The following is a 114,043-nucleotide window of genomic DNA, read 5'->3' as shown; positions in this document are numbered from 1 at the left end:
GGTGTGATCTCCGTTGCCAGTTTGATACGTGTCAGCAGCCTCCACGTTAACCTTCGCATTTCCGACGACAAACCCTAAAAGTACGTCGGATATTTCCCGTGTTTTCAGGCAGATTTAAACGCTGCTAGACCACGAAAATTCGCGCGTTTGCCGTTGTTTTAGCGTTGTTGTTTAAGTGCGCTCTACGTTACTTCATGAAAGCTACAACACCTTGCGTCGTTGCCTACAGGTACGCCAGAATCCGCCGGCTTGTGCGCCTTTGGGCTGGGTTTTATCGTTCCCGCGTCGCTGCCAATTCAGCGACCGGGCTTGGAACCCCGAGGAATAAACGGCACAAGGCGTGCCGCTTAACATATGCTGCGCACCTTCAAGTGTGCACTCCGTTATGGCGGCTGTGCGCGGGAGACCTTAGGGTCTGCCGGGTTCCGTTTACCCCGGGTTCCAACCTGCGTACAGCTGCCACCCCTTCGCTTGGAACCGAATGGAGCAGCTCCAACTCGTAGACGGAGACTTGCCATGTTCAAGGTCACACCCAACCCGCCGGACACCGATCCAGCATCCCCATACGAAAGCCTCGACTCCAAAAAACTCCACGAAGCCGCCGAGCGCGCCCTCGATCATTACCTCAACCCCGGCCCCCAGATCATGGCGACGCCGCGCACACCCAGCACCATGTTCATCGTCAATCCCGAACTCAATACCGAAACCTTGTTGGTGCACGCGTGCGAATCGCTGGCGTCGGCCAATGTCATGGCCAACGATCTGGCGGATCATCTGGAAGGGTCGAGCCGCAACGCGCTGTTGGGCATTGCGCAGGTGATCATGCTGGGGGAGTTGGCAGTGAACCGGGCGCTGGATCAGCTTGATCCGCCCTGACCACAATCTCCAGATCACCGATAGACCTGTGGGAGCGAGCTTGCTCGCGATGGCGGTGTGTCAGACACATGGATGTTGAATGTATGGCCGCCATCGCGGGCAAGCCCACTCCCACAGGGTTTTCTGTTAACCGCCCGGCCTCAGGCTTGCAGCTTGAGGCCGGGAGCCTGCAACGGATCCTCCGTCAACTCCCGAATAAACAACCCCAGCAACTCCGACTGGCTGCCAATGCCCAGCTTGGCGTAGATGTTCTTGCGGTGAATCTTCACCGTGCCGGGGCTGATGTTCAGTTGTTCGGCCACCGAGGCGCTGGAGTGGCCGCGCAACAACAGTTGGACAATCTCCTGCTCGCGCCCGGTGAGGATGTGCGCGCCGAAGTGGTCGAAGGCTTCGCGGATCTTGAAGTCCAGGTCTTGCGCCGGGCGCGGTTGCTGAGCCTGACGCAAGCGCCAGGCTTCACTGATGACCTGCTCGACCACCGCTTGCGCACACTCGACCAACTGCATTTCGTCCCGGCTGAACGCACAGCTGGCGCTGGATCGCATCAACGACAACACCGCCGTGGCACCACCGCCGAGGTCGACGAAAAACGCCACTTCCTCGGCCAGACCCGTCTGCTGGTAATAGGTCAGGAAGTACTCGCCGAGGTAGAAGTGGTCGGGGGCAAACTGGCGCAAACGCCACAATCCCGGTGCCTGTCCGCGTGTGCAGGCCAGATAGAACGGATCGAGCAGGTAAGGCCCGCACTGATAGTCGTCGACATACACCGCACGCTTGTCCGCCGAGAACGTATCGAACAACGCCAGTGGCCGGTGATTGCCTTCGTAGACAAACAACACGAAATGATCGACCGGGCAGATTTGCCGGATCCAGTGGCTCAACCCCGACAGCCGCGCATGCCCGGCAGTCAGGTCGAGCAGGTGGGCGACTCCGGTGGTCCAGAGTTTCAGTTCCTTGGGGCGCATGGCGGCTACAGGCAGAAGAGGATGGCCTGTGGATGCACAAAGTACGCCATGGCGCTTTAGTCCGTGTGGAGCGGGGCCGGTGGCGGTGCGCCGTGGAAAAGACGCACCGCAACAGGGCCGGGTGTTACCGAGTGCTACAGGGCGGGTAGCAAAAATGATCGGCTGAATCCTTCAGCGAGCACTCCGGGTCGAAGGCAACAGTATCGTCAAAATCCCCAGCAACGGCAGGTACGAACACAGCGTGTAGACGTACTCGATGCCATGAATATCCGCCAGGTGCCCGAGCAACGCGGCGCCAATGCCGCCGAATCCGAACATCAGGCCGAAGAACACCCCGGCGATCATGCCGACGTTGCCGGGCACCAGTTCCTGGGCGAAGACCACGATCGCCGAGAACGCCGAGGCGAGGATGAAGCCGATGATCATGCTCAGCACGCCCGTCCAGAACAGGTCGACGTAGGGCAGGGCGAGGGTGAACGGCGCGGCGCCGAGGATGGAAAACCAGATCACTTGCTTGCGGCCGATCCGGTCGCCGATGGGGCCACCAAAGAAGGTGCCCGCCGCGACGGCACCGAGGAACAGGAACAGGTACAGCTGCGAACTGGCCACCGACAGGTCGAATTTCTCGATCAGGTAGAAGGTGAAGTAACTGGTGAAGCTGGCCATGTAGAAGTATTTGGAGAACACCAGCAACGCCAGCACCACCAGGGCGAATGTCACCCGCCGTTTCGACAGACCGTGGGTGGCCTTGCTGCCTTGCTTGAGCTTGAACAGGTTCAGGTGATTGCGGTACCAGCGGCTCAGGCCGTATTGCACGAGGATGGCAAACACCGCGAACAGGCCGAACCAGGCGACGTTGCGCTGGCCATAGGGAATGATGATCGCGGCGGCCAGCAATGGGCCGAAGGCGCTACCGGCGTTGCCACCAACCTGAAAGGTCGACTGCGCCAGGCCATAGCGACCCCCCGAGGCCAGCCGCGCCACCCGCGAGGTCTCAGGGTGAAAGGTCGACGAGCCAACCCCCACCAGCGCCGAGGCCACGAGAATCGCCGGGAAGCTGCCGACCATCGACAGCATCAGAATACCGATCAGGGTGCAGACCATGCCGGCCGGCAACAGCCACGGCTTGGGATGACGGTCGGTGTAGAAACCGATCCACGGTTGCAGCAGTGAAGCGGTGAGCTGGAAGGTCAGGGTGATCAGGCCGACCTGGGTGAAGCTCAGGCCATAACTGGCCTTGAGCATCGGGTAGATCGACGGTAGCACGGCCTGGATCAGGTCGTTGATCAGGTGCGCCAGCGCGCAGGCGCCGATGACGCGCATGACCAATGGGCTGGCCTGGCTGGCCACCGAAGCGGTGGGTGACGGTGAACTGAGGGTGGTGGTCGACATAGGCGAGTTTCCGGATAAAAAACGCGAACTGCGAACGCAAGGCGCAGCCCATTTCAGGGTTCGGCGTTATCCTATGGGCCCTGAAGACGCCCGTCTCGCGCAACCCGGGCATGGACCATCGCAAAAAGGGCGTCATGATCAAACCATTGCAGACATTTCTTGCGGAGATCGACCAGGGCGGCTGGAGCGTTCGCAGCAGTGCGACCGACTACCCGGAAAACTGGTTCATCCCGCCGCACTCCCATGAAAAGCATCAACTGATCTATGCCATCGAAGGCGTGATGGTGGTGCACACCGCCATCAGCCAATGGACGGTGCCGCCGAGCCGTGGCATCTGGATGCCGAGTGGAGAAGTGCACTCGATTCGCTGCGTGGGGCCGATCAAGATGCGCAGCGTTTTTGTGCACCCTGACGCGAGCCCGGATCTGCCCGCCGAAACCCGGGCGGTGAGTGTGTCCGCATTGTTGAGTGAACTGATCAAGGTTTCCGTCGATTTCGACTTTGCCTGCGAGCCGGACTCGCGGGAAGCCCGGGTGCTGCGGCTGATCCTGGATGAACTGACGATCCTGCCGACCTTGCCATTGAACCTGCCGCAGCCCAGCGATCCACGTATCAACCTGATCTGTAGCGCGTTGCATCGTGATCCCGGGGATGGGGCGACGTTGTCGGACTGGAGCGCCCGGTTGAGCCTCGACGCCAAAACCATCCAGCGAAGGTTTCGCAAGGAAACCGGCATGACCTTCGGCCAATGGCGCCAGCAAGCGCGACTGCTGCTGGCGCTGGAACGCATAGCCGTCGGGGAGAAGATCATCGACATCGCCGGGGAGCTGGGATACGACAGCCCGAGCGCGTTCACGACCATGTTCAAGAAGCAATTTGGCAAGACGCCGAGTGATTTTTTCAAGTGAGGCGGCCGCCCGTGGGACGGCCGCTTCACGCCTGAATCAGGTCAGGATCCTTGCGGCGTTTCACCTCGCGCCAACCGGGCATTGATGTCTTCGATGACCGCCGGCAGATCGACGATGGTGTCGATCAGGTAGTGCGGGCGCGAGCCCTCGAACATCCTGACGATGCGGGCCCGCTCGCTGTCCAGCCTGTCGGAGGGCAGGGCCTTGTATTGCTCGTAGGTCAAGCCCAGGGCATTGCCGGAACAGGTCAGCGCCACCGTCCACATCCCGGCGGCCCGGCCTTCGAGAATGCCGGGCCAGGTGTCGTCGACCTTGACGCAGGCGGCGACGTCGCTGATCCCCAGGGCAATCACGTTGGCCAAGGCCTGGGCCGGGTAGGGGCGGCCGTTTGGCACCTCGTCGGTGGCCACCACATGGTCCGCCACGTAGCCATTGTGCCGCGCCAGCTCGACCACTTTTTCCATGACCACGGCCGGGTAACCGGAGCAAGAACCGATTTTCAGGCCCTTGTCGCGCAAGGCATTGATGGTGTTCAGCGCGCCGGGAATCAGGGCCGAGTGCAGGGCGATTTTCTCGATCTGCAGTGGCATGAACCGTTCGTACAGTGCGGTGACATCGTCATCGGTCGGCAGGCGGTCAAACACTGCACGGTAGCGTTCGGCGATCTGCGGTTGATTGCACAGGGTGCGGATGTGATCCCACTTGCCCATGCCCATCGGGCCCCGCGCTTCTTCCAGCGAAACGGCGACGCCGAATTCGGCAAAGGCTTCGACGAAAATCTGCGTGGGGGCGAAGGAGCCGAAATCGACGACGGTGCCGGCCCAATCCAGGACCACGGCTTGCAGTTGGGTCGGTTGTTGGTAGTTCATGGTATTTCTCCATTTTTTGTTGTGGGCAGGCCGTCCCTCCTGTCGCCAGGAAGTAGGCCTATGGATTGCTCAAGGGTGAGGCGAAATCAGGTGGCCGGTGTCGGACTCGAGTCGAACAGCTCCGCGATCATTGGCCGGTTTCGGCGAATGCCCAGGCAGCACAGGTGGTAGTCGATGGAAAACGGGTGATTGACGAAGGTGATCGGTTTGGTGCCCGGGGTTTCGGCGTACTCGACCGCCGAGACGAAACCGATGCCGATGCCCTTGGCGATGGCATGCACGATGGCCTCGCGGCTGTTCAACTGCATGACGCAGTTCAGCGCGACGCCCAGGTGTTTGCAGCTTTCCTCCACCAGTTGACGAGTGCGGGAGCTTTTTTCCCGCAGCACCCATTTCTCTTCGCTGATCTGCTCGACATGTACTTCTTTCTGTCGGGCCCAGGGATGGTCGTCACGCACCACGGCAATGATTGGGTAGCGTCGGTAAAGCTGCGTGTCAAAACGCTGGTCGAATTCGGACAGGGCCAGGATCGCCACATCGATATCGAAGTTGAACAGGCGATCCAGGGTCTCCTTTTCCGCAGAAAACGAGGTTTCCAGTTCGATGTCCGGGTGCCGCTGCATCAGTTCGTAGGTCAGGTTCATCGCAATGGGTGGGGACACCGCGCCCAGGCGCAACATACCGGACTTGCGTTGCTTGAAACTTTGCAGCAATTGCACGGCTTCATCCTCCTGGCCGAACAGGCCCTGGGTAATCGCATAGAGCTGGTGCCCGGCGGCACTCATTTCGATAAAGCGGCCGCGGCGATGGAACAGTTCCACGGAAAACTTCTTCTCCAGGGCATTGACCTGCTCACTGACCGTGGGCTGGCCGACGCTCAAATACTCGGCGGCGAGGGTGAAGCTGCCGGTCTTGGCCACCGCATGAAATGAACGTAGCCACTTGTGGTACTGGTACATAGACGATCCTGTTCCTGAGCCGCTGCCATTGATTCAATCTGTCCAGCCGGGCAATCAACGCCTGATGAACAGCGCCACCGACGCGCTGCAGAGACAGGCAGCGGTGACCACGATGAAGATCAGCGAGGTGTTGCCGGTACTGTCGAGCATACTGCCGATCAGCGGTTCCGCCAGGCCGGCGAACAGGTAGGACGAGAAGTTCATCACCCCGGTCGCGGTGCCGGCGCGCTTGGCGCCCACCAGGTCCGGGCACAGCGCCCAGAAGCTGGAAGCGGGGCCGTACACGAAGAAACCGCAGAGGAACAAGGCTACAAGGCCGGTTGCGCTGTGGGGGGCAAGGGTCCACATCCACAGACTGGTCGCCGCGCCGAGGAACATGTAGAGCATGATCGCCAGGTAGCGTTTGGAGCCGAACAGTTTGTCCGAGATCCAGCCGTTGCTCAGTGCGCCGATGGCCATGCCGACCGGAAGGGCCACGGTGATCCACTTCGGATCGATCATGCTGTCGCCGGTCTTCCAGTTGGCACCCAGGAAGTGCACCGGCACCCAGACGATCAAACCGTAGCGGGCAGCGTTCTGAAACCCGAGGGACACGGCGGCGATGATCAGGCGAAAGTTTTTCAGAACAGCCTTGTAACGCTGCGCGGAGGTTTCGACTTCGCCATGGGCCACTTCATGGCTTTTGTCCTCGGAGTTGGCCACGCCCGTGTCAGCCGGCGGTTCGAAACCCAGGTCTTGCGGACGCTCGCGGGCCACCAGATAGAAGATGATGCCGCCTGCCAGCATGAGCAATACCGGCAGGCGGAAGATCCAGCGCCACTCCAGATGCATCACTTCCAGCACGACGATGGAGGTCACGTAGGAAAGCACCGACGCGCAGCCGGCCGCGAACACATAGAAGCCGTAGACCTTGCCGCGTTCGCCCGCGCTCCACCAGTTGGAGATCAGCCGACTGCCCGGTGCCCAGCCCAATGCCTGGAAGTAGCCATTGATGCCCCAGGGCAGGATCAGCCCGGCGAAACCGCTGGCGAAACTGGTCACCCAGTTGGCGCCGCAGGACAGCACGGCGCCCATGGTCATGATGCGTCGGCCACCGAATTTGTCGGCGAGGTTGCCGTTGATGGCCTGGCCAATGGCGTAGGCCCAGAGCATGGCGGCCGATGCCCAGCCAAGGTGCTCTTTGGTAAAGCCGAACTCGGCCTGGATACCGGGAATGGCAAAACCGAACGTTTGTCGCCCGGTATAGAAAAACAGATAGCAAAACATGGCTGCCAGCAGCATGCGCCACTGGGCGACGCGAAACGATGCGGTGTGTACGGCGAGACCTGGCATGGTTTGGGCACGATTCATGATCTTTTCCTTATTCTTGTTCGTTCCCTGCGAGTTGCATCGCAGGGTGCACTCTTTTTCAGGTGCAGCAGGAAATCGTCGCGGCTCGTTACGCCGCTGGCAGTGTAGTGTCTTTGGGGGGCTGGCGAGCCCTAGGCCGCTCGTGAGCCGATGAAGTTCTTGCCGCGTGCGCCCTGCAGGGCGAAATCGATCATGGTTTGGGCCTCTTCGGCCGTCACGCCGTAGTCGGCGAACTCGGTTTTCACCTCCAGGCTGTGCAGGAAGGCGCGCAATCGGGCCTGGGCTTTATCCAGGTCTGGCCCGAAAACCCGTTGCAGGGTCTTGTCGCGCGTTGCGTCGTGGCCCCAGGCAAGGCCCAACACCAGTGGCAGGGTGAAGGAACAGGCAATGCCGTGGGGCAAGCCGTAGTGCAAGGTCATCTCATAGGAGATGGAGTGGGCCAGTGCGGTCTTGGTGTTGGAGAACGCCATGCCGGCCTTGAGTGCGGCGAGGGCCATCCGGGAACGCAGTTCCTGGTTGGACAGGTCCCGCCGCAGCAAGGGCAGGCATTCGAGGATGTCCTCGATGGCAGAGATGGCAAACGTGTCGGAAAGCGGGTTGGCGTTGATGTTCCAGATCGACTCCAGTGCGTGGGACAGTGCATCCAGCCCGGTGGAAACGGTGACGCTGGCTGGCACCGTGAGCATCAGTTGCGGATCGATGATCGCGACACTTGGCCAGGTGCAGTCCAGGTGCAGCGAGTACTTTTTGTGATTGGCAGCGTCCCAGATCGTTGCCCAGGGCGTGACTTCACTGCCGGTGCCTGCCGTGGTCGGGGCCGCGATCAGTTGTTTACTGCGAACCGGAACGAAGGGTTTACCGCTTGCCAGCAATGCCAGCAACTCATCGAAGCGGCCTGACTCGGTGCCGACAATCAGTGCCTTGGCGGTGTCGATGGCACTGCCGCCACCGACGGCAATCACCGCATGGCAATCACCGGCCTCTTGCCAGAAGCGTTCATAGGTTGCGCGAAGTTGCGCGACATCGGGATTGGGCTGGACATCTTCGATCACGTAGACCAAGCGTTCGCCCAGCAACGCTTGAAGGCGATCCACCAGCCCCAGGCCACGGGCTTCGGGAAAGGTCACGACGGCAACGTTCTGGTGTTCGGTGATGGCGGCAAGCTCTTGCAGGCTGCCCCAGCCGAAACGGGTATCCACTGGATTGTGAAATCGGGCGGTCATGGCGGGTCCTTGGTTTTTGTTGTTGGAAGTGACGCCATGCTCGCGGTCCACGGACTGCTGCACAAATCGATAATTCGCAGGTTTGAATCGGCTGGGCCGATAACGGCCAGTGGCTGATGCTTCGCTTTCAATCCCAATAAAGAAACTACCTAGCTTCCTGCGGCAATTAACGTCAGCGATGGTGATTGCCTCAATACTCTGCACACGGGGGGTGTCATAGGCTGTGGGCTTTGAAAGCCGTTCGCCGGAGTCGCTATGCGTTTGTTTGAACTGATCACTTTTACCGTGCGCGTGCGCACAGTGGCCGATGCGCTGGTACGCATCGAGGCTGAGTTGGCGAAGCCGGAAGTCGGCGGGGTGTTAATGGGCTGCTGGGCCTCGGAAATCGGTCAGTTGAACCAGATTGCCGTGCTGCGCGGCTACGCCGACGAACACCTGAGGCAAGCGGAGCGCGAGCGTTTCCTGCTGGGGGGCGGGGCGTTTGGCATCAACGAGTTCATCACCGATCTGCGCATCGAAAACTACACGCTGTTTCCCTTCCTCGAACCCTTGAGTGCGGGCCAGCACGGTCCATTCTACGAACTGCGCGTCTACGACCTGGTCAGCAGCGGGTTGCAGCCCACCCTCGACGGCTGGAGCAAAGCCATCGAAGCGCGAACCGCCGAACAGTATTCGCCGGTGTACGCAGCGTTCTACGCCACCGACGGCGCGCTGCCGCGCTATCTGCACATCTGGCCCTGGACCACCCTGGAGCAGCGCCTGCAAGTGCGCACCCAAGCGGTCGCCGACGGCGTCTGGCCGCCGGAAAACTCCGGCCCGCAACTGCGCGACATGCGCTCGACCATCTACCTGCCCGCGAAGTTCTCGCCCATGCAATGACCCGGGCGCGGCTCGACTGACCGGGTGTGATTTCAAGGGCAGCGGATGCCTGCCTCAATGCAACGCCTGTTCGTCCAGGTACTCGTTCAGGCACTCGATGAAAGCCTGATGCTTGCGGGTGTGGCGGCGGTGCGCCGGGTAAATCACGTGGATTTTCCGGCCGAACTGCTCGGGGTCGAGGTCGGCGTCCGGCAGCAGTTGCACCAGTTCACCGCGCCGGATGTACGGTGCGGCGCTCCACTGCGGGCAGAACTGCAAACCCCGGCCGGCCAGCAGGGCACCGAAGAGGAAGTCATAGTTGTCGCTGCTCAACCGCGGTATTGGCTGGGCGATTCGTTTGCGTTGGCCCTCGTGTTCGAGCCACCAGTAATGCGGGTTCAGGGCGGGATGGCGAAACAACAGCCAATCGTGTTGATTGAACGTGTGCGGTTGCACCTCCAGCGGGTTGCGTTGCAGGTAGCGCGGGCTGGCACACAAGAGGATGCGGTTGGCGGTCAGCGGGCGCGTGATCAGATCCGGCAGCTCCACCGGCCCGTCGCGCACGGCCAGGTCGAACCGGCCTTCGACCAGGTCGACGAACTCATCGCTCAGCACCACGTCCAGGCGCATCTGCGGGTAGCGCTCGAGAAAGCGACAGCACACGGCATTGAGAAAGGCCGACGCGAACGAGGGTGGGGCGGTCACGCGCAACAGGCCGTACATTTCACGCTGCAGTTGACCGATGTCTTCCCGGGCCTGCTCCAGTTGCGTGAGCACTTGCCGTGAACTGGCGAGGAAAATTTCCCCGGCCTCGGTCAGCGCGATGCGCCGCGTGGAGCGCTCGAACAGGCGCGTGCCCAACTCTTCTTCCAGATGGGTGATGGCCCGGGTCAGGGCCGACGTGGTCTTGCCCAATTGCGAGGCGGCGCGGGTGAAACTGCCCTGGTCGGCGGTTTCGACAAACATCGCGATGGCGCTGAGTTGGTCCATTCAGTGTTTCCTGTTTGGAAAGTATGTGTTGCCTGGGCCGAGTATTCTTTACCGCTGCCCGGTTCGCTAGTCTCTCGGCATTCTTACAAGAAAAAGGTGCGGGACGATGAAGCGAATATTCCAGTCGGCATTGGCCATGGCTATTGGTCTTTCCTCTATGGAAAGCATGGCGGCCGCCGATCTGATTTTGCATAACGGCAAAGTCTTTACGGCCGAGCAGGGCAAGGCCCTGCAACAGGCCGTGGCCGTGGAGGACGGGAAAGTCGTCAAGGTCGGCAGCGACGCCGAGGTGCTGGCCCTCAAGGACCCTGGCACGCAGGTCATCGACTTGCAGGGCAAGGTGTTGCTGCCCGGTTTCATCGACACCCACAGCCATGCTGTGTTTGGCGGGGTGAAGCTCAAGTCCGCCGACCTTGAGACGCAAATGCTGCCGTTCGACGAACTGGAGCAGCGCTTGCGCGAGTGGCGTGACAACGGCAAGGCACGGCATGGCGATATCCTGGTCGTCGGTGGCACGCCCTCGACCTACTGGAGTCAGGTCGCGGAGTTTGAAAAGCGCTTCAACCAGGGTGAGTGGGCGGACACGCCGATCCTGTTCGTCGGGTGGGATTACCACACCGGTTGGGCCAACAAGACCCTGCTCAAACACGCCGGTATCGATGCCGAGCGGGTCAAGGCACTCACCGGCGAAGCGGTGGCGACCATCGGCCACCATGACGACAACACCCCCAACGGTTTCGTCGCCGATGCCGGTCTGTCGGCGGTGATGTCGCAGCTGCCGCCGGCCAGCCTTGAGCAATTGATCGGCGCCGCCGAAGCGGCCCGCGACCTTTATCACAGCCTGGGCGTGACGGCGCTGATGGACCCGGCGGCCAACGCGGTGCCCGGGGATGCGTTGTTCGACTTCAAGCCCACGGTGAAAAACGTCGGGGTGCTGCCGGCCTACAAGGCATTGGCGGACAAGGGTGAACTGCGCATGCACGTGGCGGCCTTGATGGTCGTCAACCCCAAGAGCAAACCCGCCGACCTTGAGGTCATGGAGCAGGTCCGTCAGCAATTCGCCGACGTCGACAATCTCAGCCTGCCGGGCATCAAGGTGTTTGCCGACGGCGTCGCCGAGTTTCCGGCGCAAACCGCGTCGTTGCTGTCGCCCTACAAGAACTCGCTCAAGGGCGGCGAACTGCTGATCGACCCGGCGCACTTCGGTGAGCTGGTGGGGGCCGCCGATGCCCGCGGCTGGCTGGTGCATGTGCATGCCATCGGTGATCGTGCGGTGCGTGAATCCCTCAATGGCATCGAGCAGGCGCGCCGCGACGGGCACAACAATGTGGCCCACTCCATCACCCACTTGCAGATGGTCAACCCGAAGGAATTCACCCGCTTCAAGCCGCTCAATGTCATTGCCTCCATGCAACTTTACTGGGCTTCGGCAGACGAACTGAGCATCGATTTGCTGCAGCCTTACATCAATGCCATGCAATTTCAGTTCATGTACCCGGCGCGTTCGCTGCTCAAGAACGGCGCGACTATCTCCGGGGCCAGCGACTGGCCGGTGTCGACACCGGATCCGTGGAAAGCGATCGGCCAAGCCATCAGCCGCAAGGGCCCCAAGGGTGTGCTGAACCAGGCCGAAGCCATCGACCGCGAAACCATGTTCTACGCCTACACCCGCAACGCCGCGAAAACCATTGGCCTGGAACATCAGATCGGCTCGCTGACCCCTGGCAAGCAGGCCGACATGATCGTTGTCGATCGCGATGTGTTCAGTGCGCCTGAAGCGCAACTGGCCGACACCCAAGTGCTCAAGACTTATTTCGCCGGCCGCGAAGTCTACAGCCGCCCGTAACTCCCCCCTGTTCGCCCACCCTTTGCCTCACCGGCAAGGGGAGGGCGAAGCCTTGCCCGCTCAATAATAAGAAAGGACCTGAAACATGCATCGCCCTGCATTGACCCTGTTTGTCGCCTGCACTTTTTTGCCGCTGGCCGCCCACGCCATCACGCTGAACGATGACTTTCAACTGATGCTCAAACCGGCGGTGGTCAGCGACTATCGCAGCCGTGGTTTGTCATTGACCCTGGGCGACCCCGCCGCGCAACTGGACGCCACGCTGCTGCACAGCAGTGGTGCCTACGCCGGGGTCTGGACCTCCAATGTCGATTTCGGCCTGAACTATAAAACCCGGTTGGAGCAGGATTTTTACGCGGGCTTTTACAAGCAGATCACCGATGACGTCAGCCTCGATCTGGGTTACCTCAAGTACACCTACGCCAGGCAATCGGACTTCAATCAGAGCGAGGTCTACGCCATTGTCAAAGCCTATGGCTTCAAGTTCGCCAGTTACTACTCCAACGATTTGCAGACATACGTGGGCAAGGACCAGGACACGCTCTATACCTACCTGGGCTACAGCTACGCGCTACCGGCGGACACGGGGCTTGAGGTGCGCTATGGCCGATTCGATTTCAAGGATGACGTGTTCGTGTCCGGCAGCGGCCATGTGCGCGGCGACTATCACGAATGGGAAGCGCGGCTGACGCACAGCGCCGTAGGCGTTGACTGGGCGGTGGCGTACATCGACACCGACCTTTCCGAGCACGAATGCACGAGCTACTACGGCTATGGCGACGTGTGCACCGCCACCGTGGTGGTCAGCGCCAGCAAGACCTTCTGATCAGGGCTCGGCATTTCCTGATCCCTGATCTGGAGGGCCTGCTGTCGTTGTCCTCAGAAACGATCCAGCCTGTACGGCGCAGTCGCCGGCAGGCTGTGAGGCTGGGTGCCGATCAAGGGCGATGCCATTTGCGCAATCATTTCCGCCGTGACCGCCGCCTGGGTCAACCCCAGATGCTGATGGCCGAAGGCGAGCAGGACCTTGCCGTCGCATACCCGGTCGATGATTGGCAGGGAGTCGGGCAGGGAGGGGCGGAAACCCATCCACGGCGTGGCCGCTTCGGCACTCAGGTCGCGTTTGAACAGGCCTTTGCTCAGGCGATGCAACTGCCAGGCGCGCTCCATGGTCGGTGGACATTCGAGGCCGGCGAATTCAACGGTGCCGGCCAGGCGCAGGCCCTCGGTCATCGGCGTCATGATGAACTTGCGCTCCAGAGAGGTGACGGCAAACGGCAAGCGCCCGTGTTCGTGGGGCAGCATCAGGTGATAGCCGCGCTCGGTGTCCAGCGGCACTTTCTTGCCGGTCAGCGCGGCGGTGAGCTTCGCGGAATGTGCGCCGCAGGCAACCAGCACTTGTCGACTGATGATGCGGCCCTGATCCGTGATCAACGACACGCCGTGTTCATTCAACTGCCCGCCCTCGACCCGCTGCTTGAGGAACTGCACGCCGCTGCTTTTGGCGGCGTGGACCAGTTCGCCGACCACCCGGAAGGGATCGAGGAAATGCCCGGTTCGGGGGAAGAACAAGCCGCCGCGGATCTGCTCGCTGAGTTGCGGCGCCGCATCGCGGACGGCCCTGGCTTGCCAGAAATCCACCGGAACCTGCTGCTGGCGCATGCGCGACTGTAGCGCTTCGATCGACTGCTGCGAGTCGGGACGCTCGAACACCAGCAGCGAGCCGTCTTCTTTCATCAGTTCAGGACGGTCGATGGCCTCCAGCAACCGGTGCCAGGCACCCAGGCTGCTTTCATTGAGCGCGCGGATGCCGGCCACGGTGCGCTGGAACGGCGCCGGGCGCAGGTTGAGCAACAGGCGCATGAACCAGGGCAGGGCCCGGGGCATGTATTTCCAGTCCAGGCGCAGCGGGCCCATCGGGTCCATGAGCATGGCGGGCAGGCGTTTGAGGATGGACAGGTCGGCGATGGGGAACACCTGCTCGGTGGCCAGGTGCCCGGCATTGCCGAACGAGGCGCCACGGCCGGGTTCCTGTTGATCGATGACCACCACCCGCCGGCCCTGGCGAGCCAGGCGCAGGGCGCAGGCGACGCCGATGATCCCGGCGCCGATCACGGCAACGTCTGCCGCTGTTTGCGAATGGTTCAAAGGGGAATGGTTGGACATGGCCTAGGCTTCTCTCTGGCCGTCGAGCAGGCGACGCAACTGCAACGGATTGTCGTGCTTGAGCGCGGCCGGCAACAAGGCGTCCGGGAAGTCCTGGTAGCAGACCGGGCGCAGGAACCGCAGGATGGCGGCGGTGCCGACCGAGGTGGTGCGTGCATCGGAAGTCGCCGGGAACGGGCCGCCATGGACCATGGCATCGCACACCTCGACCCCGGTCGGCCAGCCATTGACCAGCAGGCGCCCGGCCTTGCGCTCCAGGGTCGGCAGCAATGCCCGGGCGCTGTCCACGTCGGCATCGTCCAGGTGCAGGGTGGCGGTCAACTGGCCTTCCAGGTGTTCGATGACCTGGCGAATTTGCTCGTCGCTGGCACATTGCACGACCAGCGACGCGGCGCCGAACATTTCTGCCTGCAAGGCCGGGTCGGCGAGAAACTCGCTGGCCTGGGTGACAAACAGCTGAGCCTGGCACTGGTTAGGCGTTTCGCCCTTCAGGCCGGTGGCCACCGATTGCGCGTGGGCATGCTCGGATAGCGCGCCGACGCCGGCCTCGTAGGCATTGAAAATGCCGGGGGTGAGCATGGTCTGCGCCGGGCTGCGCTGCAGCAGTTGCGCAGCCGACTGGATGAAGCGCTCAAGGTCTGGGCCTTGGCGGGCAATCACCAGGCCTGGGTTGGTGCAGAACTGGCCGGCGCCTTGGGTGAGGGAGGCGACGAAGCCTTGCGCCAGTGCTTCGGCTCGCGACTCCAGCGCCGCCGGGAACAGCAACACCGGGTTGATCGAGCTCATTTCTGCATACACCGGGATCGGCTCGGGACGTGCCTGGGCCGCGTTGCACAAGGCGATGCCGCCGCTGCGCGAGCCGGTGAAACCCACAGCCTTGATGCGCGGGTCGGTGACCAGGGCGATACCCACTTCGCGGCCGGAACCGAACAACAGCGAAAACACGCCTTCATGCAGTCCGCAAAGTTTGACCGCTCGGGCCAGCGCTCGGCCCACCAGTTCACTGGTGCCGGGGTGCGCGCCATGGGCCTTGACGATCACCGGGCAACCGGCGGCCAGTGCCGACGCGGTGTCACCGCCGGCGACGGAGAAGGCCAGGGGGAAATTGCTCGCGCCGAACACCGCCACCGGGCCTAGGGGCACCTGACGCTGACGCAGGTCCGGACGGGGCAGGAGCTGACGTTCCGGCAGCGCGGAGTCGACCCGTACATCCAGCCACTCACCTGCACGCACGGTGCGGGCAAAGGTACGCAACTGCTGACAAGTGCGGCCCCGTTCACCCTGGATACGCGGGCGTGGCAGGCCGGTCTCGGCCACGGCACGGTCGATCAACTCATCGCCGAGGGCTTCGATCTCGCTGGCGATGGTTTCGAGGAATTCGGCGCGGGCCTCCAGGGATGTCGCGCGATAGCTGTCCAAGGCACCCCACGCCAGGGCGCAGGCCTGTTCAACGTGTTCGCGGCTGCCACCGTGATAAGCCGGTTCAAGCGCAAGATTGGTGGCCGGATCAATGCCGCGAATCGCTTCGCGGTTGCCGGTGATGGCCTGCTGGCCGATCAGCATGTTGCCTGTCAGAGTCATGGTCTTTCCTGAAAAAAAGAGGGGGGGCGTTTGCGAAAACAACGCCGTACCGCCGTGGGCGAAAATAAAAGCGGCGCGCATTGGCACGCCGCTGTACTGGCTGAATGTCAGGCGAAGTTCTGCTCGGCCGACCACTGCTCGTACCACTGGCGGAACAGCGCGTACTGGTTCTCGGCATAACGACGCTGGGCATCGCTGAGCACATCGGTGTCGTTGAAGTGCAGGGTGTATTCCTTGTCGCCATTGAGCACCATCAGGTGCTTGTAGTAGAGCACCAGGTCGCAGCCCTCATCGAAGGACGACAGCACCGCCAGTGCGGATTCCAGTTCCCGCGCCTGACGACGGGCCTTGGCATCGCCCTTGGCCGCTTGTTTGCTCAAGGCCACCAGGCGCAACACTTCGCGCGGCAGTGCGTTGCCGATGCCGGTGATGGCGCCGGTGGCGTTGCAGTTGACGAAGCCATGAACCACTTGGGTGTCGACACCGACCATCAGGGTCACGTCATCGTCCTTGGAGGTGATGTGTTCGGCGGCGTAGCGCAGGTCGGCAGCACCGCCGAATTCCTTGAAGCCGATCAGGTTCGGGTATTCGCGACGCAGTTCGAAGAACAGGTCGGCGCGGGTGGCGAAGCCGTAGTAAGGACTGTTGTAGATCACAGCCGGCAAGCCTGGAGCAGCTTTGAGGATCGCGGCGAAGTGGGCTTTTTGCGCGGTGGCCGAAGCGCCGCGAGACAGCACACGAGGGATGACCATCAAGCCATGGGCGCCGACTTTGGCCGCGTGCGCCGCATGGGACACCGCTTCGCGGCTGTTGACGGCACCGGTGCCGACGATGGTCGGAACGCCGGCGGCCACCAGGCGCGCCACGCCTTCCTGACGCTCGGCTTCGGTCAGCAACGGCCAGTCGCCCATGGAGCCGCAATACACCACCGCGCTCATGCCGATGTCGATCAGATCGCGACCCTTGGCCACCAGCGCGTCGAAGTCCGGCTTGCGCTCGGCGGTGCATGGGGTCATCAGTGCAGGGATGCAGCCAGTGAAGATGTTGTCGCTCATTTTGTTGTCACTCCTTGAAGCGTTCATACAGATCTGGTTAGGGAAAAGGCGTGGGGCTCAAATGCCCCACGCAAAGGGGTCCTGTTCGTCGATCAGCAAGGTGCTGTCGGCGGTCATGTAGGCGCGGCCAGTGATGAAAGGGATGATGCGTTCGCCTTCCCATTCATAGCTGCCGACAAACTGGCTGGCGGTGATGCTGGCCTGGACCCAGCGTTCACCGGCGGCCAGTTTTCCTTCGGCCGCCAGGCACGCCAGTTTTGCGCTGGTGCCGGTCCCGCAGGGCGAGCGGTCGTAGGCCTTGCCGGGGCACATGACGAAGTTGCGGCTGTCGGCGTGGTCGTCGTCGGCGAACAGTTCGATGTGGTCGATCAGCGCGCCGTCTTCACCGTGGATGCCCTGGGCCTCAAGGGCCTTGAGCATTGCCCAGGTGTACTCGGTGAGGAACTCGACGTTGTCCATCTGCAACGCCTGACCGTGATCGGACACCAGGAAAAACCAGTTGCCGCCCCAGGCGATGTCGCCGTACACGCGGCCATGTCCTGGCACTTCGACCGGCACCTGTTGACGGTAGCGGTAGGCGGGCACGTTGCGCAGGGTGACGTTGCCGTCCTCGTGCAGCGTGGCGCTGACCGGGCCGACCGGCGTATCGATCTTGTGCTCGCCGGGCTGAATGTGCCCCAGGTAATGCAGCGAGTTGACCAGGCCGATGGTGCCGTGACCGCACATGCCGAGATAGCCGGCGTTGTTGAAGAAGATCACACCGCAGGTGGCGTCCGGTGACACCGGTTCGCAAAACAACGCACCCACCAGCACATCGTTGCCACGGGGTTCCAGCAGGCAGGCGCGGCGCCATTGGTCATGCTGGTCGCGCAGGGTGTCGCGCTTCTCGGCCATGGTCCGGCCGGACAACTGGGGCAGGCCCGACATCACCAGGCGAGTCGGTTCGCCGCCGGTGTGGGAATCAATGACATGTACTTTTTTCATAAACCTATCCATTAGAGGAACACGCAGGCTTTGCTGGCCTGAATTTCAGCGAGAGGTCTGGACGGATACACCAATCGGACGCTGGCCTGTGGTCGTGCCGGTGTGAACGGGATCGGCTTCGCTTTCACCGTCCTCGTCTTCCAGGCGAACCAGATGTGCCGGCACGCCGGTGGCCGCGCCCCAGTAGTAGATGCCCATGGCGCAGGCCGCCACGACCACGGTGTCGAAAGGATGGGTGAGCACACCCATGCCGCCGAAGCTGCCGAGCCAGGACAGCACGATGGTCACGGCATAGAAGCCGATCAGCCATGCCGAAGAACGCACTTGCTGGGCCAGGCTCAGGTGTTGGGTCGGCACGAAACGACCGCACAGCAGGTACACCACGAACATCAGGATTTGCAGGCCGAGCAGCCAGGACACGGTGCTCCAGCCGGACCAGTAGACGATCAGCGCGGCGATGATGAATGACACCGGGCCGAGGACGCCCATGCGCTTGACCTTGAACGGGCGCGGCATGTCGGGCGCATTGCGGCGCAGGGCGGCCACCGACACCGGGGCCACGGCGTAGCTCAACACCAGCGCGGCGGAGACCACGTTGATCAGGGCTTCCCACGAAGGGAAGGGCAGGGTCCAGAACACCGACAGGGCAAAGGTCAGCCACAGCGCCGGACGCGGGATGCCGGACTTTTCATCGATACGGGTGAAGACCTTGAAGAAGGTGCCGGTCTGCGCCCAGCCGTAGATCACCCGCGGGGTCGCATTCATGTAGATGTTGCCGCAACCGCTGGGGGAGATCACCGCGTCGGCCACCACCAGATAAGCCAACCAGCCCACACCCAATGCCAGGGCAATGTCGCGGTATGGCAGGGCCAGTTCCTTGGCGACGCCGGCCCAACCGTTGGCGAGCATTTCGGTGGGCACGCCGCCGAGGAACGCCACTTGCAACAACACATAGATCGCAGTGGAGAGCAGTACGGAGAGGATCAGGGCAATCGGGATGGTGCGTTGCGGATTCTTCACTTCGCTGGCCACCGAGATGATTGGTGTCAGCCCCAGGTAGGCGAAGATGATGCCGCCGGCGGACACCGCCATCTCGACACCGGACAACCCGAACGGCATGAAGCCCTGGGACTGGAAGTTCTCCGGTTTGAAGAAGGTGAACAGCACGCCGATCACCAGCAACGGCACGATGAACTTGAACATGCTGATCAGGTTGTTGGCCTTGGCAAAGGTTTTCACGCTGTAGTAGTTGAGCATGAAGAACAGGCACAGCAGGCCGAACTGGACCAGCCAGCCAATCGCCGTTGGATTGCTGGAACCGGCCTGGGTCAATGCGGGAAACCACGCAGCGGCGTACTGGCGCGCGGCGACCACCTCGATGGCCACCAGGCTGGAAAACGCGATCAGCGTGATGAAGCCCATCAGGTAACCCAGCAGCGGGCCGTGGGAGTAAACCGGGTAGCGAATCACACCGCCGGCACGGGGCAGCGCCGCGCCGAGTTCGCAGTAGACGATGCCCAGCAGCAGCACCGCAAAACCGCCCAGCAGCCAGGAAAAGATCCCCGCCGGCCCCGCGATGGCGGACACGTGACTGGCTGCGAACAACCAGCCGGAGCCGAAGATGGCCCCCAGTCCGATAAACGTAAGGTCTATCAATGAAAGTTGTTTTTTGAACTTGCCTTGGCCTGACATGGCATCGCCTTCTTGTGAGTTATTGGATAGGCAGGTGTGCACTTCAAGACGCCCTGGTCGGTTTTGCCGAGGAGGGCGGTGGCCATAGAGTGAACTCGGCGGCTTGCTCGCGATTGATGTTTTGCTTGGGTGTCGATGACGAAATCAGCACAATGGGCAGATGCCGATCATTGGGAGAGACAGGTAGATGACTCAGGATGCGTTTGCGCTGTTGTGCCAGGGCGACGACTCGAACCGCCCCGAATCCATCGAGCAATTGCTGGCAGGTGTCGCGCTTTTGCTGCCCATGCTCGATGTCATTCCGAATGCGGCGATCTTCATCAAGGATGTGCAGGCGCGCTATGTCATGGCCAACCGCACGCTGGTGCAGCGCTGTGGCTTGAAGCAGCTGAAACCGTTGCTGGGGAAAACCAGCGCCGAGGTGTTTCCCGAGCAATTGGGGCCCGGTTACACCGAACAGGACCGGCGTGTGCTGGAGCAGGGTCTGGTGCTGGAAGACCAGCTGGAACTGCATCTGTACGGCAGCCGCGAGCCGGGCTGGTGCCTGACCCATAAGCGACCGCTGTATAACCGCCGCAATGAAATCATCGGTCTGGCGGGTATTTCGGTCGACCTGCAATCGGCCAGTGACACGCACCCGGCGTACCAGCGCCTGGCGGCGGTGGACGAACACATTCGCGCGCATTTCAACCAGCGCGTTACCCTGGGCGAGTTGACTCGCATCGCCGGCATTTCCGTGGCGCAACTGGAACGTTACTGCAAGCGTGTGTTCCATCTGACGCCACGGCAGATGATCCAGAAGGTTCGCCTGGAGCACGCCCATCGACTGCTCCTCACGGACCTGCCGATCACCGAGGTCGCCCTGCAATGCGGCTATACCGACCACAGCGCGTTCACCCGGCAGTTCAAGGCATTGACCGGTTTCACCCCGCGCCAGTACCGCCAGGCCACAGGTCACGAGCAGCCGTCCGCTCTGGATTAGCGACGCGCCGGGAATCGCCCTGTAAACTGGCCGCGCAAAAGGCGCTCGCCTTACCCTTTCAAGCAAGAGAACCTGCAATGGCAAACCACGACCTGACCTTTACCCCCGACCTCGATGCCGATTCGATTTCCTCCGACGTCGTCGGTTTCGGCGGTGTGCTGGTCTCCACCCAGATCCCGACCCGCGCCGACGGCAGTCTGGAACTGGGCGACATCACCCTGCAAAGCGAATGCACCCTGCAAGCGCTGAAGGTTGCGCTGGAGCGTGCCGGCAGTTCCATGGACCGCGTGATGCACCTGACCATCTACCTCACCGACATGGCCGACCGCGCCGCGTTCAACGAGGTCTACAAGCGCTACTTCGCCAAGCCATGGCCGGTGCGCGCTGCCGTCGGGGTTGCCTCGTTGGCGGTTGAAGGCATGCGCGTGGAAGTCACGGCTATGGCTGCCAAGGCGTAATTGCAGCCACACAAAACCTTGTGGGAGCGAGCTTGCTCGCGATGGCGGGGTGTCAGTCGACATCCATTTTGAATGTTCTGGTGCTATCGCGAGCAAGCTCGCTCCCACAGGGGATGTCGGGCGTGGATTGGATTTGTGGTCGGCGCCAAACAAATGTGGGAGCGAGCTTGCTCGCGATGGCGGGGTGTTAGTCGACATCCATTTTGAATGTTCTGGTGCTATCGCGAGCAAGCTCGCTCCTACAAGGATTCAGGCAGGGCAGATCTGCCCAAGGCCACCCACCCGGCAGCATACGGGTGCCGGTCAGGCGTTTCGCCGCTACAATGCACGCCTCGACCGTGACAAGCCTGACTAAAAAAACTATGTCTTTGCCCAAACATCACCTGGAATTGCTCAGCCCTGCCCGCGATGTCGCCATCGCCCGCGAGGCCATCCTGCATGGCGCCGATGCCATCTACATCGGTGGCCCGAGCTTCGGCGCCCGCCACAATGCCTGCAACGAAGTGAGCGATATCGCCCAATTGGTGGAATTCGCCCGTCGCTATCATGCGCGTGTGTTCACCACCATCAACACAATCCTGCATGACAACGAACTGGAGCCGGCCCGCAAGCTGATCCACCAGTTGTATGACGCCGGCGTCGATGCGCTGATCGTCCAGGACCTGGGGGTGATGGAGCTGGACATCCCGCCGATCGAACTGCACGCCAGTACCCAGACTGACATCCGCACCCTGGAGCGGGCGAAGTTCCTCGATCAGGCCGGTTTCTCGCAGCTGGTGCTGGCCCGCGAGCTGAATCTCAAAGAGATCCGCGCCATCGCCGACGAAACCGACGCGGCCATCGAGTTCTTTATCCATGGCGCGTTGTGCGTGGCGTTTTCCGGCCAGTGCAACATTTCCCACGCGCAGACCGGGCGCAGCGCCAACCGTGGCGACTGCTCCCAGGCCTGCCGTCTGCCGTACACCCTCAAGGACGAAAAGGGTGGCGTGATCGCTTACGAAAAACATCTGCTGTCGATGAAAGACAACAACCAGAGCGCCAACATCCGCGCCCTGGTCGAGGCAGGCGTGCGTTCGTTCAAGATCGAGGGCCGCTATAAGGACATGGGCTATGTGAAAAACATCACCGCCTACTACCGCCAGCGTCTCGACGCCGTGCTCGAAGACCGTCCGGATCTGGCCCGTGCCTCCAGCGGTCGCACCGCGCACTTCTTCCTGCCCGACCCAGAAAAAACCTTCCACCGTGGCAGCACCGATTACTTCGTCACTGACCGCAAGATCGATATCGGCGCCTTTGACTCGCCGACCTTCACCGGTCTGCCGGTGGGTGTGGTGGAGAAAGTCGCCAAGCGTGACATGCAAGTCGTGACGCACGAGCCGCTGTCCAACGGCGACGGCCTCAACGTGCTGGTCAAGCGTGAAGTGGTGGGTTTTCGCGCGAACATCGCCGAACCGAAAGGCGAGTTCGAGGAGGACGGCGAGAAGCGCTATCGCTATCGCGTCGAGCCCAATGAGATGCCGGAGGGGATGTACAAACTGCGCCCCAACCATCCGCTGAATCGCAATCTCGATCACAACTGGCAACAGGCGCTGCAAAAGACTTCTGCCGAGCGTCGCATCGCCCTGAGCTGGGTCGCTCGCCTGCGTGAAGAACAGCTGGAACTGACCGCTACCAGTGAAGAAGGCATCAGCGCCAGCGTCACCCTGAATGGCCCGTTCGGCGCCGCCAACAAGCCGGAACAGGCGCTGGAGCAATTGCAGGATCTGCTCGGCCAGTTGGGCACCACTCAGTACCACGCCATCGACATCAAGCTGGACGCGCCGCAGGCGTACTTCATCCCTAACTCGCAGCTCAAGTCCTTGCGCCGTGAAGTGATTGAAGCCTTGACCGAAGCGCGGATCGCCGCCCACCCGCGTGGCAGCCGCAAGGCCGAAACCAGTCCGCCGCCGGTGTATCCGGAGTCGCACCTGTCGTTCCTGGCTAACGTCTACAACCAGAAGGCCCGCGACTTCTATCACCGCCACGGCGTCAAGCTGATCGACGCTGCCTACGAGGCCCACGAGGAAACCGGCGAGGTGCCGGTGATGATCACCAAGCACTGCCTGCGTTTCTCCTTCAACCTGTGCCCGAAACAGGCCAAGGGCGTGACTGGCGTGCGCACCAAGGTCGCGCCGATGCAATTGATCCACGGCGATGAAGTGCTGACGTTGAAGTTCGACTGCAAGCCTTGCGAGATGCACATCATCGGCAAGATGAAGGGCCATATCCTCAACCTGCCGCAACCGGGCAGCGTGGTCGGTCACATCAGCCCCGAAGACCTGCTCAAGACCATCCCGCGCGCGCCGCACTGAGTGACTGGTGAGTGCGCCGCAACGGCGCGCTCACCTGTTGTTCAATACCCTGCGTAGTTGAAGTAAACGAATGCTACGGCAACAGCCAGACAAAACGCTGCCAGGGCTTTAGTTTGTGCGGTTGCCTGAAATTCGCTCGACGCTTGCTCATGGGGTTGCGAGTACGTGGCGGCGTCATGGCGGCGCTGCAGCATGGCCCGATAGGTGTAACCCAAGCCGATCAGCAGGAAAATAGCCATCAGGCCAAGGATCAGCCAACGTATCGTTGCCGGTTTTCCAGCAGCGGATACTCTCATCTCGTCTTCACAGGCCGCGCTCTCGAACTCCAGCACAGAAATGGGTTGGTAAACCGTCGAGGGCCTCTGTACATCTCTGTGTGTCGCCGCCATTTGTTCCAGGTCCAGTGCCTGATACTTCCAGAGCGTCATCGATCCTTCCCGGCAGTAGGTGAACGAAGCGGGGCTCGAGGCGCCGATGATGCAGGCATCGTCGATACCGATTTTTTTCAGGGTTTCCATCGCCGACCGTGTGAAGTCCATTTCGAGGACAGGAATGACACCGTTGGCAGACACCGCGACCGACACCAGCAGGCTCGCGATGACGCAGAGGGTTGATATTTTCAAAGTCGAGACCCCCTCGTTTTTTACAGGTTCTTTGTGATAAACGCGGGGTCTGGTTGCAACCTGCTTTTGCTGAAGTCTAGACGCTGGCGACAAACCTGGAGCTGGCGGTCGACACTATCCACAGGTTTCGGCGACGGCTTTTTCAGCTCGTTTGAATTCCTGTTTGACGTCGGTGGGGATGCGCTGCTTTTTCAGTTCCTGACCGAGGAAGGGTTGCTCGCCCTTGGACTGGACCTCTGCGTCCTCGGCCGTTATCTGCGCCTCGATGGCAGCAGCGTGCTTGTCGATGACGGCATCGACCTCGGCTGCATTTTTGGCGGTGTCGAGCGCTAAAACCAACTGGCCGGCCTCGGCTTTTTCGGCTTCGGCATAGGCTTCGACCGTCAACCCGGAGGCCAAGGCCCGCGTCTGGGTTTCCAGCCGATTGAGATGCTCCCGGGCGGCCTTGCAGACCGCTTCCTGTCGCTGGTCCTGGATGTGCTCCCAGGTGTTCAACCCATAGATCGCGGCCCCGACCACCAGTAGGGTTGCAGCGGCCCCCATTAATTTGCTTTTCACTTTTGGCGCCCTCAAATGGCAAGGGAAGGGTGTTGCGCAAACGATTCCCGATTCAATTCGAGTAAAGAAAAGCGTAGCAGAGCTGTTCGGGCTGAATGTGCGCCGATAACTCCCCGAGATTCGGCTCAACACTAAGCGCCTGTTTTAATGAACAAATTTTTTTGTTTGGGCTTCCCAGACGAGGAAAATGTTGGTAAATTTGCGCCCACTCTTGCACCGGCCCTCAGGGAGCCAGTCGCGAGAGCAGGCAACAGGTCTTGTTGCCACTCAAGAAAGCGAGTGCCAGGCACTCATCGCAACAGATACAGGGGCGTCGCCAAGCGGTAAGGCAGCAGGTTTTGATCCTGCCATGCGTTGGTTCGAATCCAGCCGCCCCTGCCATTTTTATTCCTGCCTAATCAGATAACACTCGACCGACGGTAATTATTCGTCGATTCGCCGGTTTTTTGCCTCCCGTTCCCCAGTCGCGCTGGCGCCACTACCGAAAGCGCTCCGGGATGGCCTCGGCAAACGGATACCAGGAAAAATACGGCCTTGCCTCGTCGATGACCCGTTTGATCGAGGACCTTTGGGTCAACCTGTCGAAATAAGCACCCAAGTGGCGATGATCGTCGGGAAAGGCTACGAGGGTGCTGGCGTAGAACAGCGCCGGGGCGGCGGCACAATCGGCCATGCTGAACGACGGGCTGGCGACCCAGGTTTTTGCCGTCAGCTGACGTTCGAGCATGCCGTACGCCGTCATCAGCGCGGCGCGTTCGCGGGTCAGGTCGCTGTTGGCGGCATTGATTCGGTCAGCGACGATCTTCTGCATCGGCACCTGGACGTGGAGGTCGAAAAAACGATCCCACAGCCGTACTTCCAGGGCGGCCTCCCAATCGTCCGGAATCAGGTGCGCCTGGCCGGGATGAATCCGGTCCAGATACTCAATGATCACACTCGACTCCGGTACAACCTTTTGCCGGGCGTGATCGCGCAACACCGGAAACTTGCCGATCGGCCACAGCGCTTGAAGTTCGGCCCGGTCGGCATCGTTGCCCAGGTCGATGACCCTTTTTTCAAACTCGATGTCCAGTTCATAGAGAGCGATCAGCGCTTTGTGGCAGAACGACGAGAGCGGATGGAAATAAAGAGTCAGTGACATCCTTCAATTCCTCGGTGAGATGGAAACCACTTGATTATCCGTCGCCATCCGCTAATGCGCGAGGTGCTCGACCCTGATGTCCGGCGCCTGCTGTTCGGGTTAGAGTGCAGGTCTTCTGGCCTGAATATCAGGCATGCCGCGTTTAGGGTCATATCACCATGCACCAGATCGGACTCATTGTTTACCCCGGTTTCCAGGTTTTGGGCCTGGCCATGTGTGCCGCCTTCGAGTTGGCCAACAGCGCCATGGATGAGCCGTTGTACCGCATTGCATTACTGTCCGAGCCGGGTGGCCTGGTGCAGACGTCCGCCGGTTTTGCTGTGCAGACTGAAGCGTTCGACCAGCGCTCGTTCGATACGCTGCTGGTCCTGGGCGACAATCTGATTCGCCCGACCACGCCGGGCATGCTGGAGTTTTTGCGCCGCGCCAGTCACGGCACCCGACGTCTGGGCTCGATTTGCACGGGGGCGAATGCCTTGGCGGAGGCCGGTTTGCTCGATGGGCGGCGGGCGACCACCCACTGGGCGCATGTGCCGGCTTTTCGCAAGGCCTACCCGAATGTAAAGGTCGAGGAAGACCGGATCTTCATCAACGATGGCCACCTGTGGACTGCGGCGGGGATGAGCGCATGCGTGGACCTGGCTTTGGCGCTGGTGGAGAAGGATCTGGGGGCTGACGTTGCACGCAAGGTGGCACGGCAATTGGTGGTGTACCACCGGCGTTCCGGCGGGCAGTCGCAGTTTTCGGTAATGCTGGAACTGGCCCCCAAGACCGATCGGATACAGGCCACGCTGAACTACGCCAAACAGAATCTCAAGTCCGCGCTGACAGTCGAGGAACTGGCCAGCGCGGCCAATCTCAGCCCCCGGCAATTCAGCCGGGTGTTTCATGCCGAAACCGGCCAGTCTCCGGCCAAGGCCATCGAAAACCTGCGGGTCGAGTCGGCCCGGTTGATGATGGAAACCGGACGGCATTCCATCGATGTAGTGGCGACGGACACGGGTTTTGGTGATCGGGAACGTATGCGTCGCGCATTCATTCGTGCGTTCGGGCAGCCGCCGCAGGTGATTCAGCGCGCCAGTCGGGGCTGATTTTGTGATGTCCTGAAAGGTGGCATATACGACATTTGTGCCTTTATATTATTATCGTAATATTGATCTCGTTGAAACGTTCCCCTCAATGAGATCACCGCCATGACCCTCGTCAAAGCCGCCGCCGTACAAATCAGTCCCGTTCTTTACAGCCGAGAAGGCACCGTCGACAAAGTGGTGCAGAAGATTCTCGAACTCGGCGAACAGGGCGTGCAATTCGCGGTGTTCCCGGAAACCGTCGTGCCGTACTACCCGTACTTTTCCTACGTGCAGTCGCCGTTCGAAATGGCCGCCGAACACCTCAAACTGCTGGACCAGGCTGTCACCGTGCCTTCGGCCGCCACCGACGCCATCGGCGCTGCGGCCAGGCAAGCCGGCATGGTCGTTTCCATCGGCGTCAACGAGCGCGATGGCGGTTCGCTGTACAACACGCAGTTGCTGTTCGATGCCGACGGCTTGCTGATACAGCGTCGCCGCAAGATTTCCCCGACCTACCACGAACGCATGATTTGGGGTATGGGCGACGGCTCCGGCCTGCGGGCCGTCGACAGCGCGGTAGGGCGCATCGGCCAACTGGCCTGCTGGGAGCATTTCAACCCGCTGGCCCGTTATGCCTTGATGGCCGATGGCGAACAGATCCACGCAGCAATGTACCCGGGGTCGTTTGCAGGTCCCTTGTTCGCCTCGCAAATGGAAGTCAGCATTCGCCAGCATGCCCTGGAGGCAGCGTGCTTTGTGGTCAATTCCACAGCGTGGCTGTACCCCGAGCAACAGGCGCAGATCATGGCCGACACCGGTTGCGCCATCGGCCCGATCTCCGGCGGTTGCTATACCGCGATCATCAGCCCGGATGGCACGGTGCTGGGGTCGTTGCAGGAAGGTGAGGGCGAGGTGATCGCCGATCTCGACATGGGCCTGATCGACAAGCGCAAACGCATGATGGATTCCCGCGGTCACTACAGCCGCCCGGAACTGCTGAGCCTGCTGATTGACCGCACACCTCAAACCCAAGTGCATGAACGCAGTGTGCATCCGAAGCTGGCCGAAGAGACCGGGTTGGAGGAAGTGACTCGTTAGTTTCAGGCAAAAAAACAGGGGACTTCATGGAAGTCCCCTTTTTGTTTGTCCGCGTTGCAGGTTTTGTTTCAGCGACGCCAGAAAAAACGAGCCATCAGTGCATCGATGCTGAGCTTGCCGCCACCCGTCAGCAACAACGGTGTGAAGGCCACAAGGTAGATCAATGGCAGTTTGAAGTTGCCGTAACCCTTGTTGCTGATGGCATAGCCTTGGGCAAGTTCACTCAGGGTGTGCCAGTCGGCAGGCCAATGGATGGCGGCGGTTGCGACGAGGGTCACCACCATCAGGCTCAACGCCGAAAAACGTGTGCCCAGGCCCAGCAGCAAGGTCATGGAAAAGATCAGTTCGGCCCACATCGACAGTTCCCAGTTCAGCGTCGCTGGAAGGTGGTCGAACGGAAACGGGAAGCGCTCCTGGATATCGGTGAACCAGTTCTGGCCGTTGAATTTCTCCAGCCCGGACTCCAGGAATTCCCAGGCGAGGAACACCCGCAGCGCCAGGGGGGCAACCCAGTCGCCGGCACGGTCGAGGTTCAGGTGCAGGCCTTTGACGGCCGAAGAAATGGAGGTGCTCATGGATGTTGATCTCTTTCAGGTCAGGGAGGCGGGGCAACGGCATGCCCCGTGAGTTGAGCGCTTTGACCGGTCTGGCCAATCGACAGGCGAATTTGATCAACGGGGTGTATCTGCGGTGTGTCGTTGTGGCGGGGTTTTGAGTGCGGGGTGTGTCAGGGGCGGGGTTGTATACATTAAGATACGTAAGCGGGGCCGTGCTCAGTCACCGGCCTGAAGCGTGACGCTCCGGGGAAATTGCTATACATTTTCCGGCCGCCCTTTGCATGGTGTAACCGCTTCATGTCTCTTGCGCTCGAACGTCTAGTCGCTGGCACGCCCATCCCTTTCGCCGGTAATCGTGTCACTGTCGTCAGCCCCGAACTGGCGCAACGCTTCCAGCCCGGTGATCACCTGCTGGTGGAGCAGGTCAGCGGTGAGTTGCTGCTGATCCCCGTGGCGGACCAGCAAGCGGCCAACGTCGCGATTGAGCGCGCCCAGGCGGCGTTTACCGCGCTGTCGGCGGTGTCCGATCAAGCCATCAGCGCCTTCTTCGACCTGTTTGCCCAACGCCTGGAAACCCCGGAGTGCTGGGCCTTGATCGAAGCCGCCAACCTGGCCGACATCGAACGGGCCAAGGCGCGCGGTCGCTCGACCACCCGGTTACTGGCCGATGAGCGCATGCGTCGCGACATGATCGCCGGCCTACGCGCGTGGCGTGATGCGGCGGCCAGCCGTGGCAAGGTGATCAGTTGCGTCGAGCACGATGGCTGGAAAGTCGAGCAAGTGGTCTCGCCGTTGGGCATCGTCGCCTTCGTTTTTGAAGGCCGGCCGAATGTGTTTGCCGATGCGGCCGGTGTGTTGCGCACCGGCAACACCGCCGTGCTGCGCATCGGCAGTGATGCGTTGGGCACGGCCCAGGCGATCGTCACCCATGCACTGAACCCTGCACTGAGCGACGCCGGCTTGCCGGTCGGTGCGGTGTCGCTGGTGGAAAGTGTCAACCACGCCGCCGGTTGGGCGATGTTCGCGGACCGGCGCCTGTCACTGGCGGTGGCCCGTGGTTCGGGGCGTGCCGTCAGCCAGTTGGGCAGCATCGCGCAGCAGGCCGGCACGGCAGTCAGCCTGCACGGCACCGGTGGCGCGTGGCTGATCGCCGATGCTGATGCCGACGCCCAGCGCTTTGCCGCCGTGGTGCGCAACTCCCTGGACCGCAAGGTCTGCAACACCCTGAACGTCTGTCTGATCCACCGCGACCGCGCCGTCGAACTGGTGCCGCTGTTCCTCGACGCACTCAAACAGGCCGGCACTGCACGGGTGCAGGGCTGCAAGCTGCACATCGTTGAAGGCAGCGAGTCGTATCTGCCGCAAGACTGGCTGGCCGCGACGGTCGAGGTGTATCGCGCCGAAGGCTATCAGACCGAGGCGCAGGCCGAGCCGTTGCCGGGAGATCAATTGGGCCGCGAGTGGGAATGGGAAGAAACCCCGGAAGTCAGCCTGAAAATCGTCGACGACCTGGACAGTGCCATTGCCTTGTTCAATCGCTACAGCCCGCAATTCACCGTGTCATTGATCAGTGAAAGTGCCGAGGCTCAGGAGCGTTTCTACAACGCGGTCAACGCGCCTTTTGTCGGCAATGGCATCACTCGTTGGGTCGACGGCCAGTACGCGCTGAACAAGCCGGAACTGGGGCTTTCGAACTGGGAGAGCGGGCGCCTGTTTGCTCGCAGTGCGATTCTCTCGGGTGATGGCGTGTTCACCATTCGCAGCCGCATGACCCAGATCGATCTGGGCGTCAAACGCTGAGAGAGCCGAACCAGTGACCGTCGCAAGGGCGGTCACTTTTATGAGCAAACGGCGGTTCTGATCAAGCGGCTTTGATCGCCTTGGCCGATACGGCACAAGTGCCCGGATGCTTGACCAGCGACACGAAGCTGCGGCTGTCGGCATCCAGCGCATCGATCGAACCGGTCTCGATGTCGTACACCCAGCCATGCAGGTTCAACAGGCCTTTTTCCTGGGCCAGTCGCACGCTCGGGTGCGTCTGGATGTTCGCCAGTTGGGCGATGACATTCTCCCGAACCATCGAACTGACCTTGGCCGCTTCATTGGTATGTGGCCGGCCTTCGTTGATCACTTTCGCCGACTCGGCGTGCTGCAGCCAGCCGCTGACGGCGGGCAAGTGATCCATGCAGGTGCACTTGGCCACCGCCGTCATGGCGCCGCAGTCCGAATGGCCGCAGATCACGATGTCGGTGACGCCGAGCACAGCGACGGCGTATTCGACCGTGGCCGACACACCACCCGGATGGGGGCTGTAGGAGGGCACGATGTTGCCGGCGTTACGGATCACGAACAGTTCACCGGGCTCTTGCTGGGTCAGCAGTTCCGGCACGACACGGCTGTCGGAACAGGTGATGAACAGCGTGCCCGGGTGTTGGGTGGTGGCCAGGTGTTTGAACAGGTCGGTGCGTTGCGGAAAGGCTTCTTTCTGGAACTTCAAAAAACCGTCGATGAGCGCTTTCATGATCGCTTCCTCTTGGATGAACAGGGTTCGGCCCGCACGGGTCGTGCGGGCCGGTATCAACCTAGAAAGGACGCAGGGGCAGGAACTTGCCGTCGAGGGTGATGACGGCGCGGGAGCCGCCTTCCGGGTCTTCGACTTTCTTCATGTCGAGCTTGAAGTTGATCGCGCTGATGATGCCGTCGCCGAACTGCTCATGAACCAGGGCTTTGAGGGTGGTGCCGTAGATCTGGATCATTTCGTAGAAGCGGTAGATGGTCGGGTCGGTCGGCACACCCGAGAGGCTGCCGCGCAGCGGGATGATCTGCAGTTGGGCCACGGCGTCGGCGTCCAGTTCCAGCTTGTCGCCGACCACTTTGGCAGCGCTTTCAGGCAGCGGGTGTTGACCGAGCAGGGCGGCGGTGACGTAGGCCAGGCTCAAACCTGTGCCGTCGGCCAGGTCCTGCCACGACAGGTTTTTGCGCGCCTTGGCGTCCAGGACAGAAGTGGTCAGGGCCAGGCTTGGGTCGTTGTAGGCATGGGACTGTTGCATGGTGATTCTCCTATCGGAAGGGGTGTCGCTTGGGTGTGGGGCCATCTTCTGTCGATTCATCCATAGCGTCAAAGATCGATATACAATGCAAGCCATAAGCACTGCCTATAAATGGAGAGTCCCATGTTGCTTCGACATTTGCGTTACCTGCTGGCAGTGGCCGACCACGGTGGTTTCACCCGCGCCGCCGAAGTGCTGCACGTGTCCCAGCCGACCTTGTCGCAGCAGATCCGCCAACTGGAAGAATCCCTGGGTGTGAGCCTGTTCGACCGCACCTCGCGCACGGTCAAGCCCACCGATGCCGGCGAGGCTTACATTGAATGCGCGCGGCGGGTACTGGTGGAGCTGGAAGCGGGCAAGCGTGCGTTGCATGACGTGAAGGATTTGTCCCGCGGTACCTTGCGCCTGGCCATGACGCCGACGTTCATGGCCTATCTGGTAGGGCCGCTGGTGCGCGACTACGTGGCGCGGTACCCGAACATCCACCTGGAGATTTTCGAGTTGTCGATGGACGAGATCGAGGCGGGGTTGGCGGATGATTCACTGGATATCGCGATTGCGTTTGATCAGGTACGAAGCACCGACATCGAATCGATCCCGGCCTTTACCGAGACCCTGGGATTGATGGTCGGGCGCGATCATCCGCTTTACGAATGTCAGGAGGCGTTGTCCGCCGAAGAGGTGGCCGAGCTTGAATTTGCCCTGCTGACCCCGGACTACATCACCCGCACCTGCATCGATGAGTATTTCGCTCAGGCGCAGATCACGCCCAAGGTTGTGATTGAAGTGAATTCGGTCAATACGCTGCTGGAAGTCATCCGGCATTGCGCCATCGCCACCATCCTGCCGGAACCCATCGCCACTCAGGATCGGGCAATGCGCAAACTTTCCATGCTGGGCGCAGCACCTGAACGCGGGGCCGCGTTACTGCGGCGCAAGAACAACTATCACAGCGCGGCGTCGTTGGCGTTTGTAGATCTGGTGTCGGGGGCTAATCTTTTTTGATTGCTCGCACATTGGTTATTAAGCAGACAAAAAAAAGCCTGCTCCTTATCGGGAGCAGGCCTTGTTTATCAATAAGTCAGTGATGACTCATTTAATTAGTAGAGCCGGTCAATCACCCGAACTTCGTTCTGATCCTGCATCGAGGCCCAGGCCTGTTTCAGGGTTTGCAGAACATTACCGATGAAGTCCTTGTCGGCCGCGGCCTTCTTGCCGACATAGCCCTGGCCGCGACGGTACATCTTCAGTCGGGCCAGCAGGTTCTGGTTGTTCTGGTCGAACTCTGCTTCATGGGCGTGCGGCGACAGGCAGTCGATATGAACCTGGCCACACTTGCTGATCCAGAGAATATGGTTGTCATGGCTGTCTTTCTTTGCAGCGAACATACGAGCCAGTTCATCGATAGTTGGTTGATTGTTCAGATTCATCATAAAACCCCTTGACCAATTGGTGATCTTTCAAAGTTGATTCGCTAATACAGGTAGCCCATCGGTTAGTTGATCCCTGGCACCGAAACCAGGACGTCAGCGTTCGACCGCCTTATCGGGCGGGGTCCTGCGTCTGTTGCATGTAGTCGTGTTGAATAACTGCTACGCAATAGCGTCACAACGAAGAGAAGCGGCGAAAACCTTAAGGCCACTGCCGACGTTTTCAGGGTCGGCCACAAGCTTCATGAGGATTGCTCGCCAAGTCTTCTCGCCCTTGTACTGGACGTTCAGGCCAGGTCAGCTTCTTCAATCTGCCTTGTGGGCAGCGTGTATCCGGGAAAAACAGCTCGGCGGTCAGACGAGCTTGCTCAAACGTGTTGCCTGTACTCCCGATCGGGGAGACGTCTGCATCATGCAAGGGCAGATCGAAGGCGTCAACGGTTTTGTAGTGAATATTTTTAGTCACTACATATTGTCGGACAAAGCTGTTCGGAATTAGCACGGGGAGTCGAGGGCGTGTCGGTCAGGACGACAAAGGCGGACACTCAAAGCGGTAAAAAGTGCAGGGATGGCGGTCAACCACCTGCTGATGCAAGGTGAACCCGACAACGCCGAGCCCCGGCATCACGGCGGCCCAGAACAGCCGTGCCGGCTGGTTCGTCTCGATGTGGAAAATCTGCCATTGACCGGGGAATTGGCTCAAGAGGGTGGAAACGACAAATCGCGCGACACCCCGGCCACGGAAGCGTCGACTGACAAACAGATAGCCGATGTTGTACTCGGCACCGGGTAGGTGGGTCTGGTTATCCACGGTCACGAAGCCGGCCAGCTCTCCGTCGACCTTGATCAGGAAGGGGCGGGTGGCCGGGTTTCGCCAATAGTCTGGCGTGGGCAGGATGTTGAAGAAACCGTATTCACCCAGTTTCAGCGGCAACCATTCGCTGAAGTCGTAGGTGTAGAACTGCATCAGGTTCTCGATGGTTTCCAGTTCATCGCGTTGGGCGGCGTGCAGTTCTATCGAAGACATGCGGGGTGGCTCCAGTTACGCCGGGGCAGGGACACCGTTCATTATGGTTGGCCACAAGGTTCGGTGTCAGGTTCAGGTTTTGCTTGCCGGTTTTGCCCTGCGCCTGGTGCCGTTCGCTGGTTTGCGCGGGGCGCTTTTACGTTTTTTCTTCCAAGGGGCTGCGGCGGAGCCGCCGGGCGGTGGACCGCTGATGGTCAGGCTCAGCCCGGCACAGCGACTGACCTGTTTGCTCATCCACGCCGCCTGTTTGGTGACGAATTCTTCCAGGCTCATTTCCCCGCTTTGCACCATGTCCAGGGCCTGTTCCCAGATCGCCGTGGTGCCCGGATCGGCGATGGCCCGCGGTACGGCGTCGATCAGGCTGAACGCGGCCGGCGTGGCGGCCAGGGCCTTGCCGTTCTTGACCAGGTAACCACGGTCGAGCAGGCCCTGGATGATCGACGCACGAGTCGCTTCGGTGCCGATGCCGGTGGTGTCCTTGAGCTTTTGCTTGAGCAGCGGGTCTTGCACCAATTTGGCTACATTCTTCATGGCCTTGATCAGATCGCCTTCGGTGAACGGCTTCGGCGGTTGCGTCCAGAGGTCCTTGAATTGCACGCCGGCCACTGCGCAATCGATGCCTTCGGCCAGGTTGGGTAGTGTCTGCGGTGACGGGGCTTCGCGGCCCTTGGCCGGTGCCAGCGCTTCGGGCAGGGCACGTTTCCAGCCCGGTTCGATGATCTGCTTGCCGACAGCGCGCAGGGCTTCGCCGGCGCAGTCGAAGTCGGCCTGGGTGCGATCGTATTCGTGATTGGGCAGGAACTGCGCCAGATATCGCGCGCGGATCAGTGTGTAGACCGCTCGCTGCTTGCCTGCCAGACGATCGAGATTCTTTGCCGCAGCGGTGGGGATGATGCCGTGGTGAGCGCTGACTTTGGCATCGTTCCAGGCCCGTGAGCGCCGTTGCGGATCCAGGTGATCGTGCAAGGCGTTCAACGCCGGATCGGCCTGACGCAACGCCGCCAGAATGGCCGGCGCCTCGCTGTGCTGACTGAGGGGCAAATAGCCGCAATCGCTGCGCGGATAGGTGATGACCTTGTGGGTTTCGTAGAGCGCCTGGGCGATGTCGAGGGTTTCCTGGGCGCCGAGGCCGAGCTTCTTCGAGCAGACCTCCTGCAGGGTGCCCAGGTCGAACGGCAGCGGGGCCACTTCACGCATCCGCTCGGTGCGCAGTTTGATCACCCGCGCACTGGCCGCGCCACGCATGGCGGCCGCCGCTTGTTGTGCCAGCGCCTGATTCAGGCAGCGGTCCTGATCGTCGCAAAGGTCGGATGCCGCGCGCCATTGCGCCGTGAACGCGGTGCCATTGTGCAGCAGTTGCACATCGATGGCCCAATAAGGGACGGGCACAAAGTCGGCGATGCTGCGATCGCGATCCACCACCAGGCGCAAGGTCGGCGTTTGCACCCGGCCGACCGGCAACACGCCTTGGTAACCGGATTGGCGCCCCAGCAGGGTGAACAGCCGACTCATGTTCATGCCGATCAGCCAGTCGGCCCGGGAACGCCCCAGGGCCGAGTGATAGAGGCTGAAGGTTTCGTTCCCCGGTTTGAGGGCCGCGAGGGCCTTGCGGATGGACGCATCGTCCAGCGCCGACAACCAGAGGCGGCGGATCGGCCCGCGATAGCGGCAATGTTCCACCAGTTCCCGGGCGATCATCTCGCCCTCGCGGTCGGCGTCCGTGGCAATGATCAGTTCGGACGCTTCGCCGAGCAGGCGCTTGACCGCCTTGTACTGGCTGGCGGTACGCGGCTTGACGGTCATTTTCCATTTTTCCGGAATGATCGGCAGGTCCGCCAGCACCCAGCGCTTGTAGCGCGCGTCGTAGGCATCCGGTGGTGCGGTTTCCAACAGGTGGCCGATGCACCAGGTCACCGTGACGTCCGTTCCCAGCCAGCAGCCATCGCCACGGCGCCTGGCACCGAGGACTGCCGCAATGTCTTTGGCCTGGGAAGGTTTTTCACAGAGGTACAGCCGCATAACCACCATCGTCGATCAATGTGCGAGAGGTGCACAGAATGGCGCTTGATGGACGATGGAGCAATCTTTATCTGTATGGATGTACAGTTTGATGTTGCGTCTGTTTGCAAGACATCGGTGTTTCCGTTCGGCTGCGAAGCATTCGCACATTCGAAACCTGAGTTATACCTCTTAGACCGTGGTTGCAGAATTCAGCGTCGCCGCTTGTGGCCCTTGCAGGTCCATCACTGTCATGAGGAACGCATTCCATGAAAAGCTCCGGTCCTAGCCCTGTCATCACCATCGCCGAGCAGCCTGGCTGTCTGCTGGTGAGGTTTCACGGTATTCAAGTAGCCGCCTCGGCGCGGGCCTTGGTATTGCTGGAGGCCAACTACCCGCCGGTGTACTACGTGCCGCGAGAGGATATCGACGAGAAGTATTTCGCCCGCACCGACCACACCAGTTATTGCCCGTACAAGGGCGATGCCAGTTATTTCAGTTTGCAGGTGCCGGGGCATGAAAGTGCCAATGCGGTGTGGAGTTACGAAGACCCCAAGGTGTCGGTGGAACAAATCCGCGGGTATCTGGCGTTCTATCCGGATCAAGTGAAGTTTGAGTTGCTCGATGCCGAGGTTTGATTGGGGTTGATCGTCACGACGAGGGACTCGCTCCCTCGTCGCGAGCAATGACCTCAGTTTTTGTCGAGATCCACGTTGCGTGTCTCACGCAGGCAAATCATCCCCACCACCAGGCTCACCCCGGTGATCACCACCGGATACCAGAGCCCGTAGAAGATGTCCCCGGTGTACACCACCAGCGCGAACGACACGGTCGGAAGAAAGCCGCCGAACCAGCCGTTGCCAATGTGGTACGGCAGGGACATCGAGGTGTAGCGGATGCGGGTCGGGAACAGTTCGACCATCAACGCCGCCAGCGGGCCATAGCACATCGCGGAGATGATGATCAGCGCCACGATCAGCGCCACGATCATCGGCTTGTTGATCTGCTGCATGTCCGCCTGTTTCGGGTAACCGGCGAGGGTTACAGCACCGCGCAAGGCGGCTTCGTCGAAACCATCGATCTTCACGTCACCGACGCTGACCTGCACGCCACTGCCGGCCGGGGCCGCTGCGCTCTGGTACGGCAGGCCCTGCTTGACCAGGAAGGTCTTGACCTTGTCGCACGGGCTGTCGAATTTCGCCTTGCCCACCGGGTCGAACTGGAAGGTGCAGGTGGCGGGGTCGGCCATCACGGTGATCGGTGCCTGGCGGCTGGCCTGGTCGATGGCCGGGTTGGCGTAGTGGGCCAGGGTCTTGAAGATCGGGAAGTACAGCGCGGTGGCCAGCAGCAGGCCGATCATCAGCACCGGTTTACGCCCGACCTTGTCCGACAGCCAGCCAAAGAAGATGAAAAACGGGGCACCGATGGTCACGCTGACAATCAGCAGACCGTTGGCCACCGCCGGGTCCATTTTCAGGAACTGGGTGAGAAAGAACAGCACATAGAATTGCGCGGCGTAGAAGGTCACCGCTTGCCCGGCATTGATGCTGAACAGCGCGATCAGCACCACCTTGAGGTTTTCCCACTTGCCGAAGGAGTCGCGAATCGGCTGTTTGCACAGCTTGCCTTCTTCTTTCATTTTCACGAAGGCCGGCGACTCGTGGAGGCTCAGGCGAATCCAGGTCGAGATGCCCAGCAGCACGATGGAAAACAGAAACGGAATGCGCCAGCCCCAGACTTCGAACTGATCGCCGGTGAAGTAGCGGCAGCCCAGCACCACCAGCAGCGACAGCAGCAGGCCCAGGGTCGCGGTGGATTGAATCCAGCTGGTGTGAAAACCGCGTTTGCCGATGGGCGCATGCTCGGCGACATAGGTCGCGGCGCCGCCGTATTCACCGCCCAGGGCCAGGCCCTGGAGCATGCGCAGCGCCACCAGGATGATCGGCGCGGCGATGCCGATGCTGGCGTAGGTTGGCAGCAATCCGACGCAGAACGTCGCCAGGCCCATGAGGATGATGGTGGCGAGGAAGGTGTATTTGCGTCCGATCATGTCCCCCAACCGACCGAACACCAGCGCGCCAAACGGCCGGACGATGAAGCCGGCAGCGAAGGCCATCAGGGCAAAGATAAACGCGGTGGTGTCGTTGACCCCGGCGAAAAACTGCTTGCTGATCACCGCTGCGAGGGCGCCATAGAGGAAAAAATCGTACCACTCGAAGACCGTCCCGAGGGACGAGGCGAAGATGACTTTCTGGGTTTCCTGGCTAGTGCCCGCGCTGCGCACGGCTTCCAGGGTTTGAACGTTTTCTGACATATCGGTATCCCTCACAGTGATTGTTTTTGTTGTTCCACTGTCGGCGCCGGCCTTTTGGGCTGGTGCCGCTTCTGTCAATTCGACGCTAACTGCTCCGATCTTCCTGTCTTACTCGCTACCTACATCGATCTTTTTGCCTTACTCGCAACCTGTAGGAGCTGCCGAAGGCTGCGATCTTTGGCCTTCCTGAGGTTGTCGGAGAAGCAAGATCAAAAGATCGCAGGCTTCGCCAGCTCCTACATTGAGCGCGTCCCACGCTCAGGTGTTTGCTACCAGTTCCATCGGTGGCTTAACGCTCCGTGTGTCGGGGTTGAGGATCATCTGCGCCGCTTTCTCGGCAATCATCAGCGTCGGTGAGCAGGTGTTGCCCGAGGTGATGCGCGGCATGATCGAGGCATCGGCGATGCGCAGGCCGGGGATGCCATGGACCTTGAGTTGCGCATCGACTACGGCGTCGGCGTCATTGCCCATGCGGCAGGTGCCCACCGGGTGGAAAATCGTGGTGCCGATCCGCGCGGCGGCTTCGTGCAGTTGCTCTTCGCTTTGCAGGCTGTCGCCGGGCAGATATTCCACGGGATTGAAGGGGCGCAGGGCCGGCGCGGCGACGATGCGCCGGGTCAGGCGAATGGCATCGGCGGCGACCCGCAGGTCTTCCGGGTGGCTGAGGTAGTTGGGTTGAATAAGCGGTGCTTCTTGCGGATCGGCGGAGCGGATGTCCACCCGACCACGGCTTTGCGGGCGCAAATCGCAGACCGATGCGGTGAACGCCGGGAACGCATGTAACGGTTCGCCAAAGCGCTCCAGCGACAGCGGTTGTACGTGATATTCGAGGTTGGCTGAAGTCTGCTCCGGCCCCGAGCGGGCAAAGGCGCCCAACTGGCTCGGCGCCATGGACAGCGGGCCGCTGCGGTCATACAGGTAGCGCAGGCCCATGCCCAGCTTGCCCCACAGGCTGCCGGCAATCTGGTTAAGGGTGCTGGCATTCTCCAGCTTGTAGATCAGCCGCAGTTGCAGGTGATCCTGCAAATTACCGCCGACGCCGGGTAACTCATGGGCGACGCCAATGCCGAGCCGCTCCAGCAGCGGACGCGGGCCGATGCCGGAGCGTTGCAGGATGCTGGGTGAACCGACCGAGCCGGCACACAGGACGATCTCCTTGCGCGCCTTGAAGGTCTTCGCCTGGCCTTGCCAGCGGGCACTGACCGCCGAGGCGCGGCCATTGTCCAGCAGCACGCGGTCGACTTCGACCCCGGTCAGCACGGTGAGATTGGGACGCTGGCGAATGGGTTTGAGAAAGGCCTTGGACGCGTTCCAGCGGATGCCGGCCTTCTGATTGACCTGGAAATAGCCGCAACCTTCGTTGTCGCCCTGGTTGAAGTCATCGATGCTGGCGATGCCGCTTTGTTCGGCGGCACTGCGGAACGCATCGAGAATCGGCCACGACAGGCGCTGGCGTTCGACCCGCCATTCGCCCGCGGCACCGTGAAATTCGGCGGCGCCGGCAAAGTGATTTTCGCTCTGCTTGAACAGCGGCAACACCTCTTGCCAGCTCCAGCCGGGGTTGCCGTCGGCGGCCCAGCGGTCGTAGTCAGCGGCCTGGCCGCGCATGTAGATCATGCCGTTGATGGAGGAGCAGCCACCCAGCACCTTGCCGCGCGGGTAGCTCAGGGCGCGACCTTGCAGGCCGGGTTGCGCTTCGGTCTTGAAGCACCAGTCGGTGCGCGGGTTGCCGATGCAGAACAGGTAACCCACGGGGATGTGAATCCACGCATAGTTGTCGCGGCCACCGGCTTCGAGCAGCAACACGCGATGTTGCGGGTTGGCCGACAGTCGATTGGCCAGCAGACACCCGGCCGGTCCGGCCCCGACCACGATGTAATCGTATTCATCTAGGGAAGTCTGCATCCCTGACCTCGTTTTGTTGTACTTGTTGTCTGTCATCCTAGTTGTTAGCTTTCGTCAAAAGAATGTTAGTTTTTGCGCACCCGCTGTGCGTTTTTAAACAGCATCCCGAACGGCAAAGAACAAGGACGATTCATGTTCGACTGGAATGACCTGCGGTTTTTTCTCGAATTGCAGCGCAGCGGGCGTTTGCTCACGGCCGCCCGCCGCCTGAACACCACCCATGCCACCGTGGCGCGGCACATCGAGGCCATCGAAAAAAGCCTCGGTACGGCGTTGTTCGTCCAGCATGCCCAGGGGTACGAGATGACCCCGGCGGGCGAGGCGTTGCTTAAACACGCCGAGGCGATGGAGAACGTGGCGCTGCTGGCCCAGGAGGAAATCACTCAATCCACCGCGCCGCTGGGCAAGATCCGTGTCGGGGTGACCGAAGGCCTGGGCATCATGTTCCTCGCCAGTCGCATGAACGGCTTGTTCGAGCGCTATCCTGGGCTGGAGGTGGAACTGGTGGCGGTGCCGCGTTTTGTCAGCATCCTCAACCGCGAGGCGGAAATCAGCATCCACCTTGAGCGCCCGGCCGCCGACATGCTGGTCACCCGCAAACTCACCGATTACCGCCTGGCGCTCTACGCCAGCCAGGCCTACCTCGACCGTTCTCCGCCGTTACGCAGTCGTGAGGACCTCGGGCGCCATGCCTGGATCGGCTATGTCGATGATTTGCTGTTCAGCCAGGAACTGATGTTCCTCAACAGCTTCTGCCGCAACCCGCAGGTGGTGTTTCACAGCACCAGCGTCATCGCCCAGCAACAGGCTGCGCGCTCAGGCCTGGGGATTGCCGTGCTGCCGTGCTACATGGCCAGAGCCGACCCGGACCTTGTGCCGCTGTTGCCGGACGAAAGCATCCAGCGCAGCTACTGGATCAGTACTCGCCGCGAGCTGCACAAATCGGTGCGGTTGCGGGTGTTGTGGGATTACGTGGTGGAGTTGTGTGAGCGGGAGCAGGGGTTGTTACTGGGTGGCTGAACTGACGCCATCGCGAGCAAGCTTGCTCCCAAAGGTTTTTGTGCTGTTCACACCGACTGTGTAACACAGCAGATCCCTGTGGGAGCGAGCTTGCTCGCGATGGCGGCGGCACATACAGAATTGATCTTATGGTTTAACCGAGAATCTCGAACGCAGTGCTGGCCAGCCTTTCGCCATTGACCATGATATGCACCGCATGGCGCCCCGCATAATGCCGGCGGGTGGTGAGTTCCTTGATCTGCTGACCACGGCTGACGGCTTCGACGGCATTGCCCGGCAGCGTCAGCGCCTTGAGCTTGAACACCTTCGCCGACGTACTGCCGTTGGCCTTGACGTAATCGATGGCATAGTCGATCACCAGGCGTTGGCTGCTTTGAACGGTGGATTTGATGGCAAACGACAGGGTGATTTTTTCTCCCAGGCCAATCACTGGCGGTTCGACTTTCACATCAACGATCTCGACTTCAGGCTTGCCGCCCGCGCCGATGATCGCCAGTGCCCGCTGATTGCCCTGTTTGATCAGGCTGCGCAGGGCGTGTCTGGCGATCCATGCGCTGTGCCTGTTGTCCAGCGACCAGCCTTCGATCAGGTCCAGCACCCATTCGGGATGATCCTTGGTGATGTCGTTGAGGTGGTTGGCCACGGACTTGCGCACGTACAGGCTGGTGTCGGCCTTGAGGTTGTCGAGGATTTTCGCGGCCAGTGTCGGATCGGCCTGGATGGGCTCCAGCCGGAATGACCAGGGCAGGCGCGGCCGGCATCCTTCGCTGGCCAGGCGCCGTACGTGTTCGTTGTCATCCAGCGACCAGTCGTGCATCAGCTTGAGTGAGCGATCGAGGTCGCTGCGCAGAAAATGGCGAATCGCGAACTCCGAGGAGCCGAAGGCGGTGAAGTACTTCAAGGCGTCCATCGAGAGGTCGAACGCATGGGCGCCATAACTGGCGACGTACTGCGGCAGGCACATGCTGACGAAGCCGCTGTTCAGGCGCGGGGCGAGGGCGCGCAGCACCTCTAGCGACGCCTCATAGTCCAGCGGCAACACCGCGTGCAGGCACTCGCTGACCCGGGCCATGCGCTGCATGACGCTGAGGTCTGCCAGGCCGGTTTGGGCCAGTTTCAGGAAACGCCTGGCCTCGAATGGTGGATAGATCGCGGTCATTTCAATGGCGATGTGCTTGAGGCGCTCGACGTTGAAGATTTCCTTGAGGGCGGGGGCAGGTTGGTCAGTCATGGTGGTTCCCTGGCAATTGTTGTTGATCCATCACATCGCGTCATCGTTCATCGCGAGCCTGCTCGCGAAGGGTCCCTCAAATTCACCTCATTTTGTTCCCGCTTGCTCCTGCAGTTGATCCGACTCAAATAGCCTGGCCAGTTCCGCCCGCGCTTCCTGCGCCGTCTGCATGACTTTCACCGCGTCGTCATACACCGCGTGCTGGGCTTCGAGCACCACTTCATCGTGCTGCTTGAAGCGTTTGATCCGCGCATCCGCCTGGGCCTGGGTCAATCCCAACCCGATCAGGGTTTGTCGGCTCATTTCCAGGCTCGAGTAAAAGGTTTCGCGCACGGCGTGAGCGCCGACGTCCATCAGCCGATGCACATGCTGACGGTTACGGGCGCGGGCGATGATTTTCATATGCGGATAGAGCTTGCGCACCAGCTCGGCGGTCTTGATGTTGGTGTCCGGGTCGTCGGTGGCGATCACGAAATACTCGGCTTCCCCGACCTTGGCCGCGCTGAGGATTTCCGGGCGCATCGGGTCGCCGTAGAACACCGGTACGCCACCAAAACTGCGGGACAGCTCGATGGTTTCCACCGAGGTGTCGAGGGCCACGAACTTGATGTTCTGTGCACGCAAAATCCGCGCAACGATCTGGCCCATGCGACCCATGCCGGCGATCACCACACGTGGCGCGTCGGCGTCGATTTCGCGGAATTTCTCCGGTACTTCCACCGGTTGCACTTTCGGGCTGACCAACCGTGCGCAAACCAGCAGCAACAGCGGCGTCACAGCCATCGACAGGGTGATGGTCAGCACCAGCAAGTCATGCAGTTCTGCCGCGAACAGCCCATGATCGCGACCGATCTTGAACACCACAAAGGCAAATTCACCACCGGCTGCCAGCACGATACCCAGGCGGATCGCACTGACCTTCTTCAAACCCCCGGCCAAGCGACCGACAATAAACAGCAGCGGCAGTTTGATCGCGATCAGCAGCAGGGTCAGGCCCAGCACCGCGACCGGCATGCTCAGCAACAGGCTCAGGTTCGCGCCCATGCCGACGCTGATGAAAAACAGCCCCAGCAACAGGCCCTTGAACGGCTCGATCTGGGCTTCCAGTTCATGGCGATACTCGGAGTCCGCCAGCAGCAGGCCGGCGAGGAAGGCGCCCAAGGCCATGGAAATTCCGACCAGCTCCATCAGCCAGGCCGTGCCGATCACCACCAGCAACGCCGTGGCGGTGGAGACCTCTGGCAGCGCGGTTTTGGTCACCACGCGAAACACCGGTCGCAGCAGATAACGCCCGCCGATCACCACCACGGCGATGCTGGCCAGCACTTGCAGGCCGTGGTTCAGGTTTTCGCTGGCGGTGGTGCTGTGATTGCCACCGGCCAGCAACGGCACCATGGCGATCAACGGGATCGCGGCGATGTCCTGAAACAACAGAATTGCGAACGCCAGCCGCCCGTGGGGGCTGGTCAGTTCCTTGCGTTCGGCCAGGCTTTGCAGTCCGAAGGCCGTGGACGACAGCGCCAGGCCCAGGCCCAGGACGATCGCGGTGTTCAGCGGCTGGCCAAAGCCCCACAGCACCACCACGCCAATCACCGAACCGGTCAGCAGCACTTGTGCCAAACCCACGCCGAACACTGATTTGCGCATCACCCACAAGCGACGCGGCGACAGTTCCAGGCCGATGATGAACAGCAGCAACACCACGCCGAGTTCGGAAATGTTCGCGACGCTTTGCGGGTTGTCGATCAGGCCCAGCACCGACGGGCCGATGATCACCCCGGCAAACAGGTAGCCCAGAACTGCCCCCAGTTGCAGGCGCTTGGCCAACGGAACGATGAGCACGGCCGCCATCAGAAATACGACGGCGGCTTGTAGCAGGTTGCCTTCATGGGGCATGAGAAAACTCCATAACTCGGTACAGCGGGGGTGACAAGAATAAAGGCTGAGCCCTTCGGCGTCAGCAAGGCCCTCGGGCTCAGATGTTACAATTTGCATTAATTAGTTACATTTATAGAATTAGCTGATTAATCCAACTGTCCCTCCCGAGTAATCCCCATGGCGATCAACTTCGACCTCAACGATCTGCAGGCTTTCCGTGCCGTGGTTGAGCAGGGCAGCTTTCGCAAGGCGGCCGATACGGTGCGGATATCCCAGCCAGCCTTGAGCCGGCGCATCGAAAAGCTCGAAGACGCCCTGGGCGTCCGGTTGTTCGAGCGCACTACGCGCAAGGTCAGCCTGACCCAGGCCGGCCGCGGTTTCATGCCCAGCGTCGAGCGCCTGCTGGACGATCTGGACGTGGCATTGCTGGGCATCAGCGAAGTCGCTTCGACTCGGCTCGGCCATGTCACGGTCGCCTGTGTACCCTCGGCGGCTTACTACTTCATGCCGCGGGTGATCGCGCACTATCACCGCCAGTTTCCGCGGATCAAGGTCAAGGTGCTGGACTCGAGCGCCCACGAAGTGTTGAGCGCGGTGGTCAACGGTGAAGCGGATTTTGGCCTGAGCTTCATGGGCACCCTGGAGTCCGAAGTGGATTTCGAGCCCTTGGTGCAAGAAGGGTATGTCGTGGCGTGCCGGCGCGATCATCCGTTGGCGGGGCGAAGCAGTGTCACCTGGGACGAGTTCTATCAGCAGGATTACATCTCGCTGGATAAAACCTCCGGGAACCGTTTTCTGCTGGACCAGGCACTGACCGGCGTGGTGCCGCAGCGGCCGAGCATCTGCGAAACCCGGCACGTGACCACCATGATCGGTCTGGTGGAGGCCGGGTTGGGCGTGGCGGCGGTGCCGCTGATGGCGATGCCGGCAGCGGATCACCCAATCCTGACGCGGGTGCCATTGACCGAACCGCAGGTGATGCGCAGCGTCGGTCTGATCAAGCGCCGGGGTCGAACCCTGACCCCGGCGGCACTGGAGCTGGAACGGCTGGTGGTAGAGATGAAAGTCGTGCAGCCGTCGGTCAGCGGCTGACCGAGTCCAGTCCGGTCGCCTGCACATCCGGTTGAGCCTGGGCCGAGGCCAGGTATTCCAGCAAGGCTTTGGCTTCGGCCGGGTGTTGTGCCCCTACCGGGATGCCGGCGGCAAACCGGGTCACCGATTGCACTGACTCCGGAATCTTCGCCACGAAACTCACTCCCGGCACCGGCAACAATTCGCTCACTTGTTGGAAACCCAGTTGATAGTCGCCGGTGGCAACCACCGAGCCCACGGGGATTTTCGGCACCATGGTCGATTTGGGCTTGAGCTGGTCTTCGATCCCCAGGCGTTTGTACAACTGCTGTTCGATGTACACGCCGCTGGCGCTGTCGGAGTAGGCCACCGATTTCGCGTCGAGCAGGGTCTTTTTCAGGCCCTCGACGTTGCTGATATCCGGCTTCGGTGCTCCTTCGCGCACGACCAGGCCAATGCGCGAGTCCGCCAGTTCGACCCGAGAAGCGGGATCGACTTTGCCTTGTTTGATCAGATCATCCAGCGCATAGCCGACCATGATCACCACGTCGGCTTGCTCTCCGCGGGCCAGGCGATTGGGAATCGCTTCCGGGGCCTTGCCCATGGATGGGCCGAGTGCGGTGTCGAGGGTGTTGCCGGTGGAGGCGGCGAACTTCGGGCCGAGGATCTTGTAGGCCGCCGTGAAGCCACCGGAGGTCATTACTCGGATCTCTTCCGCCTGGGCCAGGTTGCTCAGGCCCAGGCTGGCCACCAACGCGAGGGTAGCAAAACCGAACTGTTTTTTCATGGTCATGTTCTCGATAAAGGGCAGGCTCACGACGCCACCGGCTGCAGATGATTCGAGGCTCGGCGATAGAGCATGAGCGTCGCGCACAGCGCGCACAGTGCTGCAAAGCTCATCCAGTAACCCGGCGCAGCCTTGTCGCCGGTGTACTGGATCAGCAGGGTCGACATTGCCGGGGTGAACCCGCCGAACACGGCGGTGGCCAGGCTGTACGCCAGCGAGAACCCGGCGACACGCACCTCCACTGGCATGATTTCCGTCAGCGCCGGGATCATCGCGCCGTTGTACAAGCCGTAGATGAACGACAGACACAACAGCACCAGCAGCATGTGGATGAAGCTGGGCGCGTTGACCAGAAAGGTCAGCGTCGGGTAGGTGGTGGCGATGGCCAGCAAGGCCATGGCGATCAACACCGGGCGTCGACCGATACGGTCCGAGAGTGCGCCGCCAATCGGCAGCCAGATGAAATTCGAAACGCCGACCAGCAATGTCACCAGCAGCGCATCGGACGTGCTCAGGTGCAGCACGGTTTTACCGAAAGTCGGCGCATACACGGTGATCAGGTAGAACGCGGTGGTGGTCAGGGCGACCATCATCATGCCCGCGAACACCATCAGCCAGTTTTGCCCCAGGGTGCGGAACACCTCACCCATGCTCGGGCGGTGTTTACGGGTGGCGAACTCTTCGGTTTCTTCCAGGTTGCGGCGCAGCAGAAAGATGAATGGCACGATCATGCAGCCGACGAAAAACGGAATCCGCCAGCCCCAATCGGCAATCACACTCGGTGCCATCCACTGGTTCAAGGCGTAACCCAGCGCAGCGGCGACGATGATCGCCACTTGCTGGCTGCCCGACTGCCAACTGGTGAAAAAGCCCTTGTGGCCGGGTGTGGCGATTTCGGCCAGATACACCGACACGCCGCCCAGTTCCGCACCGGCAGAAAAGCCCTGCAGCAGCCGCCCGATCAGCACCAGCGCCGGGGCGAACAGGCCGATGGTTTCGTAGCCGGGTACCAGCACAATCAGGATCGTGCCGCTGGCCATGATCGACAGGGTGACGATCAGCCCTTTGCGTCGGCCCACATCATCGATATAGGCACCCAATACCACAGCGCCCAGCGGACGCATCAGAAAGCCTGCGCCGAACACTGCGAAGGTCATCATCAGCGAGGCGAACTCGCTGCTGGCCGGAAAGAACACGGCAGCGATTTGCGTGGCATAGAAACCAAAAAGGAAGAAGTCGAACTGTTCGAGGAAGTTGCCCGAGGTGACCCGGAAGATCGCGCTGGCCCGGGAGCGACCGGTAGTTGCGGGCCGTTGGATTGATGCTGTCATTGACGTGTACTCCACCGCTTTTATGACGTGCGCCGACAGGACGCGGCGCACGGTTCTTATTGGGGCGGATAGTGGAGCAGGGGCATCGATATGTTAATTGCATTGTTGGCATGCATTGATGTGCGAAGTGGATCAATGCATTTGTGGACGTGCTCGTGCAATTACCGGTACAGGCACCCATCGACGAAACGCTATTCGCTATGTGCCCGCACCACGCTCTCGGTGCCCAACCGATACTGATTGTTCCCGCTGCGTTTGGCCTCATACATCGCCAGGTCGGCAATGTGCAGCAAGCGGTCAATGCTCGGCGCATGATCGGGGAATACGGCGACGCCGAGGCTGGTGCCGATGTGGCGCTGGTCGTTGCCGATGGTGACGGGCGGGGAGAGTTCGACGAAGATTTTCTGGCAGATCGTGCGCGCTTCGTCTTGCAGGCTTTTACCTTGGGGCAAGTCCTGGAGGATGACCACGAATTCGTCGCCACCGATCCGGGCGACGGTGTCGGTGCCACGCAGAATGCGCTTGAGCCGCGTGGCGGTAGTGACCAGCACGCGGTCGCCGGCCGCATGACCATAACGGTCGTTGATGGCCTTGAAGCCATTGAGATCGACAAACACCAGCGCCACCCGCGTGGCACTGGTGCGCGCCAGCTCCAGCGCTTCGGACAGGCGCTCTTCGAGCACCAGGCGATTGGGCAGGCCGGTCAACGGGTCGTAATGGGCCAGGTGCTTGAGGTAGTTGGCCGAGGCCTTTTCTTCGGTGATGTCACGTACCACGCCCATCATCTTGATCGTTTCGTCATGGTCATTCTTGACCACGTTGCCGGTTTCCCGCAGCCAGCGGATCGTTCCGTCGGGCCAGACCACGCGGTATTCCTCGTCATGGTTTTCGCCGGTTTCCAGGCAACGCAGTTCGCCGGCCCGAACCCTGAGCCGGTCGTCCGGATGCACGCAGGAGCAGAACAGGGCGTAGGAGGGCGTCACTTCGCCGATCTTGAAGCCGAACATGCCGAAAATCGCATCTGACCAGTACAACCGGTCGGTGTCGACATCCCAGTCCCAGGTGCCGATGCGGGCAAAGTACTGGCTGCGTTTGAAGCGCTCGGCGTCGTCATCCTGGCGGATGTTCCGACCTTCGGACAGGCTGTTGATGACCGCGCGATACACCGCCAGTTGTTTTTGCAGCGAACGTTCGCGCCAGACCAGCGCGACGATCAGGATGAGCGTCGTTGAACCAAGGATGACGCAGGTCCAGAGCAGGATCATTCGGGGATGGCCATCAGGACGGTGAACCGTACGGGTAATTGTTGATTATTTTAGTTCAGCAAACAGCTTTAAACGTCGCGCGGGAGGTGGCAATGGTTGCCAATCGAGAGCAAATCTGGGAAAACGGCGCCCGTCAGGCCCTTGAGGGCGAGAGAGCATACGAGTGAAATCAATGAATGACGAGCTTCAGGTAATCGATCTTCAGCCGGGTGACGGAAAAGCCGCCATCAAAGGCGCACTGATCACCACCCAGTACCGTGGCTGGCTGGAAGACGGGACCGAATTCGACTCTTCCTACAGCCGTGGCAAGCCTTTCCAGTGCGTGATCGGCACCGGGCGGGTCATCAAGGGCTGGGACCAGGGCATCATGGGCATGCAGGTCGGTGGCAAGCGCAAGTTGCTGGTGCCGGCGCATCTGGCCTATGGCGAACGCACCATGGGCAAGATCACGCCGAATTCGAACCTGATCTTCGAAATTGAATTGCTGGAAGTACTGACGCGGGATGATTGACCGCGATTGCCGGGGAGCCCCATGTCACCAATCAACGAATACGCCACGGCCATCGAACTGCTGGACGAGTCTTATCGGCACTGGACCGGCGAACACCTGCCAGCCCCGCAGTCGCTGACCGGACTGGAACGCCTGCACTGGCTGCACGCCCACGCGCCCTACAGTTTGCTGGCCCATGGCACTGAAGACGATCCTCTGTTCTTCTACGCCAATGAACAGGCGCTGGCCTGCTTCAAGTACCCGCGCCCGGAATTTCTGGGCATGCCCTCGCGCTTCAGCGCCTCGCCACTGGACCGTGCGGTGCGCCAGACCCTGCTGGAGCAGGTCACGGCCCATGGCATTGCTCACGGTTACAGTGGCTACCGGGTGGATCGGCAGGGTAATGCCTTCATGATTCATGAAGGCAAGGTGTGGACGCTCATCGATCAGCAGGGTGTGCGCGTGGGGCAGGCGGCGTTGTTCTGGCCGGATGCTGAAAAGATTGGGCAGTTGGGGTGATCGTCGATCAAGCGGCCGGTCAATCACTGAACAGCGCAATCCGCCCATTCAAGGAAGGACGGAAATGCCAGGTCAAGCGATCCAGTGTCGGCTTCATCGCCAGAATTTGCCGGACGGTAGCGCCAGCAATGCATAACGCCAGTCGTTGCCCCGGACATTGATGGCGGCCCGCTCCGAAGGTGAAACTGCGCCGGTTCGGGCGGTCGAGCAGGAATGCGTCGGGGTAGTCGTTGAGCTGCGGGTCGCGATTGGCCGAGGCCAGCAGCACCAGGATCACGTCTGCGGCATTCAGCCTCACTCCGTCAATCTCGCAGGGTGCAGCGACGAAGCGGCGAGTGTTCTGTACGGACGGGTCGAAACGCTGCACTTCGGCCAGCAGGTCTTCGATAGGGGTTGATTCGCTGCGCAACGACGGGTGTTGAATCAATGCCAGCACGGCGTTGCCGATCAGTCCGGCAGTGGCCTCGAAGGTCTGGGAGAACAGGCCGATCAGGTTGGCGATCAGCGTTTGCGGTGCGCCGGAGGCGAAGCGCTGGCGGATGCCTGAAAGCAACTGGCTGTGGTTGTGCGGATCGTCGAGCAATTCGATGAAATAACCGCTCAATTGTTCGGCGGCAGCGTGGGCGGCGGTCAATTGTGCCGCGTCACTCAAGGGCGACAGGCAGGCGACGAAATCCGCCGTCAGCTCGCTGATGACACGGCCCTGAGCCGGAGTGAAACCCAGTAACGCCGCCACCACGCACACCGGCCCACGAAACATGGCGTTGTACAGGCCGGCGGCGTCGGCGGTGATCAACCTGACGCTGACCAGGGCCTCGACTTCCCGCGTATCGATCAACTCCAGCCCCGGCGCAATCGCCGACCGTGGGCAACGCTGGCGCTCGCCCTCGTTCATGCGCATCAATTGACCGTACACCTGGCCGGCCATGCCATCGGCAATCGCCCTGGGGACCGGCTCCTGCGCGGGGCGAACGTGGCAATCGGGATGCGCCAGCACAGCGGCCACCGCCCGGGCGCTGCTGGCCACCCACAGGTTCAGCTCCGAATGAAAAGCCAGCCCACCCTCGGCACGCAGTTGTGCGTAGTAGGGATAAGGATCGGCATGGGTCGCAGCGATGATCGGGTCCATGGGTCACAGCCTTTTGTCGTTGGAAAGTGTTGCTACTATCTCCAGTCCGAAAGGGCGTTGATTCGTCCGGGAGCGAAATATGAGCGCAGCGAACGTAGTGAACGTAGAGCAACACGACATTGGCGTCTCGCAGGTGGCGGCAGCCATCGCTGAGCCTGCGCGGACGAAAATCCTCTGTTCGCTGATGGACGGCCACGCCCGCACCAGCACCGAACTGGCGGCGGTGGCCGAAGTCAGCGCGTCGACCGCCAGTGCCCACCTGGCCAAACTCAAGGAGCTGGCGCTGGTGCGGCTGCACGTTCAGGGACGTCACCGCTATTACAGCCTGGCGGACAAACGCGTGGCCCAGGCCCTGGAAGCGCTGATGGTGATCGGCCAGAACACCGTGCCGGACTTCCAGTCGCGTACCCCGGATCGCCTGCAATTTGCCCGCACCTGCTACGACCACATGGCGGGCACCCTGGCCGTGCTGTTGCATGACCGGATGCTCGAAGCGGGCTGGCTTGAGGAAACCGACGAACAGGCCTATCGCTTGAGCGACAGCGGTACGGCAATGTTTCAAGGGCTTGGGATCGAGGTACAGGACTTGAGCACGTTGCGCCGCCGCTTTGCCTGCCCGTGCCTGGACTGGAGCATGCGCCGGCCGCATTTGGGTGGATCGCTGGGCGCGGCTTTGCTGCAGACGGCGCTCAAGCGCAAGTGGGTGACGCAGGATCTGGACAGCCGTGCGTTGGCGCTGACGGCGTTGGGGCTCAAGGAGGTAGCGGGGCGGTTCGGGGTTGAGTTGCCCATTGAGCGTGACGGCAAAAGATCGCAGCCTGCGGCAGCTCCTACGGGGGTTGGGGGGCGGCCATTGTAGGAGCTGCCGCAGGCTGCGATCTTTTCATTCGGCCATGAAAAAGCCCCCCATCGGTCACCCGATGGGGGGCTTTTGTGTGTCTGGCGTCAGGTCAAACCTTGACGATCCAGCCCGCTGGCGCTTCGATGTCGCCGGTTTGCACGCCGGTCAGCTCTTTGTAGAGCTTCTGGGTGATCGGGCCGACTTCGGTTTCGCTGTGGAACACGTGCAGGTGATCGTTGTAGTTGATGCCGCCGATTGGCGTGATCACTGCAGCGGTGCCGCAAGCACCGGCTTCCTTGAAGTCGGAGAGCTTGTCGATGAACACGTCGCCTTCGACCACGTCCAGACCCAGGCGGGACCTGGCCAGTTCGATCAGCGACAGACGGGTGATGCCCGGCAGTACCGATGGCGAGTTCGGGGTCACGAACTTGTTGTCGTGGGTGATCCCGAAGAAGTTGGCCGAACCGACTTCCTCGATCTTGGTATGGGTCAGTGGGTCCAGGTAGATGCAGTCGGCGAAATGCGCCTTCTTGGCCTGGGAGCCCGGCATCAGGCTGGCGGCGTAGTTGCCACCGACCTTGGCGGCACCGGTGCCTTGTGGCGCGGCGCGGTCGTAGCTGGAGATCAGGAAGTTGTGCGGGGTCAGGCCGCCCTTGAAGTAGGCGCCGACCGGGATGCAGAAGATCGAGAAGATGAACTCGGGGGCAGTACGCACGCCGATGTTGTCACCCACGCCGATCACGAACGGACGCAGGTACAGCGCGCCGCCGGTGCCGTACGGCGGAATGAAACGCTCGTTGGCACGGACCACTGCTTTACAGGCTTCGATGAATTGCTCGGTGTCCACCTGCGGCATCAGCAGGCGCGCACAGCTGCGCTGCATGCGCAGGGCGTTCTGGTCCGGGCGGAACAGGTTGATCGAGCCGTCCTTGCAACGATAGGCCTTCATGCCTTCGAAGCATTGCTGGCCATAATGAAGGGCAGTGGAGCCTTCGCTGATGTGCAGCACGTTATCTTCGGTCAGGGTGCCCTTGTCCCACTCGCCATTGCGAAAGTACGACAGATAGCGCTTGTCGGTCTTGATGTAGTCAAAACCCAGCTTGTCCCAATTAATGCTTTCGTTACCCATGACACCCTCTATCACTTAACAACCGCCGAAACGGTTCAAGGCTTCTGACGTTTTTTGGATGGGGACAACAATACTTCATTCTTGGGCTAAATCGCAGCCCAGACGATAGGGGGAGAAGCAGATTTATTAGCCTGCTTATTAAACTTCCCGGTTCTTCGTCGAAAAGATCGCAGCCTGCGGCAGCTCCTACGGGATCGGCGGCCACCTGTAGGAGCTGCCGAAGGCTGCGATCTTTTGATCTTTACAGATGCAACGCATGCCCCAGAGCGCGCAACGCCGCTTCCTGCACCGCCTCGCCCAGCGTCGGATGCGCATGGATGGTGCCGCCGATGTCTTCCAGCCGCGCGCCCATTTCCAGGCTTTGCGCAAACGCCGTGGACAGCTCCGACACGCCAACGCCCACCGCCTGCCAGCCGACAATCACATGATTGTCGCGACGGGCGACCACGCGCACGAAGCCGCTTTTCGACTCCAGCGTCATGGCCCGGCCGTTGGCGGCGAACGGGAAGCTCGACACGATGCAGTCCCAACCTGCGGCCTTGGCTTCGTCCGGGGTCTTGCCGACCACCACCAGTTCCGGGTCGGTGAAGCACACGGCGGCGATGGCGGTCGGGTTGAACTCGCGGGCTTTACCGCTGATCAGCTCGGCGACCATCTCGCCCTGGGCCATGGCCCGGTGCGCGAGCATCGGTTCGCCGCTCAGGTCACCAATGGCGTAGACGTTGCGCATGCTGGTCTGGCAACGGTTGTCGATCTTGATCGACGAACCGTTCATGTCCAGGTTCAGCGCTTCGAGGTTCCAGCCCTGGGTATTGGGCTTGCGACCGACGGCCACCAGCACCTGATCGGTTTCCAGATGCAGGGTCTCGCCGTTCGGTTCCAGTACCTGCAAGGTATTGTTAGAAGAATCAAATCCTTGCACGCTGTGTTTCAAGTAAAGCTTCACACCGAGTTTTTTCAGTTCGTCGTGCACCGGTTGAGTCAGTTCGGCGTCGTAGGCCGGCAGGATGCGCTCCTGCGCTTCCACCACGCTGACTTCGGCGCCGAGCTTGCGATAGGCAATGCCCAGTTCCAGACCGATGTAACCACCGCCGACCACAATCAAGCGCTTGGGCACGGAGGTCGGCGCCAGGGCTTCGGTGGACGAAATGATCGGCCCGCCAATCGGCAACATCGGCAGGTTCACGCTTTTGGAACCGGTGGCCAGCACCAGGTGCTCGCACTGAATGCGTGTGTCGCCGACTTCCACGGTTTTACCGTCAACCACCTTGGCCCAGCCTTGAACGACCTGGACCTTGTTCTTTTTCAGCAGCGCCGCGACGCCGGTGGTCAGGCGATCGACGATGCCGTCCTTCCACTCGACGCTCTTGGTGATGTCCAGGGTGGGCGCCGAAACGCTGATGCCCAGGGCCGAAAGCTGATGGTGGTGCTGGGTCTGGTGAAACTGCTCGGCGACGTGAATCAATGCCTTCGACGGAATGCAGCCGATGTTCAGGCAGGTGCCGCCCAACGATTGGCCTTCCACCAGAATGGTCGGGATGCCCAGCTGACCGGCACGGATCGCCGTCACATAACCGCCGGGGCCGCCGCCGATGATCAGCAGCGTGGTGTTCAAAGTTTGCATTCATGCTCCGCTAATATCAGTCCACAAACAAAGTGGCGGGTTGTTCGAGCAAGCCACGAATGGCCTGGATGAAGAGCGCCGCGTCCATGCCGTCGACCACGCGATGATCGAAGGAGCTGGAGAGGTTCATCATCTTGCGGATCACGATCTGGCCTTTGATCACCATTGGCCGTTCGACGATCTTGTTCACGCCGACAATCGCCACTTCCGGCAGGTTCAGCACCGGCGTGCTGACGATGCCGCCCAAGGCGCCGAGGCTGGTCAGGGTGATGGTCGAACCGGACAACTCGTCGCGGCTGGCCTTGCCATTGCGTGCGGCGGTGGCCAGGCGGGCGATTTCCGCCGCGTTGTCCCACAGGCTGCGGGCTTCGGCGTGACGCACCACCGGCACCATCAAGCCAACGTCGCTCTGGGTCGCAACGCCGACGTGTACCGCGCCGAGGCGGGTGATGACCTGGGCTTCGTCGTCGTAGCGGGCGTTCATCTGCGGGAAGTCGCGCAGGGCGACGACCATGGCACGGACCAGGAACGGCAGTAAAGTCAGCTTGCCGCGGGTCGCGCCGTGTTTTTCGTTGAGGTGCGCGCGCAGCTCTTCCACAGCCGTGACGTCGATTTCTTCGACATAACTGAAGTGGGCGGCACGCTGGGTGGCGTCCTGCATGCGCTGGGCGATCTTGCGGCGCATGCCGATCACCGGGATCTGCTGTTCATCGGTACGTTGGGCGTAAGCAGCCGCCACCGGCGCCGAAGCGTTCGACTGACCCTGGGCCAGGTAGGCGTCGAGATCTTCATGCAGTACGCGGCCGGCGGGGCCGGTGCCACGCACCAGGCGCAATTGAATGCCGAGGTCCAGCGCATGCTTGCGCACGGCCGGGGATGCCAGCGGACGCTCATCGGCCTCGCGAGCGACCATCGGGCCCTGGCATACGGCAGCTTTCGGCGCCGGGGCCGCGACGGGTTTGCTTTCAACCACGGCTTCAACTTTGGGTGCGGCTACCGGGGCTTCTTTAACGGGAGCCGGTTGCGCCGACTCCTTAACGTTGCCCGCGCCTTCGACTTCAATGCTGATCAGCACACTGCCAACCGCCATGACTTCGCCCGGCTGGCCACCGAGGGCAATCACCTTGCCATGCACCGGCGACGGAATATCCACCATCGCTTTATCGGTCATGACATCGGCCAGTACTTGATCTTCGACGACCATGTCGCCGACCTTGACGTGCCATACCGACAATTCAACTTCTGCAATGCCTTCACCAATGTCCGGCATTTTAATAACGTGCGTGCCCATTCAGACCTCCATGACCCGTTTCAACGCCGCGCCCACTCGGGACGGGCCTGGGAAATACGCCCACTCTTGCGCGTGCGGGTAAGGGGTGTCCCAACCGGTGACGCGTTCGATCGGCGCTTCCAGGTGGTGGAAGCAATGCTCTTGCACCAGCGACACCAGTTCGGCACCGAAACCGCAGGTACGGGTGGCTTCGTGAACCACGACACAACGGCCGGTTTTCTTCACGGATTTGACGATGGTTTCCAGGTCCAGCGGCCATAGGCTGCGCAGGTCGATGACTTCGGCATCGACGCCGCTTTCTTCAGCGGCGACTTGCGACACGTAGACGGTGGTGCCGTAGGTCAGCACGGTGACGTCCTTGCCCGGACGGGCGATCGCGGCAACGTCCAGCGGTACGGTGTAGTAGCCGTCCGGAACCTGTGCGGCGGGGTGTTTCGACCACGGGGTTACCGGGCGTTCGTGGTGGCCGTCGAAGGGACCGTTGTACAGGCGTTTGGGCTCAAGGAAGATCACCGGGTCATCGTTTTCGATGGAGGCGATCAGCAGGCCTTTGGCGTCGTAGGGGTTGGACGGCATGACGGTGCGCAGACCGCACACCTGCGTGAAGAGTGCCTCGATGCTCTGGCTGTGGGTCTGGCCGCCGTAGATGCCGCCGCCGCAGGGCATGCGCAGAGTCATTGGCGCGGTGAACTCGCCGGCCGAGCGATAACGCAGGCGCGCGGCTTCGGAAATGATCTGATCGTAGGCCGGGTACACGTAGTCGGCGAACTGGATCTCCACCACCGGGCGCAGACCGTAGGCACCCATGCCCACGGCTGTACCGACGATACCGCTTTCAGAGATCGGCGCGTCGAACACCCGCGAGGTGCCGTACTTGCTCTGCAGGCCTTCGGTGCAGCGGAACACGCCGCCGAAGTAGCCCACGTCCTGGCCGAAGACCACGACGTTTTCGTCCCGTTCAAGCATCACATCCATGGCCGAGCGCAGGGCCTGGATCATGGTCATGGTGGTCGTGGTCATGGCGGTTTCCAGCTCGATATTGTTGTTGTGATCGTTCATGTCAGATCCCCAACTCCTGACGCTGGCGCTTCAAGTGCTCCGGCATCTCTTTGTAGACGTCTTCGAACATGGTCGCGGCGCTCGGAATCTGGCCGCCGGCGAGGGTGCCGTACTGTTCGGCTTCTTTCTGCGCGGCGATCACTTCGGCTTCCAGTTCGGCGCTGACGGCGGCGTGTTCCTCTTCGGACCACTGACCGATCTTGATCAGGTGCTGCTTGAGACGCGCAATCGGATCACCCAGCGGGAAGTGACTCCAGTCATCGGCGGGACGGTATTTCGACGGATCATCGGAGGTCGAGTGCGGGCCGGCGCGGTAGGTGACCCATTCGATCATGGTCGGGCCGAGACCGCGGCGCGCACGTTCGGCGGCCCAGGCAGAGGCGGCGTAGACCGCGTAGAAATCGTTACCATCGACCCGCAGGGAGGCGATGCCGCAACCGACGCCACGACCGGCGAAGGTGGTGGCTTCACCACCGGCAATCGCCTGAAAGGTGGAGATCGCCCACTGGTTGTTGACCACGTTGAGGATCACCGGCGCGCGGTACACGTGGGCGAACGTCAGGGCGGTGTGGAAGTCCGACTCAGCGGTGGCACCGTCGCCGATCCACGCCGAGGCGATTTTGGTGTCGCCCTTGATCGCCGAGGCCATGCCCCAGCCCACGCCCTGAATGAACTGGGTGGCGAGGTTGCCGGAAATGGTGAAGAAACCGGCTTCCTTGACCGAGTACATGATCGGCAATTGCCGGCCCTTGAGCGGATCGCGCTCGTTGGACAGCAACTGGCAGATCAGGTCGACCAGCGGTACGTCGCGGGCCATCAGGATGCTCTGCTGGCGGTAGGTGGGGAAGCACATGTCGTCGATGTTCAAGGCCAGGGCCTGGGCGCTGCCAATGGCTTCTTCGCCAAGGCTCTGCATGTAGAACGACATTTTTTTCTGACGCTGGGCAACCACCATGCGGTTGTCGTAGATCCGCGTCTTGAGCATGGCGCGCATGCCCTTGCGCAGGATCGCCACCGGCACGTTTTCAGCCCAGGGGCCGTGGGCGTTGCCCTGGTCGTCGAGCACGCGGATCAGGCCGCGGGCCAGATCAGCCGTGTCAGCCGGTTCAACGTCGATTTGGGGTTTGCGCACCGTGCCGGCATCGGTCAGATGCAGGTAGGAGAAGTCGGTTTTGCATCCTGGACGGCCCGAGGGTTCGGGGACGTGCAGACGCAGCGGTTCATACGCTTGGGTCATGGCTTCTACGCTCGATCTTGTGAATTTCTTGTAGTGAGCTGACAGATTTCATTCGATAAAAGAAATCTTGTCCTACAACAATCATAGGCCCGCCCAAGAAGAATATTTCTCTCTGTTTCGTTGCGCTAAAGATCATTTGCAGATAAAAAAACTGCATAAACACAAAAAACAGGTGGTTTTGTCTCATGCGCAAACTGGACCGTACCGATATCGGCATTCTCAACAGCCTTCAGGAGAACGCACGCATCACCAACGCCGACCTCGCACGCTCGGTGAATTTGTCGCCGACGCCGTGTTTCAACCGGGTCAAGGCCATGGAAGAACTGGGAGTGATCCGCGAGCAAGTGACGCTGCTCGATGCCGATCTGCTGGGGCTGCACGTGAACGTGTTCATTCACGTCAGCCTGGAGAAGCAGGTGGAGGAGGCGTTGCAGCATTTCGAAGAAGCGATTTCCGACCGCCCCGAGGTGATGGAGTGCTACTTGATGGCCGGCGACCCGGACTATCTGATCCGGGTGCTGGTGCCGACCATCCAGTCGCTGGAGCGCTTCATGATGGACTTTCTGACCAAGGTGCCGGGGGTGGCGAACATCCGTTCGAGCTTTGCGCTCAAGCAGGTGCGCTATAAGACTGCGCTGCCGTTGCCGGCGAATGGGCTGACCCTGGGTAATTGAAGGTCAAAGGATCGCAGCCTTCGGCAGCTCCTACGGGGTTCTACGTGTACCAGTAGGAGCTGCCGAAGGCTGCGATCTTTGCTTTAGAACTTGTTGATCGGGATTTTCAGGTAGGTCACGCCATTGCCCTCGGCCGGCGGCAAATTCCCCGCCCGCACGTTCACCTGGATCGCCGGCAGCAACAGCGTCGGCATATCCAACCCCGCATCGCGCCGGGTGCGCATTTCCACGAAGGCGTTTTCGTCGATGCCGTCGCGTACGTGAATGTTGTTTTTGCGCTGTTCACCGACGGTGGTCATGCATTCAGGTACGCGGCCCTCGGGGGGATAATCGTGGCAGATGTAGAGACGCACGTCGGCGGGGAAGGCCAGCAGCTTGTGGATCGAGGCGTACATCTGGTTGGCATTGCCGCCGGGAAAGTCGCAGCGCGCGGTGCCCACGTCCGGCATGAACAATGTATCGCCGACCAGGATCACATCGTTGCCGATCAGGTAGGCCATATCCGCCGGGGTATGGCCGGGCACGTGCAGGGCGGTGGCCTTGAGGTTGCCGATCATGAACGATTCGTTGGGGGCGAAGAGGTGATCGAACTGCGAGCCGTCGACGCGGAAGGCGGGCTCCAGATTGAACAGCGCCTTGAACACGTCCTGGACCTTGCTGATCGACTCGCCAATGGCGATCTTGCCGCCCAGTTCCCCGCGCAGGTATGGCGCGGCGGACAGGTGGTCAGCGTGGGCGTGGGTTTCCAGCAGCCATTGCACTTGCAAGTGATGGGCGCGGACGAAGGCGATGATTTTGTCGGCCTGGGTAGTCGCGGTGCGACCGGCGGCACCGTCGTAGTCGAGCACGGGGTCGACAATCGCACATTGCCCGCCATCAGCCTCGTAGACCACGTAGCTGTAGGWCGAGGAGGCGGGGTCGAGGAAAGCTTCAATCAGCGCGGGCATGGACAGGAACCTGTGCAGGGTTAGAAAAATCAGACGGCAAAATTTCAGTCATGGGTTGAAACATTATATGTTTAAACATAATGTTTACAGCTTAAGTGACGTTGAAGGCATCCTGCAAATGCAATCCAGTCTGACCGAATGTGAAGTCGCCCAACTGCGCGCCTCGGCCTCCAAGGCGTGTGCGCTGCTCAAGGCCCTGGCCAATGAGGATCGCCTGTTGATCCTGTGCCAGCTGACCCAGGGTGAGCGCAACGTAGGCGAGCTGGAAAAAATGACCGGCGTGCGCCAACCGACCCTGTCCCAGCAATTGGGGATCCTGCGCGATGAAGGACTGGTCGCCACCCGTCGTGAAGGCAAGTACATTTTTTACGGTCTCGCCAGTCACGAAGTGATCCAGGTGATGAAAACCCTCTCCGGGCTTTATTGCGGGGCGGTGCTAAAAAGCTGGATTCAACCCTGAATGCAAGCCAGCACACCAATCCAATGAGATTTCGTTTCGACTAGCATCAATCCTTGCGTGCAGCAAAAGGAACAAGCAATGAACGATCAACACTGGGGCCCATCCATCAGTGCAGATATCGTGGTCATCGGCGGCGGCACGGCGGGCATCGGCTTTGTCGCCAGCCTGCTCAAGCGTAGCCCGCATCTGAACATCACCGTGATCGAACCCAGCCCCCGGCACTTCTATCAACCGGCCTGGACGCTGGTCGGCGGGGGTGCCTACAACGTGGAAAGCACCGTGCGGCCAATGGCGTCGGTGATGCCGCGCGGGGCCCATTGGCTGCAGGCGGCCGTGACGGGCATCGATCCCGACAATCGCCAACTCACCCTCAGTGACGCGCGCACGGTCAGCTATCAGAACCTGGTGGTCTGCCCCGGCCTGCGCCTGGCCTGGGAGAAGATCGAAGGCCTGGAGGAAACCCTCGGCCAGCACGGCGTGACCTCCAACTACAGCTATCGGCACGCGACCTACACCTGGGATCAGGTGCAGAAATTGCGCGGCGGCAAGGTGCTGTTCACCCAGCCGGGCATGCCGATCAAATGTGCTGGAGCGCCACAGAAGGCGCTGTACCTGTCCTGCGATCACTGGCGCAAGACCGGTGTGCTGGACAACATCGACGTCGAATTCAATCTGGCGGGTGCGGCGCTGTTCGGTGTGGCGACCTTTGTCCCGCCGCTGATGAAATACATCGAGAAGTACAAAGCCCGTCTGGCCTTCAACTCCAATCTGGTCAAGGTCGACGGCCCGGCGAAAACCGCGTGGTTCGACGTCAGGGATGCCGACGGCAATGTCACCCGCCAGGCCAAGACCTTTGACCTGCTGCATGTCGTTCCGCCTCAGGTGGCCCCGGATTTCGTCGCCCGCAGTTCGCTGGCCGATGCCGCCGGCTGGTGCGAGGTCGATCCGCACAGCCTGCAGCATCCGCGTTATCCGGACGTCTTCACACTGGGTGATATCTGCGGCACCACCAATGCAAAAACCGCTGCGGCGGTGCGCAAGCAGGTCGTGGTGGTGGCCGAAAACCTGCTGGCCTTGCGCAAGCTACAGCCACTGCCACTGAAGTACGACGGCTATGGCTCCTGCCCGCTGACGGTGGAGAAGGGCAAGGTGATCCTTGCCGAGTTCGGGTACGCGGGCAAGTTGCTGCCGACCTTTCCCCTTGACCCGACGATCCCGCGCCGCTCGGCGTGGTGGCTGAAGGCGACACTGCTACCGTGGTTCTACTGGAACGGTATGCTCAAGGGCCGCGAGTGGCTGACACGTGTGTCCAGGGTGGACTGAGAACTTCCTATGTTGCTGGCAAGTCTGTTTGGCGTAGTGATGGGGTTGGTGCTCGGCTTGACCGGCGCCGGTGGCGGTATCCTTGCAGTCCCGGCCCTGGTGTTGGGGTTGGGCTGGAGCATGACCCAGGCCGCTCCGGTGGCGTTGTTTGCAGTGGGCAGTGCGGCAGCGGTCGGTGCCATCGACGGCTTGCGCCATGGCCTGGTGCGTTATCGCGCGGCGTTGCTGATCGCCGCGCTCGGTGCGGTGTTTTCGCCGGTGGGCATCTATTTTGCCCATCAGTTGCCGGAAAAAATCCTGATGATCCTGTTCAGCCTGCTGATGGTCGTGGTGGCCGGGCGGATGTTGCGCCGCGAGCGCAAGGATGAGGGCCCCAGCGATCACGGTCAGGCCAACTGGGGCCAGAAGAACTGCATGCTCGATCAACAGACCGGGCGCTTTTCCTGGACCGCCAAATGCACCGCGACCCTCGCCGCGCTCGGGGCAGTGACTGGCGTGGTCTCGGGATTGCTGGGGGTGGGCGGCGGCTTTCTGATCGTACCGGCGTTCAAGCAACTGACCGATGTGCAAATGCGCGGGATCATCGCCACGTCGCTGATGGTGATCAGCCTGATTTCCGCCATCGGCGTGATCGGCGCATTCCAGGCCGGAGTGCGCATCGACGGTTCGGGCATTGCCTTCATCGTCTCCAGCATCGTCGGCATGATCATCGGCCGCAAGCTCTGCGCCCGGGTGCCGGCGCGGGCGTTGCAGGTCGGGTTCGCCAGCATCTGCGTCGTGGTCGCCGCCTACATGCTGTTCAGGGCCAACGCCTAGCCGGTACCGGTTCCTGTGGACGCCACTCGGGTCCACAGGCCTACACCCTAAGTGGCGAGCCTCGCCGACCAGCGGTCTTACGCCATAGTGGTCACGCACCGCCGGCTCATCCAAAGCACCTGAAAACCACCCCCAAGGCAGCGTATGGCGCCGCCGGTCTGGTTTCGATAATCGCCTCCGACACTTAGTCCCCCGTTTCGGAGCGCGCCATGCACAACAATAAGAACGTCACGCATCGTTTTCTGCCTGCCTTCATCGCCAGCCTGTCTGCCCTTGGCCTGAGCCAAGTGGCGGAGGCGGATATCATGCTGTACGACAAGGACCAGACCACGTTCTCCACCGACGGCTACATCAACGCCTTCTACGTGAACAGCGATGTCGACCGCGCCGGCGATCAGTTCGACCGTCGACAGGCGCGGGTCAAGATGGGCTTCTTGCCCAACTACCTGGGGTTCAACATGGGCAAGCAGGTAGACGATCTCAAGCTCGGCGCCCGTGCCTCGTTCTGGGTCACCATCAACGACAGCCAAACCAACGGCACCGACACCGCCATTGATGTGCGGCAGTTCTACGGCACCGTGGCCAACCCGGAATGGGGCGAAGTGCTGATCGGCAAGGACTTCGGGCTGTTCGCCCGCTCCAACATCCTGCTCGACGAAATGCTCGCCGGTTACGGTCAGGTCAGCGATACGTTGGGGCTGGTGGATGGCGGCGGGGTGTCGTTCGGCAACATCGGCACCGGTTACCCGTACCCGTTCCCGACCTCGCAGATCACCTATCGCACCCCGGTGATGGACGGTCTGCGCGTGGCGGTCGGCATCATGGACCCGGTGGACACCAACGACAGCAGCCCGACGGGCAAGGCCTATCAGGAAAACCCGCGTACCGAGAGCGAAGTCACCTATCAGTTCGACCTGGCCGGGGCGAAGATCTACAGCTGGGTCAACGGCAGCTACCAGACCTCGGACAACACCGATTCCACGGTCGAGACCGTCACCTCCAAGGGTGTCGGTTATGGCGTGCAGGCGAAGATGGGCGGTTTGTCCCTCACCGGGTCCGGTTTCCAGGCCAAGGGCATCAACCCGTTTTTCACCAACAACGCCGGCGAGCCGACCCTGCGCAACGTCGACAGCGACGGCTACCTGATGCAGGGTTCCTACAAACTGGGCAAGAACCGCCTGGCCTTGTCCTATGGCAAGACCAACGACGATGGCAACGGCGTGGTCGGCAGCGGTGCGGACTACGAGACCCGCGGCATCGCCTTGTTCCATGACGTGAACGACAACCTCAAGCTGGTGGCCGAGTACAACCAGTTCGAAATCAACGGTCATGACACCAGTGACCAGAACGAAGACACCGACACCTTTGCAGTGGGCGCGGTGCTGACCTGGTAACCCCGGGAGGTGGCCCTGGCCGTGCGCATCGCGGCAAGGGTCGCCACCCGTCTCATCCCATCGAAGCGGCTACCCGCTACCCAAGTAGCATTCGTCGCACCCCACAGACTTCGTACACTCGTGCCTCATACACACGCACCTGCGGGAGGTAAGGATGCAGCAGAGCGAAGGCGTCGTCAGTGCAATGTCCCAGGCCACCGATGCCCGGCAGGTCGCGCAGGAACTGGCACGACAGTTGTTGCATCCGCACCTGGGGTTCGTGCTGTTCTTCTGTTCCGCCGAGTACGACTTGCAGGCGCTGGGCCAGACCTTGCAGCAAAGCTTCGGCGGCATTCGCCTGGTGGGCTGCACCAGCGCCGGGGAAATCACCCCGCTGGGCTACGGGCGCAATTGCGTGACGGCGGTGGGTTTCGATCACCGGCACTTTTCCATCGCGATCGAGCTGATCGATCAGATGGAGCACTTCAGCCTGATCGACGCCCAGCAGATGGTCGAGCGCCTGGTCAGTGGCTGTCGCAGCAACACCCTGGCGCCGATCAAGGGCAACAGCTTTGCCCTGACCCTGCTCGATGGCCTGTCCAGCCGCGAAGAAATGGTCCTGGCGGCCTTGAGTGCGGCACTGGGCGACATTCCGCATTTCGGCGGCTCGGCCGGCGACGATAACTACCTGACCCATACCCATGTGTACTTCGATGGCGAGTTCCACAGCGGCGCGGCCGTGGTGGTGCTGGTCAATACCTGGCTGGATTTCGAAGTGTTCACCACCCACCACGTGCTACCCCGCGCCGAGAAGCTGGTGGTCACCGGGGCCGACAGCACCTTGCGCCGGGTCTTCGAACTCAATGCCGAGCCGGCCGCCGCCGAGTACGCACGGCACATCGGCGTGCCGGTGGCGCAGCTCGATCACCGGGTCTTCGCCGCGCACCCGTTGGCGGTGCGGATCAACCAGCAGTACTACGTGCGGGCCATCCAGCAGGTGCATCCGGACCTGAGCCTGAGTTTCTACTGCGCCGTGGAAAACGGCATCGTCCTCACCGCCATGACCCCGGGGCCGATGCTGCCGAACCTGCAGAGCCTGTTCGAGGGATTGCAGGAGCGCCTGGGTGATTTGCTGCTGACCATCGGTTGCGACTGTTTCCTGCGGCGTCTGGAACTCGAAGACGACGGCAGTCTTGATCAGATCGGCACGTTTTTGCGCGAGCAACGGGTGATGGGTTTCAACACCTATGGAGAACAGTTCAATGGCATGCACATCAACCAGACCTTCACCGGCGTTGCCATTGCCCGTGGCCGTGCCCCAGGACATCGCTGAGCTGCAGGCCGAACTGGCCAGGCTGCGCCTGGAAAACCATAAACTGCAGCGCATCAATGCCGCGCTGATCGAGCGGGTCGAGTCCGGGGTGACCCGCGGCAACGATCCGTACGCTGCATTCCAGCATTCGGTGGTGCTGGCCGAACAAGTGCGCGAACGCACCGATGCCCTGAACCAGGCCATGGCCGAACTCAAGGCCGGTAATCATCTGCTCAGCGAAGCCCGCCTGCGCGCGGAAACGGCGCATCAACACCTGATCGATGCCATCGAAAGCATTTCCGACGCCTTTGTCCTGTTCGACGCCGAGCAGCGCATCGTGCTGTTCAACAGTCGCTTCAAGGCGTTCTGGAGCAACAGCCGGGTGCGGATCAACGCCGGCATGCGCCTGACCGAGGTCAAGCGGTTGATGATGAACAACGGCCTGTTCACCGAAGAGCCACGCGGGCATGCCGACGAAAACCTGCTTTACCGCCTGCAGAACGGGCGTTGGCTGCAAGTCAGCGAGCGGCCGACCCAGGAAGGGGGGCGGGTGATTCTGTTCACCGACATTACCGACGTCAAACTCAGCGAAACCATGCGCCGTGAGCAAGCGGTGGCGCAGAAGTCGCATCTGTTGCAACGGGCGGTCGACAACCTGTCCCAAGGGGTGGCAATGGTCAGCGCCGAGGGCATCCTGGAGTTGTGGAACCGGCGTTTCCTGGAGCTGAGCGGTCTGGCGCCGGTGGCTGCCCATCGCCCGTTTGCCGAAGTGATCGCCGACAGCGAGTTGGACCTGCTGACCCCGGCCAGCCGCGATGGCAACGGACGACCGGTACGCGAATGCGAGCAGCGCCTGTACGATGGCCGGGTCCTGGAAATCCGCACCCATCCGTTGCCCACCGGCGGTTTTGTCAACACCTTCACCGACATCACCGAACGCTACCAGCACGCTGAGGCGCTGAGTGAAAGCGAACACTGGATTCGCCTGATCACCGATCACGTACCGGCATTGATTGCCTACCTCAATGCCGACCTGGTCTACGAGTTCACCAACAAGGTCTACGAAGAATGGTACTGCTGGCCCCGCGGCGTGATGCTCGGCCAGAGCCTGCGCGAAGTGCACAGCGAACAGCATTACCAGCGGCTGGAGTCCTACGTGGCCAGGGCGCTGGCCGGCGAGAGCGTGACCTTCGAGTTCGCCGAAACCAACGTCAACAACCAGGAGCGCTACATGCTGCGTTCCTATGTGCCCAACCGTCTGGCCAGTGGCGAGGTGGTGGGGATTTTCGTGCTGATCCGCGACATCACCGAACGCCGCCGCACCGCCGAGGCGCTGCATCAGGCTTATCAGAACCTGGAGCTGCGGGTACGCGAGCGCACGGCGGAATTGACCACCCTCAATGACCAGCTGCTGCGCGAGATCGATGAGCGTCGTCTGGTCGAGTCACGCTTGCGCGAGGCCAAGCAGGAAGCCGAGCAGGCCAACCTGTCGAAAACCAAGTTCCTCGCGGCCGTCAGCCACGACCTGCTGCAACCGTTGAATGCCGCGCGACTGTTTACCAGTGCCTTGCTGGAACGGCGCGAGCCGATGTCCAGCGAGATTCTCGTGCGCAACGTGAGCAATTCCCTGGAAGATGTGGAGAACCTGCTCGGCACCCTGGTGGACATTTCCAAGCTCGATGCGGGGGTGATCAAGGCCGACATTGCGCCGTTCGCCCTCAGTGAACTGCTGGACAACCTGGCCGCCGAATACACCCAGGTGGCACGCAGTGAAGGCCTGCAACTGCACTTCATCGGTTGTTCGGCGCTGGTGCGCAGCGATATTCAGCTGCTCGCGCGGATTCTGCGCAACCTGCTGAGCAATGCGATTCGCTATACCTACAGTGGTCGTGTGGTGCTCGGTTGCCGGCGGCATCATCAGTGCCTGACGATCGAAGTCTGGGACAGCGGCATGGGCATTGCCGAGCATCGACTGGAGGAGATTTTCCAAGAGTTCAAGCGCGGTGATGTGCAGCGACCCGATCAGGATCGCGGCCTGGGCCTGGGCCTGGCGATTGTCGAGAAAATTGCCGGCATCCTCGGGCATCGCATTCATGTGCGCTCGTGGCCGGGCCGGGGCTCGATGTTCTCGGTCGAAGTACCGTTGAGCGCCACCGCGCCGAAACCGCCGCCGACGTTGCAGATGAGCGAGCCGATGCTTGAGCGCCTGCGTGGTGCACGGATCTGGGTGCTGGACAACGACGCGACCATCTGTGCCGGCATGCGCACCTTGCTGGAGGGGTGGGGGTGTCGGGTGGTGACGGCACTGTCGGAAGAGGACCTGGCGCGACAAGTGGACAACTACCACGCCGAGGCGGATCTGCTGATCGCCGACTATCACCTGGATAACGATCAGAACGGTGTCGATSCGGTGGCAAGAATCAATGCCCGTCGTGCCTCACCGATTCCGGCGATGATGATCACCGCCAACTACAGCAATGAACTCAAGCAGCAGATCCGCGAGCTGGGCCACACCCTGATGCACAAACCGGTGCGGCCGATGAAGCTCAAGACGGCGATGAGTCATTTGCTTGGCCGGCCTTGAGATCTCGGCGTTTTTGCCACCGCTATCGCGAGCAAGCTCGCTCCCACAGGGACAGTGGTGTACCTGTGGGAGCGAGATTGCTCGCGATGGAATCGACACGGTCTTGCTGACTCAACGCCGCAAATAAGACCCGAAATCAATATCCCCGGCACTCAGGATCGCTTGCACCCGGTTGTGCACATTGAGCTTGCGCAGGATCGCCGAGACGTGGGCCTTGACCGTGGTCTCGGCGATTTCCAGGGTGTAGGCGATCTGCTTGTTCGATTCGCCCTTGGTCATGCGTTCCAGCACCTGCAGTTGCTTGCGGGTCAGGGCCTGGAGCAGTTCGGGCGGGAAGCTCGGGGTGTCATTCATGCGCCGGTGGGTGCTGCTTTTGGCGGTGCGGATGATGTCCGGAGGCAGGTAGACATTGCCATTGAGAATCTGCTGGATGGCGTCGGTCATCTGGGCGCGGGGTGAGGACTTGGTGATGAAACCCACGGCACCGTAGGTGATGGCTTGCAGCACGATCTGTTTGTCTTGCTCGGCGGAGACAATCACCACCGGAATGGTCGGCGCTTCGTTACGCAGGTTGATCAGGCCATTGAGCCCGTGCATGCCGGGCATGTTCAGGTCGAGCAGGATCAGGTCCAGGTCATCGTGTTCCTGGGTCAGCGCCAGGGCGCTGTCCAGGTCAGCGGTTTCCATCACTTCGCTGCCGGCAAAACCGTCGCTGATGACGTTGTGAATGGCTTCGCGAAACAGCGGGTGATCGTCGGCAATCAGAATTTTGTACATGGCCTTTCACCTCATTATTTTGATTATGGTGTGGCAACAACACGCACGCGTAAAGCTCAGGGAAAGGGTTCGGGGCGGGCCGGCGAAACCGGCAGGTTGGCCGCTTGCCAGGCGTCCAGGCCATCGCGATACCAATACAGAGTCTTATAGCCCATGGTGGCCGCGCGTTTGACCGCATTCCAGCTCAACCAGCAGTCGGATCGGCAATAGAAGACCAGCGGTTGCGTCGGGTCGCCAGCGGTCAGCTTTTTCAGGTTGGCGGCGAAATAGTCCTGCCATTGCGGCGTCAGGTCACCGTCTCCGGTATTGGCCAGCCAATGGCTGCCAGGCAGGTTTTCATGGAGCTGGTCTTCGATGAATTGCCCCTGCAGCCACTGACGGCGGTAGACGTCGATCAGCACCGGGCGCGGGGTTTGGCTCAGCAGCGTTTGCAGGGCGGGGGTGTCGACGATGGTTGCGCCTTGCAACTGGTCGGGCGTCGGGCTGCGGTACAGGCCGATGCGATAGCCGTCGGTGGAGAACAGCGCAGTGTCGGCCTGCGCGGTGTTCAGCAGCAGGCTCAGCGACAGGGTGGCGAGAGCAGGGCGCAACAGGCAACGTCGGGCACGCGGCATGGGGTCAGTCCTTATAGTTATGGACCTATTACATGCCAGTCGGGGGGCATTGGAAATGCGACGATAGACAGGGAAACCAGTACTAAAGTAGTAATTTCACCCTGTTCAATGAAGATCCCCTGTGTTGTCAGTTGGCTTTGCGCAAGGCCGCATGCTGCGGGTTGAAGGTCAGCACGGCGAGCAACGCAAACAGCAGCGTCAGCCCCGTGCACACCGCCAGCGCCAGCGGATTGAAGCGTTCATACAGGGCGAAACGCACCAGTTCCACTGCGTGGGTAAACGGATTTACCGCGCACAGCCAATACAACCACTCGCTGGCCTCGCGCATCTTCCACAACGGATACAGCGCCGATGACAGGAAAAACAGCGGGAAGATCACGAAATTCATCACCCCGGCAAAGTTCTCCAGCTGGCGGATCGCGTTCGATAGCAACAGGCCCAGTGCGCTGAGCATCAACGCCACCAGCAACAGGGCCGGCAACGCCAGCAACAGGCCCATAGCCGGTGGCCGCACGCCGTAAACCCAGGCAATCGCCAGGAACGCATACACCTGCAACAGCGAAATCAGTGACGTGGCCAACAGTTTGCTGCACAGCAGAAAGGTGCGCGGCAGGGGGCTGGTCAGCAGCACGCGCATGCTGCCCATCTCGCGGTCATAGACCATCGACAGTGAGCCCTGCATGCCGTTGAACAGCAGGATCATGCAGGCCAGGCCGGGAATGATGTAGACCTCATAGGGAATGTAGGTGTCGTAGGGCTCGATGATCGCGATCCCCAGCGCTGCGCGAAAACCGGCGGCGAACACCAGCAGCCACAACAGTGGACGCACCAGGGCGCTGAGAAACCGCGTGCGTTGCAGCACAAAGCGCAGCCACTCGCGCAGCACGATACCGCTAAAGCATTGCCAGTAAGCGTTCATTGGGCAGCTCCTGATGTTGTCAGGCGGGTGAAGGCCGAACCGAGGTCACCGCCGTGTTCCAGGCTCAGGGCATCGGCCTGCCCACTGGCCACCAGCCGGCCTTGATGCAGGATCAACAAGTCATCCCTGGGCTGCACTTCATCGAGCAGGTGGGTGGTCCAGAGCACGCTGATGCTCTCCTCGCGACACAGGCTGCGGATGTGCTGGTTGAGCGCCAGGCGACTCGCCGGGTCGAGGCCGACACTGGCTTCATCGAGCAGCAACAGGCGCGGCTCATGCAGCAGGGCGCGGGCAATTTCCACCCGGCGACGATGGCCGCCATTGAGTTCACGCACCCGTTCGCGGCGGCGTTCGGTCAGGGCCTGACGGGCCAGTTCGGCGTCGACCCTAAGGTCGGTCTGGCGCCGGGACAGACCATGCAATGCAGCGTGATAACGCAGGTTCTGTTCGACGCTGAGGTCCAGGTCCAGGGTGCTTTGCTGGAACACCACGCCCAATTGCCTGAGTGCCGGGCGTGCGGCGCTGCGCAATGAACAGCCACCGACGCGGATCTCGCCTTGCTGCAGGTCATAGAGCCGGGTCAGCAGGGCAATCAGGGTCGACTTGCCCGCGCCGTTGGGGCCCAGCAGCGCGGCGAAACGCCCGGGCTCCAGGCTGAAGCTCACTTTGCGCAAGGCCTCTCGGGAGCCGTAGGCGAAGCTCAGGTCACTGACTTCAAGAGCGTTCATGGCGTCACCACCACGCCCCAGGGATAGCGGCCGACCTTCACCGATTTGCTGACCTTGAGGCTGTCGACATCGATCACCGAAACATCGCCGCTGACGCCGTTGGTGGCCAGCAGTTGCTTCTGATCCGGGGTGAACGCCATCTGCCAGACCCGTCGACCCACCAGCAGGTAATCGACAATCTCGAAGGTCTTGGCATCGATCACCGCCACATGATTGGCGGGGCCTAGTGCGACAAAACCGTACTTGCCATCGGCGCTGAGCTTGATGCCGACCGGCTGGACTTTGTCCGGGTGCACGCCCTTGATCTGGAAGTTCAGGGTCTTGAGCACGGTGCGGCTGGCCACATCGAGAATGGTCACCGTGCCGCCGATTTCCGCTGAGGCCCAGAGTTGTGCGCCATCTGGGGAGAACTCGACGAAGCGCGGGCGCTGGTCCACCAGGGTGCTGTCGGCCAGGGTCTGGGTGCCGGTGTCGATCCAGTGCAGCATGTTGGTGGTTTCGCTGGTGTTGACCGCCCACTTGCCCTCAGGGCTGACGGCCATGCCTTCGGGTTCGACGCCGACGTTGATCTGGCCGAGGACCTTGGAGGTCTCGGTGTCGATCACCGTGACCAGCGCATCGTCTTCGTTGGAGACATACAACCAGCGATTGTTCGGGTGCAGGGCGAATTGTTCAGGGTCCTTGCCCGAGGGCAATTCCTTGATGATCTTGCGCGTGGCCACGTCCATTACCTGGACCCGGTCCGAGTCACTGGCGCAGATGTACAGCAGCTTGTTGTCATGGGACAGCAGCAGGCCGCGGGGGCGCTGGCCGACGGGCAGGGTGTCGGTGACTTGCAGGGTCTGCAGGTCGATCAGGCTCAGGCTGTTGTCCTTTTCGTTGGAGACCCAGGCAGTGCTGGCAACGGCATGGCCAGCGGCGAGCAGCAAGGTGCAAGAGAGCAGGGTGCGGCGCATGGCGGATTCCTTGTTGTTGTGATTATCGGATCAGGGAAAACGGCAGCTGACCTCGGGTTTGTCGTAGCCCAGGCTGTCCATCTCGTTGAACGGATGCAGAAAGCCATCCTGGGGTGAGGTGCTGACCAGAGCCCGGGGCTGGACAATGGGAATCGGCTGGCGCAACTGGCCGTTCCACGGCCGATAGCTGAGCTTGCGACCCTTGAAGCCGTCGAGCGGCAACTGGTCGCTGATTTCCAGCGTACGGATCGCCATCGGTTCGGCCTGGCGCAGTTTGCTCACGGCGCTGGCGATACTGCGCACGGCCATCCACGCGGCGAAATCGCGGTCATTCATCCAGCGCCCGGTCAGGGCTTCGAAGCGTTTTTGCAGCTGCGCGGCGCCGTAGGTTTCCACGGTCTTGTGCCAGCCCACCGGGGTCAGGCCCTGGGTGCCGGCGACCGGGCGCGGGTACCAGGTCTGGTAGGGCACGTATTCGCCAAAGTCGCCGCGTTCATCGGCCACCAGTACCACGTCGTACTCGGCGGTCTGGGTGAACAGCGGCATGTCGGCCTGGGCGCTGCGGCGTTGGTCGTTATCGAAGCTCCAGGGTTTTTCCGCCACCAGCTGCAAGCCGAAGCGCTTGGCCCCGCGGCGCAGGGCGGCGGCATAGGCTTGATCGTCCGGCGTCGGGCCGACAATCAGCAGCGCCCGCTGCCATTTGCGCAACACCAGAAACTGCGCCAGTGCATCGGCGAGCATCGCCCGGCTCGGCAAGGTGTGCAGCACGTTCGGCAGGCAATCGGTGGTGCGCAGGCTGTCGTCCGGGCTGCCGGCGTTGAACAACAGGCTGTCGGGCAGGGCGGCACTGAGTTGGCGCAGGCTGGTCGCGGGGGCATTCAGCACAAACAGGCGCAGACCTTGTTCGTGCTGAGCCTTCGCCGCGGCAAGCAAGGCTTCGGGGCTGTCGACACTGGCGCTGACCAGGCTGTAGCCGTGGTTGAGAAAACGCCCGGTGCTGTTGCTGTCGGTGATCGCCAGTTCGGCGCCGCGCAGCCCGGCATCGGTGGGCTCGGGGATGACGTTCGACAGCAACGGGCCGGGGTCGGGGCGATAACCCAGATAGCCGATGCGCACCTGCAAGGGCGCATCCGCCGCCTGGCTCTGGGTGGCCAGGCCGGCGGCGCAGGCAATCGCCAGCAGGTAGATCAGGGCGTAAGGGATGAGCTGGCGCATAGGGCACTCCATTACAGGTAGCGCCAGCATAGGAAGCCTGTGGTGCAGTGAAAATATGCAGAAAGTACCGAAGGGCCAGTACCAAGGTAGTAGCCCGCCTGGTACGGCGCGGTTCCAGCATGGGCGACCACGGCCCGCGTCCAGTGTCCACCGATCGCCTTACGACCAAGGGAGTAGGTGGCGACCACCAAAGCAGCATGGGGTCTGTGCGCAGGGCTTTCTAAGATGACCGCCATAGCCTCTGCCAAGAGGTTTTGCGTGCAATCCAGAGGGCATAACAATGACAACAAAACGCAACGCCTTGCTCGTGACCGGGCTGCTGGCCGGTCTTATCAGCGCAGGTTCCGTGTGGGCCCACGGCAACGTGGTGCCACAAGCCGTGGCCACCCCGGGGCTGACCCCGATCAAGGACGCCGGTGTGCAACTCGATGCCGATGGCTGGGCCGCAGTGAACCCGTATCGCACCACCCCGGAACACGACAAGGCAGTGGAAATCGGTGCCTCGGCCTACACCCAGAACTGCGCGGCCTGTCATGGCCTGGAAGCCAAGTCCGGCGGTATCGCCCCCGACTTGCGCATGCTCGATGTCGGTGAGGCGGGCGATGAGTGGTTCGCCGAACGGGTGCGCCATGGCGCGGTGCGCGACGGTCGGGTGTACATGCCGAAGATGGCCGACTACCTGAGCCAGGAAGCCCTGTGGGCGGTGCGCACTTATCTGGACACTGTGCACGTCGAGGAGTGACCCATGCGCCTGCTCGCGGTGTTGATCGGCGCTCTGTGGCTGTGCTGCCAGGCGGCGCAGGCGCAGGTTCGCAACTACGACGAAATGATCGCCGCCGGGGAGCTGAAGGTGGCGGTCTACAAGGACTTCGCCCCCTACAGCTTTGAAAGCGCCGGAAAGCCCCAGGGTGTCGATGTCGAACTCGCCGAAGCCCTGGCCAAGGCGCTCGGCGTGCGCCTGACACTGATCTGGGCACCGGCCGGGGAAAAGCTCGATGACGACCTGCGCGATTACATCTGGCGTGCCAGTGCCTTGCACAACCAGCAACTGGCCGACCTGATGATGCGCGTGCCCTATGACCGTGACTACGCGCAGAAGCGCAACGAGTTCGGCGAACTGGTCAACGGCCAAGTGGTGATGTTCGGTCCGTACCAGAACGAACAATGGCAGGTGGCCTATGACCGCCGAAGGCTGGACAAGGTCGCCAGCGTCGCGGTGTTCGAGCAGCACCCGATTGGTGTCGAAGTCGACAGCGTGCCGTCGTTCTACCTGACCTCGGTGTTCAACGGCATGCTCGCTGGCAAGACTCATCACTATCCGGGCGTACCCCAGGCGTTTGCCGCGATGAAGGCCGGTGAGGTCGACGCGGTGATGGCCATGCGCGGCGAGATCGACTGGCAGGTCCATGAAGCGGCCGACCCGCAAGTGGCACTGGCGGAGAACGCCTATCCGAACATGGGCAAGCAACTCTGGGAAATCGGCATGGCGGTGCACGAAAGCAACCGTCAACTGGCCTATGCCGTGGAAGAGGCGCTGGAAAGCCTGATCCGCGAGGGTTCGGTGAAGACCATCTACGGCCATTACGGCCTGCGTTACGACGTGCCCGAGATGTATCAATAAGGAGCAGGCGATGAAATGGCGAGGGAGTTGTCTGTTTGCCTGCTGGTTAAGCCTGGCGGCACAGGCCGCCGAAATCGATCCCGGCAAAGACCCGGTGCCATCGGTGATGTGGACGTTCTATCACCAGCAGTTTCTGGGTAATGCGCCGTTCGTTTTCGACGATCGGGTCAAGCTGCTGGCGCCGCCGTTTGCCGAAGATGCCCGGCAGGTGCCGCTGGAAATCGACGCCCGGGCGTTCAGTGGCGAGGTGGTGAAAATCCTTGCCTGGGCAGAGCTGAACCCTTTGCCGAAAATCGTCGACTTCCAGCCGCTGAATTCGGTTTTGCCCTGGCTGTCGTTGCGCATTCGCATCGAACAGGCCACGCCCTTGCGCGCAGCGGTGTTGACCCGTGACGGGTTGTGGCATGTCGGTTCGACCCTGATCGATGCGGCGGGTGGCGGATGCACCGCGCCGAGCGTGGTGCGCAGCCAGCCGGGCTGGGAGGAGCACATCGGCGAAGTGCTCGGCGGGCGCTATCCCCGGGGCGAGTTCAGCCGCTTGCGTTTGCAGGTGGCGCATCCCATGGACAACGGCATGGTCAGCGGCATTCCGGAGTTTTTCATCAACCATGCCGAGCTGCGCGACCACAACCAGCAAGTGCTGGCCCGGCTGGAGCTGTTTCCCGCGGTCAGCGAAAACCCCAACCTGGCCTTCGACATCCAAGGGGCAGGGCAAACGCGCCTGTTACTACGGGACAACAGCGGCAATGAGTTCGATGCGTCGATCCCCTGACCCCAAGGAGCGTGGCATGCGCTGGATCCTGTTGATGGTGTTAAGCATCAGTCTGCCGGCCCTGGCCGATCTCGAGTATTCGCTCAAGCCCCGGCAGATCGCCCAGGACACCTGGCTGCTGGAAGGCAGCACCGATAATTTCGCCAAGGCCAACGGCGGCAACATCGTCAACACCGCGTTCATCGTCACTGAACGCGGAGTGGTGGTGATCGACACCGGCCCGTCCAGGCGGTACGGCGAAGCGATGCGCAAGGCCATTGCCGCCAGTACCGACAAGCCGGTGGTCGAGGTCTTGCTGACCCATCACCACCCGGACCATGTGCTGGGCAATCAAGCCTTCACTGACGTGCCGATCGGCGCCTTGGCCGGCACCACCGAGCTGTTGCATCAGCAAGGCGATGCCATGGCCGAGAATATGTACCGGATGGTCGGCGACTGGATGCGTGGCACCGAAGTGGTGTTGCCGACCCAGACGCTGGCACCCGGCGTGAAAAGTTTTGGGAATCACGATCTGCGCTTGCTGAGCCTGGGTGGGCATACGGGCGCGGATCTGGCTATTCTCGACCAGCAAACCGGCGTGCTGTTTGCCGGGGACCTGGTGTTTTATCAGCGGGCGCTGACCACGCCCAACAGTCCAGGGCTGTCGGTATGGCTGGCGGACATCGCGACCTTGCGAGGCTTGCCCTGGACGCTGGTGGTGCCCGGCCATGGGCCGGTGGCCAGCGATCCGCAACCTTTCGAGCAGATGCGCGATTACCTGACCTGGCTCGATCAGCTGATGCGCGACGGCGCAGCCAATGGCAGTGATATGGCCGAGATGATCCGCAGCCCCATCCCTGAACGCTTTGCCAGCATCAATTTGAGCCGCTACGAACTGATCCGCAGCATTAGTCATTTGTACCCGCGCTACGAGCGCGAGCGGATGACGCGGGTGGATTCCACCGCGCAAAAGTGAGCAAACACAGTCCCCCTGTGGGAGCGAGCTTGCTCGCGATGGCGTCGTATCAGTCGACATCAATGTTGACTGTCAGGACCTCATCGCGAGCAAGCTCGCTCCCACAGGGGGATCTGTGTCGGGCACAAAATCCGCTGCTCATCTCCTCCCACCCTGTACCAAGGAACTAGCAATCTCCTCATTGCGGGCAATTGTTGCCAGGGCGGCGGCGCTCAAGAATCTGCATCAGACCGGGAAAATTTTCCGGACATAACAAAAATCCGCAGAGGAAGCCGTCATGACCCAACCCGCACGTCGCCAGCCCTTCGTCTTGAGCCTGCTGCTCAGTGCCATGCTGTTGTCCGGCCAGGCATTGGCCGGGGTTTCCGACCAGGACATTCTCCAGGACCCGAAGAACCCGGAACAGGTCGTGACCAACGGCCTCGGCGTTCAAGGGCAGCGCTACAGTCCGCTGGATATTCTCAACGTCGACAACGTCAAGGAGCTGCGACCGGCCTGGGCGTTTTCCTTCGGCGGTGAAAAACAGCGTGGCCAGCAAGCGCAGCCGATGGTCAAGGACGGCGTGATGTACATGACCGGTTCCTACTCGCGGGTGTTCGCCGTGGATGCACGCACCGGCAAGAAACTCTGGCAATACGATGCACGCCTGCCCGATGACATCCGCCCTTGCTGCGACGTGATCAACCGTGGCGTCGCGCTGTACGGCGACCTGGTGATTTTCGGCACCCTCGACGCCAAGCTCGTGGCGCTGAACAAGGACACCGGCAAGGTGGTCTGGAGCAAGAAAGTCGCCGACCACAAGGAAGGCTACTCCATCAGCGCCGCGCCGCTGGTGATCAACGGCAAGCTGATTACCGGCGTGGCCGGTGGCGAGTTCGGCGTGGTGGGCAAGATCGAGGCCTACGATCCGAAAAACGGTGATCTGCTGTGGACCCGGCCGACGGTCGAAGGCCATATGGGCTACGTCTACAAGGACGGCAAAGCGGTGGAAAACGGCATCTCCGGCGGCGAGGCGGGCAAGACCTGGCCGGGCGATCTCTGGAAAACCGGCGGCGCGGCCCCTTGGCTTGGCGGTTACTACGACCCGGAAACCAACCTGCTGCTGTTCGGCACCGGCAACCCGGCGCCGTGGAACTCGCACCTGCGCCCTGGCGACAACCTCTACTCGTCATCGCGCCTGGCACTCAATCCGGACGACGGCACCATCAAGTGGCATTTCCAGAGCACGCCCCACGACGGTTGGGACTACGACGGCGTGAACGAACTGGTGTCGTTCAACTACAGCGAAGGCGGCAAGGAGATCAAGGCAGCGGCCACTGCCGACCGTAACGGTTTCTTCTACGTGCTGGATCGCACCAACGGCAAATTCATCCGTGGCTTCCCGTTCGTGGACAAGATCACCTGGGCCACCGGCCTGGATAAGAACGGCCGGCCGATCTACAACGAAGCCAGCCGTCCCGGTGCCCCGGGTTCTGAAGCCAAGGGCAGTTCGGTCTTCGTCGCGCCGGCGTTCCTCGGCGCGAAAAACTGGATGCCGATGGCTTACAACAGAGACACCGGGCTGTTCTATGTGCCGTCCAACGAATGGGGCATGGACATCTGGAACGAAGGCATCGCCTACAAGAAAGGCGCGGCGTTCCTCGGCGCCGGCTTCACCATCAAGCCGTTGAACGAAGACTACATCGGCGTGCTGCGGGCCATCGATCCGAAAACCGGCAAGGAAGTCTGGCGCCACAAGAACTACGCGCCGCTGTGGGGCGGGGTGCTGACCACCAAGGGCAACCTGGTGTTCACCGGCACGCCTGAAGGCTTCCTGCAGGCGTTCAACGCCAAGACCGGCGAGAAAGTCTGGGAATTCCAGACCGGCTCCGGTGTGCTCGGCTCGCCCGTGACCTGGGAAATGGACGGCGAACAATACGTCTCGGTGCTTTCCGGCTGGGGCGGCGCGGTACCGCTGTGGGGTGGCGAAGTGGCCAAGCGGGTGAAGGACTTCAACCAGGGCGGCATGCTCTGGACCTTCAAACTGCCCAAGGACCTCGTCGCCAAGCATTAACGTCAGGACCACCACATAACCTGTGGGAGCGARCTTGCTCGCGATAGCGGTCTGACAGTCGACATCAATGGCGAATGTGCTGGCCTCATCGCGAGCAAGCTCGCTCCCACAGTGTTTTGTGTGAAATCTACGACCAAATAACGAGAGCCCCTCCTGCCAACGATGCATTCGTCTGGCACGCGGGGCTCTCTAGTATCGGCTCATCGCCTGTCAGTACGACAGGCATCGACCCAGACAGAGGCCCACCATGATCTACGCACAACCCGGAACCCCAGGCGCCGTTATTACCTTCAAGCCGCGCTACGGCAATTTCATCGGTGGCGAGTTCGTCGCCCCGATCAATGGCGAGTACTTCACCAACACCTCGCCGGTCAACGGTGAAGTGATCGCAGAGTTCCCGCGCTMCAGCGCCGCCGACATCGACAAGGCCCTCGACGCCGCCCATGCCGCTGCCGATGCCTGGGGCAAGACCTCGGCCCAGGACCGCTCCCTGGTGTTGCTGAAAATCGCCGACCGTATCGAGCAGAACCTTGAGGTGCTGGCCGTCACCGAAACCTGGGACAACGGCAAGGCCGTGCGCGAAACCCTGAACGCCGACGTGCCGCTGGCGGCCGACCACTTCCGTTACTTCGCCGGCTGCATCCGCGCCCAGGAAGGTGGGGCTGCCGAGATCAACGAGCTGACCACGGCCTATCACTTCCATGAGCCCCTGGGTGTGGTCGGGCAGATCATTCCGTGGAACTTCCCGCTGCTGATGGCCGCCTGGAAACTCGCCCCGGCCCTGGCCGCCGGCAACTGCATCGTGCTCAAGCCTGCCGAGCAAACGCCGCTGTCGATCATGGTCTTCGCCGAGCTCATCGCCGACCTGCTGCCGGCGGGCGTACTGAACATCGTCCAGGGCTTCGGTCGCGAAGCCGGCGAGGCCCTGGCCACCAGCAAACGCATCGCCAAGATCGCCTTCACCGGCTCGACCCCTGTGGGCGCGCACATCATGCATTGCGCCGCCGAAAACATCATCCCGAGCACCGTGGAACTGGGCGGCAAGTCGCCGAACATCTTCTTCGAAGACATCATGAACGCCGAGCCTGCGTTCATCGAAAAGGCTGCCGAAGGCCTGGTGCTGGCGTTCTTCAATCAGGGCGAAGTCTGCACTTGCCCGTCCCGGGCGCTGGTACAGGAGTCGATCTACGAGCCGTTCATGGCCGAGGTGATGAAGAAGATCGTCAAGATCAAGCGCGGCAACCCGCTGGACACCGAGACCATGGTCGGCGCCCAGGCGTCCGAGCAGCAATACGACAAGATCCTCTCGTACCTGAACATTGCCCGGGAGGAGGGCGCCGAGCTGCTCACCGGCGGCGCGGCCGAACGTCTGGAAGGCGACCTGTCCAGCGGTTATTACATCCAGCCGACGCTGCTCAAGGGGCACAACAAGATGCGTGTGTTCCAGGAAGAAATCTTCGGCCCGGTGGTGGGTATCACCACCTTCAAGGATGAAGCCGAAGCCCTGGCGATTGCCAACGACAGCGAGTTCGGCCTCGGCGCCGGCCTGTGGACCCGCGACATCAACCGCGCCTACCGCATGGGCCGGGCGATCAAGGCCGGGCGCGTGTGGACCAACTGCTACCACCTGTACCCGGCGCACGCGGCGTTTGGTGGCTACAAGAAGTCCGGCGTCGGCCGGGAAAACCACAAGATGATGCTCGATCATTACCAGCAGACCAAAAACCTGCTGGTGAGCTACGACATCAATCCGCTGGGGTTCTTCTGATTACCCAAGAACACTGAAAAACCTGTGGGAGCGAGCTTGCTCGCGATGAGGCCAGCACATTCAACATTAATGTTGACTGTTGCGCCGTCATCGCGAGCAAGCTCGCTCCCACACTGGTTTTTGGTGTGTACAGGATCTACGCAACACCCCCTACCAAATCACCCCGCAAACTCCTTCGAAAGTAGCATTCGGGCACTCGATGCCCCGTGCATTAATGGCTCTACCGGAATCACCCGGCACAAGAAGAGGAATGACCCATGTGGACTAAACCCGCGTTTACCGATCTGCGCATTGGCTTCGAAGTGACGATGTATTTCGCCAACCGTTGATTGATCACCCGGCCAGCCGATGCGTTGGCCGGGCCTGCCTTCTGGAGCATCTGCCATGCACATCCGCGTTCTCGGTTCCGCCGCCGGCGGTGGTTTCCCGCAGTGGAACTGCAATTGCCGCCAGTGCGCCGGTGTGCGCAATGGCAGCCTGCGGGCACAGCGCCGTACGCAGTCGTCGATTGCCCTGAGTGACGACGGTGTGGAGTGGGTGCTGTGCAACGCTTCACCGGACATTCGTGCGCAACTCGAGAGTTTTGCGCCCATGCAACCGGCGCGGCGCCTGCGTGACAGCGCCATCGCCGGCATCGTGCTGCTGGACAGCCAGATCGACCATTGCACCGGTTTGCTCAGCCTGCGCGAAGGCTGCCCGCATGCGGTGTGGTGCACCGAGCGGGTGCATCAGGACCTGAGCAGCGGTTTCCCGCTATTCAACATGCTCGGACACTGGAACGGCGGATTGCACTGGCAACCGGTCGGCCTCGATCGCCAGCCGTTCAGCATCCCGGCCTGCGAGCATTTGCAATTTCGCGCGATTCCCCTGGTGAGCAACGCGCCGCCGTATTCGCCCAATCGCGGCAACCCGCAACCGGGCGACACCATTGGCGTGTTCATTGAAGACCTGCGCAATGGCGCCTCGCTGTTCTATGCCCCGGGCCTTGGCCGAATCGACGATGAAGTGCTGGGCTGGATGCAGCGTGCCGATTGCCTGCTGCTGGACGGTACCCTGTGGCGCGACGACGAGATGCGTATCTGCGAAGTCGGCCAGAGCCTGGGCAGCGAAATGGGGCACCTCCCACAAAGCGGCCCCGGCGGGATGCTTGAAGTGCTGGAGGGTTTCAACCGCCAGCGCAAGGTGCTGATCCACATCAACAACACCAATCCGATCCTTGATGAAGACTCGGCCGAGCGGGCTTTGCTGGTGCGGCGGAGTATAGAAGTGGCTTACGACGGCATGAGTATTGAGTTGTAGCCAAAGGCCCCATCGCGAGCAAGCTCGCTCCCACAATGGTTGCGCGGCAAACACCAAACCTGTGGGAGCGAGCTTGCTCGCGATGAGGCCAGTACAGGCACCGCAGAAGTTCCCGGAGAACAAAATGACTGACAGCCCCCTATCCCCCACAGAATTCGAAGCCGCCCTGCGCGCCAAGGGCGCCTACTACCACATCCACCATCCCTTCCACCAAGCCATGTACGCCGGCCGCGCCAGCCGCGAGCAGATCCAGGGCTGGGTCGCCAATCGCTTCTACTATCAGATCAACATTCCGCTGAAGGACGCCGCGATTCTCGCCAACTGCCCGGACCGCGACGTGCGCCGGGAGTGGCTGCAGCGGATTCTCGACCACGACGGCGTCCCCGGCAGCGAGGGCGGTATCGAAGCCTGGCTGCGCCTGGGCGAAGCGGTGGGGCTGGATCGCGAGCAGATTCTGTCCCGGGAACTGGTGCTGCCTGGGGTGCGTTTTGCGGTGGACGCCTACGTCAATTTCGCCCGTCGCGCCTGCTGGCAGGAAGCGGCCAGCAGTTCGCTGACCGAACTCTTTGCGCCACAGATCCATCAGTCGCGACTCGACGCCTGGCCGACCCATTACCCGTGGATCGACGTCGCCGGCTACGACTACTTCCGCACGCGCCTGAGCCAGGCGCGGCGCGATGTCGAGCATGGCTTGCGCATCACCCTGGCGCACTACGTGACGGCCGAGGGGCAACAACGCATGCTGGAGATCCTGCAATTCAAGCTCGACGTGCTGTGGAGCATGCTCGATGCCATGAGCATGGCCTATGAGCTTGCGCGCCCGCCGTATCACACGGTCACCGGCGACAACGTCTGGCACCGGGGGATCGCCCTGTGAGCCTGATCGATCGCCAGCAGTCACCGGCCTTGCGTCGCGGTTTTCGTCTGCAATGGGAGCCCCGTCAGGACTGCCATGTGCTGCTGTACCCCGAAGGCATGATCAAGCTCAACGCCAGTGCCGGGCAGATTCTCGACCTGGTGGATGGCCAGCGCAGCGTGGCGGCGATCATTGATCGATTGAGCGCGAATTTCCCCGGGGTACCGGGGATCGACGAAGACGTGCTGGCGTTTCTGGAGGTGGCTCATGCGCAATTCTGGATCGAGTGAGACGCTGCCCGGACCGCCGTTGTGGCTGCTCGCCGAGCTGACCTACCGTTGTCCGCTGCAATGCCCCTATTGCTCCAATCCACTGGATTTTGCCCGGCACGGCGAGGAACTGAGCACGGAGGAGTGGATTCGTGTATTCCGTGAAGCGCGGGACATGGGCGCCGCACAACTGGGGTTTTCCGGCGGCGAGCCATTGGTTCGCCAGGACCTCGCCGAACTGATCAAGGCCGCTCGGGACATGGGCTACTACACCAACCTGATCACCTCCGGCATCGGTCTGACCGAGCAGAAGGTGCGCGACTTCAAGGTGGCCGGCCTGGACCATATCCAGATCAGCTTCCAGGCAGCCGACGAGGCGGTGAACAACATGCTCGCCGGTTCGCGCAAGGCCTTCGCCCAGAAACTCGCCATGGCCCGTGCGGTGAAAGCCCAGGGCTATCCGATGGTGCTGAACTTCGTCACCCATCGGCACAACATCGACCGGATCGCGCAGATCATCGAGTTGTGCCTGGAACTGGAAGCGGACTTCGTCGAATTGGCCACCTGCCAGTTCTATGGCTGGGCCGAACTCAACCGCGTCGGCCTGTTGCCCACCCGCGAGCAATTGCAGCGTGCCGAGCGCATCACTAATGAGTACCGCGAACGCCTTGAAGCCCAGGGCCACCCGTGCAAACTGATCTTCGTCACCCCGGACTACTACGAGGAACGCCCCAAGACCTGCATGAACGGCTGGGCCAACCTGTTTCTCGACATCACCCCCGACGGCACGGCCTTGCCTTGCCACAGCGCCCGGCAGTTGCCGGTACAGTTTCCCAACGTGCGCGAGCACAGCCTCTCGCACATCTGGAACGACTCGTTCGGCTTCAATCGTTTTCGCGGCGATGACTGGATGAAGGAGCCGTGCCGCTCCTGCGATGAAAAGCACAAGGACCTGGGCGGGTGTCGCTGCCAGGCCTTCATGCTCACCGGCGATGCTGCCAATGCCGACCCGGTGTGCAGCAAGTCGCCGCACCACGGGGTGATCCTCAAGGCCCGCGAGGAAGCCGAGGCGCCAGGGTTGGGGATGGAGCACCTGACGCTGCGCAACGCGAAGGCTTCGCAGCTGATCTATCGCGGCTAGTCAAGCGACACAGATTCCTGTGGGCGCGAGCTTGCTCGCGATGAGGGCGGCACATTCAACATTGATGTCGACTGTGATGCAGCTATCGCGAGCAAGCTCGCTCCCACAGGGGGCTGCGGTGAATTCGAATGTGAGTACGCTCCGGGCAGTGCTACCCATTGGTCTGATTGCATTCACAGCTGGATGGTTTAGTGTGGTTTCTACCTTCCAAAACAATAAAAAACAGGCTTTCCAATGAGCCAGAGTCTCAACCAGCTGCGTAAATTCGTTTCACCTGAAATCATCTTCGGTGCCGGTAGCCGGCACAGTGTCGGCAATTACGCCAAGACCTTTGGCGCACGCAAGGTCCTGGTGGTCAGCGATCCCGGCGTGATTGCCGCTGGCTGGGTCGCCGATGTCGAAGCCAGTCTGCAAGCCCTGGGCATCGAATACTGCCTTTACAGTGATGTCTCGCCCAACCCGCGGGTCGAAGAGGTGATGCTCGGCGCCGAGATGTACCGGGAAAACCACTGCGACGTGATCGTCGCCGTCGGTGGCGGCAGCCCGATGGACTGCGGCAAGGGCATCGGCATCGTCGTCGCCCATGGCCGCAGCATTCTCGACTTCGAGGGCGTGGACACCATCCGCGTGCCCAGCCCGCCGCTGATCCTGATTCCGACCACCGCCGGCACCTCGGCCGACGTCTCGCAATTCGTGATCATTTCCAACCAGCAGGAACGCATGAAGTTCTCCATCGTCAGCAAGGCGGTGGTGCCGGACGTTTCGCTGATCGACCCGGAAACCACCCTGAGCATGGACCCGTTCCTGTCGGCCTGTACGGGCATCGACGCGTTGGTGCATGCCATCGAAGCGTTCGTGTCCACCGGCCACGGGCCGCTGACCGACCCCCACGCGCTGGAGGCGATGCGCCTGATCAATGGCAACCTGGTGCAAATGATCGCCAACCCGACCGACATCGCCCTGCGCGAGAAGATCATGCTCGGCAGCATGCAGGCCGGGCTGGCGTTTTCCAACGCCATCCTCGGTGCCGTGCATGCCATGTCCCACAGCCTCGGCGGCTTTCTCGATCTGCCCCATGGCCTGTGCAACGCGGTGCTGGTCGAGCACGTGGTGGCCTTCAACTACAACTCGGCACCGGAGCGCTTCAAGGTGATCGCCGAGACGTTCGGCATCGACTGCCGGGGCCTGAATCACCGGCAGATTTGCGGTCGTCTGGTCGAACACCTGATCGCCCTCAAGCACGCCATTGGCTTTCACGAAACCCTCGGTTTGCATGGCGTCAGGACCTCGGATATTCCGTTCCTGTCGCAGCATGCGATGCACGATCCGTGCATCCTGACCAACCCGCGCGAGTCCAGCCAGCGCGATGTCGAGGTCGTCTATGGCGAAGCCCTCTGACGAACAACAACGGGCTCTGGCCGGGCTGCTGGGGCTGGGCAGCCATTCGGCGCGCAAGAGTCATTACCCGGAACTGGCCGCGCGCCTGGATGATCTGGAAGCCGAGCGTAACCGCTACAAGTGGCTGTTCGAAAACGCGGTGCACGGGATCTTCCAGGCCAGCCTGCACAATGGCATGCGCGCCGCCAACCCGGCGCTGGCACGCATGCTCGGCTACCAGGACCCGCAGGAGGTGCTGTTCTCCCTGACTGACCTGGCCAGCAGCCTGTTTGTCGACGGCGCCCAGGAGCTGGAAAACATCGGTGAAATCCTCAGGCACCAGCGCAGCCTGCACGGCTATGAAACCCGTTTGCGCCGCAAGGACGGCAGTTACCTCGATGTGTTGATGAACCTGCTGCTCAAGCCCGGCCAGGAAGGTCTGGTGGAAGGGTTCGTTTCCGATATCACCGAGCGCAAACTCGCTCAGCAACGCCTGCAGCAACTCAATGACGAACTGGAGCAGCGCGTCGTTGCACGCACCAATGAATTGCTCGAAGCCAACCGTAACCTTCAGCAGCAGATCACCCAGCGTAAACAGATCGCCGAGGCCTTGCGCGACGCCCGCGATGCCGCCGAGGCCGCCAATCGCAGCAAGGACAAATACCTTGCCGCCGCCAGCCACGACCTGCTGCAACCGCTGAACGCCGCACGGTTGCTGATTTCGACCTTGCGCGAACGCCAATTGCCGGAAACCGAACAGGTGCTGGTGGAACGCACTCACCAGGCCCTGGAAGGGGCCGAAGACCTGCTGACGGATCTGCTCGACATTTCCCGGCTCGATCAGGCCGCGGTCAAGCCGGACATCGCGTCGTACCGCCTCGACGAACTGCTCGGGCCGCTGGTGTCGGAGTTTCAGTCCGTCGCCCAGGCGGCCGGCTTGAACCTGCGGGTGCGCATGGTCGATTACGCCATCAGCACCGACTTGCGCCTGATGACGCGGATCCTGCGCAACTTCCTCAGCAATGCCTGCCGCTACACCGATGAAGGCAGCATCCTGCTGGGGGCAAGGCGTCGGGGCGAGATGTTGCGTCTGGAGGTCTGGGACACCGGGCGTGGCATCGCCGCAGACCGGCTCGACTCGATCTTCCTCGAGTTCAACCAGCTGGACGTCGGCCGCGCCGCCGACCGCAAGGGCGTGGGCCTGGGGCTGGCGATTGTCGAACGCATCGCCAAGATCCTTGGCTATAAGATCGGCGTGTACTCGTTGCCGGGGCGGGGTTCGATGTTCAGCATCGAGGTGCCGATATCCGACGAGGTTCCGTTACCCGTGAGCCAGGCGGTGCCACAACCGGTCACCGGCAACCCGCTGCCGGGACGCCGTTTACTGGTGATCGACAACGAAGTGAGCATTCTCGAAAGCATGAGCGCGTTGCTCGGGCAGTGGGGCTGCGACGTTCTGGTCGCCACTGATGAAGCGGCTGCGTTGGCGGCGCTACGGGGGCAGGCGCCGGAGCTGATTCTCGCGGACTATCATCTCGATCACGGGGTAGTCGGCTGTGATGTGGTGCGACATTTGCGCGAGCATTTCCACCAGAACATTCCCGCGGTGATCATTACCGCTGACCGCACCGACCATTGTCGGCGTGCGTTGCAGCGGCTCAACGCACCCTTGCTGAACAAACCGGTGAAGCCCGGCAAGCTGCGCGCGGTGTTGAGTCAACTGCTGGGGGCGTCTGCCTGAAGCGGCCGATACTGCAGGGTGAAGCCCAGTTCGGTGGATTGACCCTGCTCCAGCAAACGCAACCCCGGCCGACCGGGCAGGTGGTGCGCGTTGACCGGGTGGCTCACCGGTTCGATGCAGAAAAACCCCAGGCCCACGGGGCAGTAGAGCAAATAGTAATCGCTGCCTGTGGCCTGGCAGTCGAGTTCATAGCCGAGGTCGGGCTGATGGATCAGGCAGTGGCCGTCCCATTCACAGAAGCCGTTATCCACCAGCGATTCGGGCAATGACTTCAGTTGCTGAAAATCCCACTCGACCGGCAACGCGCTGAGTTCAGTCGACAGTTTTGCCCCGTCGCACAACCACACATGCCGGGCGGGCGCCTGTAGTCGGGTATTCGGTGTCCGCGGCAGGTACGGATGCAGTCCCAAGCCATGCCACGCAGCGTGCTCAGCCAGGTGCGTGACGTGTAATTCGATGCTCAGCTTGCCCGCGCTCAAATGGAAACGTTGCCGGGCGCGATAAGCGAAGGGTGTTGTGCTGTCGAGTTGCAGGACCACTTCATTTGGCGACCGGGAAACCACGTCCCACGCCTGCTGCCAGGCGCTGCCGTGAATCGGCAGGGGATCGGTGAGGCTGTTGGATGTCAGTGCCAGCCAACCGTCCGGGCAATCGAAACCACCTTCGGCGATGCGGTTGGACCAGGGGATCAAGGGAAAGCAGCCGAGCTTGCCGGGCAGGCCGGTGTTCAGGGCGTGCTCATCGGCGTGTCGCAGCAAGGGCTGGCCGGTGCTGCGCACGGTCCAGTTGACGATGCTGGCGCCGAGTTCCGGGGCGAGGGTGAGGTGGGTGAGTTCGTCTTCAAGTTCGATCAGTGTTAACGACATGTTGACCTGCCATGTGATTTTTTGAGGCTTGCACCGTTCCCTGTGGCGAGGGGGTGATTAGTTGGAAATCATGGGCGGCAGGGTGCCCAGCAGAGAGACCGCCGCCACTGCACCAAGCCCGAGCATCCACTCCAGCATCACGCTGGCGCGCAGTGTTGGCAGACGCTGCTCACAATCATCAATACGCAGCCGATTGAACAATGCCAGCCCCAGCATCGCCGCCACCAGCGCGGCCTTGATCAGCAGGATCAAGGCGAAACCGCTGAACAGCGGCGTCGGCCAGAACGCCCCGGTGAGCACCCGCACATTGATCAGCCCGGTGATCAGCAACCCTGCGACCAGGCCATAACCGACACCGCTGAAGCGCTGCAACATCAGGCGGATCGAATGCCCATCGGGTTGACGCAAGATCATCACCAGCAGCATCAAGCCGCCGAGCCAGGCACCCACGCAGATCAAGTGAATGAGTTGATTGAGGATCAGCAACTGCCCTGCGGTGCCATCGAGCATGGCGCCGTGGCCGACCGGGGCCAGCGTGGCCACCAGCAGGCCGCTGAGGATCAGGCGCAGCGCAAGGCTGGCGCGTAGTGGGGTCAGCAGCAACGCCAACAACAGCAGGTTGATCAGCAAATGCCAGCGCCAGACCTGGCCGAAAAAGGTATTGCCCAGCACCAATTGCAGGGTCGGCGGATCGAAGGCTGCGTCCCAGGCCCCGGCCATGCTCGCGGTAATCAGCATCAACCAGCAGACCCCACTGCCCAGCGCTATCACGGCCAGCCAGCGGGAGGTGCGTGCCAGGCGCTGATCCATCGCGGTTTCGCCATTTGCAAGCAACGGCCTGAACACCCAGCCCCCGAACAGCATCAACACCACGATGAAATGCAGGAAGCGGCACAGCACCAGCGCGCTCGCCATGAATTACTGGCCAACCTTGAAGGCGTAGGCACCTTCGCTTTTGTGAGTGTCGACGGACACGGCGTGCCATTCGACTTTATAGGCTCCGGCGGTCAACGGCTCGGCCGGGGTGACGATCAGGGTCTTTTTGTCGCTACCTTCGGTGGTCAGTGCTTTAACCGCCACCGGTGCGCCATCCCGGGTCAGCGTGACTTTGGTGAAACTGGCCTCGATACCCTCGGAGAACTCCAGGCGCAATTGCTCCGGCGCGGCCACGGTGCTGTCGGCGGCCGGTGTCTGGCTTTTCAGGTGGGCGTGGGCAAACACCGAAGAAGCGGCGAACAGCGCGCCGAGCAGGGCAGCGACGGTCAGGGTTTTCTTCAGCAGCATCGTGGGTACCTATGGCAGTTTCCAAGTGCGCAGAGTTTAGCTTTACGAAAGCGGCTGTACGAAGTTTCGTTTTCCCCTGTCGCCGCGGTCCAGAGCGGATGCTAGTCTTGCTCAACGTTGTTGTCGGGGATCCGCATGGGCAATCACAAGATCGAGATTCGTCGCAGTAACGTCGAAAAAATCCTGCTGGGGGCGGAAAAGGTCTTCGCTGAAAAGGGCTTCGGCAGCACCGCCATGGCCGACATCGCCGCTGAAGTACAACTGCCGCGTTCCAACCTGCACTACTACTTCAGCACCAAGACCGAGCTATACAGCGCCGTACTGTTCGACTTGCTGGAAGTCTGGAAGCAGGACGCGCTGTGCTTCGAGATGTTCGATGACCCGCGCGTGGTGCTCAGCAGCTACATCCGCGCCAAGATGAACCATTCCCGCAGCCGGCCGTATGGCTCGAAAGTCTGGGCCAACGAAATCATCCATGGCGCGCCGACCCTCGGCGCAGCGCTGGATGCAAGCCTGTACGACTGGGCCAAGATGAAAGAAGCGAAAATCCGCCAGTGGGTGGACGACAAACGCATCCTGCCGGTGGAGCCGTCGAGCCTGCTGTACATGATCTGGGCCTCGACCCAGCACTATGCCGACTTCGATCACCAGGTGAATATTCTCAACGACCATCAGCCGCTGTCGGACATGCAGTTCGAAAAGGCGGTGCAGACGGTGACCAGTGTGATATTGCGGGGGATTGGGTTGGAGCCTTGAGATTTGTGTTGCAGTGGCCGGCCTCATCGCGAGCAAGCTCGCTCCCACAGGGATCATTGGTGTACTCAGGTTTGATGTACGACACAAATCCACTGTGGGAGCGAGCTTGCTCGCGATGGCGTCATCTCAGACGCTGAAAACCTCAAGGGCTGACGTGATACGGATTCCTCGGATCATGATTCCAGTCCAGGAACGGCTTGCCAGTCTCCACCGGCACCATCTCGATACAGTCCTGCACCGGGCAGGTGATCTGGCACAGATTGCAGCCCACGCACTCCTCATCGATCACTTGATACTTGTGCGTGCCATCCGCTTGCTTGAGGCTGGCCACCGCCTGGTGCGAGGTGTCCTCACAGGCGATATGGCAACGACCGCAACCGATACAAGCATCCTGATCAATCTTCGCGATCACCTGGTAGTTGATGTCCAGGTACTTCCAGTCCGTGGTATTGCCCACCGCGCGGCCGGAAAACTCCGAAATGCTGGCGTAGCCCTGACTGTCCATCCAGCGTGACAAACCGTCCTTCATGTCTTCGACAATCCGGAAGCCATGCAGCATCGCCGCCGTGCATACCTGCACCGAGCCACTGCCGAGCGCGATGAATTCCGCGGCGTCGCGCCAGTTGCCGATACCGCCGATGCCGCTGATCGGCAGGCCCTGGGTCTGCGGGTCGCGGGCGATTTCGGCGACCATGTTCAAGGCAATCGGCTTGACGGCCGAGCCGCAGTAACCGCCGTGTGTGCTTTGGCTGCCGACCATGGGGTTGGCGACCATGCGTTCGAGATTGACGCTGGTGATCGAGTTGATGGTGTTGATCAGAGACACCGCATCGGCACCGCCACGGTGGGCGGCACGGGCGGCGACACGGATGTCGGTGATGTTCGGCGTGAGCTTGACGATCACCGGCAGCGAGCAATACGTCTTGCACCAGCGGGTGACCTGTTCCACGTATTCCGGCACCTGGCCGACCGCCGCGCCCATGCCCCGTTCCGGCATGCCGTGGGGGCAACCGAAGTTCAGCTCGATGCCGTCGGCGCCAGTGGCTTCCACCAGCGGCAGGATGTGTTTCCAGGATTCTTCGACGCAGGGCACCATCAAGGACACGATCAGCGCGCGGTCCGGCCAGTCCTTTTTGACCTGGGTGATTTCCCGCAGGTTGATCTCCAGCGAGCGGTCGGTGATCAGCTCGATGTTGTTAAAGCCCAGTACCTCCCGGTTAGCCCCGAAGTGCGCCGAATAGCGCGACGACACGTTCACCGCCGCCGGGTCTTCCCCCAGGGTTTTCCAGACCACGCCACCCCAGCCGGCCTCGAAGGCGCGGACCACGTTGTAGGCCTTGTCGGTCGGCGGCGCGGAGGCCAGCCAGAATGGATTGGGTGCTTTGATGCCGGCGAAGACAATCGACAGATCGGCCATTTACGCAGCCTCCACATTGAGCATCAGTTGAGCGTTGATCGCCTCGGCGGCGCGTTTGCCGTGTTGCACGGCTTGCACGGTGAGGTCTTGATCGAGGCTGGTGCAGTCGCCGCCGGCATACACGCCGGGGATGCTGGTGCGCAGGTTTTCATCGACTTCGATGCGCTCGCCCTGACGCTTGAGTTCACGAGCCAGCGGATCGGTGAGGGCGCTGCCGTCGAAGGCCTGGCCGATGGCCTTGAAGATCGCGTCGGCGATCAGTTCGAAGGTTTCGCCGGTGGTTTGCAGGCGGCCTTCCACCAGATGGGTGCGAGCGAAACGCATGCCGCGCACGCGGCCGTGGTCATCGAGCAGCACCTCTTCGGGTTGTGCCCAGGTCATCAGTCGCACCTGATTGGCCTTGGCAATGTCCTGTTCGTGATGGGTGGCACCCATGTCCTCGACGCCACGGCGGTACACAAGATTCACGTCGTGGGCACCGAGGCGGGCCATTTGCACCGCCATGTCGATGGCGGTATTGCCTGCGCCGAGGACAATGCAATGATCGGCCAGGGGCAGTTGGCTCAGGTCATCGGCCTGGCGCAGTACGCGGATGTAGTCGGTGGCGGCGAGCAGGCCGGGCGCGTCTTCGTGGGCCAGGCCCAGTTGTTTGCTGGCATTGAGTCCGAGGCCGAGGAACACCGCGTCGAACTGTTGATGCAGTTCGCTGAGGGTCAAGTTGTCCCCGAGTTTCTGCCCGTGGCGGATTTCGATGCCGCCAATTTCCAAGAGGAACTCAAGCTCCTTTTGCGCGTAGTCATCCACCAGTTTGTACTTGGCGATCCCGTACTCGTTGAGGCCACCGGCCTTTTCCCGCGCCTCGAAGATCACCACGTCATGCCCGTGCATGGCGCTGCGGTGGGCGCAGGACAATCCGGCCGGACCCGCACCGACCACGGCGATGCGTTTGCCGGTGGCGGCAGCACGCTGGAACGGGTGCGTGCTGAAGTGGGCGTTGTCCACGGCGTAGCGTTGCAACAGGCCGATCATGACCGGCGCGCATTCGTGAGCGTTGTTGCGCACGCAGGCTTGCTGGCAAAGAATTTCCGTCGGACACACCCGAGCGCAGCTGCCGCCGAGGATGTTGGCCGAAAGGATCTTCTGCGCTGCGCCTTGCACGTTGTCCTGCGCAATGTTGCGGATGAACGAGGGAATGTCGATCTCGCTTGGACAGGCATTCACGCAGGGCGCGTCGTAGCAATACAGACAGCGCGACGCTTCCAGGTGCGCCTGGCGCTCGTTCAGCGGCGGCGCCAGATCGGTGAAATGGCCGGCGAGGGCGGCCGCATTCTCATGGGGATGCGGGAGGTGGTCCAGGGTCTTGATCACGGTTTTGGCCTCACGGTTATTTGAGGTGCTGCCTCTGAATGGGCATTGTTTTTTGTGTTGTCTGTGCGGGCCTCATCGCGAGCAAGCTCGCTCCCACAGTGGATCTTCAGTGTCAACAAATCCCTGTGGGAGCGGGCTTGCCCGCGATAGGCCGCAGGCCGCTTTCAGCGTTTCACGGCAACCGGCTGATTCAACTCAGCCCGCTTGCTCAGCAAATCAAACACCGCCGGGTACGCTGGCCGTTCGATGTAGCGCCCGGCCCCACGCTCGGCCCGCAGGTCGCCGTCGGCCCAGACCACGCGGCCCTGGCTGATGGTGTGGCTGGGCACGCCGCGCACGGTCTTGCCTTCGAAAATGTTGAAGTCCACCTGCTGATGGTGGGTCTTGGCGGAAATGGTCCGTGTGCCTTGCGGGTCCCACAGCACCAGGTCGGCATCGGCCCCGACGCGGATCGCGCCCTTGCGTGGGTAGAGGTTGAAGATCTTCGCCGTGTTGGTGGACGTCAGCGCGACGAATTGCTGCATCGAAAAGCGCCCGCTGTTCACGCCCTCATCCCACAACACCGCCATTCGGTCTTCGATGCCGGCGGTGCCGTTGGGGATTTTGCTGAAGTCGTCGCGGCCAGCCGCTTTTTGCTCGGCGCAGAAGCAGCAGTGGTCAGTGGCGGTGGTGTGCAGGTTGCCCGATTGCAGGCCATGCCAGAGCGCCTCTTGATGGCCGCGAGGACGGAACGGCGGGCTCATCACATAACCGGCGGCGGTTTGCCAGTCCGGATGACGGTAGACGCTGTCGTCCAGCAGCAGGTGCCCGGCCAGCACTTCGCCGTACACCGGCTGGCCCTTGCCCCGGGCGTAGGTGATTTCGTCCAGGGCTTCCTTGGTCGAGACATGCACCAGATACAACGGCGTACCCAGGGTTTCGGCGATGCGGATCGCCCGGCTCGCGGCTTCGCCTTCAACCTGTGAAGGACGCGACAGCGGATGAGCTTCCGGCCCGGTGATGCCCTGGGCCATCAGCTTGCGTTGCAGGTGATACACCAGTTCACCGTTCTCCGCATGCACGGTCGGCACCGCGCCCAGTTCCAGGCAGCGTTCGAAGCTTGCGACCAGGGTGTCATCGGCGGCCATGATTGCGTTCTTGTAAGCCATGAAATGCTTGAAGCTGTTGACGCCGTGCTGGCTGACCAGTTCGGCCATTTCCTCGCGGACCTGTTCGCTCCACCAGGTGATGGCGACGTGAAAACCGTAGTCCGACGCCGACTTCTCGGCCCAGCCGCGCCACTGATGGAAGGCTTCGAGCAAGGATTGCTGCGGATTGGGAATCACGAAGTCGATGATCGAGGTGGTGCCTCCGGCCAGTCCCGCCGCTGTGCCACTGTAAAAGTCTTCGCTGGCCACGGTGCCCATGAAAGGCAGTTGCATGTGGGTGTGCGGGTCGATGCCGCCGGGCATCAGGTATTGGCCGCTGCCGTCGAGCACTTCGGCGTCTGCAGGTACATCGAGATTTTCGCCGATGGACTTGATCACGCCGTCTGCGCAATACACATCGGCGCGATAACTATCATCATGGGTAATAACGGTGGCGCCACGGATCAACAGAGACATTCCGAGTTCCTCGCAGGCAATGACCGGCTTATGCCGGTTCTAGATGTTTTATTCAAAACAGCCCGCACAGAATTAATCCTGTCAACGCTGTCAGGATTAAACGCTAGCTGCAGTTATCCGAATCGGCAAGAATATTTTTTATAAGCTTATTCTGTTATTAACTTATTGATATTTAACGAATAAATATAGAAATCACCAAAATGGTGAGGTCGCTCACCATTTTGACGCACTTGACAGGATCTAAAAATGGTCAAGATTTCTTATGTGAAATCAGCTGTTTGAGTATGGTCTATGGTTGATGCGCAGCCATTGAAAAAAAGATCAGCGCACCAGTTTGAGTCCTGACTGTCCGGACAACTTGCCTGGCATTCGGCCTGAGTGGCCTGACAAATAGTCGAGTCAGCGAATAAAACTGATAAACATCAGTTGGTTGCAATGTGTTTATGGAACTGCCCGATGCGTAATCGGGGCACACGGCACGTTTATTGATGCCGCCAGCCCCTGATGAGCAACAATAATCAAAAGAACAGTGGAGCGGCCATGCAACAGATCAGATCGCAAGTGACCGAGCGCGACGGCTTGTTCGAACTCGAAGCCGGCAGCGATGTCCTCGACAGTCCCCGTTACAACCACGACATTGCACCGACCAAGGTGCGCGAACGCACCTGGAACAAATGGCACATCACCGCGCTGTGGGTCGGCATGGCGATTTGCGTGCCGACCTACACCCTCGGCGGCGTGCTGACCGCGTACTTCGGCCTGACCGTCGGCGAGGCGCTGCTGGCGATTCTGTTCGCCAACATCATCGTGCTGATTCCCCTGACGCTGAACGCCTTTCCCGGCACCAAGTACGGCATTCCCTTTCCGGTGTTGCTGCGCTCGTCCTTCGGCGTGCTCGGTTCCAACATTCCGTGCCTGATCCGTGCCCTGGTGGCGTGTGGCTGGTTCGGCATTCAAACCATGTTCGGCGGGCTGGCGATTCACCTGTTCCTCGGCTCGGTGTTCGAGGGCTGGAAATCCCTGGGCGGCACCGGCGAGGTCATCGGCTTCATGGTGTTCTGGGCGCTGAACCTGTGGGTGGTGATTCGCGGCGCCGAGTCGATCAAATGGCTGGAAACCCTGTCGGCTCCGCTGCTGGTGCTGGTGGGCGTAGGCCTGCTGGTCTGGGCCATGCCCAACGTGTCGATGACCGAATTGCTGGCAATTCCGGCCAAGCGCCCCGAAGGCGCCGGCGTGGCCAGCTACTTCGCCGCCGGGTTGACGGCGATGGTCGGCTTCTGGGCCACGCTGTCACTGAACATTCCGGACTTCAGTCGGTACGCGAAAAGCCAGAAGGATCAGATTGTCGGGCAGATCATAGGCCTGCCGTTGACCATGTTCCTGTTTGCTTCCCTCGGTGTGGTGATGACCGCGGCTTCGGTGAAACTGGTGGGGGTGACGGTGTCCGATCCGGTGACGCTGATCGGCCATATTCAGAGCCCGGTGTGGGTCGCACTGGCGATGGCGCTGATCATTATCGCCACGCTGTCGACCAATACCGCTGCCAACATCGTGTCGCCGACCAATGACTTCCAGAATATCGCGCCCAAGGTAATCAACCGAACCAACGCGGTGTTGCTCACCGGGTTTGTCGGTCTGGCATTGATGGCCCATGAACTGCTGAAAAAACTTGGCCTGATCGTCTCGGACCTCAGCCTGGAAACCGTTTATTCCAACTGGTTGCTTGGCTATTCCAGCTTGCTGGGGCCGATCGCCGGGATCATGGTGGTGGACTATTTCCTGATCAAGAAACAGCAACTGGACCTCGCCGGCCTGTACCGCGATGACGTGTACCCGGCGTGGAACTGGTGCGGTTTCATGGCCTTCGGCGTGCCGGTGGTGTTGACGTTGCTGTCCCTGGGCAGCGATGCGTTCAGCTGGTTCTACAGCTATGGCTGGTTCACCGGCTCGGCGCTGGGTGGGGTTATTTATTACGGGTTGAGTGTGATGCGGCCCAGCCCGTCTATCGCTAAATCTACGGTGTGAACACTGGCCCCATCGCGAGCAAGCTCGCTCCCACAGGGGATCTGTAAACGCTGGAGATCCAATGTGGGAGCGAGCTTGCTCGCGATGAGGGCTTTGAATCCACCGACGAAACATCTGAAGAAACACACAAGAACAGCCTGAGGAGATCATCATGAACGCTGTCGTCGACGTTCTGCAGTCCAGCCATCAGCACATCAACCGCGACCGCCTGTGGCAATCGCTCATGGAGCTGGCCAGGCTCGGCGCCACGGTCAAGGGCGGCGTGTGTCGCCTGGCCCTGACCGATCTCGATCGCCAGGCCCGGGACATCTTCGTCAAATGGTGCGAGGAGGCCGGCTGCACCGTCAGCATCGACGCCGTCGGCAACATCTTCGCCCGCCGTCCCGGGCGCAATCCCGACCTGCCGCCGGTGATGACCGGCAGCCACATCGACACCCAGCCTACCGGCGGCAAGTTCGACGGCTGCTTCGGTGTATTGGCCGGCGTCGAAGTGTTGCGCACCCTCAATGACCTGAACATCGAAACCGAAGCGCCGCTGGAAGTGGTGGTCTGGACCAACGAAGAAGGCTCACGCTTCGCCCCGTGCATGATGGGTTCCGGCGTGTTCGCGGAAAAATTCACCCTCGAGGAAACCCTGGCCAAGGTCGATGCCGATGGCGTGACCGTGGGTGAAGCGCTGAATGCCATTGGCTACGCTGGCCCGCGTAAAGTCAGTGGCCACAAAGTCGGCGCTTATTTCGAAGCCCACATCGAGCAAGGCCCGATCCTTGAAGACGAACACAAGACCATAGGCGTGGTGATGGGCGCCCTCGGGCAGAAATGGTTCGACCTGAAACTGCGCGGCGTCGAAGCCCATGCCGGCCCGACCCCGATGCACCTGCGCAAGGACGCCCTGGTCGGCGCCGCGGTGATCGTCGGAGCGGTCAACCGCGCCGCCCTCGGCCACCAACCTCATGCCTGCGGCACCGTCGGTTGCCTGCAAGCCTATCCCGGCTCGCGCAACGTCATCCCCGGCGAAGTGCGCATGACCCTGGACTTCCGCCATCTGGAACCGGCGCGCCTGGACTCGATGATCGCCGAAGTACGCGAAGTCATCGAAACCACCTGCGACGAACACGGCCTGACCTTCGAACTCACGCCAACGGCCGACTTCCCGCCGCTGTACTTCGACAAGGGCTGCGTCGAAGCTGTGCGCGGCGCCGCTCAAGGCCTGGGCCTTTCGCACATGGACATCGTCAGCGGAGCAGGGCACGACGCGATCTTCCTCGCCGAACTTGGCCCCGCCGGAATGATCTTCGTGCCGTGCGAAGGCGGCATCAGCCACAACGAAATCGAAAACGCCGCGCCGGATGACCTGGCGGCCGGCTGTGCGGTGCTGTTGCGGGCGATGCTGGCGGCTTCGGCGGCGGTGGCGAAGGGCGAGTTGACTGCCTGAGCCTAAAAAGATCGCAGCCTGCGGCAGCTCCTACGTCGGTTGCCTGGCCAGACTGCACGATCATCAACCGCTGCGGTCGTACTCTTCACAGGGTCACTCTACTTGTGGAGTCGAAATGAGCCAGGACGTCCTGACCACGCAAGCCAATCGCCGCCAGTTGCAGCAAATCATCGCCGGATTGTCCGACGGGGTGATTCTGCTCGATCCCGACCAGAGCATCCTGTGGGCCAACGAGGCGGCGCTGGCCATGCACGGTGCCTCGCAGATCAGCGACCTGGGTACCAGCGCCAAGGCGTATGCCAAACGCTTTGCCCTGCGTGATCGCAACCATCAGGTCGTGCCTGCCGACAGCTACCCGATCAACCGGGTGGCGCGCGGCGAAACGTTCAGCGATGTGCTGGTGGAAGTGACATTGGCGGGGAACGAAGATCGTACCTGGGTCCACCACGTGCGCAGCCTGGTATTGGCCGACAGCCATGGCGAGCCGGAATCACTGGTGTTGATCATGGACGATGTCACCGACCGGGCCAGCGCCGAGCAACGCTTCGCCACAGCGTTTCGCCTGTCCCCGGTGCCGATTCTGCTGTGCGGCGCGGCTGATCAACGGGTGCTGGACGTCAACGAAGCGTTCCTCGATACCCTGGGTTATCCCAGTGAGGAAGTGCTTGGGATCAGCATTGCGCAGATCGACTTCATCGATGACAAAAACGCGCGCATCTGGCTGTTCGCCACGCTGGAGAAAACCGGCAGTCTGGACCGCGTCGATGTGCGCGTGCGCAGAAAAGACGCCGGGCTGATTGATTGCACCGTGTTGGCGGACATCGTGAACATTCAAGACAACCCGTGCTATCTGCTGGTGCTGATAGACATCACCGAACGCAAGCGCACCGAGCTGGAACTGGTGTCGGCCATCGAGGACGCGATGAAGGACGCCTCATGGTTCAGCCGCACGCTGATCGAAAAACTGGCCAACGTGAGGAACGTCAATTCACCGAAGTTGCCCAGTGTGTCCTTCACCGACCTGACCGCCCGTGAGCGCGATGTGCTGGGCCTGATATGCGAAGGCCGGGCCGACAAGGAAATCGCCGCGCGCCTGAAACTCGCGCCGAATACAGTGCGCAACCATGTGGCGGCGGTGTATTCCAAACTCAATGTGCACAGCCGCAGCGAGGCGATTGTCTGGGCGCGGGAGCGGGGACTGTTCTCGAGCGAGTGGCGGCCCAAGGGGCAGCGGTAAGGTGCAAATGCCACCGGCCGGGCCATAAGTGATTCGCAGATATTTATTTTTGTGACAGGTGTATGGATTTTGCGCGCCGGTTTCGTTGTCACAAAAAGTGTGTCGATCACTTATCGCGGGTCAACCGATGAAAACTCTTGGGAAACGCGTTATCTCACCTTTGTCGCTGGCATTCTGCGTGGCGATTCTCGGCGGCTGTGCCAGTCCGCCACCCCCTCCACCGGTCACTCCCCCCCCTCCAGAACGCACCTGCCAGGCCATGGATAAAACCGATGTCCTGGGCGATGTACGAGGCGAAGACGGGCAGGTGACCCGAGTCACCACCACGACGCATTGCGTCACGCAGTAAATCGGGGGGTATCACTCTATGGGAGCGAGCTTGCTCCCACAGGGATTTGTGCTGTTCAGACGATCAGGACAGGAATCCGCCATCCACATTCAGCGAAACACCGGTGGTGTAGCTGGAGGCATCGCTGGCCAGGTACAGCACCGCGCCGGCCATTTCGCTTGGATCGGCTACGCGCTTGAGCGGGATCTGCTGCAACGCGGTGTTCAGAATGGCTTCGTTTTTCACCAGCGCCGAGGCGAATTTGGTGTCGGTCAGACCCGGCAGCAAGGCATTGCAACGAATCCCGAACTGCGCGCATTCCTTGGCGAAGACTTTGGTCATGTTGATCACCGCGGCCTTGGTCACCGAGTAGATGCCCTGGAAGACTCCCGGCGAAACGCCGTTGATCGACGCCACGTTGATGATGCTGCCTCCGCCGTTTTCGCGCATCAGCTTGCCGGCTTCGACCGACATGAAGAAGTAGCCGCGGATGTTCACGTCGACGGTTTTCTGGAAGGCGCTGAGGTCGGTGTCCAGCACGTTGCAGAACTGCGGGTTGGTCGCGGCGTTGTTGACCAGGATGTCGAGGCGGCCGAATTGTTCCTTGATCCCGGCGAAGACCTGGCTGATCTGTTCCATTTCGCCGATGTGGCAGGCAATGGCGGTGGCCTTGCCGCCGGCGGCGATGATCGCGTCGGCGACGTGCTGGCAGCCTTCGAGTTTGCGGCTGGAGACGATCACGTGGGCGCCTTGCTGGGCCAGCAGTTTGGCGATGGCTTCACCGATGCCACGGCTGGCGCCGGAGACGAAAGCGATCTTGCCGTCGAGGTCGAACAACTGAGTCTTGGACATGGGATTCCCTTGTAATGAAGCCGATCAGAGGCTGGATTTCTGGATGACCTGCAAGCTCATTTGCTCCAGCAGCTTGTTCATGTGAATGAACTGCGCGAAGCGTTTGTCCTGGGTCTGGCCGTGGTAGAAGCGGTAGTAGATCTGCTGCACGATGCCGGCCAGGCGGAACAGGCCGTAGGTGTAGTAGAAGTCGAAATTGTCGATGCGGATGCCCGAGCGTTCGGCGTAGTAATCGACGAATTCGCGGCGGGTCAACATGCCTGGCGCGTGGCTTGGCTGGCGACGCATCATCTGCACCGGCGCCGGATCATCGGCTTCGATCCAGTAGGCGAGGGTGTTGCCCAGGTCCATCAGCGGGTCGCCGAGGGTGGTCAGTTCCCAGTCGAGCACGCCGATGATCTGCATCGGGTTGTTCGGGTCGAGGATCACGTTGTCGAAGCGGTAGTCGTTGTGCACGATGCTGGAGGTGGGATGGTCGGCCGGCATCTTGTCGTTGAGCCAGGCCTTGACCGTTTCCCATTGCGGCGCATCGGGGGTCAGGGCTTTTTCGTAGCGATCGCTCCAGCCTTTGATTTGCCGCGCCACGTAACCCTCGGGTTTGCCGAGGTCACCCAGGCCGTAGGCGTTGTAGTCGACGCGATGCAGTTCCACGAACTTGTCGATGAAGCTCTTGCACAGGGCTTCGGCTTTCGCCGAATCCAGGCCCAGTTCCGGCGGCAGGTCCGAGCGCAGGATGATGCCGTTGACCCGTTCCATGACATAGAACTCGGCACCGATCACCGATTCGTCGGTGCAGTGCACGTAGGCTTTCGGGCAGTACGGAAAACCGTCGCGCAATTGATTGAGGATGCGGAATTCACGGCCCATGTCGTGAGCCGACTTGGCCTTGTGGCCGAAGGGCGGGCGACGCAGGACGAATTCCTGTTCGGGGTATTCCAGCAAGTAGGTGAGGTTTGAAGCGCCGCCCGGAAACTGGCTGATCTGCGGCAAACCGCTGAGCCCCGGAATATGGGCCTTGAGGTACGGATCGATCAGGCTGGCATCGAGCTCTTCGCCGGTGCGGATACGGGTGGACTGGTCATTAAGCGCCATGCTTATCCCTTCTGCTTATTCTGGAGGCCTGAAACTATTGGCTAATCTAATGCGCACACGGCGCACCCACAACCGCGAACGGCTCTTATAGGTGAGCGTGTTGCCGGCCAATCATTGTTTTTGATACAGCTGTTTGAATCGCCGTTACTGGGCGACCTGGCTCATGGTGGGCGGCAAGTCGATCGGCGTCAGCACCGGTTGGTTGGAGAAAAACGCCACGAGGTTCTTGCCCACCAGTTCGACGGTGCCTTGGGTGGCTTCCGGGGACAGCCCGGCGACATGGGGCGTGAGGATCACGTTGCTCAGGGTCTTGAGCGCATCCGGCACTTGCGGTTCGTGATCGAACACATCCAGCGCGGCACCGGCGATCCGGCGGTGCTCCAGGGCGGTGATCAGGTCAGCGGTGGCAATCACGCTGGCCCGGGCGATGTTGACGATAAACCCCTTGGGGCCCAACGCGTCGAGCACCTGGCGATTGATCAGGTGCCTGGTGCCTTGGCCGCCGGGCGTGGCGACGATCAGGAAGTCCGAAGCGCGCGCCAGTTCGGTCGGGGTCGAGCAGAAGGTGTAGGGCACATCGCTGCGATGCTGGCGATTGTGGTAGCAAACGCTCATGTCGAAACCGGCGCTGGCGCGTTTGGCGATGGCCCTGCCGACCGCGCCGAGGCCAAGGATGCCCAGGCGCTTGCCAGCGAGGGAAGGGCGCATGATCTTCGGCCACTCGCCGCGCCGTACGGCAGCATCACAGCGCGGTATGTCGCGCACCAGCGACAGCAGCAGCGCCATGGCATGGTCGGCGACGGACGAGGCGTTGACCCCGGCGCCATTGGTGACGGTGATGCCCCGGTTGGCGGCGGCCTGCAGGTCGACGTGTTCATAGCCGGCGCCGATCACGCAGATGATCTTGAGGTTGGGCAGCGCGGCGATTTCATCGGCATAAAGGCCCAGTGGGCCGCGGGTGAGGACGGCGTCGATCTGCCCGGCGTGGCGGGCGATGGCTTCGGCGCGCTCGGCGGGCGTCGGGGCCAGAATCAGGTGGAAGCCCTGATGTTCGAGGATAGGCAGGTAATCATTGATGGTTTCAACCAGTACCAGAACGGTTACAGGCATGCTTGGCTCCCTGTGGGCATCGAAAAATCGGCTCGAACGTCACTTGAGATTGCTGATTTCAAGGCGGCTTGGCAACCACCAGCGATCGCAGCCCGTGGCAGCTCCTGCGCCATCGAGGGCACTGCGCTGAGTGTAGGAGCTGGCGAAGCCTGCGATCTTTCTATTGCGTGGAGGCGGGCGATTTACTTCGACGGCGCGAGAACGGCCCGGGCAGCTTCGAGAATTTCATCCGACAGCGGATCGCCGCGGGTGACCCGGGACAGCATCAGCGCGCCGAACATCAGCGAATACTGCACCAGCGCCTGCTGCCGTTTGCCGGCTTCGTCCTCGGTGTCCAGCAGCGAGCCGAGGGAATCGAGCAAGTTGTTCAGGCCCTGCAGATAGGTTTGGCGCAAGCCGCTCTCGGCGGCCTCATGGCACATGTCCCCGGCGAAGGCCACCACCGGGCAGCTGTCGCCCGGATTGTCCCGGCTTTCGTTGGACAGGTAGGTTTCGACCACGGCGCGGCGGGAGGCGTCCTTGCTGTCATGCTCGGCCACCCGCCCTAGCCAGCGTTGCGCGGCCTGCTCGAAAGCCCGGCCGCTGGCCTCTTGCGCCAGGGCTTCCCTGGATTCGAAGTGCCCGTAGAAACCGCCGTGGGTCAGGCCCGCGGCGGCCATCACATCGACAACACTGATCCCGTGCAGGCCGCGTTCGCGAAACAGCCTTGTGGCGGCATCGACGATGGTCTCGCGGTTGAGGTCGGCTTGTTTGCGGGAAACTCGGGGCATGGGTCACTCTCGGGGCTGCAGGTTGAACATCAGAGGGCGTATTGGGCAATCCCGTTGCCGAACGACCAGTTCTCTTTTTTCACTTCCACCAGATTAATGAAAACATCCTCCAGGCGCACCGCGAGCTCTGCATTAAGGCTTTCGGCGATGGTTTTGTAGAGGTTTTTTTTCTGCTCCAGGGTTCGCCCTTCGTTGAGGGTGATCTGGATGACGACCAGGTTATCGGTGCGGTTGATGCCCAGATACTCGGGATCAAAGATGAAATGCTGTTCGTCGTGTTCGGCCAGGATCTGGAAGTTGTCGTGTTCCGGTACGCCAATGGTCTGGCGCATGGCGGCATAGATCAGTTGCCCGATGCGTTTGGCGTGGGTGGGGTCCTGATGTTTTTTGATGTCGACGCGAACCAGTGGCATGGGAAGACTCCAGAAGGAATGCAGGTCAGTTAAAAATACATGACGTTTGACCTTTATCAAGCACGGACTGCGCTTTGGCGATGAAGCGCAGGTGCACCGCAGATCCTTGTGGGAGCGAGCTTGCTCGCGATGGCTGCGGCACATGCAACATATTCTTCGACTGATACACCGCTATCGCGAGCAAGCTCGCTCCCACAGGGGGACTTTCGTCTATCTGGTACCACCGTTCCTCACCTAAGTCTTTGCTTCTGTTCACTAATCCTCCAGAATCGCGCCCCTGTTTCGGCCAGGGCGCTGCCTGTCGGGTATTCCGACGCGTCCTGACCGGGTGGCAAGTGACCGGAATGTGGAGATCCCACCGGATGAATGATCAGGCCAATAGCGTCAACAAACGCTATGTAGATGCGACACCAGCAACGCTGTCGAGCTGGAATCGCCAAGACACCACCTGGATGCTGGGCCTGTTTGGCACGGCGATTGGTGCCGGAACCCTGTTTTTACCGATCAACGCAGGCCTGGGCGGTTTCTGGCCGCTGCTGATCCTGGCGTTGCTGGCGTTCCCGATGACGTTCTACGCACACCGCGGGCTGACCCGTTTCGTGCTGTCCGGTCGCGAAGGCGCCGACATCACCGAAGTGGTGGAAGAGCATTTCGGCATCAAGGCCGGCGCGCTGATCACCTTGCTGTACTTCTTCGCCATTTTCCCGATCCTGCTGATCTACAGCGTGGCCCTGACCAACACCGTGGGCAGTTTCCTTGAGCATCAACTGCATATCACGCCGCCGCCGCGCGCCGTGCTGTCGCTGGTGCTGATCCTTGGCCTGCTGGCGGTGGTGCGTTGCGGCGAGCAATTGATCGTCAAGGCCATGAGCCTGATGGTCTACCCGTTCATCGTCGCGCTGCTGTTCCTGGCGGTGTACCTGGTTCCACACTGGAACGGCGGCATTCTGGCCACCGCCAGCAGCGTGCCGGCGCCGTCGGCGTTGCTGCACACGATGTGGCTGGCGATTCCGGTGATGGTGTTCTCGTTCAACCACTCGCCGATCATCTCGGCGTTCGCCGTGGACCAGAAGCGTCGCTACGGGGAGCACGCCGAGGAGCGCAGCTCGCAGATCCTGTCCCGCGCTCACCTGCTGATGGTGGTGATGGTGCTGTTCTTCGTCTTCAGTTGCGTGCTGACCCTGTCGCCAGCGCAACTGGCTGAAGCCAAGGCGCAGAACCTGTCGATCCTGTCGTACCTGGCCAACCACTTCAGCAACCCGACTATCGCCTTTGCGGCGCCGTTGATTGCCTTCGTGGCCATTTCCAAGTCGTTCCTGGGGCACTACATCGGCGCCAGCGAAGGCCTCAAGGGCCTGATCGTCAAGAGCGGCAAGCGTCCGTCCGCCAAGGCTCTGGACCGCATGACCGCCGCGTTCATGCTGGTGGTGTGCTGGATCGTCGCCACGCTGAACCCGAGCATTCTCGGCATGATCGAAACCCTCGGTGGCCCGGTGATCGCGGCAATCCTGTTCCTGATGCCGATGTACGCCATCCGCAAGGTGCCGGCGATGGCACGCTATCGCGGTCAGGCGTCCAACGTCTTCGTGACGGCGGTGGGCCTGGTGGCGATCACGGCGTTGATCTACTCGCTGACCGCGTGATCGACGGGCCTGCTCGCGCAGTGCCGGATTGACAGCTACAGTGGCCGCTGCACGTGATACGTGCAGCGGTTTTTTTTCGCCTGGAGACACTGGATTGTCGAGCGCCCCAAACGCTAATCCCACCGAGCAACCCAACCGCTGGCAGGACCTGCTGGCAGGTTTGTCGATTGCCGGCCTGTTGCTGCCCGAAGCGGTCGCCTACTCCAGCATCGCCGCACTGGCGCCCCAGGCCGGGGTGATCGCCTTGTTCGCCGGGTTGCTGTGTTATGGCCTGTTCGGCACCAGCCGCTTTGCGATTGTCTCGGCCACTTCATCCTCCGCCGCGGTGCTGGCCGCCGCGACCGCCACTCTGGCCAATGGCGATCCGCAGCTGCGCTCGACCCTGGCCATCGGCCTGGTGTTGGTGACCGGGGCGTTTTTCTTGCTGGCGGGGCTGTTCAAACTCGGCAGCGTGACCTCGTTCATCGCCAAGCCGGTGCTGCGCGGATTTGCCTTTGGCCTGGCGCTGACCATCATTCTCAAACAGGTAGCCAGCGTGGTCGGTGTGCATTTGACCGATGCCAGCCTGGTGAGGTTTCTGCCGCAATTGCTGGAGCAGTTGCCGCATTGGAATTGGGCGGCTGCGGCTGTCGGCGCCGTGGCATTGGCCTTGTTATGGCTGTTTGCGCGGTTTCGGCGCTTGCCGGGTGGTTTGTTGGTGGTGGTGATCGGCATTGCGGCGGGGCAGTGGCTGGACCTGCCGGCCTATGGTGTGAAGCTGATCGGCGTGATCGACCTGAGCCTGGAGGTGCCGAAGCTGCCGGCACTGCCGTTTGCCGACTGGTTGCGTCTGGGTGAATTGGCGTTCGCCATGGTGATGATTCTGTATGCGGAGTCGTATGGCTCGATCAGTTCTTATGCGCTCAAGCATGGTGATCGAATCACTTCGAACCGCGACCTGTTGGCGCTGGGGGCTTCTAACCTGTTGTCCGGTCTGTTCCACGGCATGCCGGCAGGAGCGGGGTATTCAGCCACTTCGGCCAATGAGGTGGCGGGCGCCACTTCACGGCTGGCCGGTGGTGTGGCGGCGCTGGTGGTACTGCTCATCGTCCTGACGGTTCTTCCTTACATCGCGCTGACTCCGGAACCGATCCTCGCCGCTATCGTCATCCATGCCCTGGCACGCGGCTTGAGCCTGCAACCGCTGGGACGCTATTTCATCTGGCACCGTGACCGCTTGCTGGTGATCTGCGCCGTGGGTGCAGTGCTGGTGCTGGGGGTGCTGGACGGTTTGCTGGTGGCGGTGGCGATCAGTGTGTTGCTGATGCTCAAGCAAATGTCGGCAGCCGATATCCAGATTCTGGGGCGCATTGATGGTGGGCACGACTTTGTCGACCTGCAACGCCATCCAACAGCGCAAGCGGTGCCGGGGGTATTGATTGTCCGGCCGGGTGAAGCGTTGTTCTTTGCCAATGTCGAGCGGATTCTTGGCGGCGCCTTGCATCTGATCCGGCACTCACAGGTGCCTGTTCATTCGGTGATTCTCAGTCTGGAGGAGTCCCCCGACCTGGATGGCACCAGCATCGAGGCGTTGCAGGAGTTTTTTGTGCGGGTGCATCAGGAAGGCAAACGGCTGATTCTGGCGCGTCTGAAGGACGACGCACAAGCGGCGTTGGCGGCGTTGCCGCAGGCGCAATCCAGCGGTGTGATTCTGAGTGGTTTGAGTGTGGATGGCGCAGTCCAGCAAGCGCTCAAGCCGTACGCATAGCCTGCGGGAGCGAGCTTGCTCGCGATGGCGGCCTGTCTGTTACATCCATGTCGACTGACCCGCCGCTATCGCGAGCAAGCTCGCTCCCACAGGGTTAGGGGCTGTGGCAGAAGGCATAAAAAAACGCCGCTCATCTCACGATGGGCGGCGTTTTTCATTGCGTTGCAACGTTAGGCTTGAACGACCGGGATGTTGGCGTTCGCAGCAGCTTCACGGAACTCGGCGATCTGGTCGAAGGACAGGTAGCGGTAAACATCGGCCGCCATGCTGTCGATCTTGCCAGCGTATTCCATGTACTCCTCGACGGTCGGCAGGCGACCCAGGATGGAGGCCACGGACGCCAGTTCAGCCGAAGCCAGGTAGACGTTCGCGCCGTCACCCAGACGGTTCGGGAAGTTACGGGTCGAAGTCGACACAACAGTCGAGTTCGGCTCTACACGTGCCTGGTTACCCATGCACAGCGAGCAACCCGGCATTTCCATGCGAGCGCCGGCCTTGCCGTAGATGCCGTAGTAGCCTTCTTCGGTCAACTGGTGAGCGTCCATCTTGGTCGGCGGCGACAGCCACAGACGGGTTGGCAGCTGACCCTTGACCTGTTCCAGCAACTTGCCGGCGGCACGGAAGTGACCGATGTTGGTCATGCACGAACCGATGAACACTTCGTCGATCTTCTCGCCAGCAACGCTGGAGAGCAGGCGAGCGTCGTCCGGGTCGTTCGGCGCGCAGAGCACAGGCTCTTTGATGTCGGCCAGGTCGATCTCGATGACTTCGGCGTATTCAGCGTCTTTGTCCGCTTGCAGCAGCTCAGGGTTGGCCAGCCAGGCTTCCATCGCTTGAGCGCGACGTTCCAGAGTACGTGCATCGCCGTAGCCTTCGCCGATCATCCAGCGCAGCAGGGTGATGTTGGACTGCAGGTATTCGGCAATCGACTCTTTGGACAGCTGGATGGTGCAACCGGCAGCCGAACGTTCAGCCGAGGCGTCAGACAGTTCGAACGCCTGCTCTACGGTCAATTTAGGCAGACCTTCGATCTCCAGGATGCGACCGGAGAAGGCGTTTTTCTTGCCTTTCTTCTCTACGGTCAGCAGGCCAGCCTGGATCGCGTAGTAAGGAATGGCGTGAACCAGGTCACGCAGGGTGACGCCTGGCTGCAGTTCGCCTTTGAAGCGAACCAGGATCGACTCAGGCATGTCCAGCGGCATGACGCCGGTGGCTGCGGCGAACGCAACCAGACCGGAACCGGCCGGGAACGAGATGCCGATCGGGAAACGGGTGTGGGAGTCACCACCGGTACCGACGGTGTCTGGCAGCAGCATGCGGTTCAGCCACGAGTGGATGATGCCGTCGCCCGGACGCAGGGAAACGCCGCCGCGGGTCATGATGAAGTCAGGCAGGGTGTGGTGGGTGGTCACGTCGATCGGCTTAGGGTAAGCCGCGGTGTGGCAGAAGGACTGCATCACCAGATCGGTCGAGAAGCCCAGGCACGCCAGGTCTTTCAGTTCGTCACGGGTCATAGGACCGGTGGTGTCCTGGGAGCCGACGGTGGTCATCTTCGGTTCGCAGTAGGTGCCCGGACGAACGCCGGTCACGCCGCAAGCCTTGCCGACCATTTTCTGCGCCAGGGTGAAACCCTTGGTGCTTTCAGCCGGTGCTTCGGGCTTCTTGAACAGCTCCGAAGGTGCCAGGCCCAGCTCGGCGCGAGCCTTCTCGGTCAGGCCACGGCCGATGATCAGCGGAATACGGCCGCCAGCACGCACTTCGTCCAACAGGACCGGGGTCTTCATTTCGAAGGTGGTCAGGACTTCGTCGGTGCCGTGCTTGCAGACTTTGCCAGCATGCGGGTACAGGTCGATCACGTCGCCCATGTGCATGTTGGAAACGTCGAATTCGATTGGCAGTGCGCCGGCATCTTCCATGGTGTTGTAGAAGATCGGAGCGATTTTGCTGCCGAAGCAGAAACCGCCGGCACGCTTGTTCGGCACGTAAGGAACGTCGTCGCCGAAGAACCACAGTACGGAGTTGGTGGCCGATTTACGCGAAGAACCGGTACCGACCACATCACCGACGTAGGCGATAGGGAAGCCGGCGTTGCGCATTTCTTCGATCTGCTTCATCGGACCGGTGACGCCTTGTGCGTCAGGCACGATGCCGTCGCGAGCCATTTTCAGCATGGCCAGGGCGTGCAGCGGGATGTCAGGACGGGACCAGGCATCAGGCGCAGGGGACAGGTCGTCGGTGTTGGTTTCGCCGGTGACCTTGAACACGCGCAGGCTGATCTTGTCGGCCAGGGTCGGGCGCTTCACGAACCACTCGCCGTCAGCCCAGGATTGCAGCACGCCTTGGGCGTGAACATTACCGTTCTTGGCTTTTTCAGCGACGTCGTGGAAGGCGTCGAACATCAGCAGGGTGTGCTTGAGTTCTTCGGCCGCTACTGGAGCCAGTTCGGCGTCGTCCAGCAGGTTAACCAGAGTCACGATGTTGTAGCCGCCCTGCATGGTGCCGAGCAGTTCAACAGCGCGCTTCTTGTCGATCAGGGGGGATTTGGCTTCGCCTTTGGCGATGGCGGACAGGAAGCCGGCCTTTACATAGGCTGCTTCGTCCACTCCAGGCGGAACGCGATTGGTGATCAGGTCAACGAGGAATGCTTCTTCGCCAGCCGGGGGATTTTTCAGCAGCTCGACCAGGCCTGCAGTTTGTTCGGCGTTTAGCGGCTGGGGAACGATACCCAGTGCTGCGCGCTCTTCGATATGTTTGCGGTAGGCTTCAAGCACAGTTATTACCCTCATCAGTGGTCCCAAATGGGTGTCCGGGACGCTCATCCCGAAATTGCCGTACTCATGCGCTGCATGGCGTTGTGAGCCACTTAGCCAGAATTACCGACAATTCCTTACAGAAGCTGCTTTCAAAGTTTTACGCCTGCAGAACGGGAGCTGATGAGGGTTGGCGCTGGGCTTTTCCCCGCTGGAAAAACCCCTCGCCAACACCGCTCTGAAGGAACGACTGTGCTCGTGACGCTTTGAAAACAGCTTCTAACGGACATTGGCGCCTAAAAAGGCAGGCTGATTCTACGGCAAAAAAAAATTAAAGGTAAGTCAGTGTTTATTGGACTTTGGTGGAGGCGGTCAGCAGAGCCCGATTCTCCACAGGCCCTGAACTTTGAGGGGTGATCAATGGCCGACAAAGGGCTAACATGCCGGCCTGTTCTGCTTTTTCGCGTTTTTGCCTATCTATGCCCAATCAGACCATCAAGACACCCTGCGTCGGCCTCTGCTCCACTGTTTACGGTGACTTGGTGTGCCGTGGCTGCAAGCGTTTCCACCACGAAGTGATCCACTGGAACGGATACAACGAGGAAGAAAAGCGCGCGGTATGGCTGCGTCTTGAGCAGTTGCTGTCGCAGGTGATGGCCGCCAAGGTGGAAATTTTCGATCCGGCACTGCTGAGAATGCAGCTGGAGCAGCGCAAGATCCGCTTCGTGCCCCATCAGTCGGAATATTGCTGGGCCTACCAGTTGATCGCCCGGGGCGCGCGGGTGATCAACAACCTGGAAGCCTACGGGATGGTGCTGCTGCCGGAGTTTCGCGACTGGAACCTGCCGGAATTGCGCGACGCCATTGATCGGGAGTTTTTCCTGCTCTCCGAGGCCCATTACCAGCGCTACATTGCGCCGGGGTTCCTGAAAGACGCCTTTGGCGGCTGAAAAGATCGCAGCCTGCGGCAGCTCCTACATTGGTCGTGTTTCCCTGTAGGAGCTGCCTTTGGCTGCGATCTTTTGATCTGTCCTCAATGCTTGCCGGCAATCTCCTCCAGATGATCCTCGATCTCCTGCGGCTTGAGCACCAGCACATCGCTTTCCACTGCATCGAGCACCACTTCCGCCGTATTACCGATCAAGGTCCCGGACAATCCGCTACGGGCGACGGTACCGATCACCGTCACCGCCGCCTGCAGCTTGTGCACCATGAACGGAATCAGCACATCCGCCGGGCCTTCCTCGATGTGCAGGTGATCATCGTCGATGTCGAATTCAGCCTGGAACGACTTGCATTGCTCGCGGTAGCGCGCCTGGATGGTTTCGCTGAGTTGAAACGTCGGGTCGGCCGCCGACAGCATCGGCGACGGGTGGGCGCTGATTACGTGCAAGTGGGCCTTGGCCAGGGTTGCGATGTCATAGCCATGATCAATGATGGTGTCGTGCAGGTGGCGGTGTTCGAGGTCGGAGTTGCCGACGTCGACGGCTGCCAGGATCACTTTGTCTTTCCATGAGCCAGCGGTTTTCACCAGCAGTACCGGGGAAGGGCATTGGCGCAGCAATTTCCAGTCCTCGGGTGTCAGCAGGGCCTTTTTCAGTGCGCTGTCGGGAAAGTGCTGCTTCACCACAAGACCGCAGCCTTCGGCTTGCTGCACATCGATGATGGTTTGATGCAGGCTCTGGTTCCAGGCCTGCTCGGTGGTGATGTTGTAACCGTCTTCCAGTAAAGCGGCCTTGAGCACACCCAACATGCCACTGTGATCATGCTTGGGGTCGCACACCAGCAGATGCAACTGTGCCTGGGTCACACCGGCGATCAACTTCGCCCGTTTGAGCGCCAGGCTTTCGGAATGTTCGGGGTCGATGACCACCAGAATGCTGCGAACGGCTTGCATGTGCGGGATCTCCTGAAAATAAAAAAGCACGGCGTTGCACAACTATAGTTGCTGTCTGCGATTCGGGGACTTGATGCATATCAACGGTTGGCGACTGGTGGTCTGTGGGCAGGCCGGTATAATCGGCGCCCTTCGTTTTGAACCTATTTTTCCGTGAGCCCCATGATCCTTCCCGAAATTCACGAGTTCCTTGGCTGCCGCACCCCCGACGGCTGGATCCAGGCCGCGCTGGCCGATCAGGAAACCCTGCTGATCGACCACAAGAACTGCGAATTCAAGGCCGCCAGCACCGCGTTGAGCCTGATTGCCAAGTATCACTCCCACGTCGATCTGATCAACATGATGTCGCGCCTGGCCCGGGAAGAGCTGGTACACCACGAACAGGTCATGCGCCTGATGAAACGCCGCAAGATCGAACTGCGCCAGCTATCCGCCGGGCGTTACGCGTCGGGGCTGCGCAAGGTGGTACGCAGTCACGAGCCGGTGAAACTGGTGGACACATTGGTGGTGGGGGCGTTCATCGAGGCCCGCAGTTGCGAGCGTTTCGAAGCACTGGTGCCGCATCTGGACGAAGAACTGGGCAAGTTCTACTTCGGTCTGCTCAAGAGCGAGGCCCGGCATTTCCAGGGTTACCTGAAACTGGCCTACCAGTACGGCGACGCCAGGGACATTGCGCATGTGATCGACAAGGTCCGCGCCGCCGAGCAGGAACTGATCGAATCCCCGGATGTGGAATTCCGCTTTCATAGCGGTGTTCCGGCCGCGGCGTAATCCCGCACCACCCAGTGTTTAACGGCTTAAACCCAGCCGTTCGTGCCATTGGGCGATGGACTCTTCGGGATATTCGTCGAACTGTTTATCACCGGGCAGGAGCTGGAGTTCCACCCAGGGCGCCTTTGAACCCAGCATCAGGTGCGTGTGCTCCGGCGGCACCGGCAGCGGGGTATCGATGGCCGAGGCGAACGGGTGGATCAACTCCGGCCATTCAGGGCTGAACAGCCACAAACCCGAGCCGCAGACTGAGCAGAAATGCCGCTCGGCGCTGCTGCTGTGGGCGCGTTTGTCGCCTTCTTCCTTGAGCCGTGCATGGTAGATCGCGATGTGTTTGCGTCCGCGAACCTTGAGGCTGGCGGCATCGCCACCGAGGTTGATCGCATAACCGCCACCGCCCTGGGTCTTGCGGCAGATCGAGCAGTAGCAACGCTGGTAAGGGTAGGGGTGGGCGCTGGACAGACTGAACGACACCGCGCCGCAATGACAGGAACCTTCGAGTTGCATGGGGGGCTCCGGTGGCTTGAGTGATCCCGTTCAGCCTAGAAGATTTGCAGTGATAGTGCCGACGAAGAACGATAACGCAGTCCCACTGGACGCCCACCAACGGCCAAGTCAGCATGGGCGCCTCGAAACCGGGACACGACCTGATGCGACGATTACCTTCCCTGGCAGCCCTGCGAACCTTCGAATGCGCCGCCCGCCATGCCCATTTCGGTCGGGCGGCGGCCGAGTTGTGTGTCACTGACAGCGCGGTCAGCCACCAGATTCGCCAGCTTGAAGAGCAACTCGGCGTGTCGCTGTTCGTGCGCGAGGGCCGGCAGATTCGCCCGACCCTGGCCGCCGGGCGCCTGATGCAGAGCTTGCAGCAGGCTTTCGAACTGATTGGTGATGCCTGCGACGAACTGCGTGATCCGTCATCCCTGGCGGTGTTACGTCTGGCGGTCACCGCCGAGCTGGCGCAAAAGTGGCTGATGAGCCGGCTCACGGACTTCTACGCGCGCTACCCGCACATCACCTTGCATCTGTACGAACAGCCGATCGACGCCACGGCGCCCGGGGAAGACATCGACCTGGCGATCACCTACGGTACCGGCCCGGTGGACAGCACCGCGTATTTCGTCCGGCCGCTGCCGGCGTTGCAGTTCTTTCCGGTGTGCAGCCCCGGCCTGTTCAACCAGGGCACGCTGAAAACCCCGAAGGACCTGGCCCGCCACTGCCTGCTGCACGACGACCAGGACGGCAAGACCTGGACCGCGTGGCTCACCAGCCATGCCGGCGACCAACGCCCGGACCGGCAACTGTATTTCGCCCACGCCGGGCTGGCGCTGGAAGCCGCGGCCCAAGGGCAGGGCGTGGCCATGGGCGACAACCTGACGGCCCAGGAAGATTTGCTCAGCGGTCGGCTGGTACGGCCGTTCACCTCGAGCATGACCGCCCTGGGCCAATATGCGCTGGTGTGCGAGCGGCTGCGGCTGGAGCGTCCGGCGGTGGCGCAGATGCTGGAATGGTTCAACGATCAGTTGCTCGATTGATGAGTTGAATTCAAGTATTCCGAAATAATCATCGTTGGCGAGCCAGTCGCCAACGCCCTTAGCCTGTGGTCATTCCAATCCCCGTTGAAGAGGTTTGACCATGGCCCGTTTGCTCGACACCACTCCCAAGCTGGACGGTTTCCGTCTGCCCGGCGAATTCGAAACCAAGTCCGGATGCTGGCTCGGCTGGCCGGAGCGCACCGACGTCTGGCGCAACGGTGCCAAACCGGCGCAGAAAGTCTGGGTGCAGATCGTCACCGCCATTTCCATGAGCGAGCCGGTCACCGTGTGCGCCTCGGCGGCACAGTTCGCCACCGCGCGCCGACAGTTGCCGCCGCAAGTGCGCGTGGTGGAAATGACCTGCAACGACACCTGGTTCCGCGATAGCGGTCCATGCTTCGTGGTCAACGATCAG

General features: G+C 61.4%; 103 protein-coding genes and 1 tRNA gene (1 of these 104 cut by a window edge). 49 read left to right on the top strand and 55 right to left on the bottom strand.

Features of this window, described 5'->3' with window-relative positions; genetic code table 11:
• The first annotated feature begins 516 nt into the window (after positions 1-516).
• Positions 517-876, top strand: coding sequence for a DUF6124 family protein (locus AC1D1M_RS03950; RefSeq protein WP_477774612.1), 360 nt, complete (start codon positions 517-519; stop codon positions 874-876).
• A gap of 140 nt (positions 877-1,016) precedes the next feature.
• Here the strand turns inward: AC1D1M_RS03950 and AC1D1M_RS03945 are convergent, their stop codons facing one another.
• Both AC1D1M_RS03945 and AC1D1M_RS03940 read right to left on the bottom strand, forming a co-directional pair.
• Positions 1,017-1,841: a response regulator transcription factor gene (locus AC1D1M_RS03945; RefSeq protein WP_477774611.1), complete on the bottom strand. Its 825-nt coding sequence runs from the start codon at positions 1,839-1,841 to the stop codon at positions 1,017-1,019.
• A 171-nt stretch (positions 1,842-2,012) separates the two neighbouring features.
• On the bottom strand, positions 2,013-3,233 hold the full coding sequence (locus AC1D1M_RS03940) for an MFS transporter (RefSeq protein WP_477774610.1): 1,221 nt from the start codon (positions 3,231-3,233) through the stop codon (positions 2,013-2,015).
• Between the two features lie 134 nt (positions 3,234-3,367).
• Here AC1D1M_RS03940 and AC1D1M_RS03935 point away from each other — a divergent pair, with 134 nt between their 5' ends.
• Positions 3,368-4,141 (top strand): AraC family transcriptional regulator, encoded by a 774-nt coding sequence (locus tag AC1D1M_RS03935; RefSeq protein WP_477774609.1) that lies wholly within the window; start codon positions 3,368-3,370, stop codon positions 4,139-4,141.
• A 41-nt stretch (positions 4,142-4,182) separates the two neighbouring features.
• On the opposite strand, the gene phnX is transcribed toward AC1D1M_RS03935, so the two are convergent.
• The 4 genes from phnX to psrA all read right to left on the bottom strand — a co-directional run bounded on the left by phnX (position 4,183) and on the right by psrA (position 8,542).
• Positions 4,183-5,010, bottom strand: a complete 828-nt coding sequence (gene phnX, locus AC1D1M_RS03930; protein WP_223542617.1) for a phosphonoacetaldehyde hydrolase — start codon at positions 5,008-5,010, stop codon at positions 4,183-4,185.
• An 86-nt stretch (positions 5,011-5,096) separates the two neighbouring features.
• Positions 5,097-5,969, bottom strand: a complete 873-nt coding sequence (locus AC1D1M_RS03925) for a LysR substrate-binding domain-containing protein (RefSeq protein WP_477774608.1) — start codon at positions 5,967-5,969, stop codon at positions 5,097-5,099.
• 54 nt (positions 5,970-6,023) lie between these two features.
• Entirely contained in the window at positions 6,024-7,319 is a 1,296-nt protein-coding gene (locus AC1D1M_RS03920; RefSeq protein ID WP_477774607.1) for an MFS transporter, read from the bottom strand.
• Between the two features lie 131 nt (positions 7,320-7,450).
• On the bottom strand, positions 7,451-8,542 hold the full coding sequence (psrA, locus tag AC1D1M_RS03915) for an iron-containing alcohol dehydrogenase PsrA (RefSeq protein ID WP_477774606.1): 1,092 nt from the start codon (positions 8,540-8,542) through the stop codon (positions 7,451-7,453).
• A gap of 255 nt (positions 8,543-8,797) precedes the next feature.
• Between psrA and AC1D1M_RS03910 the strand changes: the two genes are divergently transcribed.
• Entirely contained in the window at positions 8,798-9,421 is a 624-nt protein-coding gene (locus tag AC1D1M_RS03910; RefSeq protein ID WP_477774605.1) for an NIPSNAP family protein, read from the top strand.
• Between the two features lie 54 nt (positions 9,422-9,475).
• On the opposite strand, the gene AC1D1M_RS03905 is transcribed toward AC1D1M_RS03910, so the two are convergent.
• Positions 9,476-10,390, bottom strand: coding sequence for a LysR family transcriptional regulator (locus tag AC1D1M_RS03905; RefSeq protein ID WP_477774604.1), 915 nt, complete (start codon positions 10,388-10,390; stop codon positions 9,476-9,478).
• Positions 10,391-10,496: 106 nt separating this feature from the next.
• Between AC1D1M_RS03905 and AC1D1M_RS03900 the strand changes: the two genes are divergently transcribed.
• Positions 10,497-12,236 carry an amidohydrolase gene (locus tag AC1D1M_RS03900; RefSeq protein ID WP_477774603.1) on the top strand — a complete coding sequence of 580 codons (1,740 nt, stop codon included), beginning with the start codon at positions 10,497-10,499 and terminating at the stop codon, positions 12,234-12,236.
• Between the two features lie 85 nt (positions 12,237-12,321).
• Complete coding sequence (locus tag AC1D1M_RS03895; protein WP_477774602.1) at positions 12,322-13,062, top strand: TorF family putative porin; 741 nt, start codon at positions 12,322-12,324, stop codon at positions 13,060-13,062.
• A 53-nt stretch (positions 13,063-13,115) separates the two neighbouring features.
• Here the strand turns inward: AC1D1M_RS03895 and AC1D1M_RS03890 are convergent, their stop codons facing one another.
• The 5 genes from AC1D1M_RS03890 to AC1D1M_RS03870 all read right to left on the bottom strand — a co-directional run bounded on the left by AC1D1M_RS03890 (position 13,116) and on the right by AC1D1M_RS03870 (position 19,714).
• Positions 13,116-14,402, bottom strand: coding sequence for an NAD(P)/FAD-dependent oxidoreductase (locus AC1D1M_RS03890; RefSeq protein WP_477774601.1), 1,287 nt, complete (start codon positions 14,400-14,402; stop codon positions 13,116-13,118).
• A 3-nt stretch (positions 14,403-14,405) separates the two neighbouring features.
• Positions 14,406-15,983: an aldehyde dehydrogenase (NADP(+)) gene (locus AC1D1M_RS03885; RefSeq protein ID WP_477774600.1), complete on the bottom strand. Its 1,578-nt coding sequence runs from the start codon at positions 15,981-15,983 to the stop codon at positions 14,406-14,408.
• Positions 15,984-16,090: 107 nt separating this feature from the next.
• On the bottom strand, positions 16,091-17,038 hold the full coding sequence (locus tag AC1D1M_RS03880) for a dihydrodipicolinate synthase family protein (protein ID WP_477774599.1): 948 nt from the start codon (positions 17,036-17,038) through the stop codon (positions 16,091-16,093).
• 57 nt (positions 17,039-17,095) lie between these two features.
• Positions 17,096-18,022, bottom strand: coding sequence for a 4-hydroxyproline epimerase (locus AC1D1M_RS03875; protein ID WP_477774598.1), 927 nt, complete (start codon positions 18,020-18,022; stop codon positions 17,096-17,098).
• A gap of 45 nt (positions 18,023-18,067) precedes the next feature.
• Entirely contained in the window at positions 18,068-19,714 is a 1,647-nt protein-coding gene (locus tag AC1D1M_RS03870) for an APC family permease (protein WP_477774597.1), read from the bottom strand.
• A 187-nt stretch (positions 19,715-19,901) separates the two neighbouring features.
• Here AC1D1M_RS03870 and AC1D1M_RS03865 point away from each other — a divergent pair, with 187 nt between their 5' ends.
• From AC1D1M_RS03865 to AC1D1M_RS03855, 3 genes are all read left to right on the top strand, one after another.
• Positions 19,902-20,696 carry a PAS domain-containing protein gene (locus AC1D1M_RS03865; protein WP_477774596.1) on the top strand — a complete coding sequence of 265 codons (795 nt, stop codon included), beginning with the start codon at positions 19,902-19,904 and terminating at the stop codon, positions 20,694-20,696.
• Between the two features lie 77 nt (positions 20,697-20,773).
• The gene (locus AC1D1M_RS03860) at positions 20,774-21,154 is read left to right on the top strand and encodes a RidA family protein (RefSeq protein WP_007980523.1); all 381 of its coding nucleotides are present in this window, start codon (positions 20,774-20,776) and stop codon (positions 21,152-21,154) included.
• 362 nt (positions 21,155-21,516) lie between these two features.
• The gene (locus AC1D1M_RS03855; RefSeq protein ID WP_477774595.1) at positions 21,517-23,505 is read left to right on the top strand and encodes a peptidase U32 family protein; all 1,989 of its coding nucleotides are present in this window, start codon (positions 21,517-21,519) and stop codon (positions 23,503-23,505) included.
• Between the two features lie 41 nt (positions 23,506-23,546).
• Here the strand turns inward: AC1D1M_RS03855 and AC1D1M_RS03850 are convergent, their stop codons facing one another.
• Both AC1D1M_RS03850 and AC1D1M_RS03845 read right to left on the bottom strand, forming a co-directional pair.
• Entirely contained in the window at positions 23,547-24,128 is a 582-nt protein-coding gene (locus AC1D1M_RS03850; protein WP_477774594.1) for a hypothetical protein, read from the bottom strand.
• Between the two features lie 114 nt (positions 24,129-24,242).
• A complete protein-coding gene (locus AC1D1M_RS03845) occupies positions 24,243-24,671 on the bottom strand; it encodes a hypothetical protein (protein ID WP_477774655.1) in 429 nt (142 codons plus the stop codon).
• Positions 24,672-24,992: 321 nt separating this feature from the next.
• Between AC1D1M_RS03845 and AC1D1M_RS03840 the strand changes: the two genes are divergently transcribed.
• A tRNA-Gln gene (locus tag AC1D1M_RS03840) sits at positions 24,993-25,067 on the top strand.
• Between the two features lie 97 nt (positions 25,068-25,164).
• Here AC1D1M_RS03840 and AC1D1M_RS03835 read toward each other — a convergent pair.
• Entirely contained in the window at positions 25,165-25,827 is a 663-nt protein-coding gene (locus tag AC1D1M_RS03835) for a glutathione S-transferase family protein (RefSeq protein WP_477774593.1), read from the bottom strand.
• A gap of 158 nt (positions 25,828-25,985) precedes the next feature.
• On the opposite strand from AC1D1M_RS03835, the gene AC1D1M_RS03830 reads away from it, so the two are divergent.
• Both AC1D1M_RS03830 and AC1D1M_RS03825 read left to right on the top strand, forming a co-directional pair.
• Positions 25,986-26,918: a GlxA family transcriptional regulator gene (locus AC1D1M_RS03830; protein WP_477774592.1), complete on the top strand. Its 933-nt coding sequence runs from the start codon at positions 25,986-25,988 to the stop codon at positions 26,916-26,918.
• A gap of 102 nt (positions 26,919-27,020) precedes the next feature.
• Positions 27,021-27,995 carry a nitrilase-related carbon-nitrogen hydrolase gene (locus AC1D1M_RS03825; protein ID WP_477774591.1) on the top strand — a complete coding sequence of 325 codons (975 nt, stop codon included), beginning with the start codon at positions 27,021-27,023 and terminating at the stop codon, positions 27,993-27,995.
• 68 nt (positions 27,996-28,063) lie between these two features.
• On the opposite strand, the gene AC1D1M_RS03820 is transcribed toward AC1D1M_RS03825, so the two are convergent.
• Positions 28,064-28,570, bottom strand: coding sequence for an HvfX family Cu-binding RiPP maturation protein (locus AC1D1M_RS03820; protein ID WP_477774590.1), 507 nt, complete (start codon positions 28,568-28,570; stop codon positions 28,064-28,066).
• A 279-nt stretch (positions 28,571-28,849) separates the two neighbouring features.
• Here AC1D1M_RS03820 and AC1D1M_RS03815 point away from each other — a divergent pair, with 279 nt between their 5' ends.
• Positions 28,850-30,352: an aldehyde dehydrogenase family protein gene (locus AC1D1M_RS03815; RefSeq protein ID WP_477774589.1), complete on the top strand. Its 1,503-nt coding sequence runs from the start codon at positions 28,850-28,852 to the stop codon at positions 30,350-30,352.
• Between the two features lie 61 nt (positions 30,353-30,413).
• On the opposite strand, the gene AC1D1M_RS03810 is transcribed toward AC1D1M_RS03815, so the two are convergent.
• Positions 30,414-31,073, bottom strand: coding sequence for a carbonic anhydrase (locus AC1D1M_RS03810; RefSeq protein WP_477774588.1), 660 nt, complete (start codon positions 31,071-31,073; stop codon positions 30,414-30,416).
• A gap of 61 nt (positions 31,074-31,134) precedes the next feature.
• Positions 31,135-31,602, bottom strand: a complete 468-nt coding sequence (cynS, locus tag AC1D1M_RS03805) for a cyanase (RefSeq protein WP_223463759.1) — start codon at positions 31,600-31,602, stop codon at positions 31,135-31,137.
• A 123-nt stretch (positions 31,603-31,725) separates the two neighbouring features.
• Here cynS and cynR point away from each other — a divergent pair, with 123 nt between their 5' ends.
• Positions 31,726-32,607, top strand: coding sequence for a transcriptional regulator CynR (gene cynR, locus AC1D1M_RS03800; protein WP_477774587.1), 882 nt, complete (start codon positions 31,726-31,728; stop codon positions 32,605-32,607).
• A 95-nt stretch (positions 32,608-32,702) separates the two neighbouring features.
• On the opposite strand, the gene AC1D1M_RS03795 is transcribed toward cynR, so the two are convergent.
• The 3 genes from AC1D1M_RS03795 to AC1D1M_RS03785 all read right to left on the bottom strand — a co-directional run bounded on the left by AC1D1M_RS03795 (position 32,703) and on the right by AC1D1M_RS03785 (position 36,078).
• A complete protein-coding gene (locus AC1D1M_RS03795; protein ID WP_103393738.1) occupies positions 32,703-33,032 on the bottom strand; it encodes a hypothetical protein in 330 nt (109 codons plus the stop codon).
• 523 nt (positions 33,033-33,555) lie between these two features.
• Entirely contained in the window at positions 33,556-34,059 is a 504-nt protein-coding gene (locus AC1D1M_RS03790) for a GNAT family N-acetyltransferase (protein ID WP_477774586.1), read from the bottom strand.
• Between the two features lie 72 nt (positions 34,060-34,131).
• A complete protein-coding gene (locus AC1D1M_RS03785) occupies positions 34,132-36,078 on the bottom strand; it encodes a DNA topoisomerase III (protein WP_477774585.1) in 1,947 nt (648 codons plus the stop codon).
• A 248-nt stretch (positions 36,079-36,326) separates the two neighbouring features.
• Here AC1D1M_RS03785 and AC1D1M_RS03780 point away from each other — a divergent pair, with 248 nt between their 5' ends.
• Complete coding sequence (locus tag AC1D1M_RS03780) at positions 36,327-36,695, top strand: DUF427 domain-containing protein (protein WP_008046975.1); 369 nt, start codon at positions 36,327-36,329, stop codon at positions 36,693-36,695.
• 53 nt (positions 36,696-36,748) lie between these two features.
• On the opposite strand, the gene AC1D1M_RS03775 is transcribed toward AC1D1M_RS03780, so the two are convergent.
• Both AC1D1M_RS03775 and AC1D1M_RS03770 read right to left on the bottom strand, forming a co-directional pair.
• Positions 36,749-38,371, bottom strand: a complete 1,623-nt coding sequence (locus AC1D1M_RS03775; protein WP_477774584.1) for an MFS transporter — start codon at positions 38,369-38,371, stop codon at positions 36,749-36,751.
• Between the two features lie 258 nt (positions 38,372-38,629).
• Positions 38,630-40,276: a GMC family oxidoreductase gene (locus AC1D1M_RS03770; protein ID WP_477774583.1), complete on the bottom strand. Its 1,647-nt coding sequence runs from the start codon at positions 40,274-40,276 to the stop codon at positions 38,630-38,632.
• Positions 40,277-40,408: 132 nt separating this feature from the next.
• Between AC1D1M_RS03770 and AC1D1M_RS03765 the strand changes: the two genes are divergently transcribed.
• On the top strand, positions 40,409-41,296 hold the full coding sequence (locus AC1D1M_RS03765) for a LysR family transcriptional regulator (RefSeq protein WP_477774582.1): 888 nt from the start codon (positions 40,409-40,411) through the stop codon (positions 41,294-41,296).
• Between the two features lie 133 nt (positions 41,297-41,429).
• Here AC1D1M_RS03765 and AC1D1M_RS03760 read toward each other — a convergent pair whose 3' ends face one another.
• Together AC1D1M_RS03760 and AC1D1M_RS03755 are read right to left on the bottom strand one after the other, a co-directional pair.
• Positions 41,430-42,527: a DNA alkylation repair protein gene (locus AC1D1M_RS03760; protein WP_477774581.1), complete on the bottom strand. Its 1,098-nt coding sequence runs from the start codon at positions 42,525-42,527 to the stop codon at positions 41,430-41,432.
• Between the two features lie 87 nt (positions 42,528-42,614).
• Entirely contained in the window at positions 42,615-44,423 is a 1,809-nt protein-coding gene (locus tag AC1D1M_RS03755) for a monovalent cation:proton antiporter-2 (CPA2) family protein (protein ID WP_477774580.1), read from the bottom strand.
• Positions 44,424-44,582: 159 nt separating this feature from the next.
• Between AC1D1M_RS03755 and AC1D1M_RS03750 the strand changes: the two genes are divergently transcribed.
• Entirely contained in the window at positions 44,583-45,497 is a 915-nt protein-coding gene (locus AC1D1M_RS03750; RefSeq protein ID WP_477774579.1) for a LysR family transcriptional regulator, read from the top strand.
• On the opposite strand, the gene AC1D1M_RS03745 is transcribed toward AC1D1M_RS03750, so the two are convergent.
• The 3 genes from AC1D1M_RS03745 to AC1D1M_RS03735 form a co-directional block, all read right to left on the bottom strand.
• The gene (locus tag AC1D1M_RS03745) at positions 45,487-46,263 is read right to left on the bottom strand and encodes a substrate-binding domain-containing protein (protein ID WP_477774654.1); all 777 of its coding nucleotides are present in this window, start codon (positions 46,261-46,263) and stop codon (positions 45,487-45,489) included. The two genes, AC1D1M_RS03750 and AC1D1M_RS03745, sit on opposite strands and share 11 nt — an antisense overlap.
• A 26-nt stretch (positions 46,264-46,289) precedes the next feature.
• Positions 46,290-47,594: a tricarballylate/proton symporter TcuC gene (gene tcuC / locus AC1D1M_RS03740; protein ID WP_477774578.1), complete on the bottom strand. Its 1,305-nt coding sequence runs from the start codon at positions 47,592-47,594 to the stop codon at positions 46,290-46,292.
• A 191-nt stretch (positions 47,595-47,785) separates the two neighbouring features.
• Positions 47,786-48,859 carry a diguanylate cyclase domain-containing protein gene (locus AC1D1M_RS03735; RefSeq protein ID WP_477774577.1) on the bottom strand — a complete coding sequence of 358 codons (1,074 nt, stop codon included), beginning with the start codon at positions 48,857-48,859 and terminating at the stop codon, positions 47,786-47,788.
• A gap of 172 nt (positions 48,860-49,031) precedes the next feature.
• On the opposite strand from AC1D1M_RS03735, the gene AC1D1M_RS03730 reads away from it, so the two are divergent.
• Both AC1D1M_RS03730 and AC1D1M_RS03725 read left to right on the top strand, forming a co-directional pair.
• Positions 49,032-49,370: an FKBP-type peptidyl-prolyl cis-trans isomerase gene (locus AC1D1M_RS03730; protein ID WP_477774576.1), complete on the top strand. Its 339-nt coding sequence runs from the start codon at positions 49,032-49,034 to the stop codon at positions 49,368-49,370.
• Positions 49,371-49,391: 21 nt separating this feature from the next.
• Positions 49,392-49,868 carry an MEKHLA domain-containing protein gene (locus tag AC1D1M_RS03725; RefSeq protein WP_477774575.1) on the top strand — a complete coding sequence of 159 codons (477 nt, stop codon included), beginning with the start codon at positions 49,392-49,394 and terminating at the stop codon, positions 49,866-49,868.
• A gap of 19 nt (positions 49,869-49,887) precedes the next feature.
• Here the strand turns inward: AC1D1M_RS03725 and AC1D1M_RS03720 are convergent, their stop codons facing one another.
• Positions 49,888-50,997 (bottom strand): cytochrome P450, encoded by a 1,110-nt coding sequence (locus AC1D1M_RS03720; protein ID WP_477774574.1) that lies wholly within the window; start codon positions 50,995-50,997, stop codon positions 49,888-49,890.
• 97 nt (positions 50,998-51,094) lie between these two features.
• On the opposite strand from AC1D1M_RS03720, the gene AC1D1M_RS03715 reads away from it, so the two are divergent.
• The gene (locus AC1D1M_RS03715; protein ID WP_477774653.1) at positions 51,095-51,856 is read left to right on the top strand and encodes an ArsR/SmtB family transcription factor; all 762 of its coding nucleotides are present in this window, start codon (positions 51,095-51,097) and stop codon (positions 51,854-51,856) included.
• 91 nt (positions 51,857-51,947) lie between these two features.
• Here AC1D1M_RS03715 and AC1D1M_RS03710 read toward each other — a convergent pair whose 3' ends face one another.
• The 5 genes from AC1D1M_RS03710 to AC1D1M_RS03690 all read right to left on the bottom strand — a co-directional run bounded on the left by AC1D1M_RS03710 (position 51,948) and on the right by AC1D1M_RS03690 (position 58,178).
• Positions 51,948-52,967: a branched-chain amino acid aminotransferase gene (locus AC1D1M_RS03710; protein WP_223455986.1), complete on the bottom strand. Its 1,020-nt coding sequence runs from the start codon at positions 52,965-52,967 to the stop codon at positions 51,948-51,950.
• A 241-nt stretch (positions 52,968-53,208) separates the two neighbouring features.
• Positions 53,209-54,591, bottom strand: a complete 1,383-nt coding sequence (gene lpdA, locus AC1D1M_RS03705; RefSeq protein ID WP_477774573.1) for a dihydrolipoyl dehydrogenase — start codon at positions 54,589-54,591, stop codon at positions 53,209-53,211.
• A gap of 16 nt (positions 54,592-54,607) precedes the next feature.
• On the bottom strand, positions 54,608-55,882 hold the full coding sequence (locus tag AC1D1M_RS03700) for a dihydrolipoamide acetyltransferase family protein (protein ID WP_477774572.1): 1,275 nt from the start codon (positions 55,880-55,882) through the stop codon (positions 54,608-54,610).
• Positions 55,883-56,941 carry an alpha-ketoacid dehydrogenase subunit beta gene (locus AC1D1M_RS03695; RefSeq protein ID WP_477774571.1) on the bottom strand — a complete coding sequence of 353 codons (1,059 nt, stop codon included), beginning with the start codon at positions 56,939-56,941 and terminating at the stop codon, positions 55,883-55,885. It abuts the gene before it with no gap.
• 1 nt (position 56,942) lies between these two features.
• Positions 56,943-58,178 (bottom strand): thiamine pyrophosphate-dependent enzyme, encoded by a 1,236-nt coding sequence (locus AC1D1M_RS03690; RefSeq protein ID WP_477774570.1) that lies wholly within the window; start codon positions 58,176-58,178, stop codon positions 56,943-56,945.
• 185 nt (positions 58,179-58,363) lie between these two features.
• On the opposite strand from AC1D1M_RS03690, the gene bkdR reads away from it, so the two are divergent.
• Positions 58,364-58,852 carry a Bkd operon transcriptional regulator BkdR gene (gene bkdR / locus AC1D1M_RS03685; protein WP_007976593.1) on the top strand — a complete coding sequence of 163 codons (489 nt, stop codon included), beginning with the start codon at positions 58,364-58,366 and terminating at the stop codon, positions 58,850-58,852.
• Between the two features lie 83 nt (positions 58,853-58,935).
• On the opposite strand, the gene AC1D1M_RS03680 is transcribed toward bkdR, so the two are convergent.
• Complete coding sequence (locus AC1D1M_RS03680; RefSeq protein WP_477774569.1) at positions 58,936-59,799, bottom strand: MBL fold metallo-hydrolase; 864 nt, start codon at positions 59,797-59,799, stop codon at positions 58,936-58,938.
• Positions 59,800-59,917: 118 nt separating this feature from the next.
• On the opposite strand from AC1D1M_RS03680, the gene AC1D1M_RS03675 reads away from it, so the two are divergent.
• From AC1D1M_RS03675 to nahK, 6 genes are all read left to right on the top strand, one after another.
• Positions 59,918-60,259, top strand: a complete 342-nt coding sequence (locus tag AC1D1M_RS03675; protein ID WP_414913691.1) for an ArsR/SmtB family transcription factor — start codon at positions 59,918-59,920, stop codon at positions 60,257-60,259.
• Between the two features lie 78 nt (positions 60,260-60,337).
• Positions 60,338-61,582, top strand: coding sequence for an NAD(P)/FAD-dependent oxidoreductase (locus AC1D1M_RS03670; protein ID WP_477774568.1), 1,245 nt, complete (start codon positions 60,338-60,340; stop codon positions 61,580-61,582).
• A gap of 9 nt (positions 61,583-61,591) precedes the next feature.
• Entirely contained in the window at positions 61,592-62,398 is an 807-nt protein-coding gene (locus AC1D1M_RS03665; RefSeq protein ID WP_223455979.1) for a sulfite exporter TauE/SafE family protein, read from the top strand.
• Positions 62,399-62,607: 209 nt separating this feature from the next.
• Positions 62,608-63,792, top strand: a complete 1,185-nt coding sequence (locus tag AC1D1M_RS03660) for a porin (RefSeq protein ID WP_477774567.1) — start codon at positions 62,608-62,610, stop codon at positions 63,790-63,792.
• Positions 63,793-63,946: 154 nt separating this feature from the next.
• On the top strand, positions 63,947-65,104 hold the full coding sequence (gene nosP, locus AC1D1M_RS03655; RefSeq protein WP_477774566.1) for a nitric oxide-sensing protein NosP: 1,158 nt from the start codon (positions 63,947-63,949) through the stop codon (positions 65,102-65,104).
• Positions 65,034-67,667 (top strand): hybrid sensor histidine kinase/response regulator NahK/ErcS', encoded by a 2,634-nt coding sequence (gene nahK, locus AC1D1M_RS03650; RefSeq protein ID WP_477774565.1) that lies wholly within the window; start codon positions 65,034-65,036, stop codon positions 67,665-67,667. Before nosP ends, nahK begins: the two co-directional genes overlap by 71 nt.
• A gap of 111 nt (positions 67,668-67,778) precedes the next feature.
• Here nahK and AC1D1M_RS03645 read toward each other — a convergent pair whose 3' ends face one another.
• From AC1D1M_RS03645 to AC1D1M_RS03620, 6 genes are all read right to left on the bottom strand, one after another.
• On the bottom strand, positions 67,779-68,444 hold the full coding sequence (locus AC1D1M_RS03645; RefSeq protein ID WP_007976602.1) for a response regulator transcription factor: 666 nt from the start codon (positions 68,442-68,444) through the stop codon (positions 67,779-67,781).
• A 56-nt stretch (positions 68,445-68,500) separates the two neighbouring features.
• Positions 68,501-69,058, bottom strand: coding sequence for a PQQ-dependent catabolism-associated CXXCW motif protein (locus AC1D1M_RS03640; RefSeq protein ID WP_477774564.1), 558 nt, complete (start codon positions 69,056-69,058; stop codon positions 68,501-68,503).
• Between the two features lie 127 nt (positions 69,059-69,185).
• Positions 69,186-69,977 (bottom strand): ABC transporter permease, encoded by a 792-nt coding sequence (locus AC1D1M_RS03635; RefSeq protein WP_477774563.1) that lies wholly within the window; start codon positions 69,975-69,977, stop codon positions 69,186-69,188.
• Positions 69,974-70,705: an ABC transporter ATP-binding protein gene (locus tag AC1D1M_RS03630; RefSeq protein WP_477774562.1), complete on the bottom strand. Its 732-nt coding sequence runs from the start codon at positions 70,703-70,705 to the stop codon at positions 69,974-69,976. Before AC1D1M_RS03630 ends, AC1D1M_RS03635 begins: the two co-directional genes overlap by 4 nt.
• On the bottom strand, positions 70,702-71,661 hold the full coding sequence (locus AC1D1M_RS03625; RefSeq protein WP_477774561.1) for a YVTN family beta-propeller repeat protein: 960 nt from the start codon (positions 71,659-71,661) through the stop codon (positions 70,702-70,704). Before AC1D1M_RS03625 ends, AC1D1M_RS03630 begins: the two co-directional genes overlap by 4 nt.
• Before the next feature lie 30 nt (positions 71,662-71,691).
• Entirely contained in the window at positions 71,692-72,876 is a 1,185-nt protein-coding gene (locus tag AC1D1M_RS03620; RefSeq protein ID WP_477774560.1) for an ABC transporter substrate-binding protein, read from the bottom strand.
• 280 nt (positions 72,877-73,156) lie between these two features.
• Here AC1D1M_RS03620 and pedF point away from each other — a divergent pair, with 280 nt between their 5' ends.
• From pedF to AC1D1M_RS03555, 13 genes are all read left to right on the top strand, one after another.
• Positions 73,157-73,618 (top strand): cytochrome c-550 PedF, encoded by a 462-nt coding sequence (gene pedF / locus AC1D1M_RS03615; protein WP_477774559.1) that lies wholly within the window; start codon positions 73,157-73,159, stop codon positions 73,616-73,618.
• Between the two features lie 3 nt (positions 73,619-73,621).
• Positions 73,622-74,497 (top strand): substrate-binding periplasmic protein, encoded by an 876-nt coding sequence (locus tag AC1D1M_RS03610; protein WP_477774558.1) that lies wholly within the window; start codon positions 73,622-73,624, stop codon positions 74,495-74,497.
• A gap of 10 nt (positions 74,498-74,507) precedes the next feature.
• The gene (locus tag AC1D1M_RS03605; protein ID WP_477774557.1) at positions 74,508-75,269 is read left to right on the top strand and encodes a quinoprotein dehydrogenase-associated SoxYZ-like carrier; all 762 of its coding nucleotides are present in this window, start codon (positions 74,508-74,510) and stop codon (positions 75,267-75,269) included.
• 16 nt (positions 75,270-75,285) lie between these two features.
• The gene (locus AC1D1M_RS03600) at positions 75,286-76,224 is read left to right on the top strand and encodes a quinoprotein relay system zinc metallohydrolase 1 (RefSeq protein ID WP_477774556.1); all 939 of its coding nucleotides are present in this window, start codon (positions 75,286-75,288) and stop codon (positions 76,222-76,224) included.
• A 277-nt stretch (positions 76,225-76,501) separates the two neighbouring features.
• Positions 76,502-78,277, top strand: coding sequence for a PQQ-dependent methanol/ethanol family dehydrogenase (locus tag AC1D1M_RS03595; protein ID WP_477774555.1), 1,776 nt, complete (start codon positions 76,502-76,504; stop codon positions 78,275-78,277).
• Positions 78,278-78,524: 247 nt separating this feature from the next.
• On the top strand, positions 78,525-80,045 hold the full coding sequence (gene exaC / locus AC1D1M_RS03590) for an acetaldehyde dehydrogenase ExaC (protein ID WP_477774554.1): 1,521 nt from the start codon (positions 78,525-78,527) through the stop codon (positions 80,043-80,045).
• Between the two features lie 257 nt (positions 80,046-80,302).
• Entirely contained in the window at positions 80,303-80,374 is a 72-nt protein-coding gene (gene pqqA, locus AC1D1M_RS03585) for a pyrroloquinoline quinone precursor peptide PqqA (RefSeq protein ID WP_003253598.1), read from the top strand.
• Between the two features lie 55 nt (positions 80,375-80,429).
• Positions 80,430-81,344, top strand: coding sequence for a pyrroloquinoline quinone biosynthesis protein PqqB (gene pqqB / locus AC1D1M_RS03580; protein ID WP_477774553.1), 915 nt, complete (start codon positions 80,430-80,432; stop codon positions 81,342-81,344).
• 124 nt (positions 81,345-81,468) lie between these two features.
• Positions 81,469-82,221 carry a pyrroloquinoline-quinone synthase PqqC gene (gene pqqC, locus AC1D1M_RS03575; RefSeq protein ID WP_477774552.1) on the top strand — a complete coding sequence of 251 codons (753 nt, stop codon included), beginning with the start codon at positions 81,469-81,471 and terminating at the stop codon, positions 82,219-82,221.
• Entirely contained in the window at positions 82,218-82,490 is a 273-nt protein-coding gene (pqqD, locus tag AC1D1M_RS03570; protein ID WP_103393708.1) for a pyrroloquinoline quinone biosynthesis peptide chaperone PqqD, read from the top strand. The genes pqqC and pqqD overlap by 4 nt, the downstream gene beginning before the upstream one ends.
• A complete protein-coding gene (pqqE, locus tag AC1D1M_RS03565) occupies positions 82,468-83,610 on the top strand; it encodes a pyrroloquinoline quinone biosynthesis protein PqqE (protein WP_477774551.1) in 1,143 nt (380 codons plus the stop codon). Before pqqD ends, pqqE begins: the two co-directional genes overlap by 23 nt.
• Before the next feature lie 234 nt (positions 83,611-83,844).
• Positions 83,845-85,008, top strand: a complete 1,164-nt coding sequence (ercA, locus tag AC1D1M_RS03560; protein ID WP_057715188.1) for an alcohol dehydrogenase-like regulatory protein ErcA — start codon at positions 83,845-83,847, stop codon at positions 85,006-85,008.
• A complete protein-coding gene (locus AC1D1M_RS03555; RefSeq protein ID WP_477774550.1) occupies positions 84,992-86,728 on the top strand; it encodes a PAS domain-containing hybrid sensor histidine kinase/response regulator in 1,737 nt (578 codons plus the stop codon). The genes ercA and AC1D1M_RS03555 overlap by 17 nt, the downstream gene beginning before the upstream one ends.
• Here AC1D1M_RS03555 and AC1D1M_RS03550 read toward each other — a convergent pair.
• From AC1D1M_RS03550 to copC, 3 genes are read right to left on the bottom strand one after another with little or no spacing between them, the layout of a single operon-like run.
• Complete coding sequence (locus AC1D1M_RS03550) at positions 86,704-87,594, bottom strand: aldose 1-epimerase (protein ID WP_477774549.1); 891 nt, start codon at positions 87,592-87,594, stop codon at positions 86,704-86,706. The two genes, AC1D1M_RS03555 and AC1D1M_RS03550, sit on opposite strands and share 25 nt — an antisense overlap.
• Before the next feature lie 57 nt (positions 87,595-87,651).
• Entirely contained in the window at positions 87,652-88,509 is an 858-nt protein-coding gene (copD, locus tag AC1D1M_RS03545; RefSeq protein ID WP_477774548.1) for a copper homeostasis membrane protein CopD, read from the bottom strand.
• A gap of 3 nt (positions 88,510-88,512) precedes the next feature.
• The gene (gene copC / locus AC1D1M_RS03540) at positions 88,513-88,878 is read right to left on the bottom strand and encodes a copper homeostasis periplasmic binding protein CopC (protein WP_477774547.1); all 366 of its coding nucleotides are present in this window, start codon (positions 88,876-88,878) and stop codon (positions 88,513-88,515) included.
• A 135-nt stretch (positions 88,879-89,013) separates the two neighbouring features.
• Here copC and AC1D1M_RS03535 point away from each other — a divergent pair, with 135 nt between their 5' ends.
• Entirely contained in the window at positions 89,014-89,634 is a 621-nt protein-coding gene (locus AC1D1M_RS03535) for a TetR/AcrR family transcriptional regulator (protein ID WP_008017494.1), read from the top strand.
• Between the two features lie 142 nt (positions 89,635-89,776).
• Here the strand turns inward: AC1D1M_RS03535 and preA are convergent, their stop codons facing one another.
• From preA to hydA, 3 genes are all read right to left on the bottom strand, one after another.
• Entirely contained in the window at positions 89,777-91,051 is a 1,275-nt protein-coding gene (preA, locus tag AC1D1M_RS03530) for an NAD-dependent dihydropyrimidine dehydrogenase subunit PreA (protein WP_477774546.1), read from the bottom strand.
• Positions 91,052-92,419, bottom strand: a complete 1,368-nt coding sequence (locus AC1D1M_RS03525; protein WP_477774545.1) for an NAD(P)-dependent oxidoreductase — start codon at positions 92,417-92,419, stop codon at positions 91,052-91,054.
• Between the two features lie 164 nt (positions 92,420-92,583).
• Positions 92,584-94,023, bottom strand: a complete 1,440-nt coding sequence (gene hydA / locus AC1D1M_RS03520; protein WP_477774544.1) for a dihydropyrimidinase — start codon at positions 94,021-94,023, stop codon at positions 92,584-92,586.
• 540 nt (positions 94,024-94,563) lie between these two features.
• Between hydA and AC1D1M_RS03515 the strand changes: the two genes are divergently transcribed.
• From AC1D1M_RS03515 to AC1D1M_RS03505, 3 genes are all read left to right on the top strand, one after another.
• Positions 94,564-96,048 carry an NCS1 family nucleobase:cation symporter-1 gene (locus AC1D1M_RS03515; RefSeq protein WP_477774543.1) on the top strand — a complete coding sequence of 495 codons (1,485 nt, stop codon included), beginning with the start codon at positions 94,564-94,566 and terminating at the stop codon, positions 96,046-96,048.
• Between the two features lie 151 nt (positions 96,049-96,199).
• On the top strand, positions 96,200-97,483 hold the full coding sequence (locus tag AC1D1M_RS03510; protein ID WP_477774542.1) for a Zn-dependent hydrolase: 1,284 nt from the start codon (positions 96,200-96,202) through the stop codon (positions 97,481-97,483).
• A gap of 115 nt (positions 97,484-97,598) precedes the next feature.
• On the top strand, positions 97,599-98,720 hold the full coding sequence (locus tag AC1D1M_RS03505) for a helix-turn-helix transcriptional regulator (RefSeq protein WP_477774541.1): 1,122 nt from the start codon (positions 97,599-97,601) through the stop codon (positions 98,718-98,720).
• Positions 98,721-99,132: 412 nt separating this feature from the next.
• Here the strand turns inward: AC1D1M_RS03505 and AC1D1M_RS03500 are convergent, their stop codons facing one another.
• From AC1D1M_RS03500 to AC1D1M_RS03480, 5 genes are all read right to left on the bottom strand, one after another.
• Positions 99,133-99,900 (bottom strand): SDR family oxidoreductase, encoded by a 768-nt coding sequence (locus tag AC1D1M_RS03500; protein ID WP_096510949.1) that lies wholly within the window; start codon positions 99,898-99,900, stop codon positions 99,133-99,135.
• Between the two features lie 24 nt (positions 99,901-99,924).
• Positions 99,925-100,992, bottom strand: coding sequence for a phosphotransferase family protein (locus AC1D1M_RS03495; protein WP_477774540.1), 1,068 nt, complete (start codon positions 100,990-100,992; stop codon positions 99,925-99,927).
• Between the two features lie 144 nt (positions 100,993-101,136).
• Positions 101,137-102,102 (bottom strand): 2-hydroxyacid dehydrogenase, encoded by a 966-nt coding sequence (locus tag AC1D1M_RS03490; RefSeq protein WP_477774539.1) that lies wholly within the window; start codon positions 102,100-102,102, stop codon positions 101,137-101,139.
• A 182-nt stretch (positions 102,103-102,284) separates the two neighbouring features.
• On the bottom strand, positions 102,285-102,872 hold the full coding sequence (locus AC1D1M_RS03485) for a TetR/AcrR family transcriptional regulator (RefSeq protein ID WP_477774538.1): 588 nt from the start codon (positions 102,870-102,872) through the stop codon (positions 102,285-102,287).
• 29 nt (positions 102,873-102,901) lie between these two features.
• A complete protein-coding gene (locus AC1D1M_RS03480; protein ID WP_477774537.1) occupies positions 102,902-103,285 on the bottom strand; it encodes a tautomerase family protein in 384 nt (127 codons plus the stop codon).
• A 362-nt stretch (positions 103,286-103,647) separates the two neighbouring features.
• On the opposite strand from AC1D1M_RS03480, the gene AC1D1M_RS03475 reads away from it, so the two are divergent.
• Positions 103,648-104,928, top strand: a complete 1,281-nt coding sequence (locus AC1D1M_RS03475) for a serine/threonine transporter (RefSeq protein ID WP_477774536.1) — start codon at positions 103,648-103,650, stop codon at positions 104,926-104,928.
• A gap of 94 nt (positions 104,929-105,022) precedes the next feature.
• Positions 105,023-106,675: a SulP family inorganic anion transporter gene (locus AC1D1M_RS03470; protein WP_477774535.1), complete on the top strand. Its 1,653-nt coding sequence runs from the start codon at positions 105,023-105,025 to the stop codon at positions 106,673-106,675.
• Positions 106,676-106,845: 170 nt separating this feature from the next.
• Here AC1D1M_RS03470 and acnB read toward each other — a convergent pair whose 3' ends face one another.
• Positions 106,846-109,446, bottom strand: a complete 2,601-nt coding sequence (gene acnB / locus AC1D1M_RS03465) for a bifunctional aconitate hydratase 2/2-methylisocitrate dehydratase (RefSeq protein ID WP_477774652.1) — start codon at positions 109,444-109,446, stop codon at positions 106,846-106,848.
• Positions 109,447-109,904: 458 nt separating this feature from the next.
• Here acnB and AC1D1M_RS03460 point away from each other — a divergent pair, with 458 nt between their 5' ends.
• Positions 109,905-110,375, top strand: a complete 471-nt coding sequence (locus tag AC1D1M_RS03460) for a DUF1289 domain-containing protein (RefSeq protein WP_007937731.1) — start codon at positions 109,905-109,907, stop codon at positions 110,373-110,375.
• An 83-nt stretch (positions 110,376-110,458) separates the two neighbouring features.
• Here AC1D1M_RS03460 and AC1D1M_RS03455 read toward each other — a convergent pair whose 3' ends face one another.
• A complete protein-coding gene (locus AC1D1M_RS03455) occupies positions 110,459-111,322 on the bottom strand; it encodes a universal stress protein (RefSeq protein WP_477774534.1) in 864 nt (287 codons plus the stop codon).
• 162 nt (positions 111,323-111,484) lie between these two features.
• Here AC1D1M_RS03455 and AC1D1M_RS03450 point away from each other — a divergent pair, with 162 nt between their 5' ends.
• Complete coding sequence (locus tag AC1D1M_RS03450) at positions 111,485-112,093, top strand: MiaE family protein (RefSeq protein WP_477774533.1); 609 nt, start codon at positions 111,485-111,487, stop codon at positions 112,091-112,093.
• 18 nt (positions 112,094-112,111) lie between these two features.
• Here AC1D1M_RS03450 and AC1D1M_RS03445 read toward each other — a convergent pair whose 3' ends face one another.
• Positions 112,112-112,600, bottom strand: a complete 489-nt coding sequence (locus AC1D1M_RS03445) for a GFA family protein (RefSeq protein ID WP_477774532.1) — start codon at positions 112,598-112,600, stop codon at positions 112,112-112,114.
• Positions 112,601-112,743: 143 nt separating this feature from the next.
• Between AC1D1M_RS03445 and AC1D1M_RS03440 the strand changes: the two genes are divergently transcribed.
• On the top strand, positions 112,744-113,628 hold the full coding sequence (locus AC1D1M_RS03440) for a LysR substrate-binding domain-containing protein (protein ID WP_056727695.1): 885 nt from the start codon (positions 112,744-112,746) through the stop codon (positions 113,626-113,628).
• A 100-nt stretch (positions 113,629-113,728) separates the two neighbouring features.
• Positions 113,729-114,043, top strand: partial view of an agmatine deiminase gene (aguA, locus tag AC1D1M_RS03435; protein WP_477774531.1) — the 5' end (the start) only. Its footprint extends 795 nt past the window's final position; the window shows 315 of its 1,110 coding nt (coding positions 1-315); its start codon is at positions 113,729-113,731; its stop codon lies beyond the right edge, outside the window.

Source organism: Pseudomonas sp. P1_F7, from assembly GCF_056405655.1.
This window is presented reverse-complemented; position numbering and strand designations above follow the sequence as displayed.

Bases quoted from the DNA above. Each gene is read 5' to 3' on its own strand.
- AC1D1M_RS03950 (WP_477774612.1), top strand. From the start codon at position 517: ATGTTCAAGGTCACACCCAACCCGCCGGACACCGATCCAGCATCCCCA.
- AC1D1M_RS03945 (WP_477774611.1), bottom strand. From the start codon at position 1,841: ATGCGCCCCAAGGAACTGAAACTCTGGACCACCGGAGTCGCCCACCTG.
- AC1D1M_RS03940 (WP_477774610.1), bottom strand. From the start codon at position 3,233: ATGTCGACCACCACCCTCAGTTCACCGTCACCCACCGCTTCGGTGGCC.
- AC1D1M_RS03935 (WP_477774609.1), top strand. From the start codon at position 3,368: ATGATCAAACCATTGCAGACATTTCTTGCGGAGATCGACCAGGGCGGC.
- phnX (WP_223542617.1), bottom strand. From the start codon at position 5,010: ATGAACTACCAACAACCGACCCAACTGCAAGCCGTGGTCCTGGATTGG.
- AC1D1M_RS03925 (WP_477774608.1), bottom strand. From the start codon at position 5,969: ATGTACCAGTACCACAAGTGGCTACGTTCATTTCATGCGGTGGCCAAG.
- AC1D1M_RS03920 (WP_477774607.1), bottom strand. From the start codon at position 7,319: ATGAATCGTGCCCAAACCATGCCAGGTCTCGCCGTACACACCGCATCG.
- psrA (WP_477774606.1), bottom strand. From the start codon at position 8,542: ATGACCGCCCGATTTCACAATCCAGTGGATACCCGTTTCGGCTGGGGC.
- AC1D1M_RS03910 (WP_477774605.1), top strand. From the start codon at position 8,798: ATGCGTTTGTTTGAACTGATCACTTTTACCGTGCGCGTGCGCACAGTG.
- AC1D1M_RS03905 (WP_477774604.1), bottom strand. From the start codon at position 10,390: ATGGACCAACTCAGCGCCATCGCGATGTTTGTCGAAACCGCCGACCAG.
- AC1D1M_RS03900 (WP_477774603.1), top strand. From the start codon at position 10,497: ATGAAGCGAATATTCCAGTCGGCATTGGCCATGGCTATTGGTCTTTCC.
- AC1D1M_RS03895 (WP_477774602.1), top strand. From the start codon at position 12,322: ATGCATCGCCCTGCATTGACCCTGTTTGTCGCCTGCACTTTTTTGCCG.
- AC1D1M_RS03890 (WP_477774601.1), bottom strand. From the start codon at position 14,402: ATGTCCAACCATTCCCCTTTGAACCATTCGCAAACAGCGGCAGACGTT.
- AC1D1M_RS03885 (WP_477774600.1), bottom strand. From the start codon at position 15,983: ATGACTCTGACAGGCAACATGCTGATCGGCCAGCAGGCCATCACCGGC.
- AC1D1M_RS03880 (WP_477774599.1), bottom strand. From the start codon at position 17,038: ATGAGCGACAACATCTTCACTGGCTGCATCCCTGCACTGATGACCCCA.
- AC1D1M_RS03875 (WP_477774598.1), bottom strand. From the start codon at position 18,022: ATGAAAAAAGTACATGTCATTGATTCCCACACCGGCGGCGAACCGACT.
- AC1D1M_RS03870 (WP_477774597.1), bottom strand. From the start codon at position 19,714: ATGTCAGGCCAAGGCAAGTTCAAAAAACAACTTTCATTGATAGACCTT.
- AC1D1M_RS03865 (WP_477774596.1), top strand. From the start codon at position 19,902: ATGACTCAGGATGCGTTTGCGCTGTTGTGCCAGGGCGACGACTCGAAC.
- AC1D1M_RS03860 (WP_007980523.1), top strand. From the start codon at position 20,774: ATGGCAAACCACGACCTGACCTTTACCCCCGACCTCGATGCCGATTCG.
- AC1D1M_RS03855 (WP_477774595.1), top strand. From the start codon at position 21,517: ATGTCTTTGCCCAAACATCACCTGGAATTGCTCAGCCCTGCCCGCGAT.
- AC1D1M_RS03845 (WP_477774655.1), bottom strand. From the start codon at position 24,671: ATGGGGGCCGCTGCAACCCTACTGGTGGTCGGGGCCGCGATCTATGGG.
- AC1D1M_RS03835 (WP_477774593.1), bottom strand. From the start codon at position 25,827: ATGTCACTGACTCTTTATTTCCATCCGCTCTCGTCGTTCTGCCACAAA.
- AC1D1M_RS03830 (WP_477774592.1), top strand. From the start codon at position 25,986: ATGCACCAGATCGGACTCATTGTTTACCCCGGTTTCCAGGTTTTGGGC.
- AC1D1M_RS03825 (WP_477774591.1), top strand. From the start codon at position 27,021: ATGACCCTCGTCAAAGCCGCCGCCGTACAAATCAGTCCCGTTCTTTAC.
- AC1D1M_RS03820 (WP_477774590.1), bottom strand. From the start codon at position 28,570: ATGAGCACCTCCATTTCTTCGGCCGTCAAAGGCCTGCACCTGAACCTC.
- AC1D1M_RS03815 (WP_477774589.1), top strand. From the start codon at position 28,850: ATGTCTCTTGCGCTCGAACGTCTAGTCGCTGGCACGCCCATCCCTTTC.
- AC1D1M_RS03810 (WP_477774588.1), bottom strand. From the start codon at position 31,073: ATGAAAGCGCTCATCGACGGTTTTTTGAAGTTCCAGAAAGAAGCCTTT.
- cynS (WP_223463759.1), bottom strand. From the start codon at position 31,602: ATGCAACAGTCCCATGCCTACAACGACCCAAGCCTGGCCCTGACCACT.
- cynR (WP_477774587.1), top strand. From the start codon at position 31,726: ATGTTGCTTCGACATTTGCGTTACCTGCTGGCAGTGGCCGACCACGGT.
- AC1D1M_RS03795 (WP_103393738.1), bottom strand. From the start codon at position 33,032: ATGAATCTGAACAATCAACCAACTATCGATGAACTGGCTCGTATGTTC.
- AC1D1M_RS03790 (WP_477774586.1), bottom strand. From the start codon at position 34,059: ATGTCTTCGATAGAACTGCACGCCGCCCAACGCGATGAACTGGAAACC.
- AC1D1M_RS03785 (WP_477774585.1), bottom strand. From the start codon at position 36,078: ATGCGGCTGTACCTCTGTGAAAAACCTTCCCAGGCCAAAGACATTGCG.
- AC1D1M_RS03780 (WP_008046975.1), top strand. From the start codon at position 36,327: ATGAAAAGCTCCGGTCCTAGCCCTGTCATCACCATCGCCGAGCAGCCT.
- AC1D1M_RS03775 (WP_477774584.1), bottom strand. From the start codon at position 38,371: ATGTCAGAAAACGTTCAAACCCTGGAAGCCGTGCGCAGCGCGGGCACT.
- AC1D1M_RS03770 (WP_477774583.1), bottom strand. From the start codon at position 40,276: ATGCAGACTTCCCTAGATGAATACGATTACATCGTGGTCGGGGCCGGA.
- AC1D1M_RS03765 (WP_477774582.1), top strand. From the start codon at position 40,409: ATGTTCGACTGGAATGACCTGCGGTTTTTTCTCGAATTGCAGCGCAGC.
- AC1D1M_RS03760 (WP_477774581.1), bottom strand. From the start codon at position 42,527: ATGACTGACCAACCTGCCCCCGCCCTCAAGGAAATCTTCAACGTCGAG.
- AC1D1M_RS03755 (WP_477774580.1), bottom strand. From the start codon at position 44,423: ATGCCCCATGAAGGCAACCTGCTACAAGCCGCCGTCGTATTTCTGATG.
- AC1D1M_RS03750 (WP_477774579.1), top strand. From the start codon at position 44,583: ATGGCGATCAACTTCGACCTCAACGATCTGCAGGCTTTCCGTGCCGTG.
- AC1D1M_RS03745 (WP_477774654.1), bottom strand. From the start codon at position 46,263: ATGAAAAAACAGTTCGGTTTTGCTACCCTCGCGTTGGTGGCCAGCCTG.
- tcuC (WP_477774578.1), bottom strand. From the start codon at position 47,594: ATGACAGCATCAATCCAACGGCCCGCAACTACCGGTCGCTCCCGGGCC.
- AC1D1M_RS03735 (WP_477774577.1), bottom strand. From the start codon at position 48,859: ATGATCCTGCTCTGGACCTGCGTCATCCTTGGTTCAACGACGCTCATC.
- AC1D1M_RS03730 (WP_477774576.1), top strand. From the start codon at position 49,032: ATGAATGACGAGCTTCAGGTAATCGATCTTCAGCCGGGTGACGGAAAA.
- AC1D1M_RS03725 (WP_477774575.1), top strand. From the start codon at position 49,392: ATGTCACCAATCAACGAATACGCCACGGCCATCGAACTGCTGGACGAG.
- AC1D1M_RS03720 (WP_477774574.1), bottom strand. From the start codon at position 50,997: ATGGACCCGATCATCGCTGCGACCCATGCCGATCCTTATCCCTACTAC.
- AC1D1M_RS03710 (WP_223455986.1), bottom strand. From the start codon at position 52,967: ATGGGTAACGAAAGCATTAATTGGGACAAGCTGGGTTTTGACTACATC.
- lpdA (WP_477774573.1), bottom strand. From the start codon at position 54,591: ATGCAAACTTTGAACACCACGCTGCTGATCATCGGCGGCGGCCCCGGC.
- AC1D1M_RS03700 (WP_477774572.1), bottom strand. From the start codon at position 55,882: ATGGGCACGCACGTTATTAAAATGCCGGACATTGGTGAAGGCATTGCA.
- AC1D1M_RS03695 (WP_477774571.1), bottom strand. From the start codon at position 56,941: ATGAACGATCACAACAACAATATCGAGCTGGAAACCGCCATGACCACG.
- AC1D1M_RS03690 (WP_477774570.1), bottom strand. From the start codon at position 58,178: ATGACCCAAGCGTATGAACCGCTGCGTCTGCACGTCCCCGAACCCTCG.
- bkdR (WP_007976593.1), top strand. From the start codon at position 58,364: ATGCGCAAACTGGACCGTACCGATATCGGCATTCTCAACAGCCTTCAG.
- AC1D1M_RS03675 (WP_414913691.1), top strand. From the start codon at position 59,918: ATGCAATCCAGTCTGACCGAATGTGAAGTCGCCCAACTGCGCGCCTCG.
- AC1D1M_RS03670 (WP_477774568.1), top strand. From the start codon at position 60,338: ATGAACGATCAACACTGGGGCCCATCCATCAGTGCAGATATCGTGGTC.
- AC1D1M_RS03665 (WP_223455979.1), top strand. From the start codon at position 61,592: ATGTTGCTGGCAAGTCTGTTTGGCGTAGTGATGGGGTTGGTGCTCGGC.
- AC1D1M_RS03660 (WP_477774567.1), top strand. From the start codon at position 62,608: ATGCACAACAATAAGAACGTCACGCATCGTTTTCTGCCTGCCTTCATC.
- nosP (WP_477774566.1), top strand. From the start codon at position 63,947: ATGCAGCAGAGCGAAGGCGTCGTCAGTGCAATGTCCCAGGCCACCGAT.
- AC1D1M_RS03645 (WP_007976602.1), bottom strand. From the start codon at position 68,444: ATGTACAAAATTCTGATTGCCGACGATCACCCGCTGTTTCGCGAAGCC.
- AC1D1M_RS03640 (WP_477774564.1), bottom strand. From the start codon at position 69,058: ATGCCGCGTGCCCGACGTTGCCTGTTGCGCCCTGCTCTCGCCACCCTG.
- AC1D1M_RS03635 (WP_477774563.1), bottom strand. From the start codon at position 69,977: ATGAACGCTTACTGGCAATGCTTTAGCGGTATCGTGCTGCGCGAGTGG.
- AC1D1M_RS03630 (WP_477774562.1), bottom strand. From the start codon at position 70,705: ATGAACGCTCTTGAAGTCAGTGACCTGAGCTTCGCCTACGGCTCCCGA.
- AC1D1M_RS03625 (WP_477774561.1), bottom strand. From the start codon at position 71,661: ATGCGCCGCACCCTGCTCTCTTGCACCTTGCTGCTCGCCGCTGGCCAT.
- AC1D1M_RS03620 (WP_477774560.1), bottom strand. From the start codon at position 72,876: ATGCGCCAGCTCATCCCTTACGCCCTGATCTACCTGCTGGCGATTGCC.
- pedF (WP_477774559.1), top strand. From the start codon at position 73,157: ATGACAACAAAACGCAACGCCTTGCTCGTGACCGGGCTGCTGGCCGGT.
- AC1D1M_RS03610 (WP_477774558.1), top strand. From the start codon at position 73,622: ATGCGCCTGCTCGCGGTGTTGATCGGCGCTCTGTGGCTGTGCTGCCAG.
- AC1D1M_RS03605 (WP_477774557.1), top strand. From the start codon at position 74,508: ATGAAATGGCGAGGGAGTTGTCTGTTTGCCTGCTGGTTAAGCCTGGCG.
- AC1D1M_RS03600 (WP_477774556.1), top strand. From the start codon at position 75,286: ATGCGCTGGATCCTGTTGATGGTGTTAAGCATCAGTCTGCCGGCCCTG.
- AC1D1M_RS03595 (WP_477774555.1), top strand. From the start codon at position 76,502: ATGACCCAACCCGCACGTCGCCAGCCCTTCGTCTTGAGCCTGCTGCTC.
- pqqB (WP_477774553.1), top strand. From the start codon at position 80,430: ATGCACATCCGCGTTCTCGGTTCCGCCGCCGGCGGTGGTTTCCCGCAG.
- pqqC (WP_477774552.1), top strand. From the start codon at position 81,469: ATGACTGACAGCCCCCTATCCCCCACAGAATTCGAAGCCGCCCTGCGC.
- pqqE (WP_477774551.1), top strand. From the start codon at position 82,468: ATGCGCAATTCTGGATCGAGTGAGACGCTGCCCGGACCGCCGTTGTGG.
- ercA (WP_057715188.1), top strand. From the start codon at position 83,845: ATGAGCCAGAGTCTCAACCAGCTGCGTAAATTCGTTTCACCTGAAATC.
- AC1D1M_RS03555 (WP_477774550.1), top strand. From the start codon at position 84,992: ATGGCGAAGCCCTCTGACGAACAACAACGGGCTCTGGCCGGGCTGCTG.
- AC1D1M_RS03550 (WP_477774549.1), bottom strand. From the start codon at position 87,594: ATGTCGTTAACACTGATCGAACTTGAAGACGAACTCACCCACCTCACC.
- copD (WP_477774548.1), bottom strand. From the start codon at position 88,509: ATGGCGAGCGCGCTGGTGCTGTGCCGCTTCCTGCATTTCATCGTGGTG.
- copC (WP_477774547.1), bottom strand. From the start codon at position 88,878: ATGCTGCTGAAGAAAACCCTGACCGTCGCTGCCCTGCTCGGCGCGCTG.
- AC1D1M_RS03535 (WP_008017494.1), top strand. From the start codon at position 89,014: ATGGGCAATCACAAGATCGAGATTCGTCGCAGTAACGTCGAAAAAATC.
- preA (WP_477774546.1), bottom strand. From the start codon at position 91,051: ATGGCCGATCTGTCGATTGTCTTCGCCGGCATCAAAGCACCCAATCCA.
- hydA (WP_477774544.1), bottom strand. From the start codon at position 94,023: ATGTCTCTGTTGATCCGTGGCGCCACCGTTATTACCCATGATGATAGT.
- AC1D1M_RS03515 (WP_477774543.1), top strand. From the start codon at position 94,564: ATGCAACAGATCAGATCGCAAGTGACCGAGCGCGACGGCTTGTTCGAA.
- AC1D1M_RS03510 (WP_477774542.1), top strand. From the start codon at position 96,200: ATGAACGCTGTCGTCGACGTTCTGCAGTCCAGCCATCAGCACATCAAC.
- AC1D1M_RS03505 (WP_477774541.1), top strand. From the start codon at position 97,599: ATGAGCCAGGACGTCCTGACCACGCAAGCCAATCGCCGCCAGTTGCAG.
- AC1D1M_RS03500 (WP_096510949.1), bottom strand. From the start codon at position 99,900: ATGTCCAAGACTCAGTTGTTCGACCTCGACGGCAAGATCGCTTTCGTC.
- AC1D1M_RS03495 (WP_477774540.1), bottom strand. From the start codon at position 100,992: ATGGCGCTTAATGACCAGTCCACCCGTATCCGCACCGGCGAAGAGCTC.
- AC1D1M_RS03490 (WP_477774539.1), bottom strand. From the start codon at position 102,102: ATGCCTGTAACCGTTCTGGTACTGGTTGAAACCATCAATGATTACCTG.
- AC1D1M_RS03485 (WP_477774538.1), bottom strand. From the start codon at position 102,872: ATGCCCCGAGTTTCCCGCAAACAAGCCGACCTCAACCGCGAGACCATC.
- AC1D1M_RS03480 (WP_477774537.1), bottom strand. From the start codon at position 103,285: ATGCCACTGGTTCGCGTCGACATCAAAAAACATCAGGACCCCACCCAC.
- AC1D1M_RS03475 (WP_477774536.1), top strand. From the start codon at position 103,648: ATGAATGATCAGGCCAATAGCGTCAACAAACGCTATGTAGATGCGACA.
- AC1D1M_RS03460 (WP_007937731.1), top strand. From the start codon at position 109,905: ATGCCCAATCAGACCATCAAGACACCCTGCGTCGGCCTCTGCTCCACT.
- AC1D1M_RS03455 (WP_477774534.1), bottom strand. From the start codon at position 111,322: ATGCAAGCCGTTCGCAGCATTCTGGTGGTCATCGACCCCGAACATTCC.
- AC1D1M_RS03450 (WP_477774533.1), top strand. From the start codon at position 111,485: ATGATCCTTCCCGAAATTCACGAGTTCCTTGGCTGCCGCACCCCCGAC.
- AC1D1M_RS03445 (WP_477774532.1), bottom strand. From the start codon at position 112,600: ATGCAACTCGAAGGTTCCTGTCATTGCGGCGCGGTGTCGTTCAGTCTG.
- AC1D1M_RS03440 (WP_056727695.1), top strand. From the start codon at position 112,744: ATGCGACGATTACCTTCCCTGGCAGCCCTGCGAACCTTCGAATGCGCC.